At 63.4% G+C, this 115,343-nt stretch carries 98 protein-coding genes, 3 tRNA genes and 1 pseudogene (1 of these 102 running past the window's edge); 59 read left to right on the forward strand and 43 right to left on the reverse strand.

Features of this window, described 5'->3' with window-relative positions; all coding sequences use genetic code 11:
* The 3 genes from OJA40_RS00005 to thpR form a co-directional block, all read right to left on the reverse strand.
* Positions 1-1,034: lysylphosphatidylglycerol synthase transmembrane domain-containing protein (locus OJA40_RS00005; RefSeq protein ID WP_263809774.1), on the reverse strand; the 1,034-nt coding region annotated here is incomplete at its 3' end.
* A gap of 58 nt (positions 1,035-1,092) precedes the next feature.
* Positions 1,093-1,734: a LolA family protein gene (locus OJA40_RS00010; protein ID WP_208426412.1), complete on the reverse strand. Its 642-nt coding sequence runs from the start codon at positions 1,732-1,734 to the stop codon at positions 1,093-1,095.
* Between the two features lie 112 nt (positions 1,735-1,846).
* The gene (thpR, locus tag OJA40_RS00015) at positions 1,847-2,386 is read right to left on the reverse strand and encodes an RNA 2',3'-cyclic phosphodiesterase (protein ID WP_208426411.1); all 540 of its coding nucleotides are present in this window, start codon (positions 2,384-2,386) and stop codon (positions 1,847-1,849) included.
* A gap of 117 nt (positions 2,387-2,503) precedes the next feature.
* Here thpR and OJA40_RS00020 point away from each other — a divergent pair, with 117 nt between their 5' ends.
* Positions 2,504-2,962, forward strand: a complete 459-nt coding sequence (locus OJA40_RS00020) for a putative molybdenum carrier protein (protein WP_208426410.1) — start codon at positions 2,504-2,506, stop codon at positions 2,960-2,962.
* 3 nt (positions 2,963-2,965) lie between these two features.
* Here OJA40_RS00020 and OJA40_RS00025 read toward each other — a convergent pair whose 3' ends face one another.
* From OJA40_RS00025 to hisA, 3 genes are read right to left on the reverse strand one after another with little or no spacing between them, the layout of a single operon-like run.
* The gene (locus OJA40_RS00025; RefSeq protein WP_263809284.1) at positions 2,966-3,289 is read right to left on the reverse strand and encodes an ABC transporter permease; all 324 of its coding nucleotides are present in this window, start codon (positions 3,287-3,289) and stop codon (positions 2,966-2,968) included.
* On the reverse strand, positions 3,273-4,079 hold the full coding sequence (gene hisF / locus OJA40_RS00030) for an imidazole glycerol phosphate synthase subunit HisF (protein ID WP_208426409.1): 807 nt from the start codon (positions 4,077-4,079) through the stop codon (positions 3,273-3,275). Before hisF ends, OJA40_RS00025 begins: the two co-directional genes overlap by 17 nt.
* 40 nt (positions 4,080-4,119) lie before the next feature.
* Positions 4,120-4,896 carry a 1-(5-phosphoribosyl)-5-[(5-phosphoribosylamino)methylideneamino]imidazole-4-carboxamide isomerase gene (gene hisA, locus OJA40_RS00035; RefSeq protein ID WP_208426408.1) on the reverse strand — a complete coding sequence of 259 codons (777 nt, stop codon included), beginning with the start codon at positions 4,894-4,896 and terminating at the stop codon, positions 4,120-4,122.
* 288 nt (positions 4,897-5,184) lie between these two features.
* On the opposite strand from hisA, the gene OJA40_RS00040 reads away from it, so the two are divergent.
* A complete protein-coding gene (locus OJA40_RS00040) occupies positions 5,185-5,394 on the forward strand; it encodes a cold-shock protein (protein WP_043552331.1) in 210 nt (69 codons plus the stop codon).
* A 398-nt stretch (positions 5,395-5,792) separates the two neighbouring features.
* Here the strand turns inward: OJA40_RS00040 and hisH are convergent, their stop codons facing one another.
* From hisH to hisB, 3 genes are all read right to left on the reverse strand, one after another.
* Positions 5,793-6,449, reverse strand: coding sequence for an imidazole glycerol phosphate synthase subunit HisH (hisH, locus tag OJA40_RS00045; RefSeq protein WP_208426407.1), 657 nt, complete (start codon positions 6,447-6,449; stop codon positions 5,793-5,795).
* 80 nt (positions 6,450-6,529) lie between these two features.
* Positions 6,530-7,348 (reverse strand): pyrroline-5-carboxylate reductase, encoded by an 819-nt coding sequence (gene proC / locus OJA40_RS00050; RefSeq protein WP_208426406.1) that lies wholly within the window; start codon positions 7,346-7,348, stop codon positions 6,530-6,532.
* 123 nt (positions 7,349-7,471) lie between these two features.
* Positions 7,472-8,080, reverse strand: coding sequence for an imidazoleglycerol-phosphate dehydratase HisB (gene hisB / locus OJA40_RS00055; RefSeq protein ID WP_208426405.1), 609 nt, complete (start codon positions 8,078-8,080; stop codon positions 7,472-7,474).
* Positions 8,081-8,262: 182 nt separating this feature from the next.
* Here hisB and OJA40_RS00060 point away from each other — a divergent pair, with 182 nt between their 5' ends.
* The 6 genes from OJA40_RS00060 (at position 8,263) to OJA40_RS00085 (ending at position 15,338) form a co-directional block, all read left to right on the forward strand.
* Positions 8,263-8,589: a hypothetical protein gene (locus tag OJA40_RS00060; protein WP_263789726.1), complete on the forward strand. Its 327-nt coding sequence runs from the start codon at positions 8,263-8,265 to the stop codon at positions 8,587-8,589.
* Positions 8,590-8,766: 177 nt separating this feature from the next.
* On the forward strand, positions 8,767-10,905 hold the full coding sequence (metG, locus tag OJA40_RS00065; RefSeq protein ID WP_263809775.1) for a methionine--tRNA ligase: 2,139 nt from the start codon (positions 8,767-8,769) through the stop codon (positions 10,903-10,905).
* 276 nt (positions 10,906-11,181) lie between these two features.
* The gene (locus OJA40_RS00070; RefSeq protein WP_263789722.1) at positions 11,182-11,901 is read left to right on the forward strand and encodes a 5'-methylthioadenosine/adenosylhomocysteine nucleosidase; all 720 of its coding nucleotides are present in this window, start codon (positions 11,182-11,184) and stop codon (positions 11,899-11,901) included.
* Positions 11,902-11,987: 86 nt separating this feature from the next.
* On the forward strand, positions 11,988-13,427 hold the full coding sequence (gene hemA / locus OJA40_RS00075) for a glutamyl-tRNA reductase (RefSeq protein WP_208426402.1): 1,440 nt from the start codon (positions 11,988-11,990) through the stop codon (positions 13,425-13,427).
* 151 nt (positions 13,428-13,578) lie between these two features.
* Positions 13,579-14,550, forward strand: a complete 972-nt coding sequence (gene hemC / locus OJA40_RS00080) for a hydroxymethylbilane synthase (RefSeq protein WP_208426401.1) — start codon at positions 13,579-13,581, stop codon at positions 14,548-14,550.
* A gap of 44 nt (positions 14,551-14,594) precedes the next feature.
* Positions 14,595-15,338, forward strand: coding sequence for a uroporphyrinogen-III synthase (locus OJA40_RS00085; RefSeq protein WP_208426400.1), 744 nt, complete (start codon positions 14,595-14,597; stop codon positions 15,336-15,338).
* Between the two features lies 1 nt (position 15,339).
* Here the strand turns inward: OJA40_RS00085 and thiE are convergent, their stop codons facing one another.
* Positions 15,340-16,038: a thiamine phosphate synthase gene (thiE, locus tag OJA40_RS00090; protein WP_208426399.1), complete on the reverse strand. Its 699-nt coding sequence runs from the start codon at positions 16,036-16,038 to the stop codon at positions 15,340-15,342.
* 300 nt (positions 16,039-16,338) lie between these two features.
* On the reverse strand, positions 16,339-17,076 hold the full coding sequence (locus OJA40_RS00095; RefSeq protein ID WP_263809776.1) for a DUF3667 domain-containing protein: 738 nt from the start codon (positions 17,074-17,076) through the stop codon (positions 16,339-16,341).
* A 348-nt stretch (positions 17,077-17,424) separates the two neighbouring features.
* Between OJA40_RS00095 and OJA40_RS00100 the strand changes: the two genes are divergently transcribed.
* The 4 genes from OJA40_RS00100 to OJA40_RS00115 all read left to right on the forward strand — a co-directional run bounded on the left by OJA40_RS00100 (position 17,425) and on the right by OJA40_RS00115 (position 24,912).
* Entirely contained in the window at positions 17,425-18,771 is a 1,347-nt protein-coding gene (locus tag OJA40_RS00100) for a glycerate kinase type-2 family protein (RefSeq protein ID WP_263809777.1), read from the forward strand.
* 227 nt (positions 18,772-18,998) lie between these two features.
* The gene (locus tag OJA40_RS00105) at positions 18,999-21,491 is read left to right on the forward strand and encodes a M14 family metallopeptidase (protein ID WP_263809778.1); all 2,493 of its coding nucleotides are present in this window, start codon (positions 18,999-19,001) and stop codon (positions 21,489-21,491) included.
* A 51-nt stretch (positions 21,492-21,542) separates the two neighbouring features.
* The gene (locus OJA40_RS00110; RefSeq protein ID WP_208426397.1) at positions 21,543-23,648 is read left to right on the forward strand and encodes a thioredoxin domain-containing protein; all 2,106 of its coding nucleotides are present in this window, start codon (positions 21,543-21,545) and stop codon (positions 23,646-23,648) included.
* 73 nt (positions 23,649-23,721) lie between these two features.
* Positions 23,722-24,912 (forward strand): thiolase family protein, encoded by a 1,191-nt coding sequence (locus OJA40_RS00115; RefSeq protein ID WP_208426396.1) that lies wholly within the window; start codon positions 23,722-23,724, stop codon positions 24,910-24,912.
* A 21-nt stretch (positions 24,913-24,933) separates the two neighbouring features.
* Here the strand turns inward: OJA40_RS00115 and OJA40_RS00120 are convergent, their stop codons facing one another.
* Entirely contained in the window at positions 24,934-25,875 is a 942-nt protein-coding gene (locus tag OJA40_RS00120; protein WP_263809779.1) for a DUF4097 family beta strand repeat-containing protein, read from the reverse strand.
* 79 nt (positions 25,876-25,954) lie between these two features.
* Between OJA40_RS00120 and OJA40_RS00125 the strand changes: the two genes are divergently transcribed.
* From OJA40_RS00125 to OJA40_RS00155, 7 genes are all read left to right on the forward strand, one after another.
* The gene (locus OJA40_RS00125) at positions 25,955-26,575 is read left to right on the forward strand and encodes a DNA-3-methyladenine glycosylase (protein WP_208427615.1); all 621 of its coding nucleotides are present in this window, start codon (positions 25,955-25,957) and stop codon (positions 26,573-26,575) included.
* 261 nt (positions 26,576-26,836) lie between these two features.
* On the forward strand, positions 26,837-29,737 hold the full coding sequence (gene alaS / locus OJA40_RS00130) for an alanine--tRNA ligase (protein WP_263809780.1): 2,901 nt from the start codon (positions 26,837-26,839) through the stop codon (positions 29,735-29,737).
* Between the two features lie 120 nt (positions 29,738-29,857).
* A tRNA-Ser gene (locus OJA40_RS00135) sits at positions 29,858-29,946 on the forward strand.
* A 138-nt stretch (positions 29,947-30,084) separates the two neighbouring features.
* Positions 30,085-31,227: a tyrosine-type recombinase/integrase gene (locus OJA40_RS00140; RefSeq protein ID WP_263809781.1), complete on the forward strand. Its 1,143-nt coding sequence runs from the start codon at positions 30,085-30,087 to the stop codon at positions 31,225-31,227.
* 308 nt (positions 31,228-31,535) lie between these two features.
* Entirely contained in the window at positions 31,536-31,766 is a 231-nt protein-coding gene (locus tag OJA40_RS00145) for a hypothetical protein (RefSeq protein WP_263809782.1), read from the forward strand.
* 159 nt (positions 31,767-31,925) lie between these two features.
* Positions 31,926-33,374, forward strand: coding sequence for an RNA-guided endonuclease InsQ/TnpB family protein (locus OJA40_RS00150; RefSeq protein WP_263809783.1), 1,449 nt, complete (start codon positions 31,926-31,928; stop codon positions 33,372-33,374).
* A gap of 443 nt (positions 33,375-33,817) precedes the next feature.
* Positions 33,818-34,237: a hypothetical protein gene (locus OJA40_RS00155; protein ID WP_263809784.1), complete on the forward strand. Its 420-nt coding sequence runs from the start codon at positions 33,818-33,820 to the stop codon at positions 34,235-34,237.
* A 480-nt stretch (positions 34,238-34,717) separates the two neighbouring features.
* Here the strand turns inward: OJA40_RS00155 and OJA40_RS00160 are convergent, their stop codons facing one another.
* On the reverse strand, positions 34,718-34,894 hold the full coding sequence (locus tag OJA40_RS00160) for a hypothetical protein (protein ID WP_263809785.1): 177 nt from the start codon (positions 34,892-34,894) through the stop codon (positions 34,718-34,720).
* A 916-nt stretch (positions 34,895-35,810) separates the two neighbouring features.
* On the opposite strand from OJA40_RS00160, the gene OJA40_RS15530 reads away from it, so the two are divergent.
* From OJA40_RS15530 to OJA40_RS00185, 6 genes are all read left to right on the forward strand, one after another.
* Positions 35,811-36,005: a helix-turn-helix domain-containing protein gene (locus OJA40_RS15530; RefSeq protein ID WP_423816486.1), complete on the forward strand. Its 195-nt coding sequence runs from the start codon at positions 35,811-35,813 to the stop codon at positions 36,003-36,005.
* A 61-nt stretch (positions 36,006-36,066) separates the two neighbouring features.
* The gene (locus OJA40_RS00165) at positions 36,067-37,521 is read left to right on the forward strand and encodes a DNA primase family protein (protein WP_263809786.1); all 1,455 of its coding nucleotides are present in this window, start codon (positions 36,067-36,069) and stop codon (positions 37,519-37,521) included.
* 708 nt (positions 37,522-38,229) lie between these two features.
* Positions 38,230-38,682 carry a hypothetical protein gene (locus OJA40_RS00170; RefSeq protein ID WP_263809787.1) on the forward strand — a complete coding sequence of 151 codons (453 nt, stop codon included), beginning with the start codon at positions 38,230-38,232 and terminating at the stop codon, positions 38,680-38,682.
* A gap of 60 nt (positions 38,683-38,742) precedes the next feature.
* Positions 38,743-39,264 (forward strand): hypothetical protein, encoded by a 522-nt coding sequence (locus OJA40_RS00175; protein ID WP_263809788.1) that lies wholly within the window; start codon positions 38,743-38,745, stop codon positions 39,262-39,264.
* A gap of 219 nt (positions 39,265-39,483) precedes the next feature.
* On the forward strand, positions 39,484-40,659 hold the full coding sequence (locus OJA40_RS15430) for a thermonuclease family protein (protein WP_263809789.1): 1,176 nt from the start codon (positions 39,484-39,486) through the stop codon (positions 40,657-40,659).
* Positions 40,660-40,724: 65 nt separating this feature from the next.
* Complete coding sequence (locus tag OJA40_RS00185) at positions 40,725-41,018, forward strand: hypothetical protein (protein ID WP_263809790.1); 294 nt, start codon at positions 40,725-40,727, stop codon at positions 41,016-41,018.
* A gap of 260 nt (positions 41,019-41,278) precedes the next feature.
* On the opposite strand, the gene OJA40_RS00190 is transcribed toward OJA40_RS00185, so the two are convergent.
* The 3 genes from OJA40_RS00190 to OJA40_RS00200 all read right to left on the reverse strand — a co-directional run bounded on the left by OJA40_RS00190 (position 41,279) and on the right by OJA40_RS00200 (position 43,309).
* Entirely contained in the window at positions 41,279-41,872 is a 594-nt protein-coding gene (locus tag OJA40_RS00190; RefSeq protein WP_263809791.1) for a TlpA family protein disulfide reductase, read from the reverse strand.
* A gap of 622 nt (positions 41,873-42,494) precedes the next feature.
* Positions 42,495-42,953 (reverse strand): phage tail protein, encoded by a 459-nt coding sequence (locus tag OJA40_RS00195; protein ID WP_263809792.1) that lies wholly within the window; start codon positions 42,951-42,953, stop codon positions 42,495-42,497.
* 11 nt (positions 42,954-42,964) lie between these two features.
* Entirely contained in the window at positions 42,965-43,309 is a 345-nt protein-coding gene (locus OJA40_RS00200) for a hypothetical protein (protein ID WP_263809793.1), read from the reverse strand.
* A gap of 375 nt (positions 43,310-43,684) precedes the next feature.
* On the opposite strand from OJA40_RS00200, the gene OJA40_RS00205 reads away from it, so the two are divergent.
* From OJA40_RS00205 to OJA40_RS00250, 10 genes are all read left to right on the forward strand, one after another.
* Positions 43,685-45,166 (forward strand): type I restriction-modification system subunit M, encoded by a 1,482-nt coding sequence (locus OJA40_RS00205; protein WP_272506862.1) that lies wholly within the window; start codon positions 43,685-43,687, stop codon positions 45,164-45,166.
* The gene (locus tag OJA40_RS00210) at positions 45,159-46,634 is read left to right on the forward strand and encodes a restriction endonuclease subunit S (protein ID WP_263809795.1); all 1,476 of its coding nucleotides are present in this window, start codon (positions 45,159-45,161) and stop codon (positions 46,632-46,634) included. Before OJA40_RS00205 ends, OJA40_RS00210 begins: the two co-directional genes overlap by 8 nt.
* Entirely contained in the window at positions 46,627-49,602 is a 2,976-nt protein-coding gene (locus tag OJA40_RS00215) for a type I restriction endonuclease subunit R (RefSeq protein ID WP_263809796.1), read from the forward strand. Before OJA40_RS00210 ends, OJA40_RS00215 begins: the two co-directional genes overlap by 8 nt.
* 11 nt (positions 49,603-49,613) lie before the next feature.
* Positions 49,614-50,336, forward strand: a complete 723-nt coding sequence (locus tag OJA40_RS00220) for a M48 family metallopeptidase (protein ID WP_263809797.1) — start codon at positions 49,614-49,616, stop codon at positions 50,334-50,336.
* A gap of 24 nt (positions 50,337-50,360) precedes the next feature.
* A complete protein-coding gene (locus OJA40_RS00225) occupies positions 50,361-50,888 on the forward strand; it encodes a helix-turn-helix domain-containing protein (protein ID WP_263809798.1) in 528 nt (175 codons plus the stop codon).
* Positions 50,889-51,043: 155 nt separating this feature from the next.
* Positions 51,044-51,499, forward strand: a complete 456-nt coding sequence (locus OJA40_RS00230; protein WP_263809799.1) for a LexA family protein — start codon at positions 51,044-51,046, stop codon at positions 51,497-51,499.
* 94 nt (positions 51,500-51,593) lie between these two features.
* Positions 51,594-52,874 (forward strand): Y-family DNA polymerase, encoded by a 1,281-nt coding sequence (locus OJA40_RS00235; protein ID WP_263809800.1) that lies wholly within the window; start codon positions 51,594-51,596, stop codon positions 52,872-52,874.
* A gap of 34 nt (positions 52,875-52,908) precedes the next feature.
* Complete coding sequence (locus tag OJA40_RS00240; RefSeq protein WP_263809801.1) at positions 52,909-53,751, forward strand: hypothetical protein; 843 nt, start codon at positions 52,909-52,911, stop codon at positions 53,749-53,751.
* Positions 53,752-53,909: 158 nt separating this feature from the next.
* Entirely contained in the window at positions 53,910-55,037 is a 1,128-nt protein-coding gene (gene dinB / locus OJA40_RS00245; RefSeq protein ID WP_272506863.1) for a DNA polymerase IV, read from the forward strand.
* A 358-nt stretch (positions 55,038-55,395) separates the two neighbouring features.
* Positions 55,396-55,484, forward strand: a tRNA-Ser gene (locus OJA40_RS00250).
* A 532-nt stretch (positions 55,485-56,016) separates the two neighbouring features.
* On the opposite strand, the gene OJA40_RS00255 is transcribed toward OJA40_RS00250, so the two are convergent.
* Positions 56,017-56,529 (reverse strand): hypothetical protein, encoded by a 513-nt coding sequence (locus tag OJA40_RS00255; RefSeq protein WP_263809803.1) that lies wholly within the window; start codon positions 56,527-56,529, stop codon positions 56,017-56,019.
* Positions 56,530-56,623: 94 nt separating this feature from the next.
* Positions 56,624-56,863: a hypothetical protein gene (locus OJA40_RS00260; protein WP_208426695.1), complete on the reverse strand. Its 240-nt coding sequence runs from the start codon at positions 56,861-56,863 to the stop codon at positions 56,624-56,626.
* 663 nt (positions 56,864-57,526) lie between these two features.
* Between OJA40_RS00260 and OJA40_RS00265 the strand changes: the two genes are divergently transcribed.
* Positions 57,527-58,381 carry a GIY-YIG nuclease family protein gene (locus OJA40_RS00265; RefSeq protein ID WP_263789697.1) on the forward strand — a complete coding sequence of 285 codons (855 nt, stop codon included), beginning with the start codon at positions 57,527-57,529 and terminating at the stop codon, positions 58,379-58,381.
* Positions 58,382-58,903: 522 nt separating this feature from the next.
* The gene (gene dinB / locus OJA40_RS00270) at positions 58,904-60,025 is read left to right on the forward strand and encodes a DNA polymerase IV (protein ID WP_263809804.1); all 1,122 of its coding nucleotides are present in this window, start codon (positions 58,904-58,906) and stop codon (positions 60,023-60,025) included.
* A gap of 25 nt (positions 60,026-60,050) precedes the next feature.
* On the opposite strand, the gene OJA40_RS00275 is transcribed toward dinB (OJA40_RS00270), so the two are convergent.
* From OJA40_RS00275 to OJA40_RS15440, 4 genes and pseudogenes are all read right to left on the reverse strand, one after another.
* On the reverse strand, positions 60,051-61,001 hold the full coding sequence (locus OJA40_RS00275; RefSeq protein WP_208426698.1) for a glycerophosphodiester phosphodiesterase family protein: 951 nt from the start codon (positions 60,999-61,001) through the stop codon (positions 60,051-60,053).
* A 414-nt stretch (positions 61,002-61,415) separates the two neighbouring features.
* Positions 61,416-62,060 carry a hypothetical protein gene (locus OJA40_RS00280; RefSeq protein WP_208426699.1) on the reverse strand — a complete coding sequence of 215 codons (645 nt, stop codon included), beginning with the start codon at positions 62,058-62,060 and terminating at the stop codon, positions 61,416-61,418.
* Positions 62,061-62,176: 116 nt separating this feature from the next.
* The gene (locus OJA40_RS15435; RefSeq protein WP_263811006.1) at positions 62,177-62,557 is read right to left on the reverse strand and encodes a transposase; all 381 of its coding nucleotides are present in this window, start codon (positions 62,555-62,557) and stop codon (positions 62,177-62,179) included.
* Position 62,558: 1 nt separating this feature from the next.
* Positions 62,559-62,708: pseudogene (locus tag OJA40_RS15440) on the reverse strand (IS200/IS605 family accessory protein TnpB-related protein); the annotation flags it as partial.
* Positions 62,709-63,924: 1,216 nt separating this feature from the next.
* On the opposite strand from OJA40_RS15440, the gene OJA40_RS00295 reads away from it, so the two are divergent.
* Positions 63,925-64,257 carry a hypothetical protein gene (locus OJA40_RS00295; protein WP_263789686.1) on the forward strand — a complete coding sequence of 111 codons (333 nt, stop codon included), beginning with the start codon at positions 63,925-63,927 and terminating at the stop codon, positions 64,255-64,257.
* An 86-nt stretch (positions 64,258-64,343) separates the two neighbouring features.
* Here the strand turns inward: OJA40_RS00295 and OJA40_RS00300 are convergent, their stop codons facing one another.
* From OJA40_RS00300 to OJA40_RS00310, 3 genes are all read right to left on the reverse strand, one after another.
* Entirely contained in the window at positions 64,344-64,727 is a 384-nt protein-coding gene (locus OJA40_RS00300; protein ID WP_043552317.1) for a response regulator, read from the reverse strand.
* A gap of 201 nt (positions 64,728-64,928) precedes the next feature.
* Positions 64,929-67,034, reverse strand: a complete 2,106-nt coding sequence (locus OJA40_RS00305; protein WP_263809805.1) for a ComEA family DNA-binding protein — start codon at positions 67,032-67,034, stop codon at positions 64,929-64,931.
* Between the two features lie 10 nt (positions 67,035-67,044).
* Positions 67,045-67,872, reverse strand: a complete 828-nt coding sequence (locus OJA40_RS00310; RefSeq protein ID WP_208426702.1) for a hypothetical protein — start codon at positions 67,870-67,872, stop codon at positions 67,045-67,047.
* Positions 67,873-68,099: 227 nt separating this feature from the next.
* Here OJA40_RS00310 and porD point away from each other — a divergent pair, with 227 nt between their 5' ends.
* The 4 genes from porD (at position 68,100) to OJA40_RS00330 (ending at position 72,697) form a co-directional block, all read left to right on the forward strand.
* Positions 68,100-68,987, forward strand: a complete 888-nt coding sequence (porD, locus tag OJA40_RS00315) for a type IX secretion system protein PorD (protein ID WP_263809806.1) — start codon at positions 68,100-68,102, stop codon at positions 68,985-68,987.
* A gap of 221 nt (positions 68,988-69,208) precedes the next feature.
* Positions 69,209-70,270, forward strand: coding sequence for a recombinase RecA (gene recA / locus OJA40_RS00320; RefSeq protein WP_208426704.1), 1,062 nt, complete (start codon positions 69,209-69,211; stop codon positions 70,268-70,270).
* A 4-nt stretch (positions 70,271-70,274) separates the two neighbouring features.
* The gene (locus OJA40_RS00325; protein WP_208426705.1) at positions 70,275-71,030 is read left to right on the forward strand and encodes a phosphatase PAP2 family protein; all 756 of its coding nucleotides are present in this window, start codon (positions 70,275-70,277) and stop codon (positions 71,028-71,030) included.
* A gap of 332 nt (positions 71,031-71,362) precedes the next feature.
* The gene (locus OJA40_RS00330; protein ID WP_208426706.1) at positions 71,363-72,697 is read left to right on the forward strand and encodes a DUF1015 domain-containing protein; all 1,335 of its coding nucleotides are present in this window, start codon (positions 71,363-71,365) and stop codon (positions 72,695-72,697) included.
* A 65-nt stretch (positions 72,698-72,762) separates the two neighbouring features.
* Here the strand turns inward: OJA40_RS00330 and rnr are convergent, their stop codons facing one another.
* The 3 genes from rnr to aroB form a co-directional block, all read right to left on the reverse strand.
* Positions 72,763-75,000, reverse strand: coding sequence for a ribonuclease R (gene rnr, locus OJA40_RS00335; RefSeq protein WP_263809807.1), 2,238 nt, complete (start codon positions 74,998-75,000; stop codon positions 72,763-72,765).
* Positions 74,997-79,838: a translocation/assembly module TamB domain-containing protein gene (locus OJA40_RS00340; protein WP_263809808.1), complete on the reverse strand. Its 4,842-nt coding sequence runs from the start codon at positions 79,836-79,838 to the stop codon at positions 74,997-74,999. The genes rnr and OJA40_RS00340 overlap by 4 nt, the downstream gene beginning before the upstream one ends.
* A 93-nt stretch (positions 79,839-79,931) precedes the next feature.
* Positions 79,932-81,035, reverse strand: a complete 1,104-nt coding sequence (aroB, locus tag OJA40_RS00345) for a 3-dehydroquinate synthase (RefSeq protein WP_208425760.1) — start codon at positions 81,033-81,035, stop codon at positions 79,932-79,934.
* A gap of 158 nt (positions 81,036-81,193) precedes the next feature.
* Between aroB and mnmM the strand changes: the two genes are divergently transcribed.
* From mnmM to OJA40_RS00375, 6 genes are all read left to right on the forward strand, one after another.
* Positions 81,194-81,772, forward strand: a complete 579-nt coding sequence (gene mnmM / locus OJA40_RS00350; protein WP_208425723.1) for a tRNA 5-(aminomethyl)-2-thiouridylate-methyltransferase MnmM — start codon at positions 81,194-81,196, stop codon at positions 81,770-81,772.
* Between the two features lie 65 nt (positions 81,773-81,837).
* Entirely contained in the window at positions 81,838-82,617 is a 780-nt protein-coding gene (locus OJA40_RS00355; RefSeq protein WP_208425724.1) for an NRDE family protein, read from the forward strand.
* A 39-nt stretch (positions 82,618-82,656) separates the two neighbouring features.
* A complete protein-coding gene (locus OJA40_RS00360; protein ID WP_208425725.1) occupies positions 82,657-83,877 on the forward strand; it encodes a bifunctional alpha/beta hydrolase/OsmC family protein in 1,221 nt (406 codons plus the stop codon).
* A gap of 122 nt (positions 83,878-83,999) precedes the next feature.
* Positions 84,000-84,073, forward strand: a tRNA-Pro gene (locus tag OJA40_RS00365).
* Between the two features lie 147 nt (positions 84,074-84,220).
* Positions 84,221-85,552 (forward strand): helix-turn-helix domain-containing protein, encoded by a 1,332-nt coding sequence (locus tag OJA40_RS00370; protein ID WP_208425726.1) that lies wholly within the window; start codon positions 84,221-84,223, stop codon positions 85,550-85,552.
* A gap of 180 nt (positions 85,553-85,732) precedes the next feature.
* On the forward strand, positions 85,733-88,312 hold the full coding sequence (locus OJA40_RS00375) for an HD family phosphohydrolase (RefSeq protein WP_263809809.1): 2,580 nt from the start codon (positions 85,733-85,735) through the stop codon (positions 88,310-88,312).
* Positions 88,313-88,320: 8 nt separating this feature from the next.
* On the opposite strand, the gene OJA40_RS00380 is transcribed toward OJA40_RS00375, so the two are convergent.
* The 3 genes from OJA40_RS00380 to pruA all read right to left on the reverse strand — a co-directional run bounded on the left by OJA40_RS00380 (position 88,321) and on the right by pruA (position 91,552).
* Complete coding sequence (locus tag OJA40_RS00380) at positions 88,321-89,250, reverse strand: GntR family transcriptional regulator (RefSeq protein WP_208425728.1); 930 nt, start codon at positions 89,248-89,250, stop codon at positions 88,321-88,323.
* A gap of 77 nt (positions 89,251-89,327) precedes the next feature.
* Entirely contained in the window at positions 89,328-89,798 is a 471-nt protein-coding gene (locus OJA40_RS00385; protein WP_208425729.1) for a hypothetical protein, read from the reverse strand.
* A gap of 65 nt (positions 89,799-89,863) precedes the next feature.
* A complete protein-coding gene (pruA, locus tag OJA40_RS00390) occupies positions 89,864-91,552 on the reverse strand; it encodes an L-glutamate gamma-semialdehyde dehydrogenase (RefSeq protein WP_208425730.1) in 1,689 nt (562 codons plus the stop codon).
* A gap of 180 nt (positions 91,553-91,732) precedes the next feature.
* Here pruA and OJA40_RS00395 point away from each other — a divergent pair, with 180 nt between their 5' ends.
* The 3 genes from OJA40_RS00395 (at position 91,733) to OJA40_RS00405 (ending at position 94,598) form a co-directional block, all read left to right on the forward strand.
* Positions 91,733-92,983: an ABC transporter permease gene (locus OJA40_RS00395; RefSeq protein ID WP_263789666.1), complete on the forward strand. Its 1,251-nt coding sequence runs from the start codon at positions 91,733-91,735 to the stop codon at positions 92,981-92,983.
* A gap of 46 nt (positions 92,984-93,029) precedes the next feature.
* Positions 93,030-93,536 (forward strand): redoxin domain-containing protein, encoded by a 507-nt coding sequence (locus tag OJA40_RS00400; RefSeq protein ID WP_208425732.1) that lies wholly within the window; start codon positions 93,030-93,032, stop codon positions 93,534-93,536.
* Positions 93,537-93,761: 225 nt separating this feature from the next.
* Positions 93,762-94,598 carry a nitrilase-related carbon-nitrogen hydrolase gene (locus tag OJA40_RS00405; protein ID WP_208425733.1) on the forward strand — a complete coding sequence of 279 codons (837 nt, stop codon included), beginning with the start codon at positions 93,762-93,764 and terminating at the stop codon, positions 94,596-94,598.
* Here the strand turns inward: OJA40_RS00405 and OJA40_RS00410 are convergent.
* The 3 genes from OJA40_RS00410 to thiD form a co-directional block, all read right to left on the reverse strand.
* Entirely contained in the window at positions 94,595-95,569 is a 975-nt protein-coding gene (locus OJA40_RS00410; RefSeq protein ID WP_208425734.1) for a phosphoribosylaminoimidazolesuccinocarboxamide synthase, read from the reverse strand. The two genes, OJA40_RS00405 and OJA40_RS00410, sit on opposite strands and share 4 nt — an antisense overlap.
* Positions 95,570-95,679: 110 nt before the next feature.
* Positions 95,680-96,720, reverse strand: coding sequence for a LacI family DNA-binding transcriptional regulator (locus OJA40_RS00415; RefSeq protein WP_208425735.1), 1,041 nt, complete (start codon positions 96,718-96,720; stop codon positions 95,680-95,682).
* A gap of 40 nt (positions 96,721-96,760) precedes the next feature.
* Entirely contained in the window at positions 96,761-97,606 is an 846-nt protein-coding gene (gene thiD, locus OJA40_RS00420; RefSeq protein ID WP_208425736.1) for a bifunctional hydroxymethylpyrimidine kinase/phosphomethylpyrimidine kinase, read from the reverse strand.
* A gap of 372 nt (positions 97,607-97,978) precedes the next feature.
* Here thiD and ribA point away from each other — a divergent pair, with 372 nt between their 5' ends.
* The 4 genes from ribA to OJA40_RS00440 are packed head-to-tail and all read left to right on the forward strand — an operon-like array spanning position 97,979 to position 101,783.
* The gene (gene ribA, locus OJA40_RS00425) at positions 97,979-99,346 is read left to right on the forward strand and encodes a GTP cyclohydrolase II (RefSeq protein ID WP_263808354.1); all 1,368 of its coding nucleotides are present in this window, start codon (positions 97,979-97,981) and stop codon (positions 99,344-99,346) included.
* A gap of 52 nt (positions 99,347-99,398) precedes the next feature.
* On the forward strand, positions 99,399-100,427 hold the full coding sequence (locus OJA40_RS00430; RefSeq protein ID WP_263808280.1) for a zinc-dependent alcohol dehydrogenase: 1,029 nt from the start codon (positions 99,399-99,401) through the stop codon (positions 100,425-100,427).
* A gap of 45 nt (positions 100,428-100,472) precedes the next feature.
* The gene (locus tag OJA40_RS00435) at positions 100,473-100,844 is read left to right on the forward strand and encodes a 6-pyruvoyl trahydropterin synthase family protein (protein WP_208425739.1); all 372 of its coding nucleotides are present in this window, start codon (positions 100,473-100,475) and stop codon (positions 100,842-100,844) included.
* 24 nt (positions 100,845-100,868) lie between these two features.
* Positions 100,869-101,783, forward strand: a complete 915-nt coding sequence (locus OJA40_RS00440; RefSeq protein WP_263811008.1) for a class I SAM-dependent methyltransferase — start codon at positions 100,869-100,871, stop codon at positions 101,781-101,783.
* Between the two features lie 6 nt (positions 101,784-101,789).
* On the opposite strand, the gene OJA40_RS15535 is transcribed toward OJA40_RS00440, so the two are convergent.
* The 6 genes from OJA40_RS15535 to OJA40_RS00465 form a co-directional block, all read right to left on the reverse strand.
* Complete coding sequence (locus tag OJA40_RS15535; RefSeq protein WP_423816487.1) at positions 101,790-102,875, reverse strand: tyrosine-type recombinase/integrase; 1,086 nt, start codon at positions 102,873-102,875, stop codon at positions 101,790-101,792.
* 161 nt (positions 102,876-103,036) lie between these two features.
* Positions 103,037-103,363 (reverse strand): HNH endonuclease, encoded by a 327-nt coding sequence (locus OJA40_RS15540; protein ID WP_208425741.1) that lies wholly within the window; start codon positions 103,361-103,363, stop codon positions 103,037-103,039.
* A gap of 48 nt (positions 103,364-103,411) precedes the next feature.
* On the reverse strand, positions 103,412-103,618 hold the full coding sequence (locus OJA40_RS15545; RefSeq protein WP_423816488.1) for an NUMOD4 domain-containing protein: 207 nt from the start codon (positions 103,616-103,618) through the stop codon (positions 103,412-103,414).
* On the reverse strand, positions 103,521-104,399 hold the full coding sequence (locus OJA40_RS00455; RefSeq protein ID WP_263809810.1) for a tyrosine-type recombinase/integrase: 879 nt from the start codon (positions 104,397-104,399) through the stop codon (positions 103,521-103,523). The genes OJA40_RS15545 and OJA40_RS00455 overlap by 98 nt, the downstream gene beginning before the upstream one ends.
* Positions 104,400-104,533: 134 nt before the next feature.
* Complete coding sequence (locus OJA40_RS00460) at positions 104,534-105,748, reverse strand: baeRF7 domain-containing protein (protein ID WP_208425743.1); 1,215 nt, start codon at positions 105,746-105,748, stop codon at positions 104,534-104,536.
* Positions 105,749-106,040: 292 nt separating this feature from the next.
* Positions 106,041-106,691, reverse strand: coding sequence for a cyclase family protein (locus tag OJA40_RS00465; RefSeq protein WP_208425744.1), 651 nt, complete (start codon positions 106,689-106,691; stop codon positions 106,041-106,043).
* 443 nt (positions 106,692-107,134) lie between these two features.
* Between OJA40_RS00465 and OJA40_RS00470 the strand changes: the two genes are divergently transcribed.
* The 4 genes from OJA40_RS00470 to miaA all read left to right on the forward strand — a co-directional run bounded on the left by OJA40_RS00470 (position 107,135) and on the right by miaA (position 111,659).
* On the forward strand, positions 107,135-108,667 hold the full coding sequence (locus OJA40_RS00470; RefSeq protein ID WP_208425745.1) for a phytoene desaturase family protein: 1,533 nt from the start codon (positions 107,135-107,137) through the stop codon (positions 108,665-108,667).
* Between the two features lie 34 nt (positions 108,668-108,701).
* Complete coding sequence (locus OJA40_RS00475) at positions 108,702-109,457, forward strand: lycopene cyclase domain-containing protein (protein ID WP_208425746.1); 756 nt, start codon at positions 108,702-108,704, stop codon at positions 109,455-109,457.
* A 227-nt stretch (positions 109,458-109,684) separates the two neighbouring features.
* A complete protein-coding gene (locus OJA40_RS00480) occupies positions 109,685-110,506 on the forward strand; it encodes a bacteriorhodopsin-like (protein ID WP_208425747.1) in 822 nt (273 codons plus the stop codon).
* A gap of 178 nt (positions 110,507-110,684) precedes the next feature.
* The gene (gene miaA, locus OJA40_RS00485; protein WP_208425748.1) at positions 110,685-111,659 is read left to right on the forward strand and encodes a tRNA (adenosine(37)-N6)-dimethylallyltransferase MiaA; all 975 of its coding nucleotides are present in this window, start codon (positions 110,685-110,687) and stop codon (positions 111,657-111,659) included.
* On the opposite strand, the gene OJA40_RS00490 is transcribed toward miaA, so the two are convergent.
* From OJA40_RS00490 to guaB, 3 genes are all read right to left on the reverse strand, one after another.
* Positions 111,629-112,948, reverse strand: coding sequence for an MptA/MptB family glycosyltransferase (locus tag OJA40_RS00490; protein ID WP_480918964.1), 1,320 nt, complete (start codon positions 112,946-112,948; stop codon positions 111,629-111,631). The two genes, miaA and OJA40_RS00490, sit on opposite strands and share 31 nt — an antisense overlap.
* Before the next feature lie 156 nt (positions 112,949-113,104).
* Positions 113,105-114,163 carry an aminopeptidase P family protein gene (locus tag OJA40_RS00495; protein ID WP_263808287.1) on the reverse strand — a complete coding sequence of 353 codons (1,059 nt, stop codon included), beginning with the start codon at positions 114,161-114,163 and terminating at the stop codon, positions 113,105-113,107.
* Positions 114,164-114,222: 59 nt separating this feature from the next.
* Positions 114,223-115,343, reverse strand: the 3' portion of a protein-coding gene (gene guaB / locus OJA40_RS00500) for an IMP dehydrogenase (protein WP_263789648.1). 406 nt of this gene lie beyond the right edge of the window; 1,121 of the gene's 1,527 nt are visible here — the last part of the coding sequence; its start codon lies off the right edge, out of view — the gene reads right to left on this strand; its stop codon occupies positions 114,223-114,225.

Here is a 115,343-nt window from a genome sequence, read left to right on the forward strand (position 1 = left end):
CGGAAGCCGCTGCCCTGGTAGACCACCGCCACGAGGCCCGCCAGGGTGTAAAAGACGAGCTGCGCCCCGTGGGTGAGGAAGGCGTAGGTGAGGGCCTCCGCCGACGGAACGCCGTAGAGGTGGACCAGCGCCTGTTCGGTGATGTAGTGGTACGACCCGATGCCGCCGGGGGAGGGCACCAGGATGCCGATTGCGCCGATCGCCATGAGGGCCCACGCGTCCAAAATGCCAATGCCGTAGGGCTCGGCGAGGTGGAGCATGCGGAAGGGCAGGTAGGCCATCAGCAGGTACCCGGCCCACATGCCGACTGTGGAGAGGACAATGGCCCCGCGGCGGGGGGAGGCCACCAGTGTCGTCATCCCTTTCCGGAACGACACCGCGGCGGGCTTGAGGGTGGTTGCCCAGACGCGACCGAGCCCCGAGTCTTCGCGCTGAAGGAGCCAACGGGCCCCCCCGATGGCGAGGACGAGCAGCAGGAGCAGGCCGAGCGCGCCCCCGGCGAGCCAGTCGAGTGGAATGGACTGCAACCGGGCCCACGCCGGGGCCACGAACTGCTCGCGCAGCACGTCGAGGCGGTTGACGAGCAGCCCGACGGCACTCAGAAGGGCCGCTCCCAGCACGGCCGTATCGAAAATGCGCTCGGAGACGACGGTCCCGAAGATGCTGCTGAACCGGTAGGGGGTGCGGGCCGAAAGGTTGGCGGTCCGCGCCACTTCGCCCATCCGCGGGGCGACGTAGTTCACCATGTAGCCGATCATAACGGAGGAGAAAGAGGCCTCCAGCATGCGGGCGCGGGCCGTGTGGCCGGCCCGGTCCTCGGGGTCCGGCAGCGCCTCCACCAGGATCTGCCAGCGCCAGGCGCGAAACAGGTTGCTGCCCAGGACGAGTACGACCAGGGGGAGCAGCCACCGGTAGTCGGCCTTTCGGAAGGCCGTCCAGATGTTGCTCATGTCCACGCCGTACACGGCGAGGGCGAGAAGGCCGCCCGCCAGGACGAAGCTTCCGATTTGAAACCACCGCCGTCGACTCAGCACGCGTCGTGGGATTCGTTCCAGAGCCGTTCAGTTCCCCCGAAGTGCCCTGTGTGGTTCGCTAGTCGGTGGGGCGAAGATCCACCACCTCCACGCTCTCGGGGGGCGAGAACGAGAAGGGAGTTCCACTGACTTGCGGGTCGATCCGGATGTCGCGCAGGCGAAGGTCCAGAATCGATCCGTTGCGGTCGACGGCCCGGAGGCGCGTGACGATGCGGTCGGGGCGCCGGACCCACAGCGTCGCCTCCTTGAACCGGGCCGACGAATCCGCCGCGGTCAGGGACAGCATTTCGTGTGCCGTCCCGGCTCGGGTCACGGTACGGCGGGCCGTGCGGTCGTATTTGTCCGCCGCGGTCGTGAGGAAGGCCTGGGGGGTCAGGGTGGAGGCCTCCGCGTCGGCCGTATTCACCACGACCTGACTGTCGGCAGGGGAGTAAATCCACGTCGTCGCGCCGTCCGTCACGACGGTTTGTGCGGGCGTCTCGACCCGGTATCGGTTCCCGGCGAGAAGCACCGTCCCGTCAATCCGGGTGGAGTCGTCCGCAAACTCGGAGGCGGTGACCTGCGTGAAGGCGGCCCGGAGGCCCTGCAGGGCACTGTAGCGCGACTGGAGGGCTTGGAGGGTCGGGCCGCCGTCCTGGGCGCCCACCGGGAGGGGGACTGCGCACAACAGGACGCCGAGCAGTAGGAGGCGTCGTAGCATGGCTGGGGGGGAGAAACGCAAAACAGCGTGCGGAATCAACCTAACGACCGATCGTGCCAATTATCGTGGGCCCGCCGCCCGATCACGAAAAATTGATGGCCGGGACGCGGGCCTATCCGTTGAGTGGGTAAATCGCCCGTGGATCGTAAACGGCCCCGTCCGAGGTGAGGGTGCTTTCGTATAGCACAAACCGGTCGGCCTGGAAGGCCGGAAAAGAGGGCACGTCTGCGGTTCGCAGAAACGCGTGCACCGTCTCCGGGGCCGTATCCCCCACCCGGGCGAGCGTGAGGTGAGGGGTGTAGTCGCGGTCTTCTGGCGACAGGCCTTCCCGTTCGAGGGCATCGCTGACGGCCGTGTGGAGGGCCAGGAGGGACTCGGTGCGTTCCAGGCCGAGCACCAGGACGCGAGGGGAGCGCCGGGACGGCAACACGTCCAGGCCGTAGGGCTCGCAGCGGGCGGCCGGGGCGGTCAGCTCCGCGAGGGCCTGCTCGTAGCGCGCCGCCCGCTCGGGGCTGGCATCGCCAATGAAGCGGAGCGTCACGTGAAACTGGGCGGGGGCGGTCCAGCGGGCGTCCAGCGCGGACGGTGCCTGCAGGCCGGCCGCTTCGTTTCGGAATCCATCCGGCAGATCAATTGCCGTGAAGAGTCGCATGCGAGCACGAAGTTGGGCGCATGGAAAGCGGGCGAAAGGGAACGGCCCTGCCGAAACTGAATGCTGGACAGAGGGTTCAGATCATTGCAATTGTCCGCAACACGCCCTTGAAGACGCGTGCAGTTTCAAAAAATCATCTCGGGCGGACAGACCGGCGTCGACCGGGCGGCGCTGGACGCGGCGCGGGCCCACGACGTGGCGGTTGGGGGCTGGTGCCCACGGGGACGCCGGGCGGAGGACGGACCGATTGCCCCGCGCTACCCGCTCCGAGAAACGCCGACGGACGCGTACGCGGAGCGGACGGCGTGGAACGTGCGGGACAGCGACGGGACCCTCATCGTTGCGCCCGGCCCCTTGGAGGGCGGGACGGCGCTCACGCAACGGGAGGCTGAGGCGCGCAAGACACCGCTTCTCCATGTTCGCCTGACGGATCCCGCGCCGGTGCCGATGATCCATGCGTGGGCGGCAGAACACGATGTGCGGGTCCTGAACGTGGCGGGGCCGCGAGCGAGCGAGGGGGACGGCATCTACCGCCAGGCCCGGTCCATTCTCGAGGCCCTGCTGGCATCGGCGTAGCGGCTACTCCGACTCCGGCGGGGGCGGCGGGTCGGAGCGGCGACGGCGATGGCGCTCGGCGAAGAGGTCCTCGCCGTCCTCAACGCGCCCGGCCGCGATCCAGAGGAGCCGGACCCCCACGGCCGTGGCGGCCAGCACGAACAGGGTGAAGGCGGGCCACAGCGGGGCCTCAAACCCGAACTGGCTTGCGCGGGCCTCGGGGTAGCGCATCCACTTGTCGATCCCCCAGGCCGCCATCCCGCCCCCGAGGATGGAAAACACGAGGGCCGCCCCTTTCAGCAGGCGGGCGGCCGGGGTGGCGGAGGAGGAATCAGTCCGTCGTGGCATATCGGTCGGTCCAGTTGTTCAGGGGAGGCCGAACCGGCAGGCCGGCGTCGCGGAGATGGTCTTTGGCCTCCTCCACGGTGTGCTCGCGAAAGTGAAAGATCGAGGCGGCCAGCACCGCGCTGGCCCCGCCGTCGACGAGGCCCGCCCGCAGGTGCTCCAGGGTGCCGGCCCCGCCGGAGGCAATGACGGGAATCTGGGTCCGCTCCGTCACGGCGCGGAGGAGGTCGAGGTCGTACCCGTCCTTGGTGCCGTCCCGGTCCATCGAGGTCAGCAGAATCTCGCCGGCCCCGCGGGCCTCCGCCTCGGCGGCCCACTCCACAGCGTCCCGTCCGGTCGGCTTGCGGCCGCCGTGGACGACCACCTCCCACGCGGGCCCGTCGCCGTCCCGCCGCTTCGCGTCGATGGCCACCACGATGCACTGGTCCCCGAACGCGTCGGCGCCGCGGGCGATCAGGTCCGGGTCCTTCACGGCCGCGGAGTTGATGGCCACCTTGTCGGCCCCGGCCTGGAGCATCGCCCGCATGTCGTCGACCGAGCGGAGCCCGCCGCCCACGGTCAGGGGAATGAACACCTGATCGGCGGTGCGCCGCACCACGTCGTGCATGATGTCGCGGTCCTCGTGCGTGGCGGTGATGTCGAGAAACACCAGCTCGTCGGCCCCGGCGGCGTCGTAGGTGCGGGCCTGTTCCACCGGGTCGCCGGCGTCACGGATGTCGACGAAGTTGATGCCCTTCACGACGCGGCCTTCGTCCACGTCGAGGCAGGGAATGATGCGTTTCGCGAGGGGCATACGGGTCCGAGAAAAGAGGAGCAGATCAGGCGAGGAGAGACTACCGGAGGGACGCCGTCGAGAACGTGTCCAGGTCGACCGCGTCCTTGTCCTGCCAGGCCCAAAACTGCTGGCACGGAAAGCGGTTCTCGTAGAGCGCCGTGCCCACGATCACCGAATCGACGCCGTAGGGCTGGAGCGTTTGAATATCGAGCAGGTCGTCGTGCTCGCCCACGCCGCCGGACGCCGTGATCTTGGCGTGGGCAAGCTGGCGGCCGAGCGTCCGGTACGCCTGAATGTTGGGGCCCTCCATCGTTCCGTCCCGGCTGATGTCGGTGTAGACGAGACGACGCACGCCCCGCTGCTCCATGTCCTTCGCGAACGCAACGGCGTCGAGCCCCGATCCCTCCGTCCAGCCCTGCACGCGCACCTCCCCGTCGCGGGCGTCGATGCTCACGACCACCTGCTGGGCCGAAAACCGCTCCACCGCCCGCTCCACGAAGTCGGGGTCGCGGACGGCCGCGGTGCCTAGGATGACGCGGTAGACGCCCCGGTCCAGGGCGGCCTCAATCTGATCCATCGAGCGGATGCCGCCCCCGAGCTGGATCGGGATGTCGAGCGCGTCGCACATCCTCTCGATCACGTCCCGGTTGTGCTCCCCCTCCCCCCGGGCCGCATCGAGGTCCACCACGTGAAGCGTCTGCGCATTCTGCACGCGCCACAGCTTGGCCATCTTGACGGGGTCCTCGAAGTACACGGTCTCGTTGTCGTAATCGCCCTGGTGCAGGCGCACACACCGGCCGTCGCGGATGTCGATGGCGGGAATGACGAGGGGCATGAACTGGGGGACGTGAGGAGGAGACTCGCGTGAGGACCGTTACTTCCATTCACGAGGCGGCGCAATGTTCGTGGGGCCCCTTCCGCCGCCTCGTCCGGCCCGGAAAACGGGAACTGGGTGAAGAAGGCGCCCAGGCCGGCCCGTCCCGGAACTGTGACGACGACCGCGAATGGGACCTACAACTCAATATTACATTTGCGTCTCCTTCGCTGCCGCGCCGTCCCGAGCACTCCGGAAGCGTGCGTTGCACCGGTGGGGCGCACCAACAAACACAACGACGGTTACAGTATGCAACGCGGAACAATTAAGTGGTTTGACACCGAGAAGGGATTTGGCTTCATCGAGCCCGAGGAGGGCGGTGAGGATGTCTTCCTGCACGTAAGCAACATCACCGGTTCGACGGGCGGCGACGACCTGCGCGAAGGCCAGACCGTTGCGTTCGAGACCGAGCGAACGGAGAAGGGACTGAGCGCCCTCAACGCCTCGCCGGTCGGATAACGACGGCGCACCCGATGCGAGAAGACCCGAGCCCGTCCCGTCTGGGGCGGGCTTTTTTGTTGGGGGGCCGCACGAACGCCTCCGCGACGGCCCCGCGGCTCGTAAGAGTTACGAGCCTGATTCCCAGAACGGCTCCTGAGAATCCTGAATAGGGCCTGAATAGGGGCGGATCCGCGTACGATGCATGTTGGCACCCTTTTTGGGCATCCGTCGCCCCCAGGAAGCATCGGGTGCACCGAGCCTCCCGCGTTGGTGACCTCAGCCGCATGGAGAATTCCGTCGACACCGCGATCCGATTTTTGACCGTCGCTGCGGGCGGGGTGGGCTTTCTCGTCCTCCTGTTGATTCAGTGGCTCTAGGCCCGGGCAGGACGGAGTAGCGTCCAGGGCGGCCTCGTCCTACGTAGAGACTGTCCGGCCGGCCTCCTCGGTCGTCGGAAGTGCGGCAAAATTGTCGAGCAGCCCGAGGCCGGCGGCCTGCGACTTTTCGGGGTGGAACTGCACGCCGAATACGTTGTCGCGCTGCACCACGGAGGGGAAGGTGTGCCCGTAGGACGTGGTGGTAAGCACGTCGTCGGGGACGTCCGCCACGGGGTGGTAGGAGTGGACGAAGTAGACGTACGGCGTCGCCCCCAGTTCGTCAAGCAGCGGGTGGTCGCGGGTCGGCTCGATTGCGTTCCAGCCCATGTGCGGAACCGTCAACTCGTCGGGCATGTCCGCATCGGTGTCCCGAAAATGGGCGACATGCCCGGGCAGGACGCCGAGCCCCTCGTGTTCACCCTTCTCGTAGCCGGTCTCGAAGAGCAGTTGCATGCCCACGCAGACCCCCAGAAACGGGACCCCGCGGCCGATGGCGTCGTGGATCGGCCCCTCCAGGTCGCGCCGCCGAATCTCGTCGATGCAGGCCCGAAACGCCCCCACCCCCGGCAGCACGAGCCGCTCGGCCTCCGCAACGGCCGCCGGGTCGTCGGTGCGGTGCACCGTCGCCCCCACGGTCTCGAAGGCCTTTTCGATCGAGCGAAGGTTGCCGATGCCGTAGTCGATGATGGTCGTCATGGGGAGGGAGGGGCAGAACAATTAGTTCAGGCGGGAGGGACGGGGCGCTGGCCCCTGGTGCGCACCGAGGCTGGGGACTGCTATTCGTCGTTGAGCTCCTCGGAGCGCTGGGTGGCGGTGCTGACGGCGTTGATCAGCATGGTGCGGAGCCCGTGCTCTTCGAGCGACGACACCGCGGCGATGGCGGTCCCGCCGGGCGTGGTCACCTCGTCGCGCAGGATGGCGGGGTGCTTGTCCGTGTCGATGGCCAGCTTGGCGGCGCCGTACACCGTTTGCCGGGCCAGCGTCGAGGCGTCTTCGCGGGACATGCCCTGCTTTACGCCCGCGTCGGTCAGCGCCTCGATGAACATGTACACGTACGCCGGGCCGCTCCCGGACAGCCCCGTGACGGCGTCCATGTGGTCCTCGGGCACGACCACGGCGTTTCCCACGGCCTCGAAAATCGCCCGGGCCTTCTCCAGGTGGGCGTCCGTGGCGTACGTGCCGGGGGAGAGCGCCGTCGCGCCGGCGTCTACAAGGGCCGGCGTGTTCGGCATCGCACGGATTACGGGCTGGTCCTGCCCGAATCCGAGCTGGAGCCGCTCGCTGGTGATGCCGGCCAGCACGCTGATGACGAGCACGTCGCGGTCCACGTGGTCGCGGATGTTGGTAATGACCTCGGCCCGGCTCTGGGGCTTGATGGTCAGCAGAATGATGGAGGCGTCCTGGACGGCGTCCACGTTGTCGGTCGTGGTGCGCAGGCCGGGAAACTCCTCGGCCAGCGCGTCGAGGGCCGAGCCGGTCCGGCGGGTCGCAATCACGTCCTCGGTCTCGATCAGGTTGCCGCCGATCATGCCGCCGATGAGGGAGTGGCCGATATTGCCGGCCCCAATGACCGCGACCGTATCGTCTGAAAGCATGGAAGTGTCGGGCGTTCGTGGAAGGGCTCGCGTCGAGAATGCCGTTGTGCACGGCTCTGGGAACCGGGCAGGGGTCGGAGCACGGCCCCGGACTGGCTCGCTCCCAGCCCGCCGTCGTTTGGGCTAGACCAGGGTCCCCTTCGTGGAGGCCACCTCGGCGTGGTCGGCCCGGCGGCGCACCGCACTGCGGAGGGCACGGGCGGCGGCCTTGAAGAGGGCCTCAATCTTGTGGTGGGCGTTGTGCCCGTGGAGGACGGTCAGGTGCAGGTTGCAGCGGGCGTGATCGGCCACGGAGCGCCACACGTGCTCGACCAGCTCCGTCGACAGGCCGCCGACCTGGTCCCGCTCGAAGGGGGCCTCCAGGTGGCAGTAGCTTCGCCCCGAGAGGTCCACCACGGCCCGGGCCAGGGCGTCGTCCATCGGCACGTAGGCGTGCCCGTAGCGGGCGATGTGGGCCTTGTCCCCGAGGGCCTCGTCGAGGGCGCGGCCGAGGCCGATGGCCACGTCCTCGACCGTGTGGTGGTCGTCCACCTCCAGATCACCGTCGCACTGCACCTCGAGGTCGAGCGCGCCGTGCTTGGCGAAGAGGGACAGCATGTGGTCGAAGAACCCGACGCCGGTGTCGACGTCGTAGCTCCCGTCGCCGTCGAGGGTGAGGGCGACGGACACATCCGTCTCGGCGGTGGTGCGCTCGACGGTCGCCGTGCGGGGGGGGAAGCTGGGGGTGGACATGAGGCGGCCGGAGTGTGAGCAAAGAAACGAGTCGTCCCTTGTTTTCACGAGGGTGTTTTCACGAGGGGCTCACGCGCCCTGAACACGCAGAAGCACCCGCTGATTCATATACTTGGATCTGGTGGAAGTGCCCGCCGGTTGGTATAACTGCTCCAATCTCCCGCGAAGAATTGCAACGACCCGTGGCAACCTACAGCGAGGCCGACTTCGAGGACAGCCGATTCGACTACGGCGAGCGGGTTCGCATCCTGCTGCGCCACCCCAAGCTGGGGGGCGTGTACGGCGAGGCCGAGGGAACGTGTGCCGCCCGCGAAGAAGACACCGAGTTCGAGGCGAAAGACGGCACGATGCGGACCAAGACGCTCGTCTGGCTCAAAGACATCGAGGGCTACGAAAAGCCCCACGAGGACCTTCCGGACACGACCCAGGAGGTGGAGGAGGCCTGGTTCGCGGAGGAGGCCCTCCGAAAGAAGGAAGGCGACCCGCTCGACGGGGTGAGCTTTAATTGAGCTGAGACGTCCCGCGGTTTCCCGGAACGGGCCAGGCCCTGCGGGACAGATCGCCCGTTTCCGATTCGTATTGCGTGATGCGGAGTGCGCACTTCTCCCCGAGCTTTGGGCTCACGCAATAGGGACTGCGCAATCCCAGGCATGCCGTAACGACTACGTACTTGCGACTTTGGTTTGATGGCCGATCCGACTTCTTCTGAGCGTCTCCTCGTCACCGCGGCCCTTCCGTACGCCAATGGCCCCATCCACATCGGCCACCTGGCGGGGGCGTACCTCCCGGCGGACCTCTTCGTGCGCTACCAGCGGCTGAAGGGGGAAGACGTGGCTTTCATCTGCGGCTCCGACGAAATGGGCGTTGCCATCCTCATGCGGGCCATTCGGGAGGACCGAACGCCGGAGGACATCATCGACACCTATCACCCCCAAATCCGCGACAACTTCGAGCGGTTTGGGATGAGCTTCGACTACTACGGGCGCACCTCCAGCGAGACCCACACAGAGACGACGCAGGACTTCTTCCGGGTGCTCGACGAGAAGGAGGGCTTCGACCTCAAAACCGACGAGCAGCTCTATGACCCGGAGGCCGAGATGTTTTTGGCCGACCGGTTCGTGACCGGCACGTGTCCGGTCTGTGGCTTCGAGGAGGCCTACGGCGACCAGTGCGAGCAGTGCGGCTCGTCCCTCAGCCCGACGGAGCTAGAGAACCCGCAGAGCACGCTCACCGACGCGACCCCGGAGTTCAAAGAGACCACCCACTGGTACCTGCCCCTCGGGGAGCTCCAGCCCCAACTCGAAGAGTGGATCGGCTCGCACCCGGAGTGGAAAAACAACGTCGTCGGGCAGATTCAGAGCTGGTTCGACGAGGGGCTGAAGGGCCGCGCCATCACCCGTGACGTGCCCTGGGGCGTCCCGGTCCCCGACGACGTGGCGGAGCGGCACGGGCTGGAGGCAGAAGGCAAAGTCATCTACGTGTGGTTCGACGCCCCGATCGGCTACATCTCGGCCACGAAGGAGTGGGCCGCGGAGCAGGGCGAGCCCGACGCGTGGACCGACTACTGGCAGGACGAGGACACCCGCCTCGTGCACTTCATCGGCAAGGACAACATTGTCTTCCACTGCCTCATGTTTCCGTCCATGCTCATGGAGCATGGCGACTACGTCCTGCCGGACAACGTGCCCGCCAACGAGTTCTTAAATCTCGAGGGGGAGAAGCTGTCCACGAGCCGCGGCTGGGCGGTCTGGCTCCACGAGTACCTCGACGACTTTGCGGACGAGCGGCACGCGCCCGACCTGCTCCGCTACGCCCTCGCCACGACCCTCCCCGAGACGAAGGACGCGGACTTCAGCTGGGAGGGATTTCAGCAGCGCGTGAACGGGGAGCTCGCCAACGTCTTCGGCAACTTCGTGCACCGGACGCTCACCTTTGCGCAGCGCTACTTCGACGGCACGGTCCCGCCGCTGGAGGATCCCTCCGAGGCCGACCGGGCCATGCTCGACCGGATGGCCGAGGTGCCCGGCACTGTGGGCATGGCCTACGAGGAGCACCGCACGCGGGACGCGGTCTTCGAGACGATGGCGCTGGCGCGTCGCGGCAACAAATACTTCAACGACACGGAGCCGTGGCACACCCACGAGAGCGACCCGCAGGCCTGCGCCAACACAATCCACGTCAGCCTGCAGGTGTGCGCCGCGCTGTCCATTCTGTTCGAGCCGGTGCTGCCCAGCGCCGCGGCGACGCTTCGGGAGCGCGTCGGGCTGGAGAACGTACGGACCAGCACCCCCGACGACGATCCCGCCGACGCCGTGGGCTGGGAAGACGCCGGGGCGCCCCTTCTGCCCGCCGGACACCCGATCCCGAGCGGCGCCGACCCGGAGCCGCTCTTCCAGAAAATCGACGACGACACCATCGAGGCCCAGATCGAGAAGCTCCGCGAGCGGGCCGCTGAACGAGATACGGACCCATCCACCACCGACATGGACTACGACGCCCTCAGCGACAACATTTCGTTCGACGACTTTACGCAGCTCGACCTGCGCGCCGGGACTGTAACGACCGCCGAGCCGGTGCCCGACGCCGACAAGCTGCTTCGATTGGAGGTCGACCTTGGCTTCGAGGAGCGGCAGATCCTCGCGGGGGTGGCCGAGCAAATGGCCCCCGACGAGGTCGTGGGGCTGGAGGTGGTCGTCGTCGCCAACATGGCGCCGAAGGAGATGTTTGGGGTCGAGAGCCAGGGCATGGTGCTCATGGCCGAGGAGCCGGATGGTACGTTCGTGCCGGTCACCACGGAGGCGGAGGACGGGTCGGTCGTGCGGTAGGTCGGGGCCTCGAATCGTCCGCCGCGACGATCGCTTGGGTTTCAGGGACTCGGGTCAAGGATGCCGAATGCGTCCGCCTGTCGTGCAATTCCATTCGGTATCGGCTTCACGGGGAGCTGGGCGGGGCGAGTCGTTGGGAATCATCCCGACTGCCAGAGTCCGAGAGGACCACTCTCGTGGGGCGGTATTCGGGCTGGCCGCCGACATGGAACGTCGCGTCGTCTCTCGTCGCCCTGTACGCCGCTATTGAAAGTAAGAGTTGAGGTGTACGTCCGTATGCCGTTGGCCATCATGTCTGCGATGGACGTCGAAATGGAGCTGTATCTCGACCGCTGCGAGATCCTGCGCTCGACGCAGCGGGCGGGACGTGCTTTTCATGAGGCGTCGTGGCACGGGCACGATCTTGTCCTCGTCCGGGCGGGCGTGGGGAAGGTGAATGCCGCCCTCTGCACACAACTTCTGATCGATGCGTTCGACGCCGAGGCCGTGATCTGTACCGGCTCGGCCGGGGCGGTGAACCCGGCGCTCGACATCGGTGACGTCGTCGTGGCGACCGACTGCGTGCAGCACGACGTGGTGGTCAAGTTCCTCGGGCTGCCGCGTGGACAGATTCCGTTCACCGACTTTCGCTTCTTTAGGACGGATGCCGCATTGCGTCGCCGTGCACTGTCGGTTGATCTGCCCGATCACCGGATTGCCCCTGGGCGCGTACTGACAGGGGATCGGTTCGTTGAGGACGAAGCCGACCGCCACCAGCTGCGCGAGGAGCTTGAAGGGGACTGTGTGGAAATGGAGGGCGCCGCCGTGGGGCAGGTCTGCGCGATGAACGACGTGCCGTACCTCGTGGTGCGGGCCATCTCGGACCATGCGGACGGCACGTCCGACATCGACTTCGAGGCGTTTCTGCAGGAGGCCGCCCGGTCCTCCTCCGAAATCGTCTTGTCCCTCCTCACCGCCTCGGATGGGGACGGCACCCCGTCTGCGCCCGGGCGTTGACGCCTTATTCAACCCGGGTCGCGAACAGCGCCCCCTGCCTCGTGTAACAGGTGTGCATCGAACGCTTGTGTCTTTCAACGGGCTCTATGAGGTTCTACGCAGTCGGGCTGAATCACGAATGCACCTCGTTGGGGCAGACCGAAACGTTCGCGCTTAGTGCGGAAGAACAAGAGGCCCTCTACGCAAACCTGAGCCTGAGTGCCGACGCGGAGGTCGTGGTCCTGTCGACCTGCAACCGCACGGAGGCCTACCTCTACGGCACCGAGGCGGACCTGCGCCAGGTGAAGGCCCTGATCGGACAGGGAGGCGGCACCCGGTGGCCCGAAGAAACGGCCTTTCAGGAGCGGGACGAGGCCGCGGTCCGGCACCTGCTGCAGGTAACGAGTGGCCTCCGCTCCGTGGTGCTCGGCGAGCGCCAAATTTTCGCCCAGGTCAAGGCGGCCTACGAGCGGGCGGTGGACGCTGGCGGGATTCACTCGGTGATGCACCGGCTCTTCCATACCGCATTCCGGGCCGCCAAGCGCGTCTCCTCGGAGACGGGCCTGGGCCGCGGGGCCGCGTCGGTCTCGACCGCGGCCGTGGAGATGGCACGCCAAGACCTTTCGGAGGCCGGCGGCGACGGGCTTCGGGACACGGAGATTGTGCTCGTGGGGGCGGGCAAGATGGGACGTCTCGCCCTGGAAGCCCTCGCGGATGAATCCCTTGCGTCGCTGACCGTCGTGAACCGGTCGCCCGACCGGGCCCGTGAGGTGGCCTCGCCGTTCGGGGGCGACGCCGAGCCGTGGGCCGACCGCCACCGGGCCGTGGCCACCGCGGATCTCGCGCTGGTCGCCACGGGCGCGTCCGCCCCCGTCCTGCACGCCCCCGCGCTGCCGGCCCCCGACGAGGCGACCCTCGTCGTGGACGTGGCGATGCCCCGCAACGTGGATCCGGCGGTGGACGAGCGCCCCGGGTACCGCCTCTACGATCTGGACGACCTGGAGGCCTGGACCGCGGAGGTCCGCGAGCGGCGGGCCGACGCCGTTCCCGAGGCGGAGTCCATCTGCGAAGAGCTGCTTGAGGACTTCGTGACCTGGGTGTTCCACCAACAGGCCCTCCAGCCCGCCATCCAGGCCATCCGCAGCACGTTCGACACGATTCGGGAGCAGGAGGTCGACCGCCACGCCCACCGCACGGGCATGGACCGCGAAGAGGTCGACCGCCTCACGGAGTCGATCATGCAGAAGCTGCTGGCGGTCCCCATCGTGCGGCTCAAAAACGTCGACCCGGAGAGCATCGACTTCGTCCAGGGCATCGAGCTGCTCCACGCGCTGTTCGCGCCGTCCGACGAGAGCGATGCCGGACGGTCCCTGGCGGAGGCGCCCGACGCCGACACGCCCGATTTGGGCGAGGCCCCGTCCCGCTGTCCCTACATGACCCACGACCCTGGAGGCGACGGAACGGAAACGGAGGAGGTGCAAAAGGCCCTTCGCCTGTCGGCCGCGCATCAGGCTGCGTCTCATTCCGAGGAGGCCCGCGGCGGGTAGGAGGGCCCGTTGGCGGAGGGCCCGTTGGCGGAGGGCCCGTTGGCCGTCGTCTCAACCGTGTCCCGCACGGCCGGAGGGGGACTGGAGGGGGGCTGTGCCGTAGACGTGCGGAGTGTCGATCGCATTCTCTTTGAGTTTCTCTGGACTGGGCATGTCGACTTCCGACCCGCTTGTTCTCGGCACCCGAGGCAGTGACCTTGCCCTCCGGCAGGCCAACGTCGTGCGGTCGAAGCTCGAAGCCGCCGGGCACCGCGTCGAGTTGCAGACCATCACGACCCGCGGCGACGAGGCGACGGACACGCCCATCTCCGAGATTGGGGACGAGGCGGTCTTCACCAAGGAGCTGGACCGTGCCCTGCTCCAGGGAGGTGTAGACCTGGCCGTCCACTCCCTCAAAGACATCCCGTCGACGGTCCCCTCAGGGCTCGCACTGGCCGCGATCGGGGAGCGCGAAGACCCGCGGGATGCGTTCGTCGCGCATCCGTCTTTCGACGGGCACCTCCACGATCTGCCGGAGGGGGCCACGGTGGCGACCGCCTCGCTCCGCCGCACGGCCCAGCTGCTTACTTGGCGGTCCGACCTTGAGGTCGTGCCGGTTCGGGGCAACGTGGACACCCGCCTCGAGAAACTGAGCGAGAGCGACTGGACGGGAATGGTGCTGGCGGTGGCGGGCCTCGTGCGGCTCGGGCTGTCGCTTCACATCCGCGACCGGATCGATCCGTCGCTCATTGTGCCGGCGGTGGGGCAGGGGGCGCTCGGCATCGCGTGCCGGGAGGATCAGGATGCGCTTTGCGACCTGCTTCGGGAGACCCTCCACCACGTCCCCAGTGGGCATGCCGCGAATGCGGAGCGGGCCTTTTTGAAAACGGTGGGCGGCGGGTGTCAGGTGCCGCTCGGGGCGTGGGCCCACATCGACGACGGCACGCTGGTGCTGGACGCCTGCATTGCCGCCCTCGACGGCAGCGAGCACTACCGCGACGAGCGGCGCTGCGCGCCAGAGGACGGGGCGGCCGTCGGGCGGGAGCTGGCCGCCGACCTGCTGGCGATGGGGGGCGACCACATCCTCGACGACGTGCTCGGCGAAAGCCGGGAGGGGGCGTCAAACTCCCCCTTCCGGCCCTGATTGGGACTCCACTCGCGTGGCCCTGCGAGCATCTGGCATCGACCATGAGCGCCGCTCCCGACGTCATTCTTCTCCGGTCGGCGGACGATGAGGCCCCGGACCGGTACCGGGCCGCCTGTCGCGAGGCGGGGCTGCGGGCGGTCTGCGAGCCTGTGCTCGCCTTCACGTTCCCCCGACAGGCCCAGCTCCGCGACCGGCTGGCCGCCCCCGACCCGTACGTGGGGCTCCTCGCCACCAGTCCGCGGGCCACTGTCGCCCTCGAACAGGTGTTTGCGTCCCACGAAGCACTCGCGGACGGGTGGGCGGACCGCCTGGCGTACGCGGTGGGGCCGAAGACCGCGGCCCGCCTGCGAGCGCTGGGGCTCCGTGCCCGCGGGGACGACACGGGCACTGCGGACGCCCTGGCCGCGCGCATCATCAAGGACGATCCGGACGCGCCCCTGCTCTTCCTATCCGGCAATCGACGGCGCGAGACGCTGCCGGAGGCCCTGCGGGCCGCGGAGGTCCGTTTCGACGAGCTGGTGGTGTACGAGACGCACGCCCGCACTGATCTCGACGTGCCGGCGCGGGGGAGGGCGTCCTGGCTCGTCTTTTTCAGCCCGTCCGGCTTGGAAGCGGCGACCCGCGCGGAGGGGGTAGACATGCAGGCCCATCGGCTCGCGGCCATCGGGCCGACTACGGCGGAGGCCCTAGAGGGCGACGGGCACGCCGTGGAGGCGGTGGCAGAGGAGCCGTCCCCGGATGGGCTCGTGGCGGCCCTTCAGGGGGCAGGCGCGCGTTCCTCCTGAGTCACGAGTCCGCCTCGCGAAGCACGCCGTCGATGGCGGCCCGGAAGCGGGCGGTCGCCTGCTCGGGGTTGCGGGCCGTGTCGACCGCGGACAGGACGGCCACGCCGTGGGCGCCCGCCTCCAGAACGCTCCGCACCCGGTCGTGGGTGATGCCCCCGATTGCGATGACCGGGATGGGAACGGCCTCACACGCGTCGGCCAGGCCGGCGGGGCCCTTCACGGACTTTGGGTTGCGCTTCGAGGTCGTGGGAAAGACCGGCCCGAAGCCGATGTAGTCGGCCCCCTGTTCGTAGGCCTCTGCTGCCTCGTGGGGCTTGCTGGCCGTGCCGCCGATAATGGGGGAGGGGCCCAGCACCGACCGGGCCGCGTCGATCGGAAAATCGTCCCGTCCAAGGTGCACCCCGTCGGCGTCGGTGGCCTGCGCGATGTCGAGATGATCGTCGATCAGAAGGGGCGTGGAGGCGTCGGCACATACCGTGGCGACCCTGCGCGCCTCCAGCAGCTTGTTTTGGACGCCACCGTGCTTCTGCCGAAACTGAATGGTGTCGGCCCCGCCCCGAATGGCGAGGCGGGCCAGCTCGGCGTGGGAGCGATCCTGCTGAAGGTGGAAGTCGGTCAGCACGTGCAGGCGGCCGATCGTTTTTTCGGCGCGGGTGGGCTCCCCGTTGGTGGGCTCCCCGTTGGTGGACGTATTCTCCATGACTGAGGTGGGTGCATCTCGTCGATAACGTGCGACGCCTTCACTTCTTAGCTTCGCCGCAGTTCCAGACGGCACCGGACGCCCGTTCCCTGTGAGACGCTAAGCGGGAGGTGCTCGGCCGAGTGCCCCCCGTGCCGGTAGCGAGCATAGGGTTCAAAGGCCCCATGCACGAGAAGGAGAACCGCGAGGACGACACCGGCGGTGGCGGCTCCCGGTCCGCTCCCGGAGTAGGCGTCCGGATACGCCCAGAGCAGCCATTCGGCGTATCCTGTGAGGCCCACAATTGACACCAGAGCGGCCTCAGTGTATCCCCATGCCAATCCGAGGCCTCCCTTGATTCCGTTCCACACGCTTGCCCCAGCATCCATACGTAAGGACATGCGGATAGACGAAGAGAAGCGCCTGGGACCCCCAATCGAACGCAGTCGAGAGTCGAGCTCCGAGCGCTCCGTGGTGCACGAAGAGTTCGAGGATGCAGTCGGCGCACTGGTAGAGGATGACCGCGTGGGCGGTGGCGTACGTCCCGACGGCGAAGGATTCGGCCGGAACGTTCGTGTCTCGGCGAAACAAAGCCCAGTAAAGGAGCCCAACGAGCCCCGCGATCAGCACGAGCGCCAGAGCAGGATACGCGCCGAGCTGCTCGAGATCCTGAACGGCCGCGCTCCACGCGGTTCCTTCGAGAGATGCGGCCGCTGCTTCCCCCGAATCCTCGGCCGCGCCCTTCGTAACGCCCTGTGCGACGTGTACAGCGAATCGTCCGATGTTGTGGTCTGGGGCACCAATGCCCTGCAACGCTGCAGAAGCGACTGTAGTGACGATGGCGCCGACCAGCAGGTAGCGCCCCGGGTTCATGAACGGTTGTCGTGCCCCCGCCAGGTAGGCCCGCACGGCCGTGCCGGGGTGGAGCGTGAGGTCCCTGAAGGCTCGCCAGAGCCCGCGTTCCGTGTCAACAAGCTCGCGGACGAACCCGCCGAGAATGCCGATCACAGAGAGCTCCGACCCCCCCCGCTGGCCACAGGCCGGACAGTAGTCTCCCACGAAGGTCCGCCCGCAGTTGGCGCAGGTCTCGGGCACTGCGGGCGGCCGCGCCTGCGGGGCCTGAGCTGCTTGTGTCGGTGCTGGCGCCATCCAGAATTGCGGACATGAGACACCCTCTCTAGTCGATCCAGTACACGCTGCGCCAACACCGCGCGTGAGGACTGACTCGATGCCCTCTACCCCAGAGCCGCGATTGAGATTCCTGTGCGCGATGTGGTCCGGATCGAACCGTGGAGCGGGCCCCAACCCCCGGCCGATCTTTCGCCGCCGGGACCCTTGCGGGACACTTCCCGGCGACAACGACGTGTACGAAATCGCAATCTTCCTCCTCAAAGCGAGCCGTCGACCGTGTCAACCCCGGATCTTCTCGACACCACCGCCGCGGATGCGAAGGCCATTTTCCGTGCGGCCGTCCGCCGCGTACAGGCCGACCGCCTAGTCAATTCGACCGACCCGGACGCGTGGGCCCCCCAACCGCTGGGCCACTACGAGGGAATCCGTGTCGTCGGGCTCGGAAAGGCCGCCATGGCGATGATGGGGGCCGTCGAGCAGGTGCTCGGCGATGCCATGACCGACGGGTACGCCATCGTGCCGGAGGGGTACCCGGAGCACCTTCCGGCGTCGTGCCCGGCCCCCACGGCGGGGACCGTGCTGGAAGGCGGCCACCCCCTCCCGACGCAGGCGGGAGTGCGTGGGGCCCGACGCATCGTGGAGCAGGCCGAGGCGGCGGGGGCCGACGAGCTGCTTCTCGTGCTGGTGTCGGGGGGCGGGACGGCCCTCGGCACGTTGCCGGCCGACGGCATGGCCCTCGCGGACCTGAAGCGCACCTACCACCTTCTGCTCCACAGCGGGGTGAAGATCCAGCAGATGAACGCGGTGCGCAAGCACCTGACGCAGATGGGCGGGGGCCAGCTTGCCCGGGCGGCGGCCCCGGCGGACGTGGGCAGCCTCATCGTCTCTGATGTTTTCGGGAACGACATGTCCGTTATTGCAAGCGGACCCACCGTTCCCGATTCCACCACGTACGAGGATGCCATGCGCGTGCTCTACACGCGGGACCTGTGGACCGAGGTGTCGGGCCCGGTGCGCACGCGTCTCAGCACGGGTGCACGCGGGCGCCATCCAGAGACGCCCGGCCCGGGGGCGGACTGTTTCGAGCGCACGTCGAACACGCTGGTGGGAACCAACCGGATGGCCCTCGCGGCGGCCCGGGAGGCGGCTGAGGCGCGCGGGTACGCGGTGCGACAGGTCACGGAGGAGGTTGAAGGGGAGGCCCGGTCGGTGGGCACATCGCACGCTGAGGCCATGCTGCAATCCAGCCCCGAGACCCCCACCTGCTGGCTCTGGGGGGGAGAGACAACGGTCACGGTGACGGGCGACGGCACGGGGGGGCGCAACCAGGAGGTGGCCCTGGGCGCTGCCCGGGCGATGGAGGATGCGTCCCGGCCGACGGTGCTCTTGAGCGGGGGCACCGACGGCATCGACGGCCCGACGGACGCGGCGGGGGGCTGGGCGACCCCCATGACGACCGAAAAGGCCCGTGCCGTCGATTGCGATCCCAAAGATCACCTTCGTCAGAACGATGCGTACCCGTTCTTTGACGCCATCGATCACCTCTTGCGCCCAGGGCCGACCCACACAAATGTGATGGACGTGCACGTGGGGCTCAGCCTCCCCGAAGACGCCCAGCCCTGATGTGCATTCCCGAGCGCGGCTCTCTTTTCACGAGGCTGTCATTTCACCTGCCGTGAGGAATCGGTATACTGTGTTGTCAGTCTCCTTCGTTCTGCCTTCGCATTCGACTTCCCTCCGCACTCATGTCTTTTCGATCGCCTCTCCGGCGCCTCGCGGCTGTCGGGGCAATTCTTCTCGGCCTCTGTCTCACAGTGGCGCCGGCGTCCGGCCAGGACCTCCCGCTCGCCATGGACACCCCGCTCCCGGGGACCGACAGCTATGACGACGCCATCCCCACCCCCACGGAGGTCATCGGCCACGAGATTGGGACGCGCCACACCCGTCCGGCCCAGGTCGTGCGCTACTTTGAGGCGGTGGCGGCGGTCAGCGACCGGGTGCAACTTCGGGAGCACGGCCGCACCTATGAAGGACGCCGCCTCATCCACGCCGTCGTGACGAGCACGGACAACCAGGACAACCTCGACCAGATCCAACGCGCCAACCGGCGCGCCGCCACCGCGCCGGCCCAGGTGTCGGACGAGGACCTCCAGGACCGCCCGGCCGTCGTCCTCATGGGATACAGCATCCACGGCGACGAGGCGAGCGGCACGGAGGCCGCGATTCTGCTCCTGTACCACCTGGCGGCCGGTAGCGGGCCGGACGTCGACGCGGCCCTGGAGAATGCCGTCACCCTCATCGACCCGATGTTCAACCCCGACGGGCGCGACCGCTTCGTGGACTGGGTCAATGGCAACCGGGGGGGCACGCCCACGGCCGACCCGCAGGACCGTGAGCACAACCAGCCGTGGCCGGGCGGGCGCACCAACCACTACTGGTTTGACCTGAACCGGGACTGGCTGCCCGCACAGCACCCGTCCTCGCAGGGGCGGCTCGACTACTTTCACAACTGGAAGCCGCAGGTGCTCACGGACTTCCACGAGATGGGATCGGAGGCGACCTACTTCTTCCAGCCGGGCGTGCAGAGCCGCACGAACCCCAACACCCCAGGGATGAATCAGGAGCTGACCGGTCGCATCGCGGAGCGCCACGGCGAGTACCTCGACCAAATCGGGTCCCTCTACTACACCCGGGAGACGTTCGACGACTTCTACTACGGCAAGGGATCGACGTACCCGGACATCAACGGCTCGATCGGCATTCTCTTCGAGCAGGCCTCCTCGCGGGCCCTCCTGCAGGAGACGAGCAAGGGCGAGCTGACCTACCCCTTCACGGTGCGCAATCAGTTCATGACCTCGCTCTCGACGATGCGGGCCGTCGTGGAACTGCGGACCGATCTGCTGGAGTATCAGCGCGACTTCTTTGCCAACCGGGACGAGGCGCTGCAGGACACCGAGACCGAGGCCTTCCTCATCGACCGGTCGGCGCAGCCCACCCGGGCCCGCGCCCTGGCGCAGGTGCTCGACCGCCACGAGGTCCGGATGTTTGGCCTCGACGAGCAGGTCCAGGCCAACGGAACCACCTTTCGACCGGGCGACGCCTACATGGTCCCGCTCGACCAGCCGCAGGGCCGCTTCGTGAAGGCGGCGATGGAGCGGACCTCCACGTACCCCGATTCGATTTTCTATGACGTGTCGACCTGGAGCCTCCCGCTGGCCTTCGGGGTCGATCACGCGGCCGTCTCCGACGCGCCGGCGCAGGGGCAGCGGCTTCAGAACCCGAGCTACGAAAGCGGAGAGGTTGTCGGGGGGCGCTCCGAATACACCTACGTGCTGCCCTGGGGGAGGTACTACGCCCCGCGGGCCGTGCAGCGCCTCCACAACAACGACATCCGTCCCCGCGTGATGACCGAGCCCTTCACGGCGCGCGTCAACGGATCGTCCGAGTCCTTCGACCGGGGCGCCATCGTGGTGCAGGTCCAACAGCGCGGCGTGGCCGCCGACAGCATCCACCAGGTCGTCCAACGCATCGCCGAGGACGACTACGTGGACGTCTACGCCGTGGACCAGGGGATGACCCCGCAGGGCCCAGATCTCGGCAGCGCGGGCTCCGATATTCTCGACCCGCCGAAGGTCGCGATCGTGACGGGGACCGGCGGCGGCTCCCGCTACAGCGGCACGAGCGCCTACAACGCGGGAGAGGTGTGGCACCTTCTCAGCGAGCGCATGAACGTGCCGGTGTCGCTGGTCGACCTGTCCGACGTGCAGTACGCGGACCTCGACCGCTACAACACGATGGTGCTGGCCGGCGGCAGCTTCGACGACCTGCCCACCGACGATGTCGAGAACTGGGTCCGGAATGGCGGCACGCTCATTGGTGTGGAGGACGCCGTGGAGTGGCCGATTGAACAGGGCATGGTGGACCTGGAAGAGCGCGCCCTGGACGTGGACTCACTGGTTCAGGACCAGTCATACGCGGACCTGGACAATGCCTATGGGGCGCAGGGCATTGGCGGCTCCATCTTCGAAACGAACCTCGACCCCACCCACCCGGTCGCCTACGGCTACGACGAGAGCGTGCCCGTCTTCCGCGTGGGGACGGGCTTCTACGACCCGAGCGATGAGCCGGGGGCGAGCGTGGGCACCTACGACGCCACGCCGCGCCTGAGCGGCTACCTCTCCGATGAGCAGACCGAACAGGCCCGGGGCGCCGCGTCCATCGAGGCCCACGAGGTGGGCGGCGGGCAGGTCATCCTCTTCATGGACAATCCCAACTTCCGGGCCTTCTGGTACGGCACCAACGGCCTCTTCCTGAACGCCGTCCACTTCGGCCAAATCCTGTAGGGCCAGGGAGCGTGTTCATGTGTTCAGGTTCACCAACACACTGACGACGCCATGCCCAACCGCCTCGCCAACGAGCAGAGCCCGTACCTGCGCCAGCACAAGGACAACCCCGTCGACTGGCGCCCGTGGGGCGACGCGGCGTTTGCGAAAGCGCGCGAGGAGGACAAGCCCATCTTCTTATCCATCGGGTACTCGACGTGCCACTGGTGCCACGTCATGGAGCGAGAGTCCTTCGAGGACGACGACGTGGCCGCGCTCCTCAACGACGGCTTCGTGCCGATCAAGGTGGACCGCGAGGAGCGCCCCGACGTCGACAGCATCTACATGGACGTCTGCCAGATGATGCGGGGCCAGGGCGGGTGGCCGTTGACCGTGCTCCTTACCCCGGACCGGAAGCCCTTTTTCGCGGCGACGTACCTGCCGAAAGAAGGGCGGTTTCAGCAGACGGGCCTCATGGACCTGCTGCCGCGGGTCCGGCAGCTCTGGAACAGCGACGACCGGACGAAGCTTCTCGACGACGCCGAGCAGGTCACCGACCGGCTCCAACGCATCGGGGACGAGCAGACGGACGGGGACGCGCCCGGGCCGACGCTCCTCGACGACGCGGCGCGGCAGCTCGCCCAGCAGTTCGATCGGACGCACGGGGGGTTCGGGTCGGCCCCGAAGTTTCCGGCGCCGCACAACCTGCTCTTCCTGCTGCGCCACTGGCACCGGACCGGCGAGCAGGCGGCCCTCGACCGGGTCACCACGACGCTTGACCGGATGCGGTGGGGCGGCCTCTTCGATCAGGTGGGATACGGCTTCCACCGGTACTCCACCGATCAGCAGTGGAAGCTTCCCCACTTCGAAAAGATGCTGTACGACCAGGCCGTGCACGTCCTGGCGTACACGGAGGCGTACCAGGCGACCGGCACCGACCGGTACGAGCGCACGGCCCGCGAGGTGCTTACGTACGTCCGCCGCGACCTTCAGGCCCCGGACGGCGGGTTCTTCTCCGCCGAGGACGCTGATAGCTTGAACGCGGAGGGGGACATGGAAGAGGGGGCGTTCTACGTCTGGTCGATCGAGGACATTCGAGAGCACCTGGAGCCCGCCCTGGCGGACCTCGTGATTGACGTCTACAACATGTCGCCGGCGGGCAACTACCAGGAGGAGCGTTCGGGCGAGCGGACCGGCAAAAACGTGCTGCACCGCGAGCAGTCCCTCGCCGCGGCGGCCGAGCAGCGGGGGATGGACGAAGAGACGCTCCGCGATCGCCTCGACGACGCTCGTGAAACCCTGCTCGACGCGCGGGACGACCGCTCCCGTCCGGGCCTCGACGACAAGGTGTTGACCGACTGGAACGGCCTCATGGTCGCCGCCCTTGCGAAGGCCGCCCGCGTCTTTGACGAGGCCCAGTTCGAGGAGGCCGCCGTCCAGACGGGCCGGTTTGTGCTCGACACGATGCACGACGCGGACGGGCGCCTGCTCCACCGGTACCGGGAGGGCGAGGCCGGCATCCAGGCCACCCTCGACGACCACGCGTTTCTGATCTGGGGACTCCTGGAGCTGTACGAGACGACGTTCGACGCCGACTGGCTCCGGGCGGCGGTCGAGCACATGGAGGCGGCCCTGGACCGCTTCTGGGACGCCGAGGGCGGCGGCTTCTACATGACCCCTGAGGATGGAGAGGCCCTCATCGTGCGCCCGAAGGAGGCGAACGACGGCGCCCTGCCGTCCGGCAACTCGGTGCAGCTGATGAACCTGTTGCGGCTGGCCCGCTTTACCGGTCGCACCGAGTTTGAGGAGCGGGCGGCGGCGTTGAGCCGGTGGGCGGGGGCGACCGCCCGGCGCCGGCCGACCGGGGTTACGGCGATGCTCTCGGGGCTGCACTGGGCGCTGGGCACCCCGCGGGAGGTGGTGGTGGCGGGCAAGCCCGATTCGGACGACACCAATGCCCTGATCGAAGTGCTTCGGGACGACTACACCCCGACCACGGTTGCGCTGCAACGTCCTCCGGGCGACGCGGACATCACGGCCCTCGCCCCGTTTACGGCATCGCAAACGCCCGTGGACGGCCGGGCCGCCGCGTACGTCTGCGAGGCGTTCCGGTGTGAGGCGCCCGTCACGGACCCGGAGGCGCTCCGAGAGCAACTCCGGACCGATCGGGAGGGCTGACGCGCCCGTTTCTCTGTCACCCCCTTTCTCTGTCACCCCGTTTCTGCTTTCTCACCAACTCTCCTGCTTCGCTATGCGTGACGTTTATATTGCCGCGGCCGCCCGAACCCCGATGGGGCGCCTCGGCGGGGCCCTTAAAGCCCACTCGCCTGTCGACCTCGCCGCGCCGGTCATGCGCGCGGCGCTCGACCGTGCCGGGGTCGATGGGGGCGGGCTCGATCTGTACATCTTCGGCAATGTGCTTCGGGCAGGGCAGGGCCAGCTGGTGCCGCGTCAGGCGGCGCTCCAGGCGGGCATCCCCGAGAGCGTCGACGGGTACGCCGTGGACATGGTGTGTGCCTCCAGCATGATGTCGATCATGAACGGGGCGACGATGATCAAGGCCGGGGAGGCCGATCTTATTCTGGCGGGGGGCACCGAGGCGATGTCCGACGCGGGCTTCTACCTGGATTCCGGGGCGCGGTGGGGCTACACGTTTTCGCCGGGGGGGGAGCAGCTGCAGGACGTCATGCACCGCGACGGCCTCAGCGACCCGGAGACCGGCACCGCCATGGGCGAGCAGACCGAACGGCTCTGTGCGGAGCACGGCATCGGGCGGGCGGCGCTCGACGAGATTGCGGCCACTTCCCAGCAACGGGCCGCGGAGGCGACGGACGCCGGCCGTTTTGACGATGAGATTGCCCCGGTGGAGTACGACACGCGCTCGGGGCCCGAGACGCTGGAGACGGACGAGGGCATCCGCCCGGACACGACGGCGGAGGGGCTCGCGAACCTGGGGCCGGCCTTCGCGGAGGACGGCGTGTTGACGGCGGGCAACAGCAGCCAAATCTCCGACGGGGCCGCGGCGGTGCTCCTTGCCAGCGCCGATGCGGTGGACGCGCACGGCCTCACGCCGCTCGCAAAGGTGCATCGCGGGGGCTGGTCGGCGCGCGAGTCGTGGCGCTTTCCGGAGGCCCCCATTCCGGCGGTTCACAACGTGCTCGACGCCACCGACACCACGCTCGACGACTACGACCTCTTCGAAAACAACGAGGCCTTTGCGATCAACAACATCCTCTTCCACCGCGAGCTCGACGTGCCGTACGACCGGTTGAACGTGCACGGCGGCGCGATCGCGCTCGGCCACCCTATTGGGGCGTCGGGAACGCGAATTACGGTGACGCTCCTCCACGCCCTCCGGCAGCACGACGGCACGATGGGCATGGCCTCCATCTGCCACGGGACGGGGGGCGGCGTGGCGCTGGCGATCGAGCGGACCACTTGAGGGAGAAGGCGCCACGCCCAACTACGCCCCGGACAGTGCGCAACACTGCGCCGCTCCCTGGACGGCCCGCCCCTCGAACGCGACCCCGCCCCCATTGAGCCGGCCCTCAATGCGGTGGGCCGTTCGTTCCCCCTCGAACGCAAAGTCGTCGTCGAGATCAACGCGAGCGCCCGCAAGGGCAAGGGCTACGGCATGGTCGAGGGGGAGGTGCGCCCGGAGGGGGCCGCCCACGGACCGGAGGATGGTGGCTTGAGTGGGGGCGCCCCGGTAGGTGAGCGCTCCGCCTCGGACTTGTGCCCCGCAGGGGCCCGTCAGGTGTCGGAGGGTCAGCGCCGCGCCGTGGACGGCTATGTCGGCCGATCCGTTCAGGTCCTCAACGGTGGTGGGACTGGACCGTGCCTGCAGGGTGACGGGCGTGTTCTGGAGGCGTTCGAGGCGGATGGGGCCCGCCGCCCACTGGGCGGTAAGGGCGGCATCGGTGCTATCCTGGACCGTGAGGTCGCCGCCGCTCCCCCGAACCCGGAGCGGCCCCGTCAGCCCGGTGGCGCACACCGAGCCGCCCGGGGCAGTCAGGTCGACGCTGCCGGCCAGGTCGGAGGCCTCGACCGTCCCCCCGAAGGCTTGTGCAGTGACGTCCAGGCCGGGAGGGAGGACGACGTCGAGCCGAACGGCGGTGGGGCGGCTTCGGCGCTTGCGCCAATCCGATATGCCCCCGGAGACGCGACGCCCGAAGACGTGCAACCGGTCGCCCGACTGATGTGTGGAAATTGCCTTCCGGTCGAACAATCGGCGGGCGGTGTCCGCATCGGCGCCCGGCACCGTGCCACGGACCTGGACGCGATCGGCCTCGTCGTGGGGCCGAAGGCGGAGGCGCGCCTCGGGGACGTCGAGGCAGAGCGCCTCCAACGCGCCGGCCTCGAACGCCGCGTCCATGACGGTTGCCGTCGAGGAGGAAGAGGGCATAACACCAATCGGGCAACAAGTGCGCAGGTACCTGTGCCGCCCGGATCTACCGGCCACCCTGCCAACTGTTCACCCTGACATGGAGCCTCTTCCCGCGTCCTTCTTCAACCGGCCTACGGTCTCCGTTGCCCGGGACCTGCTGGGCGCCCGTCTCGTCCACGAGGCCCCGACCGGCACCCGCCTCGTCGGGCGGATCGTGGAGACGGAGGCCTATACGGAGGACGACCCGGCCTGCCACGCCTCGCACCTCTCGCGTGATCCGGAGACCGGTGAAGTGGTCGGTCAGGGGCGGGGCCAGGACCTGTTCGCCGCGCCGGGCACCGCGTACGTGTACCTTATCTACGGCGTCCACTGGCTCCTCAACGTGGTGACGGAACCGGAGGGAACGGCGGGCGCGGTGCTGGTCCGGGCGGTGGAGCCCGAGGAGGGCCTCCAGGACATGCGGACGGAGCGGGGCGTCGACCGCAGGGTGGATTTGACGAACGGGCCCGGGAAGCTCACCGAGGCGTTCGGCATTGACGGCGAGTTTCACCAGACGCGCCTGACGGCCCGTCCGCTGTTCTTTGCCGACGGGGACTCCGTGGGCGACGAACAGGTGGCCCGGTCCTCACGCATCGGCATCTCCAGGGGGGTGGAGCGCCCCTGGCGGTGGTACGTGGCGGCGAACCGGTTCGTCTCCCCGGCCAGCCCGAGTGGATAAGTCCACTTGTGCGTCCGAGAGGGACGATCTCAATCGGGAATCCTCGGCGACTTCAGCCGTACATACGGGCCCCTGATTTCCACACTCATGCGTGCTCTCGAAACTCGACCCCCACAGGCGTCCGTGACGGTGTGTGACCGTCGCTCCACGCGAGTGTTGGGAATTTCAACACCGGCTTTAACTTCGACAATCACTTGAAGTGCTCGGGCATGCGCCGCTGCCCCTGACTTTTGTACGACCCTCCCACTCAACCAAGACCGAATGCCCCACGCCCCGATGAACCCGCACCTCCAGTCGTCCGCCGATCCGTCCCGCTCCTCCGAAGAAATCCGCCAGGACTTTCTGCAGTTCTTTCAGGCGAAGGGCCACGAGGTCGTTTCCAGTGCGTCCCTCGTGCCGGAGGGGGACGGCACCCTGCTTTTCACAAATGCCGGGATGAACCAGTTCAAGGACGTGTTCCTCGGGACCGGCCAGCGGTCGTATGCACGGGCCGTCGACACGCAGAAGTGCCTGCGGGTCTCCGGCAAGCACAACGACCTGGAGGAGGTGGGGCACGACACGTACCACCACACCTTCTTCGAGATGCTGGGCAACTGGAGCTTCGGCGACTACTTCAAGGCCGAGGCCATCCGGTGGGCCTGGGAGCTCCTCGTGGAGCGGTGGGGCCTGGCGCCGGACCGACTGTACGCCACGGTGCACGAGGGCGACGATGACTTTGGCCTGTCGGCCGACGCGGAGGCGTACGACCTGTGGCTTTCGGAGACGCCCCTCCCGGAAGAGCGGGTCCTCTACGAACCGTCCAAGGAAAACTTCTGGATGATGGGCGACACCGGCCCCTGCGGTCCGTGCTCGGAACTTCACGTGGACCTGCGCCCCCCCGAGGCCCGACAAGAGACGCCGGGGCGGGAGCTGGTGAACGTCGACCACCCGCAGGTGATGGAGCTGTGGAATCTCGTCTTTATTCAGTACAACGCACAGACCGACGGCAGCCTGGAGCCGCTCGACGACCAGCACGTGGATACGGGGATGGGCTTTGAGCGGATGGTGGCCGTGCTGCAGGGCAAGGAATCGACGTACGACACGGACCTCTTCGCGCCGCTCCTGCAGGCGATGGCCGACCGTTCCCCGCGCGAGGAAATTCGGGGCTACGATGACCTGCACATCGAAGACGACGACGAGCACGAGCGGGTGCGCACTGCCCTCCGCGTGGTGGCCGATCACATCCGCGCCATCGCCTTCGCCATCTCCGACGGCGTGATGCCGAGCAACGAGGGGCGGGGATACGTCATCCGCCGCATCCTGCGCCGTGCCGTCCGCTACGGCTACCAGACCCTCGAGCTGGAGGAGCCGTTTCTGCACCGCCTCGTCGGCCCGCTGATTGAGAAGATGGGCGGCCCGTTCGACGGGCTCGCCGAGCAGCAGGAGTTTATCGAGCAGACGATCCGGTCCGAAGAGGAGAGCTTCCTGGAGACCCTGGGCACGGGCATCGAGTTCTTCGAGCGTGTGGTGCCCCACGTTGCCGACTTCCAAGACACGGACGGGGAGGCGAGCGACCGTCTTCTCGGCGCGCTTCGTGAGGACGCCCAGGCGATGGATCTGCTGGAGAAGGCGTACGTCGACACCGACGACGAGAACGACATCCTGCGCAGCTTTGCCCGTACGGCCCGCGGGGGGACGCTGCCGGGACAGATCGCGTTTCTCCTCCACGACACGTACGGATTCCCGATTGACCTCACGCGGCTCATGGCCCGCGAGCGCGACCTGGAGGTGGACATGGAGGGGTACGAAACCCTGATGGACCGGCAGCAGGAGCGTGCACGCGCCGCCTCCGACTTTGCGGTCGACCAGAGCGACGTACAGGCCTGGCAGTCGGTGTCGCAGGGAGAGGCGTCTGTCTTCGTCGGGTACGATCAGGCGTCCGTGGACGACGCCGAGATGCGTGCGGTGCGGGTGGTCGAGACCGACGAGGGCCAGCAGTACGAGGTGGAGTTGAGCCACACGCCCTTCTACGCCGAGGCGGGGGGACAGGTGGGGGACACCGGCACGCTTCGATTTGGGGACGAGTCGGTGCAGGTGCTCGACACACAGCGCGAGGGCGAGCGCATCGCGCACACGGTGGACACCCTGCCGGAGCCTCTGGACGGGCCGGTGGAGGCAGTGGTGGATGCGGAGCGCCGCGCCCACATTCGCGCCCATCACACCGCCACGCACCTGATGCACGCCGTCCTGCGCGAGACACTGGGGGAGCACGTGCAGCAGAAAGGATCGCTCGTGGCCCCGGACCGACTCCGATTCGACTTTAGCCACTTCGATGCGGTCGACGAGGATACCCTGCGTCACATCGAGCGTCGAGTGAACACCGTGATTCAACAAAACATCCCGAAGCAGGAGGCGCGCGACGTGCCCATCGACGAGGCGCTGGACCGCGGCGCGACGGCCCTGTTCGACGAGCAGTACGGGGACCGGGTGCGCGTCATCACCTTCGACCCGGACTTCTCCATGGAGTTGTGCGGGGGGACCCACGTTGACGCCACCGGTGAGATTGGGCTCTTCCGGTTCGTGTCCGAAGGCTCGGTCGCCTCGGGCGTGCGTCGCGTGGAGGCCGTGGCCGGGACGGCGGCGCTGGAGCACGTGGAGTCTGAGCTGGAGACGCTGGCGCGGGCGCGTCGGCAGTTTCGGTCGCTGCATACGTCCCTGCCGGAGGCCATCGCGGAGGTGCAGGAGGAGCGCGACCGCCTGGCGGGCGAGGTCGACCAGCTGCGCCGCGGCCAGCTTTCGGACCAGTTGGACGCCTTTATCGCCGAGAACGCAGCCTCAGTGGACGGGATCACGGTGGTTACCGGCCGGCTCGACCGGGCAAGCATGGACGACCTGCAGGAACTGGGCCAGCAGTTCCGCGACAAGCTGGGGGAGGGGGCTGTTGGGGTTCTCGGCAGTGTGGGGGAGGACGGAGAGAAGGCGTACGTGGTGGCCACCGTGGCCGATGACCTCGTCGACGACGGGGCGTTGCGGGCCGGAGATCTCGTCGGGACGCTGGGCGACCGGCTCGGTGGCGGCGGCGGCGGGCGCCCGTCCCTGGCGTCGGCCGGCGGGCGCGACCCCGAGGCCCTCGACACAGTGCTGGATGGCGTTCCGGCCCTCGTCCGCGATCGCTTGGAGTAGCTTCCGGCTTTGGAATTGTGGGGCGCCCCCCCGGCCCGGTTCACAGTGATTTAGCTGCGAGCGGCGCACGACCAGCGGAACGTGGCCCACGGCACGGTGTACGGCACTACCGGCATTCATGGTGGGGTGGCAGAGCCTGGTTGAATGCACCGGTCTCGAAAACCGGAGGGCCCTCACGGGTCCCGGGGGTTCAAATCCCTCCCCCACCGCTGCATGAAATGGCCTCTCAGAGCGTTCTGAGGGGCTTTTTGTGTTTCAGGAGTGGGTGGTGGCCACCGCCCCTCTTCCCTTCTTCAGGCGGGCTGATTGCTCGATTTGAGCAATAGTTGAGCAGTCAGCCCATTCTGATGGCTTCTTTGGTCGAGCAAAACGGGTACTATTACGCCCAATTCTACGAGTCCAGCCGATCCCCTCGGCGCAAGAAAGTCCCCCTCAAGACGAAGAAGAAACGCCCCGCCCGTCGCCTTCTGGGGCGCATGGAAGATAGGTACGCGACCGGGGAGTACGATCCCTGGACCGACGGCAGGCAGCATGAACTGTTTGGTTGGGAGCCCGAACCGAGTCGCAACCTTTCGACCCTCGGTGCTGCCCGAGAAGCGTTCCTGGAGGATCGGTCCCACCTACGGCCCGAAACCATTAGGACCTACGAGGAAGTCCTTCGTCTCTTCGTCGGCTTCCATGGGAAGAGCGCTTCCGTCCGCTCGTTGAAGGCCAGCGATATTGAGGCCTGGATCTCCAGCACGGACGAGCTGGCCGATGCCACGAAGCGGAAGTACGTCAAGCACGTGGGCTACCTCGTTCGATACCTGGTCGAGGAAGGGTGGATGGAGGAGGACATCACCAAAGAGGTGGACCTCCCGAAGGCCATCGAGCAGCCGCCACGGGCCCTTACCGAGAAGCACCAGCGAAAGCTGATCCAGGCTATCCAGGCCCACCATCAGTCCGGGGCCCGAGATGGCCGCTGCAACACGTACCCAGAGCTTCTGCTTCTGGTGCGTCTCAACCCTCTGATGGGGCTTCGCGCAAACGAGCTGATCCACCTTCGATGGAAGGACCGTGCCAGCGAGTCGGGCATGACCGTGGACCTCGAAGCGAAGACGGCTCACATCACCAACACCGCGGAGTTCACCACCAAGCCGGGACGGGGGCGTACGCTTCCTCTCCCGGACAGGGCCGTCAGATTGCTCGAGCAAGCTTCGGAGCATCGATTGGAGGGCTGCCCCTACGTATACCACACCGGCGGCGAGAAGCTTAAGTACTCGGCCCTGTCGCACGCCTTCTGCCGGTTCAGGAAGGCAGCGAGCCTTCCAGATTGGGTCCAGGTCCATTCGACACGCCACGCCTACGCAACCCGACTCGCACAAGCGGGAACCCCCATCAACGTCATCTCCCGGTTCATGGGGCACTCGTCCACCGCCGTCACTGAGCAGTACATGCACGCCAGCCCGAAGCAAGGCCATAGGCACGTGAACGACGCATTCGGAAGCTAACTGCGGGGTCTGGCAGAACGCCTTGTGGCTTCCATACCTGTTCTCAATGCCTCGACCATCCCTCGTATCTCCGACTGGGATCCATCAAAACACCAAGGGGCATGGGGCTTCCGTGCTGGCTCCCTGTGTACCGATCAACCCTGATGCGTAGGCGGGGCCGTATCTGATGGGCGTCGCTCTCGGGCGGATCTGGGGCCTCTGGTGGACAGCCGCCATCTTTCAGGCCAACCACGGCCTGGGTTGCAATTATGCGTCCCCAAGGTTTCTGTATCATCGAGCCAGCATGTCAATTCTTCTATCGGCCATTCATGAGCGATCGAAGCTGGATCAAGGTGGGCGAGGATCCCTACCGTTTCGAGTACGGGCGTGAAAACCCGAATCCGAACGGACCACCCATTATCGATCAGCTCGCGTACGTCGAGGAAGAAAAGCATTCGCCCTACTTCCATTGGGAGACCTACACCGACCATGAGAAGGGGGCAGCGCCAAGCCGGGAAGAAGCACAGGCGTCGGCGTTGGACGCGCTGCGCGACGAGTGAGGCGCTGTGGATGGACGGTACTGAATCGGTTGAGGCCGCCCCAATGATTTGCTCGATGAATGATTTGCTCGATGCAGGACAATAGAACTCGGTAGGGGGGCGGTGAAGCTGCCTCCATTTGTGGGATCCTCTGCTGCGAGTTAACTCCTTCATGCTGCTATGTACCTGACGAGAAAGAAAAAGCTGGGGCAATCTGAGAAGCTGGACGAGATCGCGCGGGCCTGTGGGGACGTGTGGACCGACACGGTGACGTGGTTTTGGCGAACGGTCAGTCGACAGGGTGTCTGGTTAAGTAAGAGCCAGATGATGCAGTGGATGTGTACCCGTAAGATCAACACCGAGAAGCAGAGCAACGTCTTTGAGCACCCCGATATGGAGGTGTTTGCGGGGAAACGGGAAAACCCCGCGGCCACGGTCGAAAGCCGGTATAACATCGCTCAGAACACCGCACAGAACGTCGTCAGGGAGTTCTTCAACGCCCTCGATTCCTGGCGTGAGCGAGACAAACCCGATGCCAAACCGCCGTTCAAACCGAAGCGACACTACAAGGCGAGCTGGAAATACACACAGATCAGGCTTCGAGATGACGGTGTACTGCGACTTTCAACGGGGAGGGGCAACGAACCCGTCCTGATCGATTGGCCACATCCGGAGCCCAAGCGCGTCGAGATTGGCTGGGATGGGGAGCAGTACGAGGCTCGCGTGCAGTATCCAGTAGAGCCTAATCGGGAACCGAAAGGAGACAAGGTGGCCGGAATTGATCTTGGAGAAGTGCACCTTGCGACGGCCACCACCGGGGAGAGAACCTGGCTCTTCAATGGGCGCCATCTGCGAAGCCTGCGCCGCTACCAGAACAAGACCAAGGCCACTCTGCAATCAAAGATTGACACCAAAGAGAAGGGATCGCGACGGTGGCAGAGGCTCGTCACCTCAAAGAAGAAACAGCTTTCGTCCCTTCGCAACCAGATCCGAGACGTCCTGCACAAGCTGTCGCGTCGGTTAGTGGAGACCCTGTATCAAGAGGGGGTGTCTACGCTGGTGGTCGGTGACGTGCGGGACATCCGTGACGGTTTGGACTACGGGGCGAAAGGCAACCAGCGCCTTCACCAGTGGGCCCATGGCGCGTTTCGGCACATGTTGACCTATAAAGCGGAGCTGGCGGGGATGGAGGTCGAGTTGGAGCCGGAGTGCGACACCACGAAAACGTGCCCGTCGTGTGGCACAAAAAATCCAACCAGGGGACGGAAGTACAGATGCTCCTCTTGCCACGCGGCGTTTCATCGAGACGAGGTGGGGGCGCTCAACATTAGAGAGAAGTATCTGGACGGAGACGGGTGGCAAGATGGCTACCTGTCGAGTCCAGTAGTTGCCGGTCAGGGCCTTACGGCTGCGCCTCCCGAGACATCGGACGAAACGGAGGCGCATAGCTCGCCGAGAGGCGGTAAGACCGACCAGCCTAGCCCCTTTGCGTCGGGCGAGGCTGCGGCACCCTCAGTGACGCGAGAAACCTCGCACGAGCGGGTCACGACCCATCCCGCAGGTGTGCGGTATCGGCCGCACATGGACTGCGGAGGGGACGGGTCCCCTGCCATTTCGTCGCAGGGGTGACCCCGCACACGCGGGGATGGTCCGATGTTCTGGTCGTCGGCATTGGAATCGGACTCGGTGACCCCGCACAGACGGGGATGGTCCTCAGGACAGTAATGGTAGGGCACTCTGGTCACGGTGACCTCGCACACGTTGGGGTAGTCTCTGGCCCTTGCGCTCACGCAGGACGTGGGCAATTGTGACCTTGCGCAAGCGGGGGTAATTTTGGGCAAGATGCGTGCACATGGCGCATATCTTTGTTTTTTTTTTTTTTCCGCTCCCATCCATGATACATGTGAATTGCGAGCGTGACGGAAGGCCAGTGTAGAGAAGGTATCTACAATTAATAAGAGGGCTTTCCGCCCCCCTTCAGCTTGGTTATTTTGACGAGTTATGTTAACGAAACGTGGAGATGAGGCTTTGGTACTGGGGCCACTGCCTTCCCCCCAAGATGCCCCGGCCCCATGAGCTACTATTTCTCCGCGTTCGGCTTGATGTACCTGTTGCCCATCGTGCTCGTCTACGGGCTTGTGTGGTACAAGCGGCCCCTGACGGCCGTGCTTGTGACCGTTTTCGCCATGAAGGCATTCTTTGAGGTGTTGACAGGCCACATGGTCAGCTATGCCGTGGGGGCGGTGCTGGGAGGGGCGGTGGCCCTTTCTTGGTCTGCCGGCCAATGGAAGTGGAACGCGGGTCTTTTTCTGCTGGGGGTCGGCCTCTTGTTTTGGGTAACACACTCCAACGGCGTGCTCTACGTCGCGGGGTCGCTCAATCCCCCTGCGGCCTACGGCATGACGGCGGGCGTCGGGATTGCCGTCCTGCGTGCTGGCTTCTACGGCGTGCTGCGCCTGTTGTCGAGCAAGGAAAAACCCCACCCCATTTAGGGGACGAAGCTTGAATGAGCCACACTCGCACGTACAGATCGGAGAGATCGTGGGCGGGATTGGCCTTCGCTGCTGACTCGGAAAAATCAGTCAGGCCCGTAAGGGTGGTTTCTGGCACCACTACCTGCTTGGGTGGATCCAACCACATCTTCGGGATGAAAACTTTCGCCCTGTCCAGAGGGGCGCTCCTGATACACGTCCCGTACACTTGAGTGCTGATCGACGGCGTTTGCCAGAAATGGGAGATCGACCCCGAACGCTGGGCCGAGATGCGAGAAAGGCCCGGCGTCGAGAACCAATCGCTCGTGCAGTCCGAGATGTTGCGTTCGAGTACCGGGGGCCGTCTGACCACCTGGTTCTTCAACTGCTCGTATGACGGACGAGTGAGCAGGAGCGGGACCCAGGTAAAGTGTGGTCCCTGCCCACGTGGTTTCAATATCCGCCGCCGCGTGGTGGGCGATCACGCGAGGTGGTTTTGGGCTACGCATCTTGCTCGTCACCGTGGCTGATCTCATTCAGCTTCGTCGCCCAGTGGTAGGGCCGGTGGAGCTGTCCTCGCTCCAGGCACTGGTCAAGCAGCCGCTGGATGCCTTCGCGAGTTGCCTGATCATCGGTTCTGGTTGCTTCCAGAGCAGATTCCTTCTTAAGCGCTTCCATCTCAATTTGGAGTCGGTACCTGGAAGGTTCGAGCGCTGACGGCAGGCAGAAAAGTCCCTGCATGAGCGCGCTTTCTCCAATCCCAGGCTGCGACCCAAGTTGTCAAGAGTTGCTACTCCGAGGTCAGGTAAACGCTTCCTCCAGGAAGGCTTCATTCAAAGTCGCACGCGAAAAGCCTCTCTATCGGATGGAGGGTCGCGCGGGAGGGGGGGTGAGTGAATAAGTCCGTCGAACCTATTGAGCCAGCCGTCACGGTGACCCGTCTCTGGTGGTATCTGTGGTCCAATGGCCTTTGGTGAGATCTGACCAGCTGCATAAGTTTATTAATAACAGACTATGCCGCGCGACAGCACCGCTATTGCGAGAATAGAAGGTGCATCTAAACAATTGGTCGGTTGTCAACCGGTAAGGGACAAGGCACAAATGCTAGGATTCTTAGGAGTTCAGGATTTTCAAAGAGCCGAGTTCTCTGAGCCAAGCGTCTTCTCTCTCAGGGTTGACCTCTCTCGATATAGAGAATCTCTGCGCACACAGATTCCCTGAGCACACAAGATCTGTCAGCTCTGATATTTTGTGGGCATTGAGATTCTCTCAGCAGAACCGTGCTCTCACAGTAGTATGTCTCTCTGGCGTGTGTTCTCTCCTCACCTCATATTACTAGGCAGAAATTTTTCTCTACGAGATTTATTCTCTCACAGAATTTGCCTCACATGCACATATAACATGAGAGAAAAAATATCTCAGTCTCACGTGAGAAAAGAAAAGTTATATGAGCACGCTTTTATGAAGTAATTGTGTATAGACATCGAATATGGTTAATAACGATGAAGATCGTGAAACCTAAACCGTTTCGATAGTAATAAGACGCAAGGTTTTAAAATATACGCTTTACCCACAGGAAATACTGGTTTTTACCATGAAGCAATCCAACCGACGGCCATCACATGACCTTTCCTTTCTCTCCCCGAAGGAAGTTGCCGATGAGTTAGGAGTTACGCCCCGGACAGTCTACAACTGGATCTATTCTGAGGAGATAGATGCCACTAAGATTGGTGGAGTATGGCGAATTTCTGCGACATCCCTCAGGCGTAGGATGGAAGAGGAGGGCTGAACACAGCGGTTCTTCTCATGACGAGAGAATTTGACTTGGCATCAAAAACCAAAAATCAGACATGAAGAATCCACCAACGAGTGTCGCCTCTGGGGACGGCCACAAGATGCCAGATCCTGAGTTAAGTGTGAGGCAGAGCAGTTCGGTCTCGCTGCTTGACTATCCTGATACGGATTCAGGTAATGCTGAACGTCTGGCGGCTCTATACAGCCATCAAATCTGCTATCGATACGATGGGGAATGCTGGCACATCTACGACCGAGAGGCTGGGGTGTGGGAAGAGGCCCAAGAGGACGAAATTAAAAGCTTTGCCCGTAGAACAGTAAGGCAATTTCGAAATGAGCTAGAGGCCATCCAGTGCCGTCCTGGAGATAGCAGGTTCGAGTTCGCTTTGAAGTCGGAAAATAGCTCTCGATTGAACAACCTCGTACGGGAGGCAAGAACACTCGCAAAACTGAGGGTCCCTTCTGAAGAGTTCGATGCTGATCCCTTACTTCTGAATACGCAGAACGGGGTGGTTGACCTCGAAACCGGGACGCTCCGTGAGCACACACCCGAAGATTTTTTCACACGGACCTGCGGTGCGAAGTATGTGGAAGGTTCCAATGCACCTAAATGGGAAGCATTTCTGCGCACCATCTTCGATGGCGACGAGGAGCTGGTTGACTACGTGCAACGGATAGCTGGCTACGCTTTGTCTGGCTTGGCGACCGAACAATGCATGTTCATTCTGAAAGGAGATGGGGCTAATGGCAAGTCCACCTTTCTCGAGGTCTTGAGGGCAGTACTCGGTGGCTACGCGGCCAACACGCCCGTTCAAACACTTCTTCCAGGGAGTAGGCAGGGACCCGACGCAGACTTAGCACGACTGCCGAACGTCCGTTTCTTGACAGTTAGCGAGATCGAGCGTGATGAAGAGCTCGTGGAATCAAGGGTAAAGCGTCTGACGGGTGAAGACCAGATGGCCGTCCGAGACTTGTACGAAGGATACTTTGAGTACACACCGGACTTCGCTCTCTTCATGGCTACTAATCACTGGCCGAAGGTGTCTGCCAACGATTATGCGTTTTGGCGCCGGATGCGTGTGATTCCTTTCTCGGTTCGAATACCAACTGCAAAGCGGAATCCCCATCTCAAGCGGGAACTGCTAAATGAGTCAGATGGAATATTGGCTTGGGCCGTAGACGGCTTCCGGAAGTGGAAGAATAATCCTCTTCAAAACGAGCCCTTAGCGTCAAAGCAGGAGAAAAATCGGTGGAAAGGTAAGATTGACCGGTGTGTCTCCACTTTTGTTTCGAGCTGTGTAGCTCGAAAAACCGGGGAGGATGTTCGCACTCGCCACGTGTACAATGCGTACGTCAATTATTGCTCAACCAGAGACATGGAGCCGCTGAGTCACAAGCAGCTCAACATGCGTATCGAGCACCACTTCGACGGGAGCATCTACAAGAAGCGGACAGGGGCGGGTGGAAGCGCTCATTGGATTGGACTCGAACTGTACGTAAGTGGTAAATAAGCGTGGGGCGGAGCGCGAGTGGAGGAGCTGAGGTAACTGAGCAGCGAATCTGAAAAAATACCTAGATACGAGTCCAACCCTCTTGCTTTTTCCATACATTGGCTCAGTTACCTCAGTTACCTCAGTAGAGAGTGAAGTTTGCTCAACAGACAAAGCGAAATCGAGATTTTTACTGCGGAGTTGGAGTGCGGAATATGTGTTCAACCCGACTCCGGGGTGTTTAAGGGGGGAGGGGGGTCCCCACGTTGAAAATCCACTCCTACGAGGAGAGGCAGCGTGTGGCCTCGTGCCCGCCCGGAGTCGGCCCCCTTTTGGGTCCGGAAGGTCCTCTCTTAGCTGCCTTCCGGCCATGCTTGGTCAGGGGGAGCTTGGGACTCCCTACAACGTAGAGCGCTGCGCATGTCCGGTAGCCACACCGAGCGCACGCGCGACTACGCCAGGCGTGGGAACGCAGCCTTGACACCACAGCCCTGGAACGGCGAAGATCGGGAGTAGAACCTCTCAGGTGGTGTCGAGGCTCTTTTTTTTTTGCGACACGCTCCGGAAACTCATTCCCATCAACAGCACAATAGGTCAGACTTTCAATAGGTCTTCCGTTGGGTCTCACGAATCAACAGTCCACCGCCCCTCCCTCCGAGGTTCCCTACAGGGTTTCAGGTGTGAGCTTGCAGTTGCGAGCCGCTGGGGGTATGCCTGCAGGGAAGGGCGGTGGCCTTCTCGGCGCTGGTGGTCGGCCACACGGTGTTTCTGGGCACCGCCGCCGAACTGCTCTACATGCCGGCCGCGTATCTGAACACGGGTCCGTCGTCGGGATTGCCCACAAACGCGACAATCGTTATCACCGCTGTCTACGTCGTATTTGTCGCCATAGGAACCTTCGGTGGGGGATGGAAAAGCGGGCTCAAGGGCCTCCTTGCGACTGGATGGGCAGCCTTCGAACAGGCGCTCGTTCTGGGGATCGTAATTGCCGGGTATGTCATCTGGATGATCTCTGCCCGTCTTGGGGGCGATTTCTCCCCTGGGGCGACCTTCAGTCTATCTGTCAGTGACACGACGGGCGACGCCACGGCAGTGGCCTTGCAGATTCTTCCCGCGGTGGCAATCTTGCTGATCCCCTTCGCCCTGCACGCGGGACTCGAGCTTTACTACAGGCGCAAGTAACCGTATTTTTGGTTTCAGTGGGGGATGCCTTTCACCCAAAGTGTCTCACGGATCTCATCTATGGAGCTTGAACTCCAATTCTCGAGCGATGAGCTTTCCTCCTGGGCAGATCGCTATGGCTATGCCACGCCGGAGGAAAACGCACGTGCTGCAGCAACGGGGAGGAAACTCGAAGAACAGGGCTACCCGACCCTCGACCAGCTGGCTCGCATCTGCGAATGGAAGACGCCAAGATCCCGATCACACGTCCAGAAAAACAGTGATTTCTTTGCGCGAGAGGTGACCCGCTCCTGTGTCACTTCGGATAGTGAACGGTTTCGGATCGAGGTTCTAACCCTACTGGATGGTGTGGCGTGGCCCACTGCCTCGGTCATCTTGCACTTCGGCCATCCAGACCCGTACCCGATCATCGACTACCGGGCGTTATGGAGCCTCAGGGTGGATGAACCGTCCCGATATACCTTTGACCTCTGGAGCCCGTACGTCCAGGCGTGCCGGGCGCTGTCCAAGAAGAGTGGATTGTCGATGCGTGAGGTCGACCAGGCGCTCTGGCAGTACTCGAAGGAAAAGCAGGAGAGCTGAGGAGATTGGCGCCTATCTACCGTAGCCGAGCAGAGGAGCTGAGTAAGAAGGATGGCATAGGAATGGTGGCACGGCCCAACCGGGGCTTGATTGCCCGCTGAGTGGATTTGCAAGGAAAGGGCAGTGGAGCGAACTGAACTGACCGATTCGAGTCGGCAGTGGCCATCGACCACAAAGCAGCCAGGTATTGTCTCTGTTATTGCAAGGTAAATTTTTGTCATGAACATCTTCAAGGGGACTCTCAAGACGGCCCTTCTAGCTTGCTTTCTTTTCTCGTCCCCAGTTGCTGAGGCGCAAGTTGAACCGGGGCAAACCTTTAGCGGCCTCGTTGTGGATGTCACAGACGGGGACACGTTCGATGTCCGGCGGTCGATCGGGGGTACGGTCACGATTCGATTACACGGGGTGGACGCCCCGGAGTCTGCTCAATCCTACGGCACGGCCGCCACCCGCGCCGCTCGGCAGTACGTGGGCGGGAAAAGCGTTCGGGTGTCCGTTGAGGAGATCGGCCGGTACGGGCGCGCTGTGGCCCGCCTAGAGGTGCAGGGTGGGGACCTTGGGGCCATGCTTATCCAGGACGGACTGGCGTGGCACTACGACCAGTATGCCCCGAACGAAACCGAGTATGCCCGTCTGGAGCGGCAGGCCCGGAATGCGAACCGTGGCCTCTGGTCACAGGCGAATCCAACGCCCCCGTGGGAGTGGAGAGATCGAAATTCGACATCGGAGACATCAGCGTCTGATCGGGATTGTTCGGACTTCGACACCCAACCAGAAGCGCAGCGCTTCTTCGAGCGTCATCAACCCGGAGACCCTCACGGATTGGATGGAGATGGTAATGGAGTGGCCTGCGAGAGTCTTCCTGGAGGCTCCTCGAATTCAAACGCCAGCGCCGCGGTGGCAAGTAGCTTGCTGAACGTCGCTGGCCGAGATGCTCGACAGGGTGGGGTTGGGGTGGATTGGCAGTTTGGACTCGGCATCGGCGGCTCGTCCCAGCTTTCAAGTTCTGCCGTATACGGGGTGGGCGGCGGGCCAGAAGTGCGGTGGGGGCGGTTCCGCTTTCCCGTCCACCTGAACCTCATGTTCGCATCCTACACGCCCAAAGGCTTCAGCTATGACGACGGCTCCGACCGGTGCCGCGGGCCGGGGGGACAGTTCGCCGAGGATAGTGAGTGTACCGCATTCAACACGTATGCCTGGGCGCGTGCCTCACTGATGTACGACGTTGCAGTGAAGCGCGGGGGGCGCACGAGGATCTATCTCGGAGCCGGTGGGGATGTAGGGTCGCTCGTGGGCGTCCACGGCACAGCAGGTCTCGTGCTGAATCGCACCTGGGGCGTTGAGCTACGGGCAGGACCAGATCAGGTGGTGGCCAGTGCCTCGGTCCTTTTCTGAACAGATTGGGTTTGAACAACCACGTCGGCCGTCTAACAGAATCGCTCATAAGAGTTCAGTCAACCATGTCCGTATCCGACGAACCAGCAGAGGGCGACGGAGCAGCTCGCGTGCCGCTCTCCGAAGCCATCACGGTTGTTCTCGATGTCTTGGACCAGTGTGCCGGTGACCTGTCGGCCGTCCGGCACCGGCTTCGCCAGAAAGAGATGCCAGACGAGTTGGATGTTGACGAATCTGATCTGCCGCGGCCTGCGGAGCAAGCCCGGCACATTGCTGCCCGCCTGGAGTCGTGCGCGGGGGCACTGCGGAACGCCAGCGGGGAGATCGGCGACCAGCCTGGACTATCCATGGGGGAGTAGTTCTTCGGGGGCGGCCAAGGAAACTGGAGACAAACATCGCTGTCCGAACATCGCAGTCCGACTATCCGAAGTCGCCTTAGACAGACTTCTGATCGCAATCTGGTAGCGCTGGTTGCTTGGGATTTCCCTGGCATTCGTAATCGGAGGGTGTGACAGCTCCGGATCTGAAGCTCCCCCGAAATCGCCGAACCCCACAAGCGGCGTACTCGGCCCTTTCTTCCGCCTCTACGCGATTGGATGTTCTTGGAAGCGGCTGGTGGTCATCCAGACCGGCGTCGTGAAAGGTGCTTGTTCAGCATCTCCAGAAGGTCGGTCGAATCTCCAGCCCTGATGATGGCGGCGACCTCTCCCTCCGGTCCGACGAGGGTCAGGTTCGGGAGTCCGCGCACCTGCATTGAGGCAGACTCGCTGGGCATACGGGCAAACTTGCTCCCAAATTTGCTCTGGAGTCCTTCGCTTACGAATGCGTGGCTCCCCGGCATCTCGCGTTTGTCCAGAAAGGTGGTTGCCTTCGACCGGGACCTATCGAACGAGACGTTTAAGATGGCGAGCCTCTCTTTAGAATAGCGTTGCCGCGCCTTCTGGAGATCGGGGATCTTCTCGATGCAAGGGGCGCACCACGTGGCCCAGAGGTTCAGCAGCACGTAGCGGCCTTCAAAATCCGAAGGGGTAACGGCTCGCCCCGAGTCCCGGAGCGCCTCAATCTCGAAGCCGGGGACCTCTTCTTCCACCTTCGCGGGCTCGGGTTGGGCTCTCGCTTCCAATGCCGTGAGACCGAGTAGCGGCATGGCCGATAGAGCAAGAATTAAAACCGACATCTTCAAGTGGCAGAGCTGTCTTGAAAGCACGTACATGCCATCAAGAGATGCTTCTTGGGGATGGGCAGAAGTGAAGATGCCCGGCGCCAAAGAAAAAGCCCACCGTCAGCGCGGGGCGGGGAGGGTGGTTGCGCTGCGGCGGGCCAAAGTCTTTCAGCAAATCGGGCTTATCAATATACCAAATCCAATCCCCGGGTTGTCAACAGGAAATGCGACGCTGGTGTAAGCCCGAAGCAAAAAAACCGTGAAGGCGTTTGGGCTGTCGTTAGATTCGGGGGTCGGGCTGTGTCTACTGAGTGCATGTCGGTCTAATGGTGGGGGACCGGCACGCCTCACTTCTAAGCGATCACTTCTCCACGGTGCCAAGTGAGCACCGACGCCCAGCTCCTGGTGGGGGCTGGGCGTTTTCTTTGTAGCAGCAACCGTCCCGCTTTCAATGACTGATCCGGAGCGAAAGCTTCTTCGCCGTTTTCTGCAGGCCGAGTGGGAAAAGACTAAGGCTGCCTACCGCGAGGCCGGGGCCCCGTTCGGGTGGGGACGCGGGCTGGACATCTGGGTCGAACACGGGCAACTGACGACGATGAATTGAGACCCCGTTCGAACCGTCTTTCGGTCAAGAGGGGTGTGTAGTGGATGCCCGTGAGTCTCAGGCGTATGACTACTCGAACTCAACGTCCAAGTCCTCAAATGCGAGTTCAAGAATTTCCATCACGACCCCATCGGAATCACCCTTTAAGTCAGAAAACGTATACCGCACCGGACGAGCGTTCGTGAGCTGCCACGCCACGGCGACGTTTTCACCACTCTCGTCGCGCAGTTCGATGACTACATCTTTCAGCGACTCGGCCTGCTTCCCGTTTCGCACCTCTTCAACCCATGCATAGAGATTATCTGCTTTGACCAGCCCTCGCTTGAGTACGGCATTGCTTACGTCGTAGTGGGCGTTGATCTTCCGGGGCCTGTTGCGTTTTTCGTTTCCATTTCGGTAGTCGAAGGTGTCCAATGTGAACTCCGGCATGATGATCTCTTGGAAACCGGAGGTGAAGTCTTCCCCCGAGTCCGCGTCGATTTTGACTCGGAAATTTCCGTTCGTGAACGGTCGAATGCGGTCTGGCATGACGATAGGGGTTATTGATAAGTTTGGGTCGTGCTGCCGTAGACTCTCAAGTCGTGCTCGATAGACCGCGAGAGGGTTGCGCCGGTGTCAGTCTCGAAGTGGATCACCGTCTCAATTTGAGTGGGGGCCTCTCGGTCGAAGTATTCCTGTACCGGGTCAAGAGGCGTACGAATCTCTTTTCCAGGGGGCAGGAACGACAGGCATCGGAAAAGTGAGAGGTCCGAAATGACTGTCTCTCCGTGAATACCGGAAATCTCTGGTTCGAACGATACAGAGACGTGGTGGGCGGGTCCAGTCCCAATGTTCTTGACGGCAATAAAAAGAGTCCTGTCGTGGCAGAGAAAGTCTACGATCACGTCCGGTACACTGAGATGGCGTCGGACGGAATATGCAAACTGAGAGATACCCACGACCCGCTTCTATCGAGCTGAGAAAGTAATTTTGCAAACTGAGTTTGAATAAAGTACTACCAGTCATGGCTAAATCCAAGCGTGGTGGGCGCGGGAGGGATTCAAATCTTCTGAGCAGCCCGCGTTCGAGGAAGCTGCGGTTGTCTTTAGCGAGCCCAATGCCTTCCTTCTTCATGGGGCGCAAACGCGATTTCCCACGTCAGCCCCTTCGAACAGGTGGACGCCACCGCCCCCTGAGCGCCCCTCACGAGCCCGCTACGGGACTTTCGCCCGCACCCTATGGACGACACTCAGCAGAACCTACCCTTCGAACGCGACCCGATGAGCCTGACCCTCGACGAGCTGGACAGTCACCTCTTCAAGTGCGCGGACATCATCCGAAATGCTGTCGACAAGACGGACTACAAGGACTTTATCCTGCCGCTGGTCTTCTACAAGACGATCAGCGACACCTACCAGGACCGCTTCGAGGAGGTGATGGACGAGGTGGGGGACGAGGAGATCGCCCGCGAGGAGGCCTGGTATGATTTCGTGGTGCCCGAAGAGCACAGCTGGGAGTCCCTGCGCCAGACCGGCACGAACGTGGACCAGGCGCTCAACGAGGCCTTCGACGCGATCGTGAAGGCGAACCCAAGCAAGCTAGAAGGTGTCTTTCGGGCCGACTTCGTGGACGCCGATGCCCTTGATGACGGCCGCTTGAGCAAGCTCGTAGAGCACCTTTCGACCTACAACCTGTCGGCGAAGCGGGTGCCCCCGGACATGCTCGGGGAGGCCTACATGGACCTCGTGCGCCACTTCGCTAACGAGGAAGGGCGCGACGGTGGGGAGTTCTTCACGCCGCCGAAGATCGTCCAATTGATGGTGCGGCTGGTGGCCCCCTTTGAGGACGGGGATCGCTTCCACGACCCCACATGTGGCTCTGGGGGCCTACTGGTCGAGGCAGCCCACTACTTCCGCGACGAGCAAGGTGGGGACCCGTCCCGCCTGGAACTGACGGGGCAGGAATTGAACCCCGACATCGCGGCCATAGCGAAGATGAACCTGTTCATCCACGGCTATAACGGCGCCATCGAGCGAGAGGACTCCCTCGGCGCCCCGGCCTTTACGGAGAACGGGCACCTGGAGCAGTTTGACCACGTGCTGGCCAACTTTCCTTTCTCTGCAGACTGGCCCAAAAGCGACCTGCAAGACGATGCCTACGGCCGCTTCGACTGGCACGAGAAGCTCCCACGGGCCGACCGTGGGGACTACGCCTTCATCATGCACATGGCGAACCAGCTGAATAGCAGCGGCAAGGCGGCCATCGTCATTCCCCACGGCGTGCTCTTCCGCAAGTACGAGGGCCGCTACCGGGAGCCGATGCTGCAAGACGATCTCGTGGAAGCGGTAATCGGCCTGCCGGAGAATCTCTTCCAGAATAACTCGATTCCGAGCGCCATCCTGCTCTTAAACCGTGACAAGTCGCCTGAGCGGGAGGGTGAGGTGCTCTTCGTCCACGCCGCTGACGAGGCGTTCTACAAGGAACTCTCCAACCAGAACGAGCTCACGGAAAAGGGCATCGACCACATTGTCCAGAAATTCAACGAGTGGACCACGGAGGAGCGGGTGAGCCGCGCGGTGCCGATCGGGGAAATCCGGGAGAACGACTATAACTTGAACATCGCCCTCTACGTGGACACTACGGAGCCGGAGGAGCCGATTGACGTGGCGGAGGAGCTGACAAAGCTTAGAGAATTACAGGCGGAGCGCAACGAGATCGAGTCTCAGTTGACCGACTACATGGAGGCCCTTGGCTATGAGTGATGACTTGGATTTTGACATGGATGTTGTCGAGGAAGATGAGCTCGATGAGATGGGTGCCGATGGTGCGTTGAGCCCGAAAGAAGACTTTCGTTCCGAGGCAAGTAGGGAAGAATCGGACACAGGTACTAACGAAACTGATGATGCTGAGTCTATTTCCTCCCGCATGGGTTCACTGGCAACCGACTCTGATCGAGAGGTTTTTGGATTGGGTTCGGTTCCAGAGGAATGGGATATGAGCTCTTTGCCGAGTGTTGTCGAAATCGAGATGGGCAGTTCGCCCCCGTCCTCAACCTACAATGAGCAAGAAGAGGGCCTCCCGTTTTATCAGGGCAACGCAGATTTCGGCCATATGAGGCCGAAGGTGTCGACGTGGTGCTCTGATCCTGTCAAGACCGCCGACAAAGACGATGTGCTGATCAGCATTCGAGCACCCGTCGGTGATCTCAACATTGCCGATGAGCACTGCTGCATAGGTCGAGGACTCGCCGCACTCCGTCCAAAAGAGGTGAATGGACTCTATCTCTTTTACGGACTTGCTCAGAGATCACGCTGGCTTTCTCGGCTTGCGTCTGGAAGCACATTTAAGTCTGTATCGAGCGCGGATTTGGAGAAAGTCGATCTACCGGTCCCCCCCCTCCCCGAGCAGCGCAAGATCGCCAGCGTCCTCTACGCGGTCGACCAGGCGATCCAGAAGACGGAGGCGATCATTGAGCAGGCCCAGCGAGTGAAGCGGGGGGTCGTGCAAAAGCTGCTGAATGGCGAAGCAGGAGAGGATCTTGAGGAAAAGAAAGAATTCAGGTTGGGGCCGAAATTGAAGAGCCTACCGTCGAATTGGGAAGTCACTCCACTTGAGCAGGTGGCTGAGGTGAGCGGGGGAAAGAGGCTTCCTAAAGGACATGATTACGCCGATAAAAAGACAGCGCATCCATACCTGCGAGTGACGGACATGAAGGGGGGGAGTATCGATCCTGAAGAGCTTGAGTATCTAAAGGAAGAGACATATCAAAAAATAAGCAGGTACACGATATCGACAAATGATGTCTATATCTCAATTGCAGGGACTATTGGTGTCGCAGGAGTGATCCCAGAAGAGCTGGATGGAGCTAATCTCACGGAGAATGCCGCGAGAATACACGGTCTAGACGGAGTGAAAAAAGATTATCTTTCCATCTATCTACAATCGAAATTTGGTCAAGATGAGGTGTATCGGATGACTGTGGGATCATCCCAACCAAAATTATCCCTTTTTCGGATCAAGCGTCTTGAGGTCGTCCTGCCTCCACTTGACTTGCAGAAACGAATAGCCTCTGTAGTAGAAAGATTTGATCAGCGAATCTCTTCTGAGCAGAAGTTGGCCAATCACCTTCGTAGTCTGAAGAAAGGCCTCATGCAGGATCTCCTGACCGGTGAGGTGCGGACCGCCGACAAGGCCATTGACGTGCTTGATGAGGTGGTCGAGCATGGCTGACGAGGTGTCTGCCAGTGTGCCGACCGAGAGTGGGGTCGAGCAGTCCGTCTTACGGTGGCTTCGGGACCTCCCTGGGCCGCATCAGTGGTCCGTGTATGGCTTCGACGGTGAGGAGGGAGCCGCTGCCCTCGACCGAAAATATGGACGTGGCAAGGGGGAGGTCGTCTACTGGGAGCTCCTCCGCGAGAAGCTGATCGAGATCAACGAGCCTGTCAACGAGGGCAACGTCGATCGCCTGCTCAACTCCCTCCGACGCGACTTCGATGAAGCGGAGCTGATGGCGGGCAACCGGCACCTCCAGACGCTCCTGCGGCGCGGGAAGAAGTTCAACGCCAAGCACGGGAACGGCACGAAGAAGCCCGTCTACGTCCGTCTCGTCGACTTTGACCGCCCCGAGCGGAACTCATTTGTCGCCGTCAACCAGATGCGCTTCGTCCGCGGGGCGTCGGTGCGGCCCGACGTGACGCTTCTGGTCAACGGCCTCCCGCTGGTCCACATGGAGATCAAGTCCCTGGCGCAGGACAATGACTGGACGGATGCGACCAGTGACCTGCGCGAGTACGAGAAGGACACGCCGCGGCTTTTCTTCCCCACCCTTCTCAACGTAGCCGCCGATACCCAGTCCTTCCGCTACGGGGCCGTGGGGGCGAAGCCGGGATTCTACTTCCCTTGGAGCAAGGCCCCGCTCAAGTACCAGGATGATAACGACCTGAAACAGGCCACCCAGGCCCTCCTCAATCCCCGGACGCTGCTGGACATTGCTCTCAACTACGTTTTCTACGAAGAGAAGGAGGGTGGGACGGCCAAGATCGTCCCACGTCACATGCAGTACTACGCGGTACGGCGGCTCCTTGAGCGCATCCGAGAGGGGGAGAAGAAGCGGGGTCTCATCTGGCACACCCAGGGCAGTGGCAAGTCCTTCGCGATGCTTTACGCCGCGAAGAACCTGCTTGAGAGGTCGGTGCTGGGAAGCCCACAGATCTTCCTCATCGTTGACACCGATAAGCTGGCGACCCAGATGGGGAATACCCTCTCTGCAATCGGCTTCGAGCGGTCGGTGGTGGCTGATAGCATCGACCACCTGCAGCGCCTGATCGAGCAGGGACAAAGCCAGCTCGTCCTCACCACGATTCAGAAATTCCAAGACGTTGCCACTGCCCGACAGGGCAACGACGAAGTAGTGGTGATGGCAGATGAGGCGCATCGGTTTATGGAGCGCCGCCTCGGCAACAACTTGGAGGCCGCGATGCCGGACGCCTACCACTTCGGCTTCACCGGAACGCCGGTGCACGAGGGGGAGAGCGACGTGGCCCGATCGACCTTCCGCAACTACTGTCCCGACGGGGAGCCGCCGCTTCACCACTACTCGATCCGCGACGGCATCGAGGATGAGGTGATCCTTCCGGTCTACTTCACGCTGCGGCACAAGGCGGAGTGGAACGTCGACGAGGCGGCTATGGACGATGCCTTCGACCTGGAGCTTGGCCACCTGTCGGAGGAGGAGAAGATGAAGGTCGTGCGGGAGGCGCTCACCCCGACGGACCTCGGGGAGTTTGAGTCTCGCATCGAGGTCTACGCGGGAGAGGTGATCGACCACTACGAAAAGCAGGTTGAGCCGAATGGATGGAAGGGGATGGTGGTGGCCCCGAGCCGCAAGTCCGCGGCCCTGTACGGCACGAAGCTACAAGAGCGGCGTCCCGACGGGGACGTGGAGGTGCTTTACACAGAAGGGGATGACGACGAGGAATTGCTCAGCCAGTTTCACACGACCTCGGAGGAGCGGGACGATATCATTTCCCGGTTCAAGGACGAGGCTCAGCCGAAGCTCCTGGTGGTCCACAACATGCTGCTTACCGGCTTCGATGCGCCGGTGCTCAAGACGATGTATCTTGACCGAAGACTGAAGGACCACACGCTCCTGCAGGCGATCGCCCGCACGAACCGCCCTGCCGACGGTAAGACCAATGGCGAGATCGTCGACTTCCAGGGTGTATTCGAGAACCTGGACGATGCCCTCTCCTACGACGCGGAAACCCGCGACTTCGCCGCGCAGGACAAGGACCGCCTGTTCGAGGACTTCGAAGAGCAGCTGGAAAAGATGTGGTCCCTGTTCGAGGGGGTGCCCAGGACCGATCGTCAGGAGGCCGTGAGCGAGGCGCTCGCAAGGGTGAGCAAACACCCCCAGAAGCGGGAGTTCAAACGGGGCTTCAAGCGCCTTCAGGACCTTTACGAAAGCCTCTCCCCGGACGGGCGCCTATCGGAGGAAGAGGTCGAACGGAAGTACCAGTGGCTCTCCCACATCTGGGTCGCGTTTCGCCGCGCCAACCGGGAGCCCGATCCCGAGAAGGAGGTCCGCGAGAAGACGCGGGAGATCGTCGAGAAGCATGTCGACGTGACCGGGGTGAAGGAGGACTTCCCGATCTACAAGGTGGGGGAGGAGCACCTGGAGGCCATCGAAGAACAAGAGCCCGCCGCACAGGCCAGCTCCATTGCCCACGCGGTGAAGGCCCACGTGCGGCCCCGCGTCGATCAGAACCCCCGCTACGAGGCCCTGAGCGAGCGGGTCCAAGAAGTGCTACACCAGTGGCAAACCAAAAACATGTCCGACCCCGAAGCGGTGGAGGCCCTGCGGCAGGTCGAGCGGGACGTGCTTGACGTGGAGGCCACCGCCGAGGAGAAAGGGCTGGGGGAGGCCGAGCACGCCCTGTTTGCCCTGCTGGAAGGCGACTACGGGCTCTCCGAGGAAGATGCGGGGCCTTTGTCCCAGTCCGTTGCTCACCGCATCGAAACGGAAGTGGATACCAGCTATCCTGGCTGGCAGCGCAATGAGAAGGCCCGTAAGGCGATCAAGCAGGAGATCATGCGGGCCCTCATCAACGAGGGCGAAACCGATTTGATCAAGGCAGGCTTCCCCGAGGAGGCCCTCAGCTACATCATCGCCAACTACACCGACGGACGTTCAGCGTAATCTCTCCGACCATGCCGACGGCCGAGCGTACGGTTACCATTCAAGGAGAGGCAGTGGCCTATGAGGTCCGCCGTAGCGAAGAGGCTAGCCAGGTCCGCATCGACGCCGGGCTGGATGGGATTACGCTTATCGTGCCGGAAGGGCGCGACGTGAACACCGACGACGTGATGCTCCAGAAGGGCGACTGGGTGCTGAAGCAACGGGACCGCTTTGCCCGTTACCGGGACCAGATGCCCGAGCGGCGGTTCGAGGAAGGGGAGACGTTTCCGGTGCTTGGAACCGAAAGGGAAGTGGTCGTCAGAAACGTTCTCTTCTCCCACATCACCGAAAAGAAGATCCGCCTTGACTCGTCTCGTGTTAAAGCGACTTCGATCAAGGGCGAGTTGGAGCGTCTCTATCGGGAGGAGGCCCGCAACTACTTCACGGAGCGGGCCAAGTACTTCTCCGAGGTGGTGGGCGTGGGCTACGAGCAGATCCAGATCCGCAACCAGAAGACCCGCTGGGGCAGCTATTCCCAACGAACCGGGACACTAAGCCTCAACTTTCGGCTGCTGATGGCCTCGCCCGACGTGATCGACTACGTAATCGTCCATGAGCTTGCCCACGCCGAGCATCCGAACCACGGCCTCCGTTTCTGGCGACTCGTAGAGCAACATGTGCCCGACTACGAAGCCAAAAACGAGTGGCTTAAAGAGAACGGTACACGTCTCATCTTTGATGGATCTGCTGTATAAGAGGCGGAATCATTCACAACCAACATGTCAGAGGAGCACGACATGCCAGAGCAGCGTGCGTTTTCACCAGGAGAGGTTGCAACGATGCTGGGCATAGACCCCACCACGGTCTCCTCTCTGATCACAAGTGGAGAGCTTGGAAGTAAGGCGATTGGCGATGACCGGCGGATATTTCTGTCGGATCTGGAAGATTACCTCGGAGTGAAGAGGGCTCATTCTCTCGTCCGCGATATTAATTCCGATGACGGAGAAGCCAGAAAAGGTACTCCTGAAGGCAGTATCGATTTCGAAGTAATACGCGACAGTGGCAATCACAGCAATCGTGCTCGAGCATACGAGGCGGTGGTACGGAAGTGGCGTGAGATCGATGAAGATGAGAAGGCAATCGTGCTCGCAGACTTGTCAGAGAACGATGTTCAGAACATCAAAGATCTCCTATACCGCCGGATCGGAAAAGAGAACATAATTATCCGCACGGCAGAGCAAGAAGACAGCACATTCAAAGCAGTCGTCAGTGCTCGGGAAGATAGTGAGTACCTACGCGAGGAGTAGGTTTAAGCAAGAGGTTCAGCAGCGGACTCGACGGAAACTGAGAGGAAGTGGCACTGGACTGGCCTTCCTCTGGCCCGCAGATACATGTTTGAAATATGTGTGCTGGTTGCTATAATGGGGGTGTCCCGCTTCTGACCAGTAACCGACCAGCACACATGGCCCATTCAGGTTCCGACCACGGCCTCGTCGCCACTGCCGTCCGCAAGGCCCGCCGCGGAAAAGAAACTACTCTGCCGCTCTATCAGTCGCGGGTCCCGGCTGGATTTCCGTCGCCGGCAGATGATCACGTAGAGACCGCTCTCGACCTCAGCGCGGAGCCCATTGAGAAAGAAGAGTCAACCTTTTTCGTTCGCGTGGCGGGTGACTCGATGACGGAAGCAGGGATTCACGACGGCGACATCCTGGTGGTAGATCGGTCGATTGAGCCGGAGGATGGCTCGGTTGTGGTAGCGGCCTTAGATGGGGAGTTGACGGTCAAACGATACGAGGTACGTTCCGGCTATCCATATCTGATGCCGGAGGCAGATGGGTATGACCCGATCCCAATTCGGAACGGCCAGGAGCTGGTCGTATGGGGCGTTGTGCGGCACGTGGTCCATGAGGTGTCGTAGGGGGTCGCCTTGCATTTTCGACGCCTTGTCGGGCCCCGTGGAGGCCCACAGCGACTGTCTGCCTCATGTCTGTCTCGGCACTTGGTCTGGCCTCATGCAGCGAGTCTTTGCTCTCGTCGACTGTGAGAACTTCTACGCCTCTTGCGAGCGAGTTTTCGATCCGTCCCTGCGGGATCGCCCCGTCGCGGTGCTGTCGAATAACGACGGGTGTATCATCGCCCGAAGCGAAGAGGTGAAGCAGGCGGGCGTGCCGATGGGGGCACCCGTCTTCAAGTGGGACGAGGAGCTTGAAGCGATGGGAGCCGAAGTCCTGTCCTCCAACTACATGCTTTACGGGGACATGTCTCGCCGCGTCCACTCGATCTTGGAGGAGGATGCCTTGGAGCTGGAGCGGTATTCGATCGATGAAGCCTTTCTCACCCTTCCTGCGCTGGAGAGGGGGGAGCTCCAGAAGCTGGCCGACCGTGTGCGGAAGAAGGTGCGCCGGCACGTCGGCGTGCCGATACGCGTCGGCATTGGCCCGACGAAGACCCTCGCGAAGGTGGCCGATGAGAACGCGAAGGCTCGCAAGCGTGCGGGATGGGGAGAAGGCACGTACGTCTGCCCGCCAGAACCGAAACTCGAGGAGTTGCTCAAGCGCGTCCCGGTCGGGGACATCTGGGGCATTGGCAGCGCCTACGAGGAGACGCTACACGGCAAAGGAGTGGCCACCGCCGCGGGGTTTCGGGCCCTCCCGGACCCTTGGATTCGAAGTGAAATGACGGTCGTCGGCCTGCGGACGGCATGGGAGCTTCGGGGGCGGTCGTGCCTGGATCTGGAGCTGGTACGCCCCGACCGGAAGACCCTCGTGCGGTCCCGGTCGTTCGGGGAGCGAGTGGAGTCGAAAAAGAATCTGCGCGAGGCACTTGCCAAGCACGCCCAACGGGCCGCGGAAATGCTTCGAGAGGAAGGGCTCGTCGCAAAGGGCATCAAGGTGTTCGTCACGACGAAACGGTTCGGGGAACCGCCGTACTACTCGAATGGTGTGGCGGGAGCTCTCGGGGAGCACACGGCCCGTGCAGCGCCGTTTGTGCGAGCATCCCGGCGACTCCTCGAACCGATCTATCGAGGCGGGTACGGGTACAAGAAAGCTGGCGTAATGCTCTACGACATCCATCCGAGCCGTCCGCACCAGGAGAGTCTCTTTAGCCGAGGGAGGGAACAAGACGAGCGATTGATGGAGGCGGTGGATCGCATCAACCAAACGCACGGGAAGGAAACCATCGGCATTGCGGCGGCAGGCTTCCCGGGAGAGCGAGACTGGGCCATGAAACGCCAGAAGCGGAGCCCCCGGTATACGACCCGCTGGGATGAGCTGCCGGTGGCCGTAGCCTGACTACATTGATCGCAAATCTATCTGTGGGTTGACTATGAGCCATTATCAGGAAGATGAACTGGATGTAGAGTCCCCTGAGGAACGATTGGAAGAGATTTCGGAAACCGTGAGGGAGATAAGTAGGCACCTGATAGGGAGCGGGATCCAGTACATGGCCAAGGTTTCAGGCGAAATGGCCGATGACGATATGGTTCGTATCCGCAACAATGTGCAATATCGGGCAGACGCACTCAAGATACAGCTCTCATTGCTGCTTGATATTCAGTCAACTCATAATGATATCGCAGAAAGTGTTGGGCCACATGCGCCCTATCCTTCTAGACAACTATCCCGCGAGCAGTTTTCGATGTTCGATAATATAGTATTTCACTCCTGCTCCTTATTCGACTACGTAGGCTACCTTGCTCATTTCTTGTGCGGATTAGGAAACCAGGCCAAGAAGAGTTGGGGGAGCGTTGCCAAGGCCCTGCGAGACGACGAAAACGAAATAAGAGACTGTATCGCTGGACCTGTTATTCGCCGCCTGGACCGCCGATGGGTTAGTCAGTTGTTTGATTACCGGGCGGACTTGATCCACTACAACGCTCGGCTAGGGGGCGTAATGAATACTGCAGATTTGGAAAAACGGGAAAGGGTTCTCAAGGCATACGCTCCTAGTCGGTTTGTCAGCGACATGAGTGGCCTTCGCAAGAAAGCGGGGGATCAACATGTCACACTTCGATTTGCGGCATTCTGGCTCACTGAGAAAACACTCGACTCCGTACTGCGAGTCCTGAAAAACCTTAGTGAAGTGATCGAAAACAACCGTCAGATTCCCCGTCACCTACAACCAATCAAGTTCAGTCCGCCTGATGAAGAGTCTGATGCGGATGAGTAGATCTCGTTGAATTTGAGCGCCTTACAACTGTCGGGGCTGGTAGCATTCGGCCTGCACGTGCCTACGACATCGTAGCCATTCTGGAGTGACGGCGCACTAAGGTCAATCACAATCTGGACACTTGAACCTTTGCTTATAACCAAAAAGTGTCCAAGTCTATGGGGAAAACGGAGGAGATACTTTCCGACAGTAAAGAGCAGGAAGCGCGCCGTATCGTCCACGTCGACATGGACGCGTTCTACGCGGCGATTGAGCAGCGAGACAATCCGGAGAAGTACGCCGGGGAGCCAATCGCCGTGGGAGGCAAGCCCCCACGAGGCGTGGTCCAGACGGCCAGCTACGAGGCGCGTCCGTACGGCGTGCATTCGGCGCAGCCGGCGATCGAAGCTGATCGGAAGTGCCCCGATCTCATTTTCGTCTCGCCCCGGATGGACGTGTATCAGGAGGAGTCAAAGCGCATCAGGAAGATCTTGCTTCGCTACACCGACCTCGTTGAGCCTCTATCTTTGGATGAGGCGTACTTGGACGTCTCCGACCCGAAGAAAGGGCCGCCCTCTGGGACGCTGATCGCCCGGCGCATCCGCGAGGAGATCTATGAGGAGACGGGCTTGACTGCTTCGGCGGGGGTTGGCCCCAGCAAGTTCGTCGCAAAGGTCGCCTCCGACCGAGACAAGCCCGATGGCCTGACGGTGGTTCGGCCCGCAGATCAAGCAGGGTTCATCGCCGAGTTACCGATCGAGGACTTTCACGGCATTGGCCCCGTCACCGCGGAGAAGATGCAGAACCTCAGCATCGAAACTGGGGCCGACTTGCAGGAAACGCCGGAGCGAGAGCTGACTCATCACTTCGGGAAACGGGGCCGCCACTTCAAGAAACTGGCGATGGGGGAGGACGACCGTCCGGTAAAGCCCGACCGGGAACGCAAGTCTGTGGGGGCCGAGCGGACCTTCTCCGAGGACATCGCAAAGCCGGGGGCCATGCTCGACCAACTTCGTCCGATCGCAGAGAGGGTCGCAGAGAGGCTCCAGGACGCCGACCAACAGGGTCGTACGGTTACACTGAAACTCAAGAGCCATGACCACGAGGTGTCCACCCGCCAGACCACGCTGGATCGTCCCGTCGATTCGAAGCAGGATTTGATGGTGCTTGTGAGGCGTCTTTTAAAGCGACCCCATGCTCCGGAAGAGCCGGTGCGCTTGCTTGGCATAAGCGTCTCATCCCTTGATGGAAGGGGCGGTGGACCGCAGCAGTTGGAGCTAAACTTCAGAAAGCAAACCACTGGTTAGTCGAGCGAACTGCCGAATGTTTGTAATCCGCTCTCTTCGAAAAGGGAAGCTGGAAGGAAAGGCAGTGGCCGAACTACGACCCCAATTGGCCGCTCCTGTCTGCAAAGCGGGAAGGGGGGCTATCCAAAGTCATCACCGCTTGGCATACAGGTCTGGAGGAGGCGGAAGAACCCTTCCAGCTCGTGCCGATACCATCTTTTGAGCAATAATTGAGCAGTAATTGAGCAGTCACGCCCGTCTGAGAGAGTATATCGCGGTGGAAAGGTTTCTGGACCCCGCCCTTTGCCGGAAGGAGAGTTGGTCGATAATCGGCCCGTAGCGCCACTCAAGGCCGCTTTTGGGCACTACCAACATTCACGGTGGGGTGGCAGAGCCTGGTTGAATGCACCGGTCTCGAAAACCGGAGGGCCCTCACGGGTCCCGGGGGTTCAAATCCCTCCCCCACCGCCGACCCACACTCCGAATATCGCCCCTCAGCGCGGCCTGAGGGGCTTTTTAATTGTGGAGGGCTCTGCCGTTAGGGGCCCTTTTCAAAAAGGGCCCTGAAAACGAAGAAAAAGCGTGTGGCGTCTCCTGAGCCGAGCGGATCATATATCACGGGGCCAGTCCTGTCCTGTGGGTCGACTGACAAAACGGTGTACGTGACCGACTGGCCCGACGGCCGTGTCCGCGTTCTGGACGCAACTCCCCTGTCTCAGCAGAACGTCATCTCCGGTTCTGCCATCAATGCGCCCTTGTCGGTCAACGTCGCAGGCAAGTAGGACGCCTCGGGCATCTGCGACCTGACCAACCAGTAATCGACGCGGAGCATCTCTTCGGTGGCGATTGGTAGGTGACAGAACCGCTCGCGCGCCCTTCCCGAAGCGACTACTGCCGTTGTCGACGACGTTCCAGGCGCCGCCCCCGCTGCACCTGTGGGCCCCCTGGGTCATGGGACAGTCCGGACCGGCCGGGCGTGAAGCAGTTCAGACAGAGACTGTCACTGCCTCTCGAATCGCTGCAGAGAAGAGATTAGGTCTTCTCGTGCTCCACGCCGGAAGCGGTGCCGCTCGTTGTTTGGATTCAGGGGGTCCCCTCCTTGCTCTTGGCTTAGTGTGAGGGTGGGAACGGAAGATTGGGTGGGGGAGAGCGGTGCACATCGTACGATGAGACGCATGTTAATGACCCCTCCGCTGTAGCGTTTGGCAAGTACGTTCGCCTTCCGTTGGTTAACTGCGCGCACCACGGTCACCACCCTGCATCGTCCCCTTCCAGTCCGGTTGAGAAGGGCCCGGACGGCCTTCTTGTCGTCATGCGGCTTGAAGAACGAGGCGGTGTCCACCTTCACGAAGTACGTCTCAACCTCGTAATCTACTGAATCAGACCCCGTCGCTAGCGTGTCGAGCACCTGCGCCTCGGCGGCCAGTGGCAGGAGCGCCACGGTGAGCACCACAGCCGCGGTGCGTGCGCACGCCGGGGGGGCATTCAGTGGGAAGAGTGTCGGAAGCAGCACAGGGGAACAATGGGCGGGGCTTTTGCTCGAGAGACGGTTTGGCCGTGAGCAACACGACGACTGACCCGTCGTGTCGCCTCCTTGAGGCCCCCCATCATACCGGGAGCTCGATGCTCTCGATGCGCCGGAGTGGGACGTCCCTCTTGTCGCCGGCGGCACCAATCACACGCACCGTCGGCACGGAGGCCGAGCGGTCGTCGACGCGCTGAATTGTCTTTGCGGCGATGACAGTTTCTGGGAGGGTCAAAAGGCAGGGACGGGCCTGCCGTTCGAGCTCAAGAAGCTGCTGATACACCTCAAGTTGCTCATACACCTCCGCGTTGGGCTTACTCACGGCGCCTAGGAGCTCCAGATGCCTTGACCGACTGTGGATGGACCGACTGTAGATGGCATGCACGCCCCGAGGCAAGTGATCCCGGTGTCTCTCCTGACGTGTATTCTGCTCACTGGATTAGCACCATCGCGGCAGGCGCGTGGCGTGCCCCGGACTCCTCGCTTTCGGGCAATGACGCAAGAGCCTCCGACTCGATTCCCAACAGCACGTGTGGGACAACGTTCTCCGGACCGTATTGCCGTTATTGTAAGTCGTGCCTTGAAAACATAGTTTTTCTTGAAGGCAGCCGGGGGCCAGATAAATCTACGTCCGCTATGGACGCGCCGCCCCCTCCAAGCGTCCGGGTAGAACACAAGAGCCGTTGTTTCTTGTGACCCCGAAATCCCTGGCTTCTTTTCGCGTATGACAACTGGCCCGTGTAGCCGATCACGAGGAGAGTAGTGGCCGTCCCCGTTGGGCCTGTGAAGCACAATCGACTGTGTCGCCACCTGCGCACGCACCCGCGTGCGTCTGAACCATCGCCCTTCGCTTTCAGCCCACGGAATGCTTCCTGCCCGTTCCCCCGATGAGGATCAAAAGACTGAACGAGAAGTGAACGGGACGGATTCTCAACGGGGCCGTTCGCCTACCGCTGCATGCAATCGCCTGATCTGCTCGCCTCCTATGGATGACGCTCGTCCAAAGACTGTACAGATCTTTCTTCCCGACGGGAATGCCCAAAGCCTCCGGGTTGCCGAAATCACCAGTCGAACCGTTCAGGCGGTGCAGATTCCCCGCCAGAAGCTCGACGCGGCCGAACGACGCGACGAGGTGCATCGGGTTGGGGTGTACTTCCTCTTTGGGGAGGTGGGGGACGATGCGAGCAAGCCCCCAGCGTACATTGGAGAGGCGGAGAACTGCCTACAGCGGGTCGCTGGGCATCACCGGCGCAAAGACTTCTGGACGACGGCCGTCACCATCACGTCGAAGACCCGCAGTTTCACAAAGGCCCACGCCCGGCGCCTGGAATACGACTGCATCCGGACGGCGCAGACGGCCCAGCGCTTCCGGCTCCAAAACACCCAGACGCCCGCGGAGCCGCACATTCCCGAGGCGATGCTCGCAGAGCTTCGGGACAACTTCGGCACCATCGAGACGCTTCTTTCGATGCTTGGCTTTCCGATTCTCAACCCGCTTCCGACCGAGAAGGATGCCGGTAGCGGACAGCCCAAATTGTACTGCCAAGGGAACGGCGCGACGGCCACGGGGGAGTACACCGAGGACGGCCTCGTGGTCTTTGAAGGATCGGCGGCCCGTCTGGAAACGACCCCGTCGGCGCCGGAGGCGATCGAGCGACGGCGAAAGAACCTCCGGGCAGATGGGGTTCTGCAACGCCAGGACGACCGGCTCGTCTTTCGGGAGAATCATGCCTTTAACTCCCCGAGCGCCGCCTCTGGCGTCGTCCTTGGCCGCTCGAGCAATGGATGGAGCGAGTGGACGGACGACGCCGGACGCACGCTCGACCAGCTGGAACGGTAGTCAGAATCGCAGCTCCCGTCGGGCACAGACGAGCTCTGAAATGGGAGAACCGTGATAAATGGAAGACCGTGAGGCCGTCACGCTGCGATGGAAGGCGTTCTCAAACCCGTGCACCACGGACGAATTCGAGGGACCCCCGAAATGACCCACCGGATGCGATCCGCCCTGAGAACCGGCGGCGTCTACGATAAATCGATTTATCACGCATCAACGGATTGCGTCGTGGATGAACGACATCGGTCTGCCGCAGCACCCCCCTCCGTCTCCCTGCGAAAAACGTCTCAGTGGTCCTGAAACGAGGCACGCGTGCTGGAGTGGGAAACCAGGGACAGAGACAGACCAAGCCCTCATCCGCCGGTCCAAGCGAGGGGGCGGAATCCATTGGTCTCGTGAGACGACCCGTCGGAGAGGTGAGCCCCCCGCCGAGCCAGGAGCGGAGCCCGTCGTACATGGCGTCAAACACTGTCCCACCGGAGAGCGCCTTCGGCTACGCACCCTCCCTCGCTTCCGAATTGATCAACGATGAGCGGCCACGACCCCGGCGGCACGTCTGGCAATGACACGGAGAAAGATGCCCGTCGAATCGTCCACGTGGACATGGACGCGTTCTACGCCCAGATCGAGCAACGCGACTTTCCCGATCGGTACGCCGGAAAGCCGATTGCGGTCGGGGGCGACCCGCCCAGGGGCGTTGTCCAGACGGCCAGCTACGAGGCCCGGCCCTACGGCGTGCATTCGGCGCAGCCGGCGGTGGAGGCCGACCGAAAGTGCCCTGACCTTATCTTCGTGCCGCCCCGCATGGACGTGTACCAGGAGGAGTCGAGGCGCATTCGAAAGATCCTCCGACGGTATACCGATCTGGTCGAGCCGCTATCGCTCGACGAGGCGTACCTGGACGTGACGGAGCCCAAGACGGGGCGCCCGTCGGGCACCTTGATTGCTCGCCGCCTCCGGACCGAAATCTACGAGGAGACGGGGCTCACCGCCTCTGCGGGGGTGGGGCCCGGCAAGTTTGTCGCGAAAGTAGCCTCCGACCTGGACAAGCCGGATGGGCTCACCGTGGTCCGTCCCGACGAGCAGATGGGGTTCATCGCCCAGCTGCCGATTGAGAAGTTTCACGGGATCGGGCCGGTCACCGCGGCGAAGATGCAGGAGCTGGGCATTCAGAGTGGGGCCGACCTGCAAGAGACCCCGGAGCGAAAACTCATCCATCACTTTGGCAAGCGGGGGCGCCACTTTAAGACGCTCGCGGTGGGAGCCGACGACCAGCCCGTTCAGCCCGATCGGGACCGCAAGTCCGTGGGGGCCGAACGAACCTTCCCGGACGACATTGACCGGGCGGAAACGATGCTGGAACGGCTGTCCCCAATCGCCGAGAGGGTGGCCCAACGTCTTCGACAGGCGAACCGGAAGGGACGAACCGTGACCCTCAAGCTCAAGAGCCACGACCCTCAGGTCTCCACCCGACAGACGACGGTGGAGCGCCCCCTTCGTGCGGAGGACGCGCTCATGGTCATCACGGAGCGTCTTCTGCATCGTCCCCACCCTCCGGACGAGCCGGTTCGGCTTCTGGGGATTAGCGTTTCCTCGCTCACCGACGAGGAGAGGGCGGGCGGGCAGCTGGAATTTGACTTCCGTCCGTAAGGGACAGCCCAAGAGACAGCCCGGTTCAATTGGATGTCTGGAGGTCGTAGGTGGCGGCCGCCTGGCTGGCAAGGGCGGGTTCGTCGGTAGAGACCACGTCGACCCCCCGGTCAAACAGGCGGTGGTACACGATGAGTCCCTGGCTGCGTGCCTGCTGGTCGGTTTCCCCGAAGGTCCCGACGGACACGGGAACCTCGTTCTTCGAAAACACCTCGGCGGGGCCGTCGGCAACCGCTCCGGTCCCAACCCACCCGAGCAGGCGCGAGGGGTCGACTGCCCGAACCAGGGCGTTGGCCTCCTCGCTGGTCTCCGCCGAGACCGAGAGGATGAGGTTCGGCAGGCGCTGGTGATACCACCGGGCGTCCTCCAACGTGTAGGTGATGACCAGCGCCTGATCGAGGGCATCATGTTGTCGGAGGGACGCTGCAACCCGGGAGCGGGGCACGTTGTCCTTCACGTCCAGCTGGAGGGCCGTTCGGCCGTCCGCCCAGGCCAGCGCCTCCGAGAGCGTTGGGACCTCGAATCGAGTTGGGATGCCGCTGTCGGTAACCAGTTGGAGAGAGCGGAGCTCCTCCAGCGTATGGGCCCGGACGGAGTCCTGTCCCGTCGTCGTCCGGTCGAGGGTCGCGTCGTGCATCAACACGAGCACGCTATCCTGGGTCATCCGCACGTCGGTCTCCAGGAGAGCCGGCCCGTGGGTCAACGCGTGACGGAAGGTCGGGAGCGCATTCTCGGGGAAGCCCGTGTCCGGCCCGCCCCGGTGGGCACTCACCAGGGGATCCGGAGACGAACGGAGGTGGGCCGCCAGGCTGTCGGCGTGTTGAAAGTCCCGGTAGTTCTCTGGGGCGGGCTCGGCGACCGTTCGCCCGGCTGTCTCCTGCCCAGAGCTTTGGCATCCGCCGAGGGCGAAGGCGCCGAGGAGGCACGTGCACAGGAGGAGCCACGCCGGGGGGCATGGTCGAAGAGAATCTCTCACGGTGTTGAGTGGAGTCGCATTTGCGGTACAGAGCCGCCCATTTCCTCAAAAGAAGCGTGGTCGCGGCCTCCATCGCGAACCGTGATGGCCTCGGTGCACGCCAGGACCGGATGGCCGATGGGGCTTCCTTCTTTCACTTTTAGCACTGCGCAGGAACACAGGTCCCTCCCAGAGGCCGTCGTCAACAATTTTTCGGAGAACCGACAGGCGGTGTGCGTGGGAGGCTTTGTAGGGAGCGCCGCAGTAGAATTGCCCCTAGGAGCCCGTTCTGATTTTGAACCGTCCCGCGAGGACGAGCACCGATGGGCCGGATCGCCCACTCGGCCTCGGGTGCGCCCCACGCAATGGGGGGAGGCAGGTGGGCCCACCTGCAGAGGAGGGCGATGCCCCGGCGTTCCGGGGAGGGATGCTCGGCTAGTCGCGGGGAATTTGGACGCTGGAGGCGGGGCGTGTCGTAACGGAGGGGCGCTGCTGAAGCCAGCGTACGTACCCAAACGACTGGTTGGGGGCAAGGGCGACCGGCAGCGTCTCGTCCAATACGGCCGGGCCGGCCGCCGTGAGCGTATCCACGAGGCCTGCCACAGGCCCCTCAGCCTCCAGGCAGAAGGTCCAGGCGGTGTCCGCGGCGGCCTCCACGGTCGTCAGCTCGGCGTCAAGGGTCGCTGCGGGGGTGGTGGGCAGGCGTTCCGAGAGGGCGGACTGCTCCTCCGGGGCAAACGACAGTTGGTGGCGCGTCTTCTCCACGGCCACCCACAGGTCTGTGGGATCGTCGTCCCAAACAGCGACCGGCGGGTCGGCCAGATCCAAGGTCCACTTTCCCCACTGTTCGCAGCGTCCACTCGCCGCGTCGCTGAAGGCAGTACTGATGGGGCCGGCGAGCCGGCGCTTAATCTGGAGCTGTCCGTCTCGTATCTTCAGGTTGAACGCAGGATCCTCTGCGGGAAGGTACAGGTCGGTCTGGGTAGAGGTCTCCACCGCCCCCAGTGCGGCGAACCATTGTCGGAGGGCATCGGGGAGGGGGGCGGAGCCGAACCAGCGGGCTTCGAGGGTGAATGTCATTGGTCAGAACGGACACTGAGTAGAGCGGAAGTGCGGCCTTGACTTCTCCCCCGGCTGCTCGGAGAGTACCCCTCCGGGGCAAAGCGCGGGAGATTCTCCTGCGGGCTTCTCTGCCCTTATCCCACGGGTCTACCCGCCTGCCTGTGAGAGCCTTTCGGCTCTGTGCAGGTCTTACCAACGGTCGCCGGGTTACACTGCATATTCGGGCGATGCCGAATACCAGTGGGCGAAGCCATCTCGCCAGCTACCTGGGTAGAACCTCTCGGTTCGTTCCCAGGATACCTCTTGTTCAAGATATTCCATGCGCCTACTGCGTCTCGGTGTCCGCTGAACTGACACTGTGGGCAGTCGAAGCCTCTGCCGCTGGGCTTATGCCTGTGCTCGCAGTTCGGACACGTCTGTGACGTGTAGGCTTCCGAGGCCCGCTTGGGCGGCCTGTCCGCGAAGCTGGGCCTTGCAGGTGAGCATGTGCTCGAATTTCGAGTATGCCCATTGATGCAGGCGTTGGTTCATTCGGTCACCGTAGGAGATCCGCTCTCGGGTTCCTATGAGGTCTCCGACTACGACCGTTCCTGTCCGTCTCTCGTGGAGGACATTTACAAGCCGCGTCGTGACTTTGGGCAGGAAATCCTCGATCTGGTTGCGGATCTTCGTTCACTGCTGATCTTTCGCTCGAACGAGCCTGCTTCCAACGCCTACTTCCCTTGTTCTTACGGTCGATCATTGACCGAAGACTTGAATATATTGGGTTGTGTTGCCTGCGGAGCGAGCGGAGCCGCCCGCCATGAACACTGGTGTCTTCTCCGCCCTCAACGTAGACCGTCGCAAGATGCTTCTCGCCAAAGCCTACGCCACCCTTCGTGCTCCCCTTCGGCTCTTCGTCTTCTTCGACGTTGTGCTGAGCGCGAAAGCTCGTACTGGTCGCCGTCCCCCCCGATCTCGACCCGCTTCGGTTCTTTGCCGGACGGCCAGTCGATCAGTACAGGGAGGCACGCCGTCGTCTCGAAGACGAGTCGCAGAGGCCTTCCACTGCACCTTGAAGTCCCGCTTCTGCTTGTAGGGCGGGCGCAGCCCCTCGTAGTTGCCGGTCTTCCGCTTCTTGCGCCACGCATTAAGGCTGTCGTAGAAGCTGTCGGCGACGGCCTGCGCGGATTGGCTATGAAGTCCGTCGAAGCCCTTGCAGTACATCGTTTGCGCTTGGCCTTTCGAGGGCCAGTATCCTTGGCGGTCTACAAAGCGCCAGTGCCATTTCGCCACTGTATACCACAGATTCCCCGCTCGCCGCGCAAGGCGGTCGAGTTGATCGGTTCTGCCCAATTTGAGTGTGCGGGTCAGGTACATACGCTGGATTGATCTCTTCGAGATCATGAGAAGAGTCCCCGAACCGACAGGTTCATAGTCCCACCCAAAGGAGGGACCTTTACTGCTCTTCTCGTGCTTTGCTCAATACTGTAACCGGGGGGCATTGCGGGGAAGGCCCGAAGGGCGCCTCTTGGTGCCTCGTTTGCGAGTCGAGACAACGCCCTCCGCGCACTGGGGTTCAGACTTCCGAGGGCCGACAACCGATGGATCCCGAATGTATCGTCTTGTCTGGTTCTGGACCGTTGGGTCTTCGCCGGCATCTCTCTGGTGGGCCCTCATGGGAGCGTCGTTGTGCGGCGTCTGTCTGGCATCGGGCCCGCGTCCCGCGGCGGCGCAAGGCGGGGCGAACGGTCTCGGCGACGCGTAAGTGGGGGGCAACCGGCCCGAACGAACTTGTGCGGGGTCGCGACGTTCAGACTACTCCATTGGCTGTTCACCAGTCTACTCCACCTGTATGGAAACGCTCCGCTGCAAGACGTGTGGATGTGAAAGTCTGCGTCCAATGCAGGTTGTCTTTGAAGAGGAGGACCAGTTCGACAACCCGCTCGGCGAGGAGCAAGAGTCTCGCTTTTATAGCTGCCAGGTTTGTGGCGACAACTGGCTGTCAGTGAAGGAAAAGACGGCCGACGGCGAGTGCACCATTACGTTTGTTCACCAGATGGAGACCGCTCCCGTTCTCAAGCGTGTGGCTCACATGTCGAACGCGGTCGTCATCTCCGACGAGAGCGTCGACGAGTGGGAGTACTTCAAGGGAGACGAGCTGGTCGACGAGGCCGAGTGGGAGGCCCTGCTCTCGGACCGACGCGATACGCTCAAGGCCACGTGCGTGAATTAGAGCTGACAAGGCTCATCGGGACGCATGTTCGGGCCGCCGAGCCCAGGGCGTCCGGCCCTGGGCTTTTTCTGTACCCCGGACGAGAACTATGCCGGATTCAGGGTGCTTTCGATCGCTTCCGTAAGGTCGTCTCGGGTGAAGGGCTTGCTGACGTACTCGTCGAAGCCTTTTTCGAGAAAGTCCTCGCGGTCGCCCGGCATGGCGTAGGCCGTAAGCGCGATTGCGGGAACTTGGCCCATGCCGTCACGCTCCCGGATGAGGTGAAGCAGATCCGTCCCGGTCTGGTCCTCACTGAGGTTGATGTCGAGGAGCAGAACCTCAAAGGGTGTTTCTTCTACGGCAGCGAGCGCCGCCTCGACGCCGGCTACTACTTCGGTTTCGTAGGATCCCTTAAGCAAGTGCTCCAACAGGAGTTGGGTCTCTGAGTTGTCCTCTACGGCCAGAATGCGGGGGGTCTCCGATGAAGTCATAGATCGAAGGGTGGGGGGTAAGAACTGAAAAAACGAGGGCTTGGGGACGTCGTCTGCGGGCTCAAGCCGATACTGATACGGGCGAGGCGGTCGCCAAAATCACGATGCGAATGCGTGCGTAGGGACATTGGATCCATGGAATTCCCTTCCACATCAATCACTGTGCCAGGCTTCAAACAAGTTTCGGTATTTCCCGACGCGTTACGGGGTCCAATGAACCTGAAGTCGGACCTCGCGACGCCGGGATCCCTCGACCTGGTTCAGGCCAGAGCCGATCGTCGTACGATTGTCGTAGCGGGTCACCCCGTACTTCGCCTCAAGGGCCAGTGAGGAGAACGGTTCGTACCGCACGAGGGCGTAGGCCCGTCGGCCCCGGTCAAAGAAAACGGGGGCCGAAAAGCTGTATCTCAGATCATGCTCGTAGGCGTAGATGCGAGCCGGAAACCCGTCTGTATCGAAGAATGCGATTCGCACATCGGCGGTGAGGGCGGGATGGGGGCTCCAACGAAGCCCCTGAGACAAAAAGAACCCGTTCGACCGTGCGTCCGGGGTTGTATGCAAGGACAGCTCGAGGCGCGTCCGGGCGGTCAGGGCGTCGCTGAACCGGTATTCGGTATGCCACCGTGTCGAGTACCGGCGTTTTCGCTGCAGGCCTTCCAGGGGCCGACCGGCACGGCGGTACTCCGTCCCCTCGTCCTCGTCTTGTACGCGAACCTGAACGTAACTGGAAAGCCAGGGACGGGGGGCATAGTCAAGAACCACACGCGCCTCCCATCCGGTGGAGGGACGGGGCACATTGAACTGGAGCCAGGGCGCACGGTACTGATCGAGGTACGCCCCGACGCTCCACGTTGGGCCCAGCTGGAGTTGCAGGCCCGTGTAGACGCCCATTTCGTTCTGGGGCCGGCTTCCGTCCCCGAAGGCGTTGCCGTAGAACGACGCAAAGTCGGACGGATACCGACGCCCCACCACGACCGCCTCGGCGTAGTCCCCGTCCAGTGCGGCGCCCAGCAAGCCGCCAAACGTGCCGTGGGGCGAACGCGCAACGTCCCCGAACACGGTGTAGTCCCCGAGGAAAACAGTGCCGTACCCCCCAAGCATCGACGTTCCGTCGCCCGTCACTCGGAACCGCCGATAGGGCCGGTCCCCGGGCCGGAGCGGTCGTGAAAAGCGGGCCCGATAGCCCGTGACCCCGAGGTGGAGCCCGGCCCGTCGGTACGCCAGCGCGCCGCCGAGGGTCGTCTCGCCGAAGGTGCCCTTGCGCGCAAGCTCACTGGGGGTGCGGTGTTGCCCGCCGCCGGACACGGTGCGGACCGGACGCGGGCCGGTGCCCCTGGCAGAGGAGGAATCGACCGACGCGTCCCGGCGTCGACGAGAGGCGAACGCAGTGAGGGACAGTTCGCCGGGCAGCCCGATGGTGGCCGCCGCGCCACGAAAGAACGAGGTCTCCGAGGCCGAGTGGTAGGGGCGGACGCCGCGGCCGCGCTTGTGGGCCGGAGCGATTGGGTCGCGTCCCTTTCCGAACCGAAGCCCCTGCCAGAGGGCGACGCCCTGCCCAAACTGGGCCGTGAAGTCGCCGAGGACGAGCGTCTTGAGGCGGCCGAGGTCGCGGAGGGCAAGGCTTCCGGTGATGTGGTCGAACCCATAGGTTTGGGTCTGGGGGGACCACCGGAGCGGCTCACCCGGATCCTTGTCGAGCGTCAGCGCAAGCTGAAGGCGACGCTCGTGGGCCAGCTGGAGACGGGTCGTAAGACGCCCGGGCGGTCCGAGAAATCGATCCTCACGAAACCCGCGTCCCAGATCGAGGCGCCGCGTATATCGCTGGGTGAGACGGACGCGAAGATTTGACGTGATTGTGCGGATCGAAGGAAAGATCGACTGGGAGGCCGTCTCTTCAAGGTGCAGGAAGGGCCGAACGGACTGAACCGCTGCGGGTCCGATGCCGTCGACAGCCCGCAGTCCTCCCACCGCGTCGAAGGGGCCGTTGTCATTTCGGTACTGCACGATGCGGTGGGCGTCTCTCGACGTTAGGTGGGGCAGCATCGAGAGATCGGCGACGGAGGCCCGGTTGAGTGCGAGGGGCTGCGCCTTCAGATTGGCAAGTTGCTCGGCCGCCAGGGTGGCCGTGCGGTCCGTGGTGCTGAGTGCGTCCAGGATCGGCTCCAGCCGCGGGCCAAGGTTCGTGGTGTCGGCGCGCAGTGTGTCCGGGGGCGTTTGGGCAGTCGTAGGGGACGGCCCCGTGAAGACGGCGAGCAGGCCGAGTAGGAGGGGCAGGGCACGTTGAGGAACGAGGCGTATCGGAGACATGGAAACACCGCTACCAATGAACGTCGAGCGACGCGGAGGGCGTCCAGCCGAGCTCGGCGTGTTGCTCGGCGGCAACGTGTGCCTGCAGCCAGCCGAGGTGGAGTCCAATGCCTCCGGTGAATCGGGGGGGAGCGGTCGTTACGCCCGCGCGAAGTGCGATCAAAGGGAGGGGGCGAACTTCGAGGCCGCCCCGGACGGCGGCGGGAAAGGCGCGGTCCTTGAAGACGTCCACGAGGACCCGAAGAGCGTCGCCCGCACGGTACTGAAGGCCCACCGATAGGGTCTGGGGCAGGGGCTCTCCCTCCACCAGCGAGGGGCCGTTGACGTTCGTGGCGTGGGCCCCCAGGTCCAGCGACGACAAGAGGGGGAGGAGAAGGCCGAGGTGCAGCCCCACGGTGCCGGCGCTCCCGTATCCGTCGATGCGTGTATGGTAGTACCGCCCCGTGAGCCCGAGGTGCACGTGCCGACTGGTCCCGAATGAGAGCCCACGCGCATACCCCAGACTGTAATGAACCTCCCGATATCCGTCGCCCCCGAAGGTGCTGGCGCCGCCGGACACGCTTCCCCACGCGGCGGGCCAGGTGCCCGCCACCGACCCGTACCGAAGTGCCGAAAGCCCGAAGGCTTCCCGGGCGAAAAACGAGACTACCCGGTGAGAGCGCCGGGCGGCCGCGGCCGGATTGCCGTGCACGCCGGAGGCTGTCGTGAGGGCGGTCGAGGCGTATCCGAGGGCCGATGCCCGGGCCCCGCCGAACAGGTCGTACGTGGATTGCCCGTGCGCCGGGGACGAGCCGGCCACCAAGCACCCAGCGATAAGAAGCCCCAAGAGATGACGCATGGCGGAGGGCGACTGGTGCCATGACTTTGGGTACTAATCGTACTCGTTTGTTTTTAAAAAATCAAATATTAAAAACGATAGACGGGAACGAGGGTCGGGACGAGTGGACCGCACGAATGCCAGAGGAGACCGCGTCAGAAACCTCACGGCGAGGGGAGAGGTAGCATGATTCCGCTACCAACTGCTCATCTGTCTCCTCCAGAGCTGTGGTTCGAATTCCGGCGGCTGTGTGGGGACTTGCCGTCCTGGGGACGCTTTTGCTCGCGTCTCCGGCGGGCGGACAGGAATTGCGCTGCCGCGTCCAGATTGACGACTCGCAGATCAGCGGGGCCGAGTCGGAGTTTGACTTTCTCGACGATCTTGAACGCCAAATCCGGGAGTACATGAACCAACGCTCCTGGACCGACGATGCGTTTCGGCCCCACGAGCGCATTTCCTGCTCGATGCAAATTGTCCTCCAAGAGTCGATCAGCCTGTCCGAGTTTCGGGCCCGGCTCGTCGTCACGACCCGGCGCCCCATTTACGGGACCTCGCAGTCTTCGGTCGTCGCCCGTGTGAACGACCCAGAGTGGCGCTTCGAGTACAGTCGAGGCTCGTCCCTCAATCACGATCTCGACCGGTACAACCCGCTGACGTCGGTGCTCGACTTCTACGCCTATCTGATCCTCGGGTACGACTACGATACGTTCAGTCCGCTCGGCGGAACGCCTTTTTTCGACCGGGCACAGACCGTGGCCGATCAGGCCGAGGGAAGTGGAGACCCGGGCTGGTCCTCGGTGGGGACCCAGCAGACCCGCGTGCAGCTTCTTTCGAACCTGCGCGCCCAGCGCCATGAGCCCCTGCGTCGGGTGTACTACAAGTACCACCGAAAGGGCCTGGATCGGTTCGTGCAGGAGACCGAAGCGGCCCGAGAAACCCTGTTGGAGGTGCTCCGGACGCTCCGGACCCTCCGCGACCGTCTGTCGCAATCCGATGCCCTGAACCTCTTTTTCGCGACGAAAAACCAGGAGTTAACCGCAATCTTCGAGGAGAGTGATCTTGAAGGCCAGGCGCAGGGTCTACTCGTCCAAATGGACCCCTCCCACTCCTCGCAGTACAACCGCCTTGCGGAGTGAACCGCCCCGTTTCCGTCGGGCGCTGCGGAATATGTTCGAATCATGTGTTCAGATTTTTGGGCCGGGGACCATCCGGTGGGCTGCTTCGTTCATGCCCGTTGCATCCATACCCCCCGAGGCACGTTAGATCTGTGTCGTCCTCGTGTCTACGAAGCCACGAATCGGTCGGGGGCGCCCTGCACCGAAATCCGCTCTTTTGATCGAGTCGCGTCAGGTACGATATGTCAGACAAGGACGGAGAAGCAAAAGAAAAGGCCCTCGACCTCGCCGTTGAGCAAATTCAACGGGACCACGGCGAGGGGGCAATCATGCGTCTCAGCGACGATCCCAACCAGGAGGTGGAGGCGATTCCGACGGGCTCCCTCGCGCTCGACGATGCGTTGGGGATCGGGGGGGTCCCCCGTGGACGCATCACCGAAATCTTTGGGCCCGAGTCCTCCGGCAAGACGACCCTCGCAGCCCACGTTGTTGCGGAGGCCCAGAAGCTTGGCGGGACGTGCGCGTTCGTGGACGCCGAGCACGCGTTCGATCCGAACTACGCCGAGCAGCTCGGGGTGGACACGGACGAGCTTCTGATTTCGCAGCCGGACACCGGCGAGCAGGCCCTCAACATTACGGACACGCTGGTGCGCAGTGGCGCGCTCGACGTGATTGTCATCGACTCTGTGTCGGCGCTCGTGCCGCAGGCAGAACTGGAGGGGGACATGGGCGATACCCACGTCGGCCTGCAGGCCCGCCTCATGAGCCAAGCCCTCCGCAAGTTGGCGGGCACCATCAACCGCACGAAGACGGCCTTGATTTTCATCAACCAGATCCGAATGAAGATCGGGGTGATGTTCGGGAACCCGGAGACAACTTCCGGCGGCCGCGCGCTGAAGTTCTACTCCTCGGTCCGCATGGACATTCGCCGGATTGGAGCCGTCAAGGACGGGCAGGATGTCGTGGGCAATCGCACGCGCGTGAAGGTGAAGAAGAACAAGGTGGCACCTCCGTTCAAGGAGGCGGAGTTTGACCTGATCTACGGGGAGGGCATCTCGTCGCTCGGAGAGATTATTGACCTGGGCACGGAGTACGACATTCTTCAGAAGCGTGGGTCCTGGTACTCGTACCAGGACGAAACCATCGCCCAGGGACGCGAAAACACGAAAGAGTGGCTGGAGGAAAACGACGAGCAGCGTGACGAGATCAAGTCGGCCCTGCGTGGGGAAATTGGGCTTGCGACGGTCGAAGAGGACTCCGAGGAGGACGAAGAGGAGGCGGAAGCCGCCGCTGAAGAAGCGTAGGCTCATGGCCGTCCGACGGTGCCTGCACGGATTGATCTGGCCGCTGCTCGTCATCCTGATGCACGTGGGAGGGCACGAGGCGGCCCGGGCACAGCCCTCGCGCCCCTCGCCGGAATCTGCCAGCTCCCGCTTCTGTGAGGCGGCCCCCGACCGCCCCCTCGATGTACGCGGCCTTGCGCTTCTCTACTGCACGAGGCAGCCGGCGCTCACGGGTGGGGTGTGGGGGGCGCACCAATCGGCCCGTCCCGTGTTCTACGGGGCCGTCCCGCTTGCCTGGGGGGGCGCGGTGCTCACTGAATCCCCCGCCGCGCGGGCTGCCGCCTACCGGTTGACCCTCACCCAAGGGCTCACGTACGGGGTTGTGGTTGGGGCGAAGCACGTGGTGGGGCGCCCCCGCCCGTACGTCCATCGGCCGTTGGAGGCGCGCGCCGATCGTCACCGACCGCCGGCCCCCGGAGATGCACATCTCTCGTTCCCGTCCGGGCATGCGTCCCTCTCGGCGGCCCTCGTGACCTCCTGGGGGCTGTCGTATCCGCGATGGTACGTCGTGGGCCCCGGTGCGCTCTGGGCGGCGGGCGTGGCGCTAAGCCGGGTGCATCTTGGGGTGCACTATCCCAGCGACGTACTGGTCGGAACGGTGTTGGGGACGGGCATTGCCCTGCTCGTTCACCAACTCCGCCGCGCGGTGACACCTCCCTCGCTCCGGGCCTCTTCCGACTTGTCTCTCGGCCCTCCTCTGGTCCTGCGGGTCACCTTTTGAGTGACGCGAAGTGTCAGGAGGAGCCTCGGCCGATGGCTGACACCCGTGCCCTGCGCCGACCACTGAGCTCCGTTCCGGCGCCTGGTACGCGGGGACAGAACGGCGCGTGCTGTCTTCGGGCGTGCCCATCGCAGTCCAGGCGGGCGGGGCGACACGGACCGGCTGCGCCGCCCGCGCAGGCGCCGCCGCGGTTCGGGGGACGGGTTGGGCAGACGCGCGCCGCCGTTCGTCCTCCATGCGCCCCTGTGCGTCGGGGGAGCCCCCATGCTCCCATCGCCGAGCGCCCGTAAATTCTGAAATGAAAACCCCTTCTGAAAAAACGAGGGACAGGTATGCGTCTTCACACGCTGGCCTGTATACTGGCATCGTGTTCGTCCATCCTCCTCATCAAGGTCGCAATGTCGATGGCCACTGTGCATCCGTTTCGGGCCGTGCGCCCCCGTCCTCAACACTTCGAAGAAATTGCGTCGGTGCCGTACGACGTCGTCGATACGTCCGAGGCGCGCGACCGGGCCGAAGGGAAGCCGCGGAGCTTCCTGCACGTGGCCCGGCCCGAGATTGACCTGGCCCCGGAGCGGGATCCCTACGAAGACGCCGTGTACGAACAGGGGGCCGTCAATTTGCGCCGGTTTGTAGAGGCGGACTACACGGTGCGGGAGGAGGCCCCCACCGTCTACGTCTACCGCCTCGCAATGGACGGCCGCGAGCAGACGGGCGTGTTCGGGGGCGTGTCGGTCGCCGAATACGACGAGGGCACCATCGTGAAGCATGAAGAGACGCGCCCCGCCAAAGAAGACGACCGGACCCGGCACATCCTCGCGCAGCAGGCCCACGCCGAGCCCGTCATGCTGACGTACCGTGACGACGAGACGATTCATTCGCTCGTGTCGGACGTGCAGGCACAGGACCCGCTGTACGACTTTGAGGCGGAGGATGGCGTACGGCACACGGTGTGGAAGGCCCCGGCGCCGGGCCCGCTCGTCGAGGCGTTTCAGAACGTCGAGCACCTCTACATCGCAGACGGACACCATCGGTGCAAGGCGGCCAGCCGGGCCGCGGCGACACTGCGCCAATCAGAGGAGGCCGAGGCGGACGTCCCCGGGTATGAGATGTTCACCGCGGTCCTCTTTCCCATGAGTCACATGCACATCATGGCCTACAACCGGATCGTCCACGAGCTGCCCACTTCACCCCGTGACTTCTTGGCGCAGCTGGCCCGCGACTTCGAGCTGACCCGCAACGTGGACGACCCGGTGCCGGCCCGGAAGGGACACGTGTGCCTGTATCTGGACGGGGCCTGGCACCGATTGGCCCTGCCGGAGCCGGAAGGCGACCGGGGGGTCGATCGACTGGACGTGTCGCGCCTGAGCGAGCACCTGCTGGAGCCTCGGCTCGGCATCAGCGATCAGCGGCGGGACCCCAACATTGACTTCGTCGGCGGCATTCGGGGGACGGACGCGCTGGAGGCCCGGGTGGAGAGCGGAGCGGCCCAACTGGCCATTAGCATGTACCCGACCCATATTGAAGAGCTGGTGGCGGTCTCGGACGAGGGGAGCTTGATGCCCCCGAAGTCCACCTGGTTCGAGCCCAAGCTTCGGAGCGGGCTGCTGGTGCACGACTTCGCCGAAGATGTGCCCGACGACGCGTCGGGGGCGCTCGCGGCCTAGGCATGGGCATGGCCCGGAGCACCGGTCGACGGCCCCCTGGGCGATGCCCACAAGGCGGGGCGGGTCTACTCCACGAACAGGAGGTCGATCTCGCGGTCCTCGACGCTGGCGCTCGCCACCTCCACACGGACCGAATCGCCGGGCCGGTAGGAGGTGCCGTTGTTTTCGCCCCGAAGCGTGTACGTCGACTCGTCGTACACGTAGTAGTCGTTCATTTCGCGGACGTGGACCAGTCCCTCCACGAGCAGGTCGGTGATCTCGACGAAGACCCCAAACTTCGTCACGCCGCTGACGACCCCGTCGAATTCTTCGCCGACGTGGTTCTTCACGTACTCGACCTGCTTGAGCTTCACGGACTCCCGCTCGGCCTCCTCGGCGTTTCGCTCCTGTTCGGAGCAGTGCTCGCACCGAGCCGCGAGGTCTTCGATGTCGGCGGGGGAGCCGCCCTTGGCGTACCGCTTTAGGAGCCGGTGCACCATGAGGTCGGGGTACCGCCGGATGGGGCTCGTGAAGTGGGAGTAGTAGTCGAAGCCCAGGCCGTAGTGGCCGATGTTGCCGACGGCGTACTCGGCCTTCGACATGGCGCGGAGCGCCGCCCGCACGATGACCTGCTCCTCGGGCTGGCCCTGGACCTCGTCGATAAGGGCCCCAAGGTCTGAGGAACGTGCGTTGCCGTCGGTCAGGGGCAGTTCGTGGTCGAAGACGCGAACGTATTCGGCGAGCTGCTGAATCTCTTCGCTGTCTGGGCTGTCGTGCACCCGGTACACGAACGGAAGCGGCTCGTCGGTGCCGTTCGAGCGGTGGCGGTCCACGTGCTCCGGCGCGGCGATGTGCTTCGCAACGGTTCGGTTGGCGAGCAGCATGAACTCTTCAATGAGGCGGTTGGCCTGGAGCCGTTCCTTCCGCACAATGTTCGTGGGGGTGCCGTCGTCGTCCAGGATCACATTCACCTCGTCGGAGCCGAAGTCGATGGCGCCCTCCTGCATCCGGCGCCGGGTGATGGTTTTGGCAAGCCGGTTGGCCTGCACCACGTCCGCCGCCATCTTGTCGTCGGGGTAGCCGCCCTCGATGTAGTTCTGGGCACGGTCGTAGGTGAGGCGCTCCTTCGAGTGGATGACCGTTTCGCAAATCTCGTAGTCCACCACGTCGCCCTCCGTCGTCAGCTCCATCAAGATGGAGAAGGCGAGCTTGTCCTCGTGGGGCCGCAGGGAGCAGACCTTGTTCGAGAGCTTCTCGGGGAGCATGGGGACGGTGCGGTCCACGAGGTACACGCTCGTGCCGCGCTCCAGCGCCTCGGCGTCGATGGCCGTGTCGGGCTCGACGTAATGGCTCACGTCCGCGATGTGGACGCCCACCTCGTAGTTGCCGTTGTCGAGCGCCTCGACGTGGATGGCGTCGTCAAAGTCCTTGGCGTCGACCGGGTCGATCGTAAAGATCGGCTTGTCGCGCAGGTCGCGACGGCACTCAATCTCGTCCTCGGGAATCTTTACGGGAATGCCCTCGGCCTCGGCCTGCACCTCGTCGGGGAAGTCGGCCTTCACGTCCATGCTCATGGCGAGGGACAGAACCCGCACGTTCGGGTCGTCCGACGGGCCGATGACCCGGAGAATGCGCCCCTCGGGGGAGGCCTTCCGGTCGTCGAACCGGTCGATGGACACCATGACCTTTTCGCCGTCCTTCGCGCCGCTGAACGCATCCGGCGCGACGTAGACGTCCTGCAGGATGCGCTGGTCGTCCGGCTCCACGAAGGCGAAGTCGCTGCGGTGGTGAAAGGTGCCGACCACCTCGGTGCAGCGCCGCTCGACCACCTCAAGGACTTCACACTCGCGCTTTTTGTCTTCCGGCGCCCGGGCGGCCACGGCCACGCGAACGAGATCGCCGTGGAGGGCTTCGCCCATGTTCGCCTCCCGGATGAAGAACTCCTCGTCCTGATCCGTGGCCTGGACGAAGCCAAAGCCCTTGTCGTGACACTGGAGGACCCCGGTGTGCTGGCGCGTGGTGGCCTTGGTCTTGTATTTTCGGCCGTCGCGCTCCACGCGCTGCTGGGCGGTCATCTCTGCGAGCACGTCGCAGAACTGGAGGTAGGTCTCGTTGTCCTCAATGCCGAGCCCGTTCGCAATCTCGTGGGAGCGGTGGGCGTCATTGGGGTGTTCTCGTAGAAAGGCGAGAATGTCCTGTCGAAGGCGATCAGCTTGCGTCTCCGTAATGGCGGTAGGGTTCTGTGCTAAAAAGGAATCAGTGTGAATCTTGTACTCCGCAACGACCGCCTGCCCGTCGGCGTTCGAACCGCACGAAAAAGTCATACGGGTTCGTTCTGGTCGGAGGGGGGCTGCGCCCCGGGGGAGGCCGTCGAATCGGAGGGGGGACGGGCGCTTTGCGCGACCGGATCGGGGGCGGGGTTGTCCTCGTCGTCCGGTGCAGGGTCGGTCGGCAACATCCAGCCAAAGATGCTGTGGAAGAGGGCTCGCCAGGTCGAGAACTGGGTCTGATACGAGACGCCGGCCCCGCGGCTGCTTGTAAGGGCGCGGCTTGGGGTCAGCTCATCCCCGGTGCGCCGGTAGAAGACCTTCGCACTGACGCTGGGGCTGAGCCGCACCTCCACCACGAATTCCCCCTGCGGCCCGCCGGCGCGCTGGGCGTCCGAGTCGGCCGGGTCGTCGCTGGTATAAACCCCTTCGCCCCGGATGATGAGGCGTTCGTTGAGCAGGCGCAGGGCCACGCCATAGATCAGGTCCAGGTTGCTTGGGTCTTCGCCCTGCACGCCAAAGTTGAGGTCTACGTTCGGGAGGGCCTCCCCGAGATACCGATTGAGCTGGCTCGACACGAGCTGGGACACGCTGTTGAACGCCAGCTGGTTGCCCGCCGTCGTCAACTGGTTGCCCTCGCCGTCGGATCGGGCCGTACCGTTTTGGGTGATCGACTCGGTGGTGAGGAGAAATGTGTTCGTCAGCAGCACGCTCGTGGCGTACTCCGTGGTCCGGGCGGGCTGGTTGAGAACGGCGTCGAGGGTCTCGGAGCCAATCAGGTTTCGCTCTTCACTCCGCGTCATGGACAGGCTCAGGTCCACCTGGGGCGAGGCCACCCGGCCACTGATGGCCAGTTGAACCGTGACGGGGATGCGTCCGCTGTAGCCGTCAAAGCCCGGCAGCCCGGAGGGGGAGGCCCGGGTGCGGTACTCGGCATCCAGGTCCAGCTGGGCGTTGGTGGGGCTTCCGTCCCAGGTAATCGTCCCCTGGCTGATGGCGAAGCGCCGCACGAAGACCTCTCCGGCCGTGAACAAATAGGTGCCGCTGGTCGCGTCGAAGCTCCCGTAGACCGAAAAATCGCCCTCTTCCCGCTGCAACTGGACCCGGCCGGAGCCGACGACCGTCACCACGTCCCCCACCAGTGGATCGAAGACGAGGTTGACCGTCGACTCGTCCGGGGCGATGACGTTGAGGTCCAGGTTGAGGCCCTCAACGAAGGAGGGCACCCCGGCGGGGCGGTCGGCTAGAATATTGGGCCGGCGCGTCAACTGCGACACGGCGGGCGTCCGGCCCGTGGAGTCGGCAAAGACGATGAAGCCCGCGTCCTCCTCCACCGTCCGTCCGGAGACGGGGATGTACAGTTCACTGTCCGGCGTCGTCCGGGCTGCGTTTGATTCGAGGGTGGCGTCGGGGAGCGGGCCGTTGAGGTGGAGAGGGCCTGATCCCCGAATGCGGCCGTAGAAGGGGAGGTCCTCGGCCTGCGATACGTCGATCACCGTGATGCCGTCCAGCGAGGCCGATAGGTCGAAAGAGAAGTACTGGTAGTCGTTGAACAGGATGCTTCCCTCCACGGTGGCCGTGCCCTCCTCGTCTTGAACCCGGAGCGTGCGGGCGTGGATGCCGCGCTTGTCCACCTCCACGGGGCCCTCCACCTCGTAGGCCAGGCCGAAGACGGGCAGCCGGACGGCCCCGTTCACGATGTCGAAGTCCGCCTCGAACCGAGGGTCCCGGACCCGGCCCCCGATATGGAGCGGGCCGCTCACGAACCCACGCACCCCGGCCACGCGCTCCTCGAAGATGTACCGAAAGAAAAAGAGGTCCGCGCGCTCGACATCCACCGAAAGGTCGAGGGTTTCTCCCGGCGGCAGGGCCGACGCCCGTTCGGGGGGCGCTGCGCGCGCCCATTCCGGGAGGCGCACCCGGCCCGACACGGAAATGTCATTGGGCTCCACGGCCCGTGCGCCCGACGGAACCAGCGCCGGGCCCGTGAGCTGTTTCATGGTCTGGGCCTTCGAGCGGAGCCGCCCCTCCACACGGAGGTCTGGGGACCGGGCGGCGTAGGCCATACGGAGGCGGGCAGAGCCCAGGACGCGGCGGTCGAAGGAGAGGCGTTGCACGGCCAGGTCACTGACCAGCTCGGGGCGGCTCAGCGCGCTCCGCAGACGAACCTTGCCGTCCAGGTTGCCACCGATAAGCTGGGGCAGTCCCAGTGCTTGCGAGAGGGGAGGAAGGTAGACGTTCCGGGCCTTCACGGCCAACGTATCTGAGGGGCGTGCCGAGACGGTGCCGCCAAGCCGGATCGTCTGTAGGGACGGGGTGTCGGGGTGGGGCTGCTGAATCGTAAGCGGGGCGACGACGAAGGCATCCGAGTAGGCCCGCAGAGACGCAGGTGCGGCATTGGTCCACTCGTTGCCGCCGATGCTTGCCGATACCTCCCGGAGGCGCAACTCATTGGCCCGTGGCGTGATGCGAAGCCCCCCGGACAGGCGAACCGAATCGGCGATCCCGACGCTGTCCGCCCGTGCCTGAATTCGTCCGGTGCGGCCCCCGTAGGCGAGAGAAACAGCGGTGTTCTTGAGGGCGGGCCCCCCTAGCGTCGCCCGTCCGGCCGAGACGGTTGCCGTCGCCAGGGTCGACTGCGCGAGAGGGGCATCGACGTGGCTGGACACGTCGTACTCGGCCCGCAGGTCCGTTACGGTATTCGGGCCGGCCCGAACAAAATCGGCCGAAACATGCCCGGCGGTGTGGAGGCTATCGGGGCCGACAGAGAGCCGAGTCTCGGCGGTGAGGTTTTCGGTCCCCTCCGGAAAGGCGGGCCACCAGGCACTCACGATTTTCGGCTGGAGAATCCGCATCTCGGCCTGAGCCTCAAGGGGACCCCGAGCCTGGAAGGAGGCTCGCGATGAGGCATCTATCGGCAGGTAGAGGGAAGGCTGGGCGGAGGACCGTTGGCGGGAGGGCACGGGCTTGTCGCGCTCGCGCCGAACTGCATTTCGGAGCTTCGCGCCCCAGGTTTGGGCGGCCGTCCAGAGGGGCGGGCCGAGCGAGGTGCCGTCGGCCGTGAGACGAAGCACGGAGCCGCTCAACTCCACACGCGGGCGCCCGGCGGCACGGTCGGCCAGGCGGAGGGCGACGGAGTGCGGGGGCAAGGTCATCGTGCTGTCCCCGCGATTCACCCGAGAACTGTCCACCTGTAGTACGGCCGTCCCGGCGAGGGAGCGCCACTGGCCCCCCCGCCCCCCGATCGTGAGGCGCGCATTCAACTGGGTAGAGGGGGCGGTCGGGCCCACGATGGACCCCAGATCGAGGTCGGAGCCGGTCACGGTGGCCGTGTAGGTCGGCCGGCGATCGAGATTCTGGGCCGCCCCGTTCACGTAAAGCCGCCCGCCATTGTCCTGCCGAACACTGAGGGTGCCATTCGTGCTGTCCCCGTCGATCGAGAGCGTGCCGTCGGCGGAGGCAAAGGAGCGCCCGGCAACCCGAGAGCCTGCGAGGGACACCTCCACCACGCCCTGCAGGCTGCCGAGTTGGATGCCCGTTCCGCTGCCCTCGACGCGGCCCGACAGTTGGCTCGTCAGGGCCGGCCGGCCGGTCAGGGGCGCAAGATTGAGGCTGTCCGCTTCGAGCGTGCCGTTGTACGAGAGGCCGGAAGCCGACGACCGGGCCACGGCCAGCGACCCCCGGACCGCTCCGTGTGGGCTTTCCATGGCGAGACGGGTCGTGAGGTCGAACGTGCGGGGGCCGGCCGGGGCGTCGGCGGTGGTGCCCTGCAGCGAGCCAGTGAGGTTGAACGGAGTGCCATCGACGGCGGGCACGGGAGGAGCGGACGGCCACACGTCGCGAACATCCTTCGGGACGAGCCGACCCTCCGTGAGGCGAAGATCCATCGCAAGCCCCCCGCGGGCCTGGCGGAGGGTTCCGCTCAGGGTCGCGACGGAAGCATCATGGGTGATCGTAACGTCGTCCGCGCGGAGTCGGCGTGCGGTCCCCTCCAGCGTGCCTTCGAGCGTCACCACGTCCGCGAGCGGAAGCCGGGGAACGATGCGCCGGAGCTCGCCCTGGTCGATTCGGCTCCGGTCCAGGCGCACCGAGACCTGGGGCGACGCTCCGTCGGCCCCGCCGGGTTGAATAGAGGCTTCCCCCCGAATGCGGGTCGTATCCAGGGACAAATCCACCCCCCGAATCGACCAGCCATCCGGCGTCTGTTGGATCTGGCCCTCAAGGAAAGAGACACGGAGGTCCTCGCCCGGCATGGAAAACGACCCGTTGTTGAGGTCGACGAAGCGCCTCGTTCCCGTCCGTTGCGCAACGGCGCTGAACGAGAGGTCTCGAACGGTCGTTCGCGTGTAGTCGAACAGCCAGCCCTGCCGGACCAGGTCAGGGACGGAGCCGCCGCGGGTCGTGGTCACGCGCCCCCGTCGGACCTCAATGTCCGCAAATGTTAAATCCAGGGCGCTTCCCGACGTGGAGGGGGACACTTGCCGAACGGCGTTCGCGGCGTTCCAGCCCCCTGAAGAGTCGCGCCGAAGTACGAGGTGGGGCCGAATCAAGGCAAGAGACTGGATGGACAGTTCTGCGGTCAAGAGGTTGGCCCACTGGGGGGTCGCCTGGATCTCGTCAACCGTCCCAACAAGCGTGCCCGAGGGAGCTCGCAGCTGCACCCCGCTTGCTTCGAGGTTGGTGAGAAGGGACCCACTCAGAGAGTCGATCGAGAGGGTGCCCTGGAATTGCTGGTTGAATCGCGCCTCCACGTGTTGTCGGATCTGATCGCGGCCCACCTCCGTCCGTGTGAGCCCGACGAAGAAGACGACCCCGACCATCACCGCTGCGAATGCGACACGGAAGGCCCGCCACAGCGGTTGGGTGAGGGAACGGCGATTGGACGAGTCGGGCACGATTGCGGGCCGAAGGCGGAGGGGGATGGAGGGCGTTATTGAGGCAACCGCCTCCTATCGACGTGTTGACACGACTGGAGGAGGGGCGGCGTTTCAGTTCGAACACGCAAACTGCCAGGCATGACGGGCGTCGGCCTCCGTGACATCGCCGGTCACGTACGCCTGGCCCAACTGTTCAAGGAGCACGAAGCGGATGGTGTCCCCCTCATTTTTCTTGTCCGCCGCCATCGCCGCGTAGAGGTCGGGAAAGGGCACCTCGGCGGGGTCGGATTCAATCGGCACGGCACGGATCACGTGATCGAGTCGCTCGCGAGGCACCGCCTCGGGGTGGCGCCGATGGGAAAGGTAGAGCCCCGCCCGCATTCCGATGGCGACGGCCTCGCCGTGGGTAAACGCCCCGTACCCCGCCACGCGTTCGAGGGCGTGGGCAAAGGTGTGGCCGAAGTTAAGAATGGCGCGCCGGCCCTCCTCCCGTTCGTCGGCACTGACGACGTCGGCCTTCACGCCCACGGCGTCCTCAATCACCGACGAGACCATCTCCCGATCTTTGCGGGCCATGACGGGGACCAGGTGGTCTTCCAGGGCCTCGAAGAGATCGGGGTCGCGGATGAGGGCGTGTTTGATCACCTCCGCCATGCCGCTTGTGTACTCCCGCATCGGCAGGGTATCGAGCGTCTGCGGGTCGGCGCAGACGAGCTCCGGCTGGTAGAAGGCCCCGATCAGGTTCTTGCCGGTGTCGTGGTTGATGGCCGTTTTGCCCCCCACCGACGCGTCGACCTGGGCGAGAAGGGAGGTTGGCAGTTGCACGAGGGGCAGCCCGCGCAGGAGGGTGGCCGCGGCAAACCCGGCCAGGTCGCCGACGACGCCGCCCCCGAGGGCGAGCACTGGGGTCTGCCGATCGATGCCCCAGGCGAGGGCGTCGTCGTAGATGCGGTGAAGGCATGAGGCCGACTTGGTCTGCTCGCCAGGGGGGAGGACGATGGAACGCACCGTCCAGCCTGCGTTGGAAAGGCCCTTAACGAGCGGGGTCTTGTAGTGGCGGCCCACGTTCTCGTCGGTGACGAGGAGACACCGTCCGGCCGAGAGCCCAACGTCTTCTAGCAGAGACGGGACCGTGGCGAGGGAATCGAAATGAACGGTGTAACTTCGCTCGTCAAGATCAACGAAAACGGCCATGGGGGCGAGTGGGCTCGGGATAAGTCTTTCTCTACGGTCTTTTCCTGCCCCACGGACTGGCGGGGCGTGAGATTCCTCGCCCCTTCGGAATTTGAGGAGTTTGGTCGCGCGTTTCCGGAGCGTCCTCGCCCCCTGATCCACCGCACACGCTGCCCCGAAACAGCCCCGATCCCGTCCACATGGTGATTCCGTCGATCCTGGAGCAGGCGCACGCTCTCGCCGGCCGGGCGGTCGGAGAGGGCGGAATTGCGGTCGACGCCACGGTCGGCAACGGACACGACACCGCGTTCCTGGCCCGAGCGGTCGGTGCGGGCGGGGCCGTCGTGGGATTCGACGTGCAGGAGGAGGCCCTAATCGAGACGCGACACCGCCTCGAGCGGGAAGCCCTCAGCGCCCCCGTTCGGCTGGTGCATGCGGGGCATCAGACCCTCGCCCGCCACCTAGAAGAGACGGAGCGGGGGCGGGTCGGCGCCATCATGTTTAACCTGGGGTACCTGCCCGGCGGAGATCACTCGGTTGCGACCCGTCCCGAGACGACCCGTCAGGCCCTCGATGCCGGTACGGAGGTGCTCCGCCCGGGCGGCGTCATCACGGTGGTCGCCTACACGGGCCATGAGGGGGGAGACGACGAGGCCGAAGCCGTGGAGGCCTGGGCGTCGGCACTCCCGCAGGCGCAGTTTCGGGCCTTGTCCTATCGGTTTCCGAATTGGAGCAACGACCCGCCGCGCCTGTTTGCAGTCGAGAAGCGTGACGCCTAAGCGCGGGCCGAGCCCGCCGTGTTGGGTCCTGTCCTGTCCCTCCTCGCTCATATCCTGGACGCGCCATGTGTCTGATTCTTTTCGCAAAGGACGTGCATCCGGAGTATCCCCTCCTTTTTGCGGGGAACCGGGATGAATTTTACGACCGGCCGACGGCTCCTGCCGCCTTTTGGGACGACGCACCGCATGTGCTGGGCGGGCGCGACCTGAAAGCAGGAGGGACGTGGCTCGGCATCACTCGGACGGGGCACTGGGCGACGGTGACCAATGTGCGCGACGAGCGCCCCCATCGGGACGACGCCCCGTCGCGGGGGCGTCTCGTGGCGGACTACCTGCGCGAGGAGCCCGCGCCGGAGGCGTATCTCGACGGCCTGGAAACGGAGGCGGGTCAGTACAACGGGTTCAATGTGCTCGTCGGAACGCCCGAGAAGACGTTCTACTACTCGAACCGAGACGGCTCCCCCCGGCCCGTACGGGCCGGGATCCATGGCATGAGCAACGCGCAGCTCGACGATCCGTGGCCCAAAGTGGAGCGGGGCACCTCCGGGGTGGATGCACTCTGCGAAGACAAGGCCCTGTCCGTGGATGCCCTCTTCGATATCCTCGACGACCGCCAGCCGGCCCCGGACGGTCAACTTCCCCAGACGGGGGTGGGGCGCGAGACCGAACGAATGCTCTCGCCGCCGTTCATCGACGGCGACGAGGCGTACGGGACCCGTGCCTCCACCGTGTTTCTCGTTCATCGCAGTGGACGGGTCACGTTTGCCGAGCGGAGTTTCGACGGCGGCACCGCCACCGAGACCCGCGCCTTTTCGTTCAATTTGACGTCCCCCGTGGCGTCCTAACGCTTATCTCTGACGCTCATTCGAAAAAACCCCGTGTCTATGCCCGAAAAAATTCGATTCAAGAACGCCGACGGAAACGCCCTAGCCGCTCGGCTCGACCGGCCCGACGGCGAATCGCCCTGTGCGTTTGCGCTCTTCGCGCACTGCTTCACGTGCTCCAAGGATTTGCGGGCCGCGGGAGCCATCAGCCGAGCACTAACCCGTCACGGCATTGCCGTACTCCGGTTCGACTTTACCGGGCTTGGGGAAAGCGAAGGCGACTTCGCGGACACCAACTTCTCGTCCAACGTCGAGGACCTGATCGCGGCGGCCGATTATCTGAGTGAGCACTACGAGGCGCCCCGCATTCTGGTGGGCCACTCGCTGGGGGGCGCCGCGGTGCTGCAAGCCGCACAGCGGCTCGATTCCGTACAGGCGGTGTCCACCATCGGGGCGCCGTATGACCCGGAGCACGTCACCCAGCACCTCCAAGACGCGGTCGAAGACATCGAAGAAACGGGGGAGGCGCGCGTCCAACTGGCCGGACGAACCTTCACGATCCGGAAGCAATTCCTCGATGACCTTGCGGCGACGAAGATGGAAGCCACCATCCGGACGCTCGGCCGGGCGCTCTTGATCTTTCACTCGCCGGTGGATCAGACCGTCGGGGCGAACAACGCCGCCAAGATCTTTCAGGCCGCCAAGCACCCGAAGAGCTTCGTTTCGCTCGACGATGCCGACCACCTCCTTACGGATCGGTCAGACGCCGAATACCTGGGGGTGGTCCTGGGGGCCTGGGCCGAAAAGTACGTCGACCGGTTGGTCTCGGAGCCCGAGACGCCCGACGAAGACGTGGTAACGCGTACCGAAGGCACATACCGCACGGCGATTCAGGCGGGGCGGCACGCGCTGGTTGGGGACGAGCCCGAGAGCGTGGGGGGCGATGATGACGGGCCGACGCCATACGGCTTCTTGCTGTCGGCGCTCGGCAGCTGTACGGGAATGACCCTCCGCATGTACGCGGATCGCAAAGAGTGGCCCCTCGACGAAACCATCGTCCGCCTGTCCCACGAAAAAGTGCACGCGGAGGACTGCGAAGATTGCGACACGGAGCAGGGCCAGGTGGACCGGATTACCCGGGAAATTGAAATCCGAGGCCGCCTCAGCGACGACCAGCGTGAGCGGCTCTTTGAGATCGCCAACAAGTGCCCCGTTCACCGCACCCTGCTCGGTGACGTCGACGTCCGTTCGTCTCTCCGATCCCGAGACGACGCGCAGTAGCCCCCCCGCACTGCCGCCGACAGTGGGGCTTCGTCGAGAACTCACAGGGATCGAGCCCGGATTGGGCCCTGTTACTCCGAACCCGCGGTGGTTTGCGTCATATGAGCCGATGCATTTGAAAACGGGACGTGGCGCAGCTCGGTAGCGCACATGTATGGGGTACATGAGGTCGCCGGTTCAAATCCGGCCGTCCCGACTTCCAGATATCTGAGGCCGTTCCCCCGGATCTTGCCGGCGGAACGGCCTTTTCTTTTGCAGGTTTGCCGACTGGCCCTGCCGGTGGGCCTCGGTTTGTTGAGCGCACCGCCGGGCTCGGGATCTCCCACCGACTTCTCTCGTCGCCATGCCCGATGACTTGGACACTCCCGCCCTGCGGCGGTTCGCGCGCGACCTGCGCCGGATCCGCGAAGATCGAAGCGTGTCCCGCACAGCCATCCAGGAGGAAACCCAAGTACATGCCTCGCATCTGAAGTCCTTCGAGGCGGGCGTCCTCCACGAAGAGGAGAGGATGAACGGCGTTTATCTGAAGGCATTCGTCCGCGCCTACGCCGAAGCGATTGGGCTTTCTGCGGAGACGGTCGTGGAGCACCTAGAGTCTGCGCTCTCCGGCACCTACGACGATCAGCTCGCCGTCACCTTTCTGAACGCCCCGTCAACGGAGGCGGATGTTTCAGAGGCTGCCACGGCATCCCCATCCCCGGAAGGAGAACAGGACGCGGCCGATTCGCCGTCGAGCCCGAGCGATAAGCCCGAAGAGAAGACGTCCGAAGATAAGCTGGGCCCCGAAGAGGAGCCCCCTGAAAAGACGAAGACGGATCCGACCCAGGTCGTCTCCTCCGACGCTCAGTCCCCCGCGGGGCAGTCCCAGTCCTCTACCCGTTCGGGGGCGTCTGCGTCCGAAGCGGCCGGCGAGCGTCCGTCCCCGGACGTGCAGGAGGAGCCGCACTTCTCGGATTTAGCTGAAGAGGAGGAAAAGGCGGCGGGGCTGTCCTCAGCGCGTGGGAGAGCGCCCCGTCAGGGTCCCTCTCAGGCAGACTCCTTCCCCAGCAACGTTCAGGAGGTTCTCACGTCCCACCGCGACAAAATCTTGGCGACCATTGGGATTGCTCTCCTGGTTGGACTGGTTGGGGGACTGGGATTCTACCTTACGAGGGGCGGCGCGACGTCTGAGCCCCCGTCGGGGGGAGAGACGCTGGGCGCTTCTCCCGCTGCCGATGCCGGCCCCGCGGCCGCAGAAGCCACCGGCGACACCAGTGCACCGGCGCCGCGGTCGGCCCGGCGCCCCCCGGCCGACATCACGCTCGGCGATACCCTCCACGTTACGGTCCGGGCAACCGAAGACGTGCGGGAGCTTCGGGTTCAGCAGGACGACAACCTCCGGCGGCCCTACTGGATCGAGGCGGGCGAGGCCCGGGTTTTCCCGTTCGCCGAACGCGTGACGCTCCAGAATCAGCTCGAGAACCTAGAGCTCCTTCTCGAAGGGTACCGGTATCCCGTCACCTCGACCGACGAGCAGGGGCGTGTCGTTATTCGTCGGGACACGGCCGAGCAGTTTGCCGATACGCTTCGGGGGGCGCCGGCCTCCATCTCAGAACCTCCGGATACCATCCGGGGCCAGGGCTCATTTCCAGACCCGGATACCACGTCTTCAGAATCGCCTGACTCGGACTCCTGAGCGGTTGGGGGAGCATACAGAAGGATCCTCTCCCTCCCTGTACGCATTCAGGTTGTCCTTGGCATCACGTCACGGACTGTCTCTCCGAGCCGCGAGGGAGGACGGTCCCCGTCACTGGTTGCATGGTCCACTATGGGACTTCTTGAGTTGCTCGGTTGGAGCCGGCGGTCGCCTCAACCCGTGGGGCATGATCTCGAAACCAAGGACGGGTCCGAGGCCCCCGAGGCGTGGAAGCAGTGGGTCCTGCGCGGCGGTCTTTTTCTGGGCCTTGTGGCCCTTACCATCGGGGCGTTTCCGCGGGGGGACTTCTACGAGTATACAGTAGAGGTGGGCGACACGTGGCGCCAGTCTACACTCAGTGCCCCATTCAATTTCCCCGTATACCTTGACCAGGAGCGTGTAGAGGCCCGTCGCGACACGGTCCGAGCGAATACGTCTCCCTATTTTCGAGAGGTGCAAGGGGCGTCGCAGAAGCTGACGGAAAACCGGGACACCCTGCGTCGCCAACTGACCCGCATCCTGGAGGCCTACGCGAGCTACCGCTACCATCAACAGCAGGGGGAACGGGAGGCCGCGCGTCAAGACTCGCTCGACTACGTTCGGCGTCGTCGGAATGCCCAGGTCACGCTCAGTGCGTCGCAGTGGGAGTACCTAGCGTCCGAGTATGCGGAGGAGGTCCAGGCCCTTCGGTCCCCCTCCCGCGAGTCCGGGGGCCAGATGTCGTCCCGCCTGCATGGCCGCCTGCTTGAGGCGGCCTTCGAGGTGGGCGGACAGCTTCTCAGTCTCGGGGTCATGAACCGGCCGCGCGATTCGGTGGCAACCGACGAGATCATCGTCCGGAATCAGCAGGACCAAACCCAGCGCAGGGTCGAAAAAGATAACCTTTACGGGCTCAACGAGTCGTTCGCGTACGCCGAGCGCCAACTCCGTGAGAGATTTTCGGAAAACCGGGAGCACTCCCGCATTGCGGCCTCCTTCTTCCGGGCGATCTTCGTGCCTTCGCTCCAGTATCTCCGCGAAGATACGATGGAGGAGCGCGATCAGCGTGCCCAGAAAGTGACTGCCATTCAGGGCGGGGTGGAAGAAGGGGAGCCCATCGTACGGACGGGACAACGGGTCACCCGAGAAATCAAACGCAAGCTCACGTCTCTCGAACGGGCGAAGAGTGATCGGCTTGGGTCCAACATTGTAGCGAAACAGCTGAGCGGAGAGGTCCTCTTTACCCTGCTCGGCTTTGGGTTCTTCTTCTTTTACCTCTATCTCCTCCGGCCCGAGATTTGGTCCAAGAACCGGGATCTCGTACTGGTATCGGTGGTCCTCGCGTTCATTATTGTCCTCTACGGGGTTGCGATTCGGGCGCCCTGGTCCCTGTACGTTGTCCCTGTGCCGCTTGCGTCGGTGCTGCTCACCATCGTCTTCAACTCCCGCATTGCCCTCATCGGGACGCTGGTGCTGGCCCTGACTGGGGGACAAATGCTGGGCCTCGAGCTCGAGTATACCGTCGCCACCTTTTTTGCCGGTGCGTTCGGGATCTTTAGCGTCCGGGACATAAAAAATCGCGGGCAGTTTTTTGTGAGTGGGGGGCTGGCGTTCGCGGGGTACGCGCTCGTGCTCTTCGCCACCTGGCTGTATCTCGACCTTCCCTTCGGACGAGTGGCCCCCGACCTGGCCTACGCGGCGATCGCCTCCGCCATCACGATCACGTCGTCGCTGTTTCTGTGGGCCCTGGAGCGCATTTTCGACATCACCACGGACCTGACCCTGCTGGAGCTGTCGGACACGAACCGTCCGTTGCTGAAAGAGCTGAGCCTACGGGCGCCCGGCTCGTTCAACCACACGCTCCAGGTTGCCAATCTTGCCGAGGCGGCCGCCGACCGGATTGGGGCCCACGCGCTACTGACTCGCGTCGGCGCCCTCTATCACGACATCGGCAAAATGAAGAAGCCGGAGTACTTTGTCGAGAATCAGCGCACGATGTCGAACCCCCACGATGAACTGAAGCCCCGGATGAGTGCGCTCATCATTGCGAGCCACGTCAAAGAGGGCCTTGAAATGGGGAAGGACGACGGGCTCCCGGCGCAGGTGCACAAGTTCATCCCCATGCACCACGGGACGGCCCGGATCGAGTACTTCTACCAAAAGGCCCTCAGCCGGACCGAGAACGCGGACCGATCCGTGCCGGAGTCGGAGTTTCGATACCCGGGGCCCAAGCCCGACTCGAAGGAAACCGGCATTCTGATGCTGGCCGATTCGGTGGAGGCCGCGAGTCGGAGTCTCGATGACCCGTCGCCCCGCCGCCTGGAGAACCTCATCGATCTGCTCTTCAGCGAGCGGATTGACGATGGGCAACTCGACAACACGAACCTCACGTTCCGCGACCTCCGGCTAATCAAGGACACGTTCCTGAAGATGCTGCTTGGCATCTACCACGTGCGGGTGAAGTACCCGGATCAGGAGGAAGAATCCGCCGAGCCAGACTTTGAGGTGGTGTCGCTCCGGGCGGACCGGCCGTACGTCAACGTGTCCGTGGCGTACGGCCAGGACGCGTGGGGGGCCTGGGTGGAGCCCGAACCGGCCTCGCCGGCACGGTCGCGGAAGGAGCCGCGGCCCCAGCTTGCAGACGCGTCCCCTCACTCCTCCGCCTACCCGGACGCGGCGGAGATCCGGGCCGACCAGAATGGAAGGGAGGAGGCCCCGGCGACGGAGAGCGCGTCCGGGTCGGAGTCCGGGGGCGAAGAGGCGTCGCCACAAGGGCGGTAGGGGGACAGTCAAGCCGGCACGGCATTCGCGATGGCCTCGATTGAATCCTTGCCGACCAGCAGCTTCAGCTCTTCGACATCGTGGAGGGAGTCGTCCAGGTAGGGCCGGAGGCGACGCTGACTCGCCGGGGTGGCGAGCAACAGGTCCGTCTCCTGGACGAAGCTCTGAAGGTGGTCCGCCTCACGATCAATTGACGCGGCAATGACCTGTCCATCGTAGGCTGTTTGGGCCCGAAGCTCCTCAGACAGAGGGGGGATGGTGTCCTGGTAGCGTGTCACCAGCCCGAGTGTCTCCCGGTCGCGGAGCCGGGCCACCGTTTCGAGGACGGGGGGAGGAAGGTGGGTCGAAAATCCCATGGTGTCGGTTCGGGAGAGCGTCTCCAGCACCTGCGTAAGGTGCGGATACGGTGAGAATGCGTAGTCCGCGTCCTTGTGACGCTCGATTCGGGAGAGGGAGACCGGTAGCACGGTTTTTTGGAGGGCGGTGCTCAGTTGGTCCGCACATAGGTGGTTCAATTCGTCGTGGGGGCCGAGGACGATGAGCTTGCGCTCCAGTCCCGCGTGGTCGAGCAGGGTGGCCTGCTCCTGAAAGAGGGATTCAATCTCTGTGTCGCTGAGTCCCAGCCCGACCAGCTGCTGCAGCGTGTCGTTGACCACTTTCGCCCCGCGCTCCATCCGCTCGCTCTTGGCCAGGGGACTCCGCTCTTTGACAGTGTATCCACTTCCCACCTGAGAGCTGAGAAGCCCCTCGTCGTCCAGTTCCTGATACGCCTTTCGGACCGTGTGGAAGGAAACGTCGAGCTGGTCGCCCAGCGTACGGGTGGACGGAAGCGTGTCGTTGACGTTGTAGTGCCCGGACGCGATGAGGTAGCGGAGCTGGTTGACGAGCTGCTCCCGCACGGACACGTTCGCGTCCGGATCGATGTCCAAGGTGGACATGGCCGATCATTCCGTTATTGCAAATGAAATAATAAACCTGATGGGTAGTGCCGGGGAGGAGAGCAGACATTGCTCTTCTACGCACGAGACGATGCTTCTTGGGGCCGGAACGACTCGCGTGCAGCGTCGCGAAGCGCCCCAAACCTTGGCCACTGGGTCGGTTGCAGGAGGTACGTCGTCCGCCCCACCGCGAGTTCGACGTCGAACGATGTCGTGCGCACATTAAAGATGGGTCTCCAGTCTCGGGGGCGATCGAGGAGCACGTCGTAGACGCTCCGGACGGCCGCCTGGCCGGGGCGAAAGCTGATTTCAGCAGGGGTCCGGCTCAAGGAAAAGTGCGTCCACACCGTTGCCAGGATGAGGGCAGCGGGGAGCCCCCAGACGAGGTAGGCCCAAATGGGTTGTTTGAGGAGGGCCGAGGTGGTGGCGCCCACCATCAACGGGACGGTACACACCCCGAGGGGACGGCCCAGAAACCGTGTATAGACCAGTCCCCATGCGTCTTCGTCGGGATGGTGAGTGCTCTCGAAAACGGTGGGCACGTCCATCGGGGCGGTGCCATGAGGGATGAATCGTCGGTCCCTGGGTTTCCCGTCTCAATCTGCTGGTTCCGTCACGACGCGACTGCACCGTCCCCGGCTTCCTGGGGAGCGTCCGTCGCCTTCGTGGCGTCGGGTTGATTCCAGGCGTACCCGTGGTGGGTCGGCGGGTTCAGGTTTTCCTTGATGGCACGCGGAGAGACCCAGCGCATGAGGTTGTAGGCAGACCCCGCCTTGTCGTTGGTTCCCGACCGCCGGGCCCCGCCGAAGGGCTGTTCCCCAACCACCGCACCGGTGGGCTTGTCGTTGATGTAGAAGTTCCCCGCGGCCTGCTCGAGAACGTCGCTCGCCAGCTTGATCGCCGCACGGTCGCGCGCAAAAATCGACCCGGTGAGGCCGTACGGGGAGGTTTCGTCGACGAGGGGGAGGGTGGATGCGAATTCGTCGTCGGGATACACGTAGACCGTCGTCACGGGCCCGAAGATCTCTTCGCACATGGTCGTTTCTTTCGGGGCGTGGGCGCGGATAATCGTGGGTTCGATGAAGTACCCGGTGGAGTCGTCGTAGCCTCCGCCGTACACAATCTCGGCGTCGTCGGCGTCACGGGCCCGCTCGATGTAGCCCACAATTTTGTCAAACGCCCGCTGGTCGATGACTGCATTTAGGAAGTTGGTGAAGTCCTCTGGGGGCCCGACGGTGACCTCGTCCAGCTGACTCGTGATTTCGCGCCGAACGTCCGGCCAGATGGACTCGGGCATGTAGAGCCGGGAGGCGGCGGAGCACTTCTGCCCCTGGTATTCGAACGAGCCGCGCACAACAGCGGTTGCCAATTGCTCGACGTGGGCCGACGGGTGCGCAACGATAAAGTCTTTGCCGCCCGTCTCTCCGACGATGGTCGGGTAGGTGCGGTAGGTGTCCAGGTTGTCGCCGATCGTGGACCAGAGGTGGTCAAACGTCCCGACCGATCCTGTGAAGTGGAGGCCCGCGAAATGTTCGGACTGCAGCGCAGGCGTGCCCACGGCTGCGCCGTCGTCGGCGGGTAGCATATTAATGACGCCGGGGGGAAGGCCCGCTTCTTCCAGGATCTTGTAGAAGAAAAACGCGGAGTACACGGATCGAGAGGCCGGCTTCCACAACACCGTATTGCCCATCAGGGCCGGGGCCGTCGGGAGGTTGCCCTGGATGGCGGTGAAGTTGAAGGGCGTGACCGCCAGCACAAAGCCTTCGAGCGGTCGGTACTGCATCTGATTCCAGATTCCCGGCGAGTCATTCGGTTGGTCGCGGTAAATCTGCTCCGCGTAATGGACGTTGAACCGGAGGAAGTCGATGAGCTCGCAGGCCGCGTCGATCTCGGCCTGGTGGATGCTCTTCCCTTGTCCCAGCATGGTCGCCGCGTTGAGGGTGTCCCGGTACGGCCCAGCAATCAGGTCGGCGGCGCGGAGGAAGATGGCGGCCCGATCCGAAAAGTCCATTGCGGCCCACTCGGCCTTGGCCTCCATCGCCGCGTCGATTGCGTCGTCCACGGTGCCCTTCCCGGACTGGTGTACCTCCCCGAGCGTGTGCTGGTGGTCGTGGGGCGGGACAACTTCGGAGGTCGAGCCCGGATACATGGGGGTGCCCCCCACGATGGCTGGGATTTCAACGGTCTGGTTCCTCAGTTCTCTGAGTCGCTCCTGAACGGACCGACGGTCTTCGGACCCGGGGGCGTAGGCACGAACCGGTTCGTTCTCGGGAGGAGGGGTCTCGGGATATGCGTTGTTCATGGGAGGGGGCGTCGAAGCGACGGATTGTGCGGAAAATGTAATCTACGTCTAGGTACGGGAAGGAGACTGGGCATGTTCGACCGAAGTATGCGGTCGGATCTTCTTCCTGGCAGTCTTGTAGCGGAAACGGATTTCAATTTGTGCTTCGTCCGTGCTGCCCGCACCGCTTTCTCCTGGTCCGTGCCCGTTCGCTTCGAGCGCTTTATGTCCCTCCGGTACCTCTGGGGGGCCGAGGGACGAGAACAAGGCCGGAGCTTCCTGCGCTTCATTATTTACGTAGCCGTGGGGGGCGTAACGCTAGGGGTCGCTGCGCTGCTCCTCGCCCTCGCGATCGTTCGGGGCTTTAGCGAAGAGATCGAGGAAAAAATCGTCGGGTTCGGGGCACACATTCAAGTGTCCAGTTACGTTCAGGACGAGCCGCTCGATCAGGGCGCGTCGCTCCGACGCCAGCTTCGGGAAATGAAGGGCGTCGCCGACGTTTCTCCGGTGGTCGAGCAGCCGGTGCTGCTTCGCTACTCGGAGGACGCGATCGACGGGGTGGTGTTGCTGGGCATGGACCGGCTCCCCTCGTACCTGCAGAAACGGGTGGAGGCCGGGGGGGATGCCGTGGACGGTGAGACAAGAGGTGAGCCGGGCCTCGTCGTGGGGCGGGAGATGGCCACTCGGCTCGGCCTGGCGGTCGGGGACCGTGTAACTGCGTTTGCCCTACAGCAGGGAGGATCTGGGACGTCGATGGGGGGGCGGCGGCCTCGTGTCGAGCAGTTTCGGATCCGCGGCATCTACGATACGTCGCTCCAGGACATCGACGATGTATATGTCTTCAGTAGCACCGCAGTCGCCCGGCAGCTGGGATCCCTGGCTGCTCCGTCCGTGAGTCGGTTCAATGTGACGGTGTCGGACCCATCCCGGATTGATTCGCTGGCGGCGCGGATCGAGAACCGGTTCGGATTTCCGGTATCCGCCCGTACTGTCTACCAGCAGTACGCAGGGCTCTTTGCCTGGGTGGACCTGCAACAGAGCATCATTCCGCTCGTGATCGGGGTGATTGTCATCGTCGCCGCCTTCAACATCGTCGGGACGCTCTTGATGCTGATTCTCGAAAAAACCCGTGAGATTGGCATTCTCAAGGGGCTGGGGACCTCGGGCCGCACACTGAAGCGACTATTTCTCGTCCTGGGGGGCCTGATTGGCGTTGTCGGGACGAGTCTTGGGGCGGCCCTGGCGCTTACCTTCGCGCTCCTGCAGCAGCAGTTTGGGCTGGTCTCACTCCCCGCCGAGGCCTACTACATGACCACGGCCCCGATTGGACTGAACCCGCTCGACTTCTTGCTCGTGGCGGTCGTGACTGTTTTCCTGTGTGGGGCGGCCGCCTACATCCCCGCCCGCGTGGCGGCACGGGTTGAACCCGTGAAGGCCATCCGATTCGAATAGCCAACCGCAACTGGACTTCTCTCCACTCCTACACTCCGACCTCCTCATGAGTACGACCCGTTCGCTTTCCAAAGGAGACCGCGCCCCCCGTTTCACGCTCTACACGGATGAGGCACAGTCCTGGGCGCTGTCCGACCATCTCGATCAGCCCGTCGTCCTTCTCTTCTTCCCCGGCGCATTTACCAGCGTGTGCACGACGGAGCTGAATGCCGTGAACAACGACCTCGGTTCGTTCGAGCCAGCCCACGTCGTCGGCATCTCGACGGACGCCCCGGCCGTTCTTTCAGAGTTCCGATCCACGCAGCAGTTTGAGTTTCCGCTCCTAAGCGATCACGACGCGACCGTCTGCGCGGAGTACGGGGCAAAATACGACCAGAACTTCACCGCCATGGGACTGGACCGCATTGCCAAACGGGCGGCCTTCGTCGTCGACCCGGCGGGCACGATTCAGTACGCCGAGGTCCTCGACGACGCGGGTCAACAGCCGGACTTCGATGCTCTGAAAGAAACGGTGCGGCAGCTAAAGGAGGAACGAGGGCGGCACGAGCACTGAGCATCTGTTATTGCAATTTACTTTATTGAAGATCCGGCCGCTTCGGGCCTTGATCTCGCCTGCCTGATCCCCTACACTAAGCATAATCCGTTCTCCCCTCACTGCTCATGAGGGAGACGGACCGTCGGTGTCCATCTGTGGCCTGCGCCGTCGAAATGGGCTGGAGGGTCCATGGCGCAGGCCCGATGGGGCATCGGTCCGAGTGTCCCCACGCTCCAGTGTTGAGTGCCCGTGAGAGCTGCCTATCTCCAGTTTGCCCCCGCCTACCTTGAGGTGGATCAAAACCTCGCCGCGGTCGAATCGCTTCTTCGTTCCGTCGAGGCGGACCTGATCGTCCTGCCCGAGCTGTTTACGTCTGGGTACTTTTTTCAGTCGAAAGACGACCTGGAACGCGTCGCCGAACCGATCCCCAACGGCAAATCCGTGGCGGCACTGCGGGGCTGGGCGGACTCGCTGGGGGCGACACTCGTGGCGGGGCTGGCCGAACGGGACGGGGATCATTTCTACAACAGCGCGGTGGTGGTGCGGCCCGACGGCCGGGTGGATACGTACCGCAAGGTTCACCTCTTCTACGAGGAGATGACCCTGTTTGAGGCGGGCGACCTGGGCTTCCGGGTCTTTGAGGAGGACACTGCGGGCGGGGCCTCGTACCGCCTCGGGGTGATGGTGTGCTTCGACTGGTATTTTCCCGAGGCAGCCCGCACGCTTGCGTTGAGAGGGGCGGACGTGATTGCTCATCCCTCCAACCTTGTCCTCCCACACTGCCCTGATTCCATGCCGGTCCGTGCTCGTGAGAACCACGTCTTCACCATCACGGCCAACCGGCACGGACGGGAAGAGAAGGAGGGAGAATCCCTGCGTTTCATCGGAATGAGTGAGGTGTGCGCCCCCTCGGGGACCATCTTGGCCCGGGCCGACGAGTCGGCGGACGTGGTGGAGGTTGTTGACCTGGATCCGCGCGAGGCGCGCGACCGCAACATCAATGCCCACAACGATGTCCTGCAAGACCGACGGCCCGCCACGTACGCCGCGACGTCAGAGGTGGCGAAGTCGAGGGCCTAGCGCGACGCTTCAACGACGTAATCGCCCAGGGCCGAGTGGATACGGGCTTCAGGGTTGGGGTGCGTATCCGGTTCGAACGCTTGTCCCGTCACCTTTTCGAAGAGCTCCACGTAGCGCCTCGTAACCTTTGCTCGGAACGCATCCGGAAGCGTGGGCATCTCGTCGCCGGCTCGTCCTTGGAAGCCATGGTCCATGAGCCACTCCCGAACGAACTCCTTCGAGAGCTGCCTCTGGGGACGGCCCTCGGCAAGGCGATCCTCGTACCCGTCTGCGTAGTAGTACCGCGATGAGTCGGGGGTGTGCACCTCATCGATTAACACGAGATTGCCGTCGGGCGTGCGGCCAAATTCATACTTCGTATCGACGAGGAGGAGGCCCTGCTCCGTTGCCATCTTGTGGCCGCGTCGGTACAGCGCGAGGGCCCACTCGGCGAGTTGGTCGTAGGTGGCGGGGGCCAGGCCGGTATTTGCAAGCGCCTCCTCTCGGCTCACGTCCTGGTCGTGCCCCTCTTCGGCCTTGGTGGTGGGGGTGAGGATCGGCTCGGGCAGCTGCTCGCTCTCTCGGAGTCCGTCCGGCAGGCCCTGCCCGCAGAGGGTCCGTGTGCCCCGGTCATATTCCCGCCAGGCGTGCCCGGCCAAATAGCCCCGGACCACAAACTCGATGGGAATGGGGGTGCACTCCTTCGCGATGGTCACATTGGGGTCCGGAACGGAGAGGACGTGGTTCGGGACAAGATCTTCTGTGGCTTCGAAGAAGTAGGCGGCCGTCTGATTCAGAATTTGGCCCTTGAATGGAATGGTCTGTGGGAGGACGTGGTCGAAGGCAGAGATCCGATCGGTCGTGACCAGAATGCGCCGATCGCCTTGTCGGTAATTGTCCCGAACCTTTCCGTGGTAGGTCTCTCCCAGGTCGTCAAAACCGGTCTGCTCGATCGTGTGGTCCAGCTGGTCTTCGATAAGTTGATGGTCCATAAAACAGGGCTCCGCCGCAGTTGAGGGAGAAAGGGAAGTGAGGACTGAAGGGGCGTGCTCCGTCCCGAAATTGGGGCGGGCGCGTCGACAGGAGAGGCGCCTGGAGGGACTCAGAGACGTTGGCTCGATTTCCGAATGTGGAGTTCCGGCTCCACCAAGCGGGAGGTGTACGTCTCGGGCCCCCGCTTCTCCAATCGGTCCAGGAGAAGATCGGTGCCTTCGTTCCCGACGTTGTGCATGTTCTGGGCCACGCTGCTCAGTCCAATGAAGCGACTTACTTTAATGTCGTCGTACCCAACAAAGGCAAAGTCGTCGGGCACCTCAAATCCTTCTTCGCGGAGTGCCTGCCAGGCCCCGATGGCCTGTACGTCGCTGCTCGCAAAGGCGGCCTCCACAGGGTCGTCGAGGGCCAGGAGGTCCTGCATCGCCTCATACCCGGACTCCTCGCTGAACCCATCGTGCTTGCTCGTGTGGCCGTGCACCACGAGGTCGGAATTGAACTCAATGCCCGCGTCTTCCAGCGCCTGGCGGTACCCCGCGATCCGCTCGTTGCGGACACGGTTGTCGTGGGGCGTCGTGATGGCTCCGATCCGGGTGTAGTCCTGGTCGATGAGGTGATTGACTGCGAGCTCGGCACCGGGCTGGTCCTCCCAGTAGAACGAATCGAAGCCGGCCAGCTCGGCCCCGACGAGCACGACCGGCCCCCCGAGCATCCGCAGTTCGTCGGCGAGGTCCCCGTCCGGCGTCACGCCCACGAGCAGGAGCCCGTCCATGGCGCCGCCCTCCAGGAAGCTGCGGAGAGAGTGCTTCGGCGCTTCCCATTCCAGGTCGCAGAGCAGCAGATCCACGTCCTCGTCGTCGAGCCGGTCCCGCACCCCTTTCAACAGTTCGTTGTGAAAGGGCGTCGTGAACGTGGGGAGCGCCACGGCGATGGTCCGCGTGGAGCGTTGAGCGAGCGATTTTGCGGTCCGGTTCGGGCGGAACTGGAGTTCCTGAATGGCCCGCACCACCTTGTCTCGGGTTTGGTCGGCCACATCCTCCGAATCATTCAGCACCCGCGAGACGGTCGAAATGGCAACGCCTGCGTGATCGGCCACATCGTAGATGGTGGCCTTGGACTGGTTCGAGTTCTCCTTCGCATCGTTGGGCATGAGGCAACACGTATTTGAGAGGGAGGAAGAGGCTGAGCGGCTACTCTTGGACCTCAGCCATGGTCGGTTCCTCTTCTAAGGTCTCGAAGAAGGTGGCGTCTGGATTGTCTCCCTCGTCCTGTTGGAGGGCCCGGAGGGCTTCGGAGACCCGGCCCTTAGCTTTTTGTAGCGCTGGTTCGAGTTCCATCCCGGTCTGGAGGTGACGGAGCAGGGGAAGCAAGAGGCCACTCGATGCGCCATGGTGCGACTGGAGGCCGTCAAGATGTGGGGCCTCGAAGAGGGCAAAGTCGTCCCCGTCGAAAAAGAGGTCCAGGGCGTAATCGGGGGGCGTCCCTTCCTTGTCGTAGAAGTGAGTGGGAAGCTTTCCGCAACGGACCAGAACGTGCTCGGCCCCCTGCTGGGCAATCCGTTGGGCGGCCACCTGGGCATCGTCCAGACTGGGGATTTCCATGCCGGCCACCAGGGCGGCATCTGTGCGCCGGATTGTGACGAGGTCCGGCTCACTGAGGCGTTCGACAATCGCCTCCAAGCCTTCCTGTTCGACAACGTCCTCGCCGCTCGGACCGCTCACGGTGAGGTCGTAGACGACGGGGCCGTCCAGCGAGTGAAGGTGGTCGAACACTCGGTCCACGGTTGGTGTGGCCCCGATGATGCCTACCTTGGCACTGGTCGGGGTCCGGGTCTCAAACAAATGTTCGAGCTGCGCGGCCACGGTGTCCGTTGGGACATTGAGGACGTCCGTCACGACGCCGTCCCCGGCAACGACGTGAGAAGTGCAAACCGGATACCCCGTGCCCGAAAGGGCCTGGGTGGCGAGAAGGTCGGCACTTAGGCCGCGTGTGATGCCGGGGTACAGGGCCCCAACAACAATTGGACGAAAGCGCATGGGAGCTGCGTCTGAAGGTGCGACTTAGGGCGGCATTCCATCACAAAGAGGATACTCTCTCTACCACTGCGGGGCCTGAACGTTTGCTAGTTCGGTGGTGGAAAACGAAAAGCGCCTCGGAAGGACGATGCCTTCTACCATAATTCAAGGGACGTGCTGGAGGAGGATCTGCGACTTCTGTTATTGCAAGACAAGCAACCATGTGAAAGAGCATCATCGAGTCGGCTCCGTAACAGTCTTCCCAAAACCCTGCGCAACGGAACTGGTTGATCCAAAGTCGAATTTGATTGCCCCTTGCAAGCAGTCATACGCTGGCCGCCCAACTGCTAGTGGTGGTTCTTTTCATTCCGATCTCGGCTCATGGACCCTGATATGGAGATTCCCTCCGTCGAACGGTTGACGAGTGCTCGAATTCCCACTGTAGACGGCGAGTTCTCACTCTCTCTGTATGAAAACAGCAAGGACGACAAGGATCACCTGGCACTCGTGTGTGGGGACGTCGCGGATGCGGAGGATGTGTTGGTACGAGTTCATTCTGAGTGCTTTACCGGTGACGTCCTTGGGTCCCTGCGTTGTGACTGTGGGGAGCAACTGGATGCCTCGATGCGACGGATTGCAAAAAACGGCCGAGGGATCCTCCTTTATTTGCGTCAGGAAGGACGTGGGATCGGTCTTCTTAGTAAGCTCCGTGCCTACAACCTCCAAGACGACGGCTACGACACCGTCGAGGCCAACCGGATTCTTGGGCACGGAGCCGACGAGCGAGACTACGCCATCGCTGCACGAATCCTCGATGACCTGGGTGTGTCGTCCGCTCGCCTCTTGACCAACAACCCACAAAAGATTGAGAGTCTCGCCGAACATGGGGTTGAAATTACCGAGCGGGTTTCGCTTGAGCCCCACGTGAACCGGCACAACGCGGAATACCTCCGGACGAAGGTGAACCGGATGCGTCACATCTTGGATCTGGGGCCCGCGAACGGGCACGCTCAGGGCAACGCCCATGGGACGTCACTCCGTGACCTGAAGCAGCGGATTGACCGCTATTTTGCAGAGGAAGGACGGCCGTTCGTAACACTGACGTACGCCCAGAGCCTAGACGGATCGATCGCCTCGACGTCGGGCACACCGCTCCCCATTAGCAGTGAAGAGGCCCTCCGGTTTACCCATCAACTCCGTGCGCTCCATGATGGCATTCTCGTCGGCATCGGAACCGTGTTGGCCGACGACCCGCGTCTCACGGTCCGGCACAGCGATGGAACGCACCCGGTCCCCATCGTGCTGGATTCGTCGCTGCGGTTCCCCTCCGACGCACAACTTCTTGCGGGAGACGGCCCGGATCCGCTCATCGTCACGAGCCCCAACGCGGACCTGGACCGCAAAGAGCGACTCGAAGCGCACGGGGGCACGGTCATGGAACTGTCTTGCGGGCCGGAGGGGGGAATCTGTGTCAAGACCCTCCTACGTGCCCTCGGGGAGCGCGACTTTTCCAGCGTGATGGTGGAGGGGGGGACGAGCATTCTCACCTCTTTCCTGCGACGTCAGTGCGCCCAGCGTGTGATCGTCACTGTGGCCCCTATGTTCGTAGGCGGAACGGCGGCGCTCTCTTCGCTCACCCCCGAAGATCAGGACGCGCACGCTCGGTCTGACTTCCCCCGGTTGGACAACATCCAGCAGCGGTGGTACGGAGACGACTTGGTCCTGGAAGGGGATCCTGTATGGCCCGTCGCCTCCGAGTGAGGCCGTTCCCCTCGATGCTCCCCGAATGCAGTTCGAACGACTCCCAACTCACATGGCAAGTGCGTCTCGGCGGCGGGTACAGTTTACGGGGCCTGGTGAAGTGGAGGTGGTGACCGAGCCGATGCCGGACCCGGCACCGGACGAGGTGGTCGTCCGGACGGAGTACTCCGCCGTAAGTCCGGGCACGGAGCGGCTCGTGTACGAGGGGCACGTTCCCGAAACCCTGGCGGCCGACACCACGATCGAGGCCCTCGAGGACGACGATTTTTCGTACCCCATCTCTTACGGCTACGCATGTGTGGGGACGGTCGAGACAGTGGGCAGCAATGTCGACGCCGAGTGGGAGGGACGCACTGTCTTTTCGTTTCAGCCTCACGTGTCCCGGTTCGTGACGTCGCCGTCCGCTCTTGTTCGCGTGCCCCCCGCCGTGTCTGCCGTGGACGCCGCCCTGATCCCGTCCGTAGAGACGGCCGTAAACTTCGTTATGGACGGACGCCCCATGGTTGGGGAGCAGGTCGTCGTGCTCGGGCAGGGCGTTGTGGGGCTGCTCACCACTCAGCTCTTGTCTCGGCATCCGCTTCGGGGGCTTTGGACCGTCGAGCCGTCGCCCCACCGGCGGGCCGTGTCGGAATCGCTGGGGGGAACGGCCGTGGCCTCTTCGTCCGAGCTGGAGCTGGACACGGGGCATGACGCCTCTGGGCCCGACGTTTCACGCGCCGATCTCGTGTTCGAGCTGACGGGGAAGCCGTCCGTACTCAACGAGGCGGTGCAGCGTACGGCTTTCAGTGGACGGGTCGTGGTGGGGTCCTGGTACGGCACGAAATCTGCCCCCATTGACCTCGGGCGTCACTTTCACCGCTCTCGAATGGAAATCATTTCCAGTCAGGTCAGTACCATCGATCCATCGCTTCGGGGCCGGTGGACAAAGGACCGGCGTATGTCCGTGGTGCTCGACCTGTTGCCCACGCTCACCCCGAGCGATCTTGTCTCCCAGACATTTTCCCTCGACGACGCCCCTGCAGCGTACGCACAGCTTTCGACTGATCCTTCGATGCTGCAGCCCGTATTCCAGTACAACTGAACCGGTACGACCGGACCGTTCTCTTCTCACCCCTACGGCTCTGCCATGTACGAACTGATGGTTCGCCGCGACTTCGTGGCGCAGCACTATCTTACAGTCCCAAACTGTGGCCCCGAGAACGAGTGGCATTCGCACCACTTCGACGTCGAGGTCGCGTTGGAGGGAGACGAGCTCAACGAACACGGGTACCTCGTCGACATCGTGGAGGTGGAGGGGGTCCTTGAGGCCCTTGTAGACCGGTACGAAGACGCCACCCTGAATGACCTGCCCGAATTTGAGGGGCTGAATCCCAGCATCGAGCACTTCTCCCGAATCTTCTGCACGGCCTTGACGGAGCAGCTGAATACGGGACGGTTGGAGACCGTCACCGTCAAGATCTGGGAGGACGACACCGCCTGGGCCTCCTATACGGCGTAATTTTTCTATCTGACCCTTTTGTCTGTGCATGCTCCGGATGCGTACCGCCTGTCCCGGTACCTAACGGCCAAAAAGTCCATTGACGGCCGCGCCCTCAATCATCGGGTGTGGTCCCGTTTCGTCGAGGAGCTGGGTGGCGTTTCGTCGCTCCGCATCTTAGAGGTCGGGGCCGGCGTTGGCGCGACCGTGGAGCGCATCGTCACTGCCCTGGACGTTCGAACGGGCCCGTCGCTCCGGTATACGCTCGTGGACCGGAACCCGGCGGTGCTCGATACTGCGTCGTCCGAACTGCGGACGTGGGCGGAGCAACAGGGGTTCGAGGTGACCGGCCGATCCCCGCAGGTCTGGGCGGCGGACGGCGAATCCGTCGTCCTCGAATTCGTGACGGCGGACCTGTACGACTTCGCCGCGGCGCACGATGGGGACCGATTCGACGCAATTGTCGGACAAGCGCTGTTTGATCTGCTGCGGATCCCCGACGCGATTCAGGCGCTCCGGCCGCTGCTCCGTGACCGGGGCCTGTGGTACCTGCCGATTCACTTCGACGGCGTGACGGCCTTCGAGCCGCCGCACGACTCGGGGTTGGATGGGCGCGTCGAGACGCTGTACCACGAGAGCATGACGACCGACCACGGCGACGGTCGGGCCGGTGACCAATCGGGGCGGCGTCTCTTAACGCATCTCCGAGACGCGGGGAGCACCCTTCTTGAGGCCGGCGGATCGGACTGGATCGTGTGGCCGCAGGACGGAGACTACCCGGCGGACGAGGCGTACTTTCTCTACCACATTCTGCACTTCATTGAAAACGAGCTTCACGGCCACCCGGCCCTCGACGATGATGCGTTTGCGGACTGGCTGTCGGATCGGCGCCGCCAGATTCACGAAGGCCGGCTTACCTACATCGCCCATCAATTGGACGTGCTGGCCCAGGCGGACTGAGCGCTGCTATCCGTTGAAGTCCGGCGCCTCGTCCACGTAGTAGGACGACGATTTTCCGGGTTGGGCGTGGAGGTACGTCTTTGTCGTCTCGATGCTCTCATGGCCCAGGGTCTCACGCACGAGCTCCAGGTCAGCTCCCTTCTGAAGGGCGTGCGATGCGTGGGCGTGTCGGAACCAGTGGGGAGATACTTCTGAGACTTTGATGGGGTCTCCATCCTCGTTGCGCTTTAAAGCCCCCTCCGCATCGGTCTTCTGGGTGAGCTTCACGCCGGCGCGGGTCGCAGCCTTCTTCACGATCCGCCAGATCTGGGTTCGGGAGACACATCCGCCTACTTGAGAGCGGAAGACCGGATCGTCGGGGGCGCCATACCCCTCCGCTTTCTCGTCGTCTCGAAGTCGGATGATGAGGCTCCACACTTTGCTATACAGCGTGACCGCCCGGGTCTTCCCGCCCTTGCCGAAAAAGGTCACCTGGCCGCCAGACCGGCCGTTGGGGCCCTCTAAGTCTGGACGATCTTTCAGGTCGCGCCAGCGCAGATCTTCGAGGTCCGAAATGCGTCCGCCTGACGCGTAAAAGAGGCGTAGAAGGACGTGATTGCGGAGGTCCTTTTCGTCGCGGAGAATGGCCCAGAGATCGGCCTCCGAGAGAATTCGCTCGGCTCGATCGTTTCGGACCGTGGGGGTGGAGAGGGCCGCCCCGACATTATGGGCAAAGAACCGCAACTTCGTCCCGAACGTGAAGAGACTTTTAACAGCCGACAACTTGCGTTTCCGCGAGGACCTTGCGTAGTCCTGCGACTTCAGATGTTCGCGGTATTCCTGCAGGTGGCCTAAGGTTACGTAGCGCAATGGGAGATCGACGAAGCCTACAAACTGCTCTATGTCGCGAGAGTATTCCTCTTGGGTTTGTGCACTTTTCTCGGCGAGCCAGCGCTGGACAAGCACTTTGTCCGACTCAATCGAGCATTGTTCGTCAGTGGGAGCGTTGTAAGGGCGGTGCTCGTCATCTCGTCGAGACACCCCCTGAATCGAACTGTTCTGAACGTTCGACGATCTGAGTTGGAGGTCCTTATCGCTGGCAGACTCGCTCATTGAATTGTGTGGTTAGACAGTAGACCCGCAGAGATCGGTAATGAAGCCTGCGCTCGGCTGCATGTCCGTCAGTATAAAACAAAACGACTCGTGACCAAAAGTGCAACATAACGCCATTTATGTACCTGTTTTGGGAAGTTCCAAAAAGAGTATTTGTTCTCCTATAGCCAGCCTTCTAACTTTGCACGGACTGTCTCTTCGCCGTGCTGATCAACAGCCTCCAGAAAAGACTCGTGCAAACGATTAAGCGTTGGGCTCACCCACTCTAAATTATCAACGCGGTTATTGGTCTTATCACCGTCAATATGGTTAACCCATCTGTGCTCATCCGAAGGAGGCTTGGGTCCGAAATGCTCCATTACGAGGCGATGGATCAATCGCGGATCCTCTTGGCCACCACCACCATCGTTCTTACTCAGGTGAAATTGCAAGTATCCCTGCCCTTGATCAGAGGGCGAGCCAAGTCTGCCCTCATACTTCTTTGTCACTTGCTTACCCCAAGCTTCTGAATAAAAATCATGTGTTTTGGGCTCAATTCATATCTTCCCGTAGTTACTGATTTGATAATGGCCTTCGCACCCCTCAATTGGCTTCCACTTCTCTTCCATGAAGGGATTCTGTATTATGATTATCTTATCAGCGATACTAAAAGATATCAATGTAGTCAACAGCACTGTCACTGAGCTGATTCGAATGATCCTCAGCAATACCCAAGACTGACGAGGAATCTCCGTACCGTCCATGGGCTTGAATCTGTGAGAGGCTCGCGCCGCCGTCGGCCGCAAGGCGCAGCCCGGTGCGGCGCAACATATCGATCGTAACTGAACCCACCCCGGCGGCGATCCCAGCCCGACGGACGATCGTGTAAATCGCGTCCGCCGAAAGGGGCGCGCCGCGATTTCGATTGCTCATCGAGCGCCACAGCGGCCCGGCGGTAAGCCCAAACTGGTCTTGTACGTTGTCAATTACATCGACGACCTGATCGGGAATACGAACGTATTCCTCACCTGTGTCGCCCTGATTCACCTCAAGAATCCAATACCGCCCAAGAGGCCGGACGTCTTCGACCGCCACGGCTGCGATTTCGCCCCGCCGCAGGGCTGCGTGGATCGTCGTCAGGATGATTGCCTGATCGCGAAGCCCAGTCTCATCCGACGCGCCGGCCGCCTCCAGCGTGTCGCGCACCTCTAGCTTCGTAAGTGAGCGCACGGACGAGGGTGCGTCGGCCGGAGGCATCGGCTTCACGTCAGGATGGCGCGCCGGGTTGCGGTCGTGAATGCGCTCCGTCATTGCCCAGTCGAAAAATGAGCGGAGGGCCGCGAGGCGTCGACGCTGGGTGCCCGCTGCCAGGTCGAGATCATGCATAGTCTCCACAAAGGCACGAATGTCCTCATGCGTGACCGCCTGCACGAGGTCAACGGTTATGCCCTCCGCCTGCGCAAAAAACGCCTGCAGATCGGTCCGGTATGCCCGGCGCGTCTGGGACGAAGAGAGACTGCGCAGGAACGAGTCGAGAAGCTTCATGCGCCTGGTTTGTGTCTGCGATAAGGCATCTTATAACAAACGCCTGTGTCCACAATAATTTTGTTTATCGTGTACACAGGGAGGCGCGGCCCCTATGTTGTAGGAGCCGCGTTGAGGGCTGATTCGGAGCGGGGTCAGTCGGTTTCGGTCGCGGTAACGTCCGCCTCGTAGCGGAAGATGGCCGCGACGCTGCGGCCGCCCGGCATCTCCTCCGGCGACAGAACATGTACGGCGGCCCCGCTCAAATAAGATTTGAGGGCGGCGTAGTTCAGAAGATCACCGTCTCCTGGCTCTTGCGAGTCGTGCACCCTAACCGTGTTGCTGTCGGGGTCAAATCGTCCCCAGCGGTACTGCCCCTGCGGGACGAAGAGGGTATCCACGCGCCCGTACGCGCAGGCGGGAACGATTTCGTGGAAATCGCCCGAGGCGAGCTCGGCGTTTTCGTGATACAGGTCCTCGAAGCGATCAAGCTCCTGCTGTTGCACCGCCTGCAGTACCGACTCGACGACCGACCACGCCTCCCGGTGGAGCTCTTTCAGTTCCAGCTGCTCAGGATTTCCGGCGATGATGTCGTCGTCTACGAGGTGGGGAAAGTTATTGACGCTCTTGTAGAGCGGCAGGTACTCGGACACCCCAGCCAGAACCAACGGCGCCTCCTCCCCACCGATAAAGTCCGTCACACTCTCGTCGATGCGACGAAAGAAGCGTTTAAGCTGATCTTTGGGCTCGCGGCTCTGGTCTTCCGACGACCCGTGGCCGTGGCGCACCTGACCCGCCTCGCCCCCATCCGGCGAGGACGGGGCCGCCTGTGTATGCGACTGAAGGCCCTGCTCGGGGGGCTCCTCGTACTGCTGGATGGCCGTCACGATATCGGAGGGAATCTCGGCGGCCTCCACTTCGCTGATGGCCTGATGCGTGCCCTGGTAGAGGCGGACGTCATTTTGGCTCAGGGCGAGCAGGTAGTAGCGGTTGTTTGACGCAATCAGTGGGAAGAGCGGCTTCAGGTGGAACCGATCCTCCACAATCGCCACCTCGTCGAACGGAAGCGGGAGGCGATAGAACTCGGACGTGTCGGTCGTCAGAAATGCCGCGAGCCCTTCACTGAGACCGCGCCAGAAGCCGGGTCGGTCGAGAAGCTGGCGGGCCTCTCCCAGAATATTGTCGATGTCGGACTCCCGGTATTCCTGTTCGCGGAGCTGATCCCGGACGTCACGGAGAAGATTTTTGAACCGGGTCGTGTTCTGGGACCAATCGGACCGAAACCGATGCGTGGGCATGTAGATCGAAATGCAGAGGCCGTCGTCCGACTGGGCCAGGCGCTTCAGCTCATCGCGGTTGAAGAGGTCCATAGGAGGAGACAGGAATGATGAACAGTAAATGAGGAGGGCGGAGCTGTTTGGCGGGCGGTCAACAGCCTGTAACTTCGCGGGCCTTCGCGGCCGGGGAACGACTTGGCCGTCGCGTTCCGGGCGCAGAACGAATTTAGAAGGCGCCAAGGGGCCCATCCGAAGCATGCTCGTTTCTGCTTGCCCCTACTACAGGGCCCGCTCGGGCCATCCCCGTGAACGTTGCCCGCTGTGTCTTGGCTGAACATCTACTCACCAAACAACTTCCGAAGTGGTTCGCGGAGGCGCCCAGAGGCTACGACGTGGGGTCGTCTCGAAGCACAGCCCGGACGGGAGCCGCATCGCCCCCCACAATCTTTAGCGGGAGCGCAACCAACTCGTAGCGGCCCGGTGGGACGTCTGTCAAGACAAGTCCTTCGAGGTTCACGATGCCAGTGTCCAGCAACGCGTGATGGGCGGGCAGGTCTGTGCTATCAAGCGGATCAACGGACGGGGCGTCCGTCCCCACGAGACTGACGCCGGCGTCCGCGAGGGCATGGATGGTATCCGGGTGAATCGGGACCACGGCGTTGGGCCACTCGTCGTCCGGGGAGACACCGCCAGATGTTTTGAACAGAACTCGTTCCGGACTGGGCCCGTCTAACTGATTGACATGCTGATTGACATGCTCCGGGCGAATCGACGGGGCGTTGGCAGTCACGTCCACGACGCGGGCAGGCCCAACAAAAGAATCGAGCGGCAGATCGTCGGTCGCTTCCCCCTGCGGCTTGACGTGAAGGGGAGCGTCGACGTGGGTGCCGGTGTGGGTGCTCAGTCGGAGGGAGCCTAGGTTGACAGACGATTCGTCCTCGTTGCGGCGAGCAGTCCAGGTCCATTGCACCTCCTGATCGCCGGGCCACACGGCCGTTGCTGGAGAGACGCTTCGGGAGATGTCGATGAGGGCCATTCGGTGGAGGGAAGGTTACGCAGATTCGCGCTCCGGAAGATCAGGGGTCCGAACCGGCCGGTCGTGCTGGGGGCGGCGGTCCCCAGAGAATGAGGGCGGCGGCGGCGCCGGATGCCAGCGGGGCCCCCCGGGCGGCCCGCCTGACGACCCGGAGTCGTCGCTCCAAATGAAATGCCACAGGAGCGTCCCGAGGATAATCGGGCCGAAGGCAACAAAGAAGCTGAGAACCTGGTAAATCCAGTTCATGGCCGGCGAGAGAACAGGTGCGGGAACAGAGCCGTGAGCGGGCGCCAGTCGTCACGTGGTATAGGAACTTCACTACGCCTTAATGTTCACGGACAAACGACACAACGGTTTCGGAAACTATCCTCTCGCACCGTGAAAATGACGTGTTTGATCGTTCTCTTGTAGTGCGGTCTATTTTCCTTAGTGCGGCTATCTTTATGTCCACCGACTACGACTTGATTACCATTGGCGCGGGGCACAATGGGCTGATTGCGAGCGCCTACGTCGCCCAGGCAGGCTACCGGGTTGCGGTGTTTGAAGAGCGGGAGATGGTTGGGGGAGCGGTGTCTACCAAAGAGCTCTTTCCGGGATACCAGATCGACCTGGGAGGGAGCGCGCACATCCTTATACGGCAAACCCCCATCGTCGAGGAACTGGAGCTGGAGCAGTATGGGCTCACGTATATTGAGCTCGACCCGATGTTCGTCGCGCCGTTCCCCGACGGCGACGTAATTTACTTCTACCGCGACCTAGACCGTACCGTTGACCACCTCGAACGGCTTTTTCCCGGGGAGGGCAAGGCCTACCGCGAGTTTGTGACGGACTGGATCGGATTTGCCCGCACCATGCGGGACATCTTTCTCACCTCCCCAAGCCCCTTGGAGGTGGGCAAACAGTTGATTCGTGGGGCCAGCTCGCCACTTCCCTGGCAGGAGGAGCTTCGTCACATCCTCCGTCCGTATCAGGAGGTTCTAGGGGCCTATTTTGAGGAAGAGAAGCTGCGAACGGCCATTGCCTGGATGGCCGCTCAGTCGGGCCCGCCGCCGACCGATCCCCTCACTGGGCCTTTTGCGCTGTGGCACCCACTGTATCACGAAGGGGGCGTAGCGCGTCCCAAGGGCGGATCCGGCGAGCTCACGCAGGCACTCAAGCGCCACATCGAGGCACATGGGGGCGACATCTACACCGACGCGCCCGTCGAGAAAATTCTGGTCAACCACGAGCACGCCGAGGGCATTCGGGTCAACGGGACCTCTTACACGAGTCGAGCCGTGTGTTCGGCCACACACGCGAAAGAAACGTTCGATCACCTCCTCCCTGCCCGGCACCGGCCGGATGGGGCCGACGGGTTGCGGATTGGAAATGGGTTCGGGGCGATGATGCGCCTCGCGCTGGACGAGCCCGTCTCGTACACGGCGACCGCCAACGACCAAAAGGCACGAACAGGCCTGCAGCTGCTGTGCCGGGACATGACGCAACTACGGGCGGCCTACGGAGACCACCTGGCGGGTCGGCCGGCACAGGACCCGCCCCTAATTGCAATGACATTCTCCGCAGCGGACGATACACTTGCCCCTCCCGGCGGAGAAGTGCTTTGGCTTTGGGGGCAGTACTTTCCCTACGAGCTGGCCGACGGACGCGCGTGGCCGGACATTGCTGAGGAGGTGGCCGACACGCTGCTCGCCCAATTTGAACAGTATGCACCCGGAACGCGGCAGTCAATTGTCGGCCAGCTCTTCCAGCACCCCGAGTGGTTGGAGGACCACCTAGGGCTGTACCGGGGAAACGTGATGCATCTTGAGATGAGCATCGACCAAATGTTCTCGGCACGACCTCTATTTGGGGCCTCGAACTACGAGGGGCCGGTAGACGACCTTTTCCTAACGGGGGCGAGCACGCATCCAGGGGGAGGAATCATGGGGGCGTCCGGGCGAAATGCCGCCCGTGTGGTGCTGAAGAACGTGGCGTGATCTTCCACCCAATAATAGCCGATAGTGCCGCTGAATGAGCTACCTTTCTTTCCATCTGATCTTCCTAGTCCCTCCAATCCTCCTCATGGTGGCGTTTCACCGACGCCCAAGGCGGATGGACGACGACATGCGGGTTGATTTGGCGATTCCGATTGTCTGCCTGATTGCATTTACGTATACGACCCCGTGGGACAATTACCTCGTCGCCCAGGAGGTGTGGTGGTACGGCGCCAATCGAGTCGTCGGGACCATCGGGTATGTGCCCATTGAGGAATATATGTTCTTCGTGCTGCAGCCCATCTTGACTGGGCTCTTCCTTTACCAGTACCTGTACCGGGTTTCCCCCACCCCGAGCACGTACGCGTCGGCAGCGCCCTGGAGCGGGGCAGCACTGTTTGCCGGAATCACCGGGCTGGGGGCCTATCTGCTAACGGACGGCCGTGCCTCGACGCTTTATCTGGCCCTCATTCTGGTGTGGGCCCCGCCCATCCTGGCGGGGATGTGGCTCTACGATGGGGAGACGCTCTGGGCGTTTCGGGACAGCGTCCTCGTGACAACGGCCCTACCAACGGCGTACCTCTGGGTGGCCGATGCAGTGGCCCTCCACTCCCGCATCTGGACGATCTCGCCCGAGTACACCGTCGGGGCGTCGGTCCTCGGGTTGCCCTTGGAGGAGGCGTTGTTCTTCCTGTTCACAAACCTTCTGGTAGTGCAAGGCATTCTCCTACTCCTGTACGGATCGCACCGGGCAGTTACACCGGACCAGGCGACGCGCCTGTCCGCAACTTGATATATAACTTTTCCCTCACAATTTGGGAAGACGCGTCGGATTTTTCCGTTGGCAGTCGCACGTCCTCGCAGTTATACTACCGTAAGTGATTCCCAGTTTTTTACGCACTGCGAGGAGCATTCGCGACTTGAGTCTCGTCAGCACACACAACTGGGATGGTTCCGAGTCGGCCCTTGTGGCCCGATCGAACCCGCTCACACTATCACCCAAACAACCCGAATTTACCCATGCTACAAGAACTTCCCACCCTGACGCCGGGCCAGTATAGCCTGGTGTTCAACATGTTCTCGTTCACCGTTGCGACCATGACGGCGTCCTTCGTGTTCTTCGTCATGGCACGTAACAACCTGGCGCCGAAGTACCGAATTTCAATGATGGTCTCGGCGCTGGTGGTCTTCATTGCTGGCTACCACTACTTCCGAATTACCAGCAGTTGGGAAGCCGCATATGCGCTGCAGAATGGGATGTACCAGCCCACCGGTGAGCTATTCAACGACGCGTACCGCTACGTGGACTGGCTCCTTACGGTGCCGCTGCTGACTGTGGAGTTGGTGCTCGTCATGGGCCTTCCGAAGAACGAGCGCGGTCCGTTGGCCGCGAAGCTCGGGTTCCTGGCAGCCCTCATGATCGTGCTCGGCTACCCCGGTGAGGTTAGCGAAAACGCGGCCCTCTTCGGGACCCGCGGCCTCTGGGGCTTCCTGAGCACCATTCCGTTCGTGTGGATCCTGTACATCCTCTTCACCCAGTTGGGGGATACGATCCAGCGACAGAGCAGTCGCGTGTCGACGCTTCTCGGCAACGCCCGGCTGCTGCTGCTGGCCACTTGGGGCTTCTACCCGATTGCGTACATGATCCCGATGGCATTCCCTGAGGCGTTCCCGAGCAACACCCCGGGAACCATCGTGGCCCTCCAGGTCGGATACACGATCGCGGACGTTCTCGCGAAGGCCGGATACGGCGTGCTTATCTACAACATCGCCAAGGCCAAGTCCGAAGAGGAAGGCTTCAACGTCGGTGAGATGGTGGAGCCGGCCACGGCCAGTGCGTAACGCACTAGTCTCCCCTTCTGGACTCCATTGAAGGGGGCCGGAACGACTCGCCCGCCGTCGGAATTCTCCGGCGGCGGGTTTTTTATATGTGTCCCCTACGCACCTCCCCGGAAACCATCTATGAGAATCAGTAATTGGGAGAGCCCTTCCGTTGCCTATGGACCCGAACAACGATACCATGGAGCCTTTATCTGAGCCCGATGCGGCCGATCCCATCCTCACCATCACAGGGCCCACGGCCGTCGGCAAAACAGCGGTAAGCCTTGAGGTCGCCGAGCGGCTCAACGCCGAAATTGTCTCCGTCGACAGCCGACAGGTGTACGAAGAGCTGACGATCGGGACCGCGAAGCCGTCCCCGAGCGAGCAGCAACGGGCTCCTCATCACTTCATCGGGGAGCGGTCTCTTCACGAGCCGTTCTCGGCCGGGGCGTACGCAAAGGCGGCCAACGACCGCATCCGAGCGGTCCTCGACCGGGGACACCGTCCGCTCGTCGTGGGGGGAGCGACACTGTACCTCCACGCCCTGCAGTACGGCCTGGCGGACATACCGGACGTGGACGATGAGGTCCGGGATGAGCTGACCCAACGGCTGGAGTCTGAGGGCCAGGACGCCCTCTATGAGGAGCTTACGCAGGTGGACCCCAGGCAGGCCGCAGAAACCGACCCGACAAAGACCCAGAAGGTTATTCGGGCCCTTGAGGTGTACCACGGCACTGGGAAGCCCCTTTCCTACTACTACGAAAATCAACCGGAACCGCCATTTGACTACGTCACCGTGGTCCTCAACCGGGACCGAGAAAAGCTATACGACCGCATCAACCACCGCGTCGACCGGATGCTTGACGCGGGCCTTCTAGATGAGGTTCGTGACGTCATGGACATCGACGGCGTGCAGCTGGACGAGCCGCCCCTGAGCACGATCGGCTATCGGGAGCCGATCCAACACCTCAAGGGCGACATTGACTACGACGAAATGGTGCGACTCGTAAAGCGCAATACGCGCCGGTACGCCAAACGGCAGCTGACGTGGTTTCGACGCTACGACGAGTACCACTGGCGGGCCGCTCCGCAGACCAGTGCGGAAGACCTAACCGAGGTGCTGGAGGACGCGCTAGACAGCACTCACTCCGCAGCGGAAGGCTCTGCTCGGTAGTCTCCCAGCACGTATCGTCGGAGGCCCGGGGCGTAGGGACGGAAGAGGGCAATCACCGTGGCCCCGCCCCACCCCGTCCAGATCCAGACCCAATACGGCCCGTCGACGTAGAAGAGATACGTCCCAATCGAGCAGAGGCCCAGCCACAGCCAGGGCCATGACGGCCGCGGGCCCACGACCCCGAGCGCGATCACGGGCACTAGGTACCACGGGTGTACAGTTGTGCTAAGGACGAACAGCGTACCGATGAGCACAAGGCACGCGCGCCGAAACGACCACTTGTACCACGCATCCAGGCCGTACAGGACAGGAAGCGATGCCACGAAGAGCCCCCGGAAGAGCGGACCGATCGTTTTGCTCCAGTCCGCTCCGGTCCAGGCCCAAAGGACGTGCTTGACCGCGTAGTACGGGCCTGCGTTAAACTCAAACAGGTTCGCAAATAGATCGACCGACGCTTTGATGTGAGGCACAGCATACGGAGCCGCGTACGGAAGGCTGAGCCCCGCCACGAGCAGTGCCCCCGGCCACACGGCGCGCCATCCGAAGCGGCGAAGCAAGAATGGGCCCAGTGCGAACGGATAGATTTTGACGAGCCCCGCCCCGGCAATTGCCAACGACGCACAGGCCCCACGTCGGCGTCGAACTGCCCAGACTGCGGTCAACAGCAAGAGTGCCAATAGGGCTTCCGTGTGCCCCTGGCCGGCCGTCTCGATCAGCACCAGTGGGTTCCACGCGTAGAGCAGAACGTTTCGGGTGCTTGTCAGGCGCGTGAGGACGACGACCCCGATACACTCCGCCCCAACGAATAGCGTTTTGAGAACGTAGTACGACGCTTCCCAGTGTCCGTCGTAGGCCAGCCCCCCGAGGGCAAAGAACAGCTGCGAGAGCGGGGGATAGATGCTGTAGTACTCCTGTGAGTTGAGACTCTCGTAGAGCGACGTGTCCTGATAAGAAACAAGTGCGGAATCCGACGGGACAAACCGGTACGGGTTGATGCCCTCCCATTGAAGCCATCCGTCCCAGATGTACCGGTATAGATCGTCGGTCAGTCCAGGACCAACCGGCAAATACGCAATTCGAAGAAGCAGCCCGCCCCACAACACCGCCCGCACCGATAGAACATCACGACGCCAAAGGAGCAACAGGCCCGCGCTGCCTAGAAACGATGCCCCAACCAATACCGGCCACGTGACGCGAAACGCAGCCCAGAGAGGCCCTGAGAGCAACACGATGCCGGTACAGACCAGAAGGGTCTGCGTGGAAAAACGGACCTGACGACTGCCCGGCATGGTGTTCGGAGCGAATCATAGAACGGGGAGAGGCCAACGCAATCAGCTAAGGGGACACTTGTCGACAGATGTTACGGATCATAAGCCGTGTTGCCCATAGCTCCCTATCAGCCAAATATCAACTGAATATGCAATAACAGAAATAAGATCGGTAGTTTACAAGACCATCAGCTCTTTCGGGCTGTTGGTCAGGTTCTCACACCCGTCTTCTCGGAGCACGATAATGTCTTCAATGCGAACCCCGTACTGCTTTTCTGGAAGGTACACCCCAGGCTCAATTGTTACACAGGCCCCCTCTGGCAGCTCGTCGTCGGCCGTGTGCGAGACCCGAGGCCATTCGTGCACCTGAAGCCCAAGCCCATGACCCAGCCCGTGCGTGAAGTGCTCCGCCAGTCCAGCAGCTTCAAGGGACGCTCGGGCCACAGCGTCCAGCTCTTGCCCCGTCATGCCAGCCCGTGCGGCATCGAGCGCGGCGTGCTGGGCATCCAGTACTGCTTCGTAGCCCCGCCGGGCCGTATCGTCGGGCTCGCCCAACGCCACCGTCCTCGTCATATCGGACGCGTACCCGTCCCGAAAGCACCCCATGTCGATCACGATCATATCCCCGGCGTGCAGGGCCCGATCTGTGGGACGGGCGTGGGGACGCGCGCCATTGGGGCCCGAGGCAACGATGGGGTCGAACGCCATCGACTCAGCCCCCTTCTTCAAGTGACGATATACAATTTCTGCCCCGGTTTCCCGCTCCGTTATGCCCGGCTCGATGAGGTCGACAATCTCGCGGAACACGTTTTCGGTTATCGACTGGGCCCTACGGATCCGAGAGACCTCATCTTCGGTTTTGGATCCGGCAAGCTGGGTTAGCAGGCCGGTCTTCGGAATCCACTCTACCTCCCCGTGCTCGTCCACAAGAGCATCGCGGCGAGCGACGCTGACGTGGTCGGCCTGAAACGCCACTCGCGAGAACGGCTCCAAGAGCCCCGCCTCCTTCACGCACGCCGAGAGTCCGTCCCGGGCAACGTGAACGTCCGCCCCGTCTACTTCCGAGCGGGCTTGGTCCGTGTAGCGCCCATCGGTGACGAAGGACGCCGAGTCGGGACCGACAACCAGGAGTCCACTGGATCCTGTAAAGCCACAGGCCCACCGGATCTTCGGCATCGAGGTGAGAAAAAGGGCGTCGGCCTCGAGGTCGGTCAGGCGACCTCGAACACGAGACATGCGATCGGACATACGACAGGGATTCCGGGAAGCGGCCAGCGAAATGACCGAGGGGTCGCCTAGTCGCTACGCTTAGACGGCCCCGAGTAGTAGTTTGGGGATTCCTTCGTAATCTCAACGTCGTGGGGATGGCTTTCTCGGAGGCCCGCGGCGGTGGTGCGGACGAACTGGGCCGACGCGTAAAGGTCCCGAACCTCCTCGCAGCCGCAGTACCCCATCGCGGCCTGGAGCCCGCCCTTCATCTGGTGGATCACCTCGCTCAGGGTGCCACTATACGGCACACGGCCTTCAACCCCCTCCGGCACCAGTTTGCGAAGCTCGTCCTCCGCGTCCTGGAAGTACCGGTCCTTGCTTCCGTCCTGCATGGCCTCGACCGAGCCCATGCCCCGGTAGCTTTTGTACTTTCGCCCCTCGTAGATGATCGTCTCCCCGGGGCTTTCTTCGACGCTTGCGAAGAGGCTTCCGATCATGACCGCACTGGCACCGGCCGCAAGTGCCTTGGGGATGTCACCGGTTTGTTTGATGCCGCCGTCGGCAATGACGGGGACGCCGTCGGGGCGGGCCTCCTCGGCACACTCCATGATGGCGGTCAGCTGCGGGACCCCAACCCCGGCCACCACGCGTGTCGTGCAGATCGACCCGGGACCGATCCCGACCTTCACACAGTCCACCCCAGCATCGATCAGCGCGCGGGCCCCGTCGGCCGTGCCTACATTCCCGGCTACAATTTCGACCTCGTTCTCAAATCGAGCGGCGACCTGACGGACCGTTTCCAATACGCCCTCGGCGTGGCCGTGCGCCGTATCGACGACCACGAAATCGACCCCCACTTCGACCAGGGCCGCCACCCGATCCATGACGTCGGGCGTCACGCCCACAGCCGCCCCAACACGGAGCCGCCCGTGTTCGTCCTTGCAGGCATTGGGGTGCTTGCGGCGCTTGCGTATGTCTTTGAAGGTGATGAGGCCCTTCAGGTAGCCCTCCTCGTCCACGACGGGAAGCTTTTCCACCTTGTGCGCCTGCAGGATCTCGATGGCCTCATCCAGGGTCGTGCCCACCGGCACCGTCACCAGATCGTCGGCGGTCATCATCTCCCGAATGGGCGTGTCGCCATCAAGCTCAAACCGGACGTCCCGGTTCGTCACGATCCCCACGAGCTTGTCCGACTCGTCCACCACCG

Source organism: Salinibacter pepae, assembly GCF_947077775.1.
Taxonomy (GTDB): domain Bacteria; phylum Bacteroidota; class Rhodothermia; order Rhodothermales; family Salinibacteraceae; genus Salinibacter; species Salinibacter pepae.

What these genes read in the sequence shown, in the direction of transcription:
- OJA40_RS00010 (WP_208426412.1), bottom strand. Translation starts at nt 1,734, where the DNA reads ATGCTACGACGCCTCCTACTGCTCGGCGTCCTGTTGTGCGCAGTCCCC.
- thpR (WP_208426411.1), bottom strand. Translation starts at nt 2,386, where the DNA reads ATGCGACTCTTCACGGCAATTGATCTGCCGGATGGATTCCGAAACGAA.
- OJA40_RS00025 (WP_263809284.1), bottom strand. Translation starts at nt 3,289, where the DNA reads ATGCCACGACGGACTGATTCCTCCTCCGCCACCCCGGCCGCCCGCCTG.
- hisF (WP_208426409.1), bottom strand. Translation starts at nt 4,079, where the DNA reads ATGCCCCTCGCGAAACGCATCATTCCCTGCCTCGACGTGGACGAAGGC.
- hisA (WP_208426408.1), bottom strand. Translation starts at nt 4,896, where the DNA reads ATGCCCCTCGTCATTCCCGCCATCGACATCCGCGACGGCCGGTGTGTG.
- OJA40_RS00040 (WP_043552331.1), top strand. Translation starts at nt 5,185, where the DNA reads ATGCAACGCGGAACAATTAAGTGGTTTGACACCGAGAAGGGATTTGGC.
- hisH (WP_208426407.1), bottom strand. Translation starts at nt 6,449, where the DNA reads ATGACGACCATCATCGACTACGGCATCGGCAACCTTCGCTCGATCGAA.
- proC (WP_208426406.1), bottom strand. Translation starts at nt 7,348, where the DNA reads ATGCTTTCAGACGATACGGTCGCGGTCATTGGGGCCGGCAATATCGGC.
- hisB (WP_208426405.1), bottom strand. Translation starts at nt 8,080, where the DNA reads ATGTCCACCCCCAGCTTCCCCCCCCGCACGGCGACCGTCGAGCGCACC.
- metG (WP_263809775.1), top strand. Translation starts at nt 8,767, where the DNA reads ATGGCCGATCCGACTTCTTCTGAGCGTCTCCTCGTCACCGCGGCCCTT.
- OJA40_RS00070 (WP_263789722.1), top strand. Translation starts at nt 11,182, where the DNA reads ATGCCGTTGGCCATCATGTCTGCGATGGACGTCGAAATGGAGCTGTAT.
- hemA (WP_208426402.1), top strand. Translation starts at nt 11,988, where the DNA reads ATGAGGTTCTACGCAGTCGGGCTGAATCACGAATGCACCTCGTTGGGG.
- hemC (WP_208426401.1), top strand. Translation starts at nt 13,579, where the DNA reads ATGTCGACTTCCGACCCGCTTGTTCTCGGCACCCGAGGCAGTGACCTT.
- OJA40_RS00085 (WP_208426400.1), top strand. Translation starts at nt 14,595, where the DNA reads ATGAGCGCCGCTCCCGACGTCATTCTTCTCCGGTCGGCGGACGATGAG.
- thiE (WP_208426399.1), bottom strand. Translation starts at nt 16,038, where the DNA reads ATGGAGAATACGTCCACCAACGGGGAGCCCACCAACGGGGAGCCCACC.
- OJA40_RS00105 (WP_263809778.1), top strand. Translation starts at nt 18,999, where the DNA reads ATGGACACCCCGCTCCCGGGGACCGACAGCTATGACGACGCCATCCCC.
- OJA40_RS00110 (WP_208426397.1), top strand. Translation starts at nt 21,543, where the DNA reads ATGCCCAACCGCCTCGCCAACGAGCAGAGCCCGTACCTGCGCCAGCAC.
- OJA40_RS00115 (WP_208426396.1), top strand. Translation starts at nt 23,722, where the DNA reads ATGCGTGACGTTTATATTGCCGCGGCCGCCCGAACCCCGATGGGGCGC.
- OJA40_RS00120 (WP_263809779.1), bottom strand. Translation starts at nt 25,875, where the DNA reads ATGCCCTCTTCCTCCTCGACGGCAACCGTCATGGACGCGGCGTTCGAG.
- OJA40_RS00125 (WP_208427615.1), top strand. Translation starts at nt 25,955, where the DNA reads ATGGAGCCTCTTCCCGCGTCCTTCTTCAACCGGCCTACGGTCTCCGTT.
- alaS (WP_263809780.1), top strand. Translation starts at nt 26,837, where the DNA reads ATGCCCCACGCCCCGATGAACCCGCACCTCCAGTCGTCCGCCGATCCG.
- OJA40_RS00140 (WP_263809781.1), top strand. Translation starts at nt 30,085, where the DNA reads ATGGCTTCTTTGGTCGAGCAAAACGGGTACTATTACGCCCAATTCTAC.
- OJA40_RS00145 (WP_263809782.1), top strand. Translation starts at nt 31,536, where the DNA reads ATGAGCGATCGAAGCTGGATCAAGGTGGGCGAGGATCCCTACCGTTTC.
- OJA40_RS00150 (WP_263809783.1), top strand. Translation starts at nt 31,926, where the DNA reads ATGTACCTGACGAGAAAGAAAAAGCTGGGGCAATCTGAGAAGCTGGAC.
- OJA40_RS00155 (WP_263809784.1), top strand. Translation starts at nt 33,818, where the DNA reads ATGAGCTACTATTTCTCCGCGTTCGGCTTGATGTACCTGTTGCCCATC.
- OJA40_RS00160 (WP_263809785.1), bottom strand. Translation starts at nt 34,894, where the DNA reads ATGGAAGCGCTTAAGAAGGAATCTGCTCTGGAAGCAACCAGAACCGAT.
- OJA40_RS15530 (WP_423816486.1), top strand. Translation starts at nt 35,811, where the DNA reads ATGAAGCAATCCAACCGACGGCCATCACATGACCTTTCCTTTCTCTCC.
- OJA40_RS00165 (WP_263809786.1), top strand. Translation starts at nt 36,067, where the DNA reads ATGAAGAATCCACCAACGAGTGTCGCCTCTGGGGACGGCCACAAGATG.
- OJA40_RS00175 (WP_263809788.1), top strand. Translation starts at nt 38,743, where the DNA reads ATGGAGCTTGAACTCCAATTCTCGAGCGATGAGCTTTCCTCCTGGGCA.
- OJA40_RS15430 (WP_263809789.1), top strand. Translation starts at nt 39,484, where the DNA reads ATGAACATCTTCAAGGGGACTCTCAAGACGGCCCTTCTAGCTTGCTTT.
- OJA40_RS00185 (WP_263809790.1), top strand. Translation starts at nt 40,725, where the DNA reads ATGTCCGTATCCGACGAACCAGCAGAGGGCGACGGAGCAGCTCGCGTG.
- OJA40_RS00190 (WP_263809791.1), bottom strand. Translation starts at nt 41,872, where the DNA reads ATGTACGTGCTTTCAAGACAGCTCTGCCACTTGAAGATGTCGGTTTTA.
- OJA40_RS00195 (WP_263809792.1), bottom strand. Translation starts at nt 42,953, where the DNA reads ATGCCAGACCGCATTCGACCGTTCACGAACGGAAATTTCCGAGTCAAA.
- OJA40_RS00205 (WP_272506862.1), top strand. Translation starts at nt 43,685, where the DNA reads ATGAGCCTGACCCTCGACGAGCTGGACAGTCACCTCTTCAAGTGCGCG.
- OJA40_RS00210 (WP_263809795.1), top strand. Translation starts at nt 45,159, where the DNA reads ATGAGTGATGACTTGGATTTTGACATGGATGTTGTCGAGGAAGATGAG.
- OJA40_RS00215 (WP_263809796.1), top strand. Translation starts at nt 46,627, where the DNA reads ATGGCTGACGAGGTGTCTGCCAGTGTGCCGACCGAGAGTGGGGTCGAG.
- OJA40_RS00220 (WP_263809797.1), top strand. Translation starts at nt 49,614, where the DNA reads ATGCCGACGGCCGAGCGTACGGTTACCATTCAAGGAGAGGCAGTGGCC.
- OJA40_RS00225 (WP_263809798.1), top strand. Translation starts at nt 50,361, where the DNA reads ATGTCAGAGGAGCACGACATGCCAGAGCAGCGTGCGTTTTCACCAGGA.
- OJA40_RS00230 (WP_263809799.1), top strand. Translation starts at nt 51,044, where the DNA reads ATGGCCCATTCAGGTTCCGACCACGGCCTCGTCGCCACTGCCGTCCGC.
- OJA40_RS00235 (WP_263809800.1), top strand. Translation starts at nt 51,594, where the DNA reads ATGCAGCGAGTCTTTGCTCTCGTCGACTGTGAGAACTTCTACGCCTCT.
- OJA40_RS00240 (WP_263809801.1), top strand. Translation starts at nt 52,909, where the DNA reads ATGAGCCATTATCAGGAAGATGAACTGGATGTAGAGTCCCCTGAGGAA.
- dinB (WP_272506863.1), top strand. Translation starts at nt 53,910, where the DNA reads ATGGGGAAAACGGAGGAGATACTTTCCGACAGTAAAGAGCAGGAAGCG.
- OJA40_RS00265 (WP_263789697.1), top strand. Translation starts at nt 57,527, where the DNA reads ATGGATGACGCTCGTCCAAAGACTGTACAGATCTTTCTTCCCGACGGG.
- dinB (WP_263809804.1), top strand. Translation starts at nt 58,904, where the DNA reads ATGAGCGGCCACGACCCCGGCGGCACGTCTGGCAATGACACGGAGAAA.
- OJA40_RS00280 (WP_208426699.1), bottom strand. Translation starts at nt 62,060, where the DNA reads ATGACATTCACCCTCGAAGCCCGCTGGTTCGGCTCCGCCCCCCTCCCC.
- OJA40_RS00295 (WP_263789686.1), top strand. Translation starts at nt 63,925, where the DNA reads ATGCAGGTTGTCTTTGAAGAGGAGGACCAGTTCGACAACCCGCTCGGC.
- OJA40_RS00300 (WP_043552317.1), bottom strand. Translation starts at nt 64,727, where the DNA reads ATGACTTCATCGGAGACCCCCCGCATTCTGGCCGTAGAGGACAACTCA.
- OJA40_RS00305 (WP_263809805.1), bottom strand. Translation starts at nt 67,034, where the DNA reads ATGTCTCCGATACGCCTCGTTCCTCAACGTGCCCTGCCCCTCCTACTC.
- OJA40_RS00310 (WP_208426702.1), bottom strand. Translation starts at nt 67,872, where the DNA reads ATGCGTCATCTCTTGGGGCTTCTTATCGCTGGGTGCTTGGTGGCCGGC.
- recA (WP_208426704.1), top strand. Translation starts at nt 69,209, where the DNA reads ATGTCAGACAAGGACGGAGAAGCAAAAGAAAAGGCCCTCGACCTCGCC.
- OJA40_RS00325 (WP_208426705.1), top strand. Translation starts at nt 70,275, where the DNA reads ATGGCCGTCCGACGGTGCCTGCACGGATTGATCTGGCCGCTGCTCGTC.
- OJA40_RS00330 (WP_208426706.1), top strand. Translation starts at nt 71,363, where the DNA reads ATGCGTCTTCACACGCTGGCCTGTATACTGGCATCGTGTTCGTCCATC.
- rnr (WP_263809807.1), bottom strand. Translation starts at nt 75,000, where the DNA reads ATGACTTTTTCGTGCGGTTCGAACGCCGACGGGCAGGCGGTCGTTGCG.
- mnmM (WP_208425723.1), top strand. Translation starts at nt 81,194, where the DNA reads ATGGTGATTCCGTCGATCCTGGAGCAGGCGCACGCTCTCGCCGGCCGG.
- OJA40_RS00355 (WP_208425724.1), top strand. Translation starts at nt 81,838, where the DNA reads ATGTGTCTGATTCTTTTCGCAAAGGACGTGCATCCGGAGTATCCCCTC.
- OJA40_RS00360 (WP_208425725.1), top strand. Translation starts at nt 82,657, where the DNA reads ATGCCCGAAAAAATTCGATTCAAGAACGCCGACGGAAACGCCCTAGCC.
- OJA40_RS00370 (WP_208425726.1), top strand. Translation starts at nt 84,221, where the DNA reads ATGCCCGATGACTTGGACACTCCCGCCCTGCGGCGGTTCGCGCGCGAC.
- OJA40_RS00380 (WP_208425728.1), bottom strand. Translation starts at nt 89,250, where the DNA reads ATGTCCACCTTGGACATCGATCCGGACGCGAACGTGTCCGTGCGGGAG.
- OJA40_RS00385 (WP_208425729.1), bottom strand. Translation starts at nt 89,798, where the DNA reads ATGGACGTGCCCACCGTTTTCGAGAGCACTCACCATCCCGACGAAGAC.
- pruA (WP_208425730.1), bottom strand. Translation starts at nt 91,552, where the DNA reads ATGAACAACGCATATCCCGAGACCCCTCCTCCCGAGAACGAACCGGTT.
- OJA40_RS00400 (WP_208425732.1), top strand. Translation starts at nt 93,030, where the DNA reads ATGAGTACGACCCGTTCGCTTTCCAAAGGAGACCGCGCCCCCCGTTTC.
- OJA40_RS00410 (WP_208425734.1), bottom strand. Translation starts at nt 95,569, where the DNA reads ATGGACCATCAACTTATCGAAGACCAGCTGGACCACACGATCGAGCAG.
- OJA40_RS00415 (WP_208425735.1), bottom strand. Translation starts at nt 96,720, where the DNA reads ATGCCCAACGATGCGAAGGAGAACTCGAACCAGTCCAAGGCCACCATC.
- thiD (WP_208425736.1), bottom strand. Translation starts at nt 97,606, where the DNA reads ATGCGCTTTCGTCCAATTGTTGTTGGGGCCCTGTACCCCGGCATCACA.
- ribA (WP_263808354.1), top strand. Translation starts at nt 97,979, where the DNA reads ATGGAGATTCCCTCCGTCGAACGGTTGACGAGTGCTCGAATTCCCACT.
- OJA40_RS00430 (WP_263808280.1), top strand. Translation starts at nt 99,399, where the DNA reads ATGGCAAGTGCGTCTCGGCGGCGGGTACAGTTTACGGGGCCTGGTGAA.
- OJA40_RS00435 (WP_208425739.1), top strand. Translation starts at nt 100,473, where the DNA reads ATGTACGAACTGATGGTTCGCCGCGACTTCGTGGCGCAGCACTATCTT.
- OJA40_RS15535 (WP_423816487.1), bottom strand. Translation starts at nt 102,875, where the DNA reads ATGAGCGAGTCTGCCAGCGATAAGGACCTCCAACTCAGATCGTCGAAC.
- OJA40_RS15545 (WP_423816488.1), bottom strand. Translation starts at nt 103,618, where the DNA reads ATGGACGGTACGGAGATTCCTCGTCAGTCTTGGGTATTGCTGAGGATC.
- OJA40_RS00455 (WP_263809810.1), bottom strand. Translation starts at nt 104,399, where the DNA reads ATGAAGCTTCTCGACTCGTTCCTGCGCAGTCTCTCTTCGTCCCAGACG.
- OJA40_RS00460 (WP_208425743.1), bottom strand. Translation starts at nt 105,748, where the DNA reads ATGGACCTCTTCAACCGCGATGAGCTGAAGCGCCTGGCCCAGTCGGAC.
- OJA40_RS00465 (WP_208425744.1), bottom strand. Translation starts at nt 106,691, where the DNA reads ATGGCCCTCATCGACATCTCCCGAAGCGTCTCTCCAGCAACGGCCGTG.
- OJA40_RS00470 (WP_208425745.1), top strand. Translation starts at nt 107,135, where the DNA reads ATGTCCACCGACTACGACTTGATTACCATTGGCGCGGGGCACAATGGG.
- OJA40_RS00475 (WP_208425746.1), top strand. Translation starts at nt 108,702, where the DNA reads ATGAGCTACCTTTCTTTCCATCTGATCTTCCTAGTCCCTCCAATCCTC.
- OJA40_RS00480 (WP_208425747.1), top strand. Translation starts at nt 109,685, where the DNA reads ATGCTACAAGAACTTCCCACCCTGACGCCGGGCCAGTATAGCCTGGTG.
- miaA (WP_208425748.1), top strand. Translation starts at nt 110,685, where the DNA reads ATGGAGCCTTTATCTGAGCCCGATGCGGCCGATCCCATCCTCACCATC.
- OJA40_RS00490 (WP_480918964.1), bottom strand. Translation starts at nt 112,948, where the DNA reads ATGCCGGGCAGTCGTCAGGTCCGTTTTTCCACGCAGACCCTTCTGGTC.
- OJA40_RS00495 (WP_263808287.1), bottom strand. Translation starts at nt 114,163, where the DNA reads ATGTCTCGTGTTCGAGGTCGCCTGACCGACCTCGAGGCCGACGCCCTT.